The 115343-nt window shown below is 37.4% G+C and carries 113 protein-coding genes and 11 tRNA genes (2 of these 124 cut by a window edge); 71 read left to right on the top strand and 53 right to left on the bottom strand.

Going from position 1 to position 115343, the window contains the following annotated elements; translation table 11 throughout:
- From ACTJJF_RS19495 to murI, 5 genes are all read left to right on the top strand, one after another.
- Window positions 1-970: the 3' portion of a PASTA domain-containing protein gene (locus ACTJJF_RS19495; RefSeq protein ID WP_065400472.1), read on the top strand. The gene continues 122 nt to the left of window position 1, outside the view; only the last 970 of its 1092 coding nucleotides appear in the window; the start codon falls outside the window, past its left edge; it ends in the stop codon at window positions 968-970.
- Between the two features lie 73 nt (window positions 971-1043).
- Window positions 1044-2117: an RluA family pseudouridine synthase gene (locus tag ACTJJF_RS19490; RefSeq protein WP_174715395.1), complete on the top strand. Its 1074-nt coding sequence runs from the start codon at window positions 1044-1046 to the stop codon at window positions 2115-2117.
- A gap of 51 nt (window positions 2118-2168) precedes the next feature.
- Window positions 2169-3119: a PorP/SprF family type IX secretion system membrane protein gene (locus tag ACTJJF_RS19485; RefSeq protein ID WP_440700726.1), complete on the top strand. Its 951-nt coding sequence runs from the start codon at window positions 2169-2171 to the stop codon at window positions 3117-3119.
- Window positions 3120-3170: 51 nt separating this feature from the next.
- Window positions 3171-4295, top strand: coding sequence for a radical SAM family heme chaperone HemW (gene hemW / locus ACTJJF_RS19480; protein WP_440700725.1), 1125 nt, complete (start codon window positions 3171-3173; stop codon window positions 4293-4295).
- 61 nt (window positions 4296-4356) lie between these two features.
- A complete protein-coding gene (murI, locus tag ACTJJF_RS19475) occupies window positions 4357-5187 on the top strand; it encodes a glutamate racemase (RefSeq protein ID WP_065400475.1) in 831 nt (276 codons plus the stop codon).
- 97 nt (window positions 5188-5284) lie between these two features.
- Here the strand turns inward: murI and ACTJJF_RS19470 are convergent, their stop codons facing one another.
- Window positions 5285-5884 (bottom strand): NAD(P)H-dependent oxidoreductase, encoded by a 600-nt coding sequence (locus ACTJJF_RS19470; RefSeq protein WP_440700724.1) that lies wholly within the window; start codon window positions 5882-5884, stop codon window positions 5285-5287.
- An 84-nt stretch (window positions 5885-5968) separates the two neighbouring features.
- Here ACTJJF_RS19470 and ACTJJF_RS19465 point away from each other — a divergent pair, with 84 nt between their 5' ends.
- Window positions 5969-6316, top strand: coding sequence for a winged helix-turn-helix transcriptional regulator (locus ACTJJF_RS19465; protein ID WP_312301839.1), 348 nt, complete (start codon window positions 5969-5971; stop codon window positions 6314-6316).
- Here the strand turns inward: ACTJJF_RS19465 and ACTJJF_RS19460 are convergent.
- The 6 genes from ACTJJF_RS19460 to ACTJJF_RS19435 all read right to left on the bottom strand — a co-directional run bounded on the left by ACTJJF_RS19460 (window position 6313) and on the right by ACTJJF_RS19435 (window position 9749).
- On the bottom strand, window positions 6313-6885 hold the full coding sequence (locus ACTJJF_RS19460; RefSeq protein ID WP_065400478.1) for an RsmD family RNA methyltransferase: 573 nt from the start codon (window positions 6883-6885) through the stop codon (window positions 6313-6315). The genes ACTJJF_RS19465 and ACTJJF_RS19460 overlap by 4 nt on opposite strands.
- A 77-nt stretch (window positions 6886-6962) precedes the next feature.
- Window positions 6963-7679: a DUF3822 family protein gene (locus tag ACTJJF_RS19455; RefSeq protein ID WP_440700723.1), complete on the bottom strand. Its 717-nt coding sequence runs from the start codon at window positions 7677-7679 to the stop codon at window positions 6963-6965.
- Window positions 7680-7697: 18 nt separating this feature from the next.
- A complete protein-coding gene (locus ACTJJF_RS19450; RefSeq protein WP_440700722.1) occupies window positions 7698-8192 on the bottom strand; it encodes a Smr/MutS family protein in 495 nt (164 codons plus the stop codon).
- Between the two features lie 94 nt (window positions 8193-8286).
- Window positions 8287-8784, bottom strand: coding sequence for a metallophosphoesterase family protein (locus tag ACTJJF_RS19445; RefSeq protein WP_312301843.1), 498 nt, complete (start codon window positions 8782-8784; stop codon window positions 8287-8289).
- The gene (locus ACTJJF_RS19440) at window positions 8784-9233 is read right to left on the bottom strand and encodes a hypothetical protein (protein WP_440700721.1); all 450 of its coding nucleotides are present in this window, start codon (window positions 9231-9233) and stop codon (window positions 8784-8786) included. Before ACTJJF_RS19440 ends, ACTJJF_RS19445 begins: the two co-directional genes overlap by 1 nt.
- A gap of 51 nt (window positions 9234-9284) precedes the next feature.
- Entirely contained in the window at window positions 9285-9749 is a 465-nt protein-coding gene (locus ACTJJF_RS19435; RefSeq protein WP_440700720.1) for a hypothetical protein, read from the bottom strand.
- Between the two features lie 90 nt (window positions 9750-9839).
- Here ACTJJF_RS19435 and ACTJJF_RS19430 point away from each other — a divergent pair, with 90 nt between their 5' ends.
- Entirely contained in the window at window positions 9840-11384 is a 1545-nt protein-coding gene (locus tag ACTJJF_RS19430) for a serine hydrolase (protein WP_440700719.1), read from the top strand.
- A gap of 162 nt (window positions 11385-11546) precedes the next feature.
- Here the strand turns inward: ACTJJF_RS19430 and ACTJJF_RS19425 are convergent, their stop codons facing one another.
- On the bottom strand, window positions 11547-12440 hold the full coding sequence (locus tag ACTJJF_RS19425; protein WP_440700718.1) for an archaemetzincin: 894 nt from the start codon (window positions 12438-12440) through the stop codon (window positions 11547-11549).
- The gene (locus ACTJJF_RS19420; protein WP_440700717.1) at window positions 12421-12897 is read right to left on the bottom strand and encodes a SixA phosphatase family protein; all 477 of its coding nucleotides are present in this window, start codon (window positions 12895-12897) and stop codon (window positions 12421-12423) included. The genes ACTJJF_RS19425 and ACTJJF_RS19420 overlap by 20 nt, the downstream gene beginning before the upstream one ends.
- Before the next feature lie 115 nt (window positions 12898-13012).
- Between ACTJJF_RS19420 and ruvX the strand changes: the two genes are divergently transcribed.
- The 5 genes from ruvX to ACTJJF_RS19395 all read left to right on the top strand — a co-directional run bounded on the left by ruvX (window position 13013) and on the right by ACTJJF_RS19395 (window position 16561).
- Window positions 13013-13429, top strand: a complete 417-nt coding sequence (gene ruvX, locus ACTJJF_RS19415) for a Holliday junction resolvase RuvX (RefSeq protein ID WP_312301851.1) — start codon at window positions 13013-13015, stop codon at window positions 13427-13429.
- Entirely contained in the window at window positions 13426-13998 is a 573-nt protein-coding gene (gene def / locus ACTJJF_RS19410; RefSeq protein WP_110009647.1) for a peptide deformylase, read from the top strand. Before ruvX ends, def begins: the two co-directional genes overlap by 4 nt.
- 75 nt (window positions 13999-14073) lie before the next feature.
- Window positions 14074-14631, top strand: a complete 558-nt coding sequence (locus ACTJJF_RS19405; RefSeq protein WP_440700716.1) for a DUF5606 family protein — start codon at window positions 14074-14076, stop codon at window positions 14629-14631.
- Between the two features lie 240 nt (window positions 14632-14871).
- Window positions 14872-15639, top strand: coding sequence for a nucleoside triphosphate pyrophosphohydrolase (gene mazG, locus ACTJJF_RS19400; protein ID WP_440700715.1), 768 nt, complete (start codon window positions 14872-14874; stop codon window positions 15637-15639).
- A gap of 49 nt (window positions 15640-15688) precedes the next feature.
- Window positions 15689-16561: a hypothetical protein gene (locus tag ACTJJF_RS19395; RefSeq protein WP_440700714.1), complete on the top strand. Its 873-nt coding sequence runs from the start codon at window positions 15689-15691 to the stop codon at window positions 16559-16561.
- A gap of 96 nt (window positions 16562-16657) precedes the next feature.
- Here the strand turns inward: ACTJJF_RS19395 and ACTJJF_RS19390 are convergent, their stop codons facing one another.
- Window positions 16658-17377 (bottom strand): hypothetical protein, encoded by a 720-nt coding sequence (locus tag ACTJJF_RS19390; protein WP_312301860.1) that lies wholly within the window; start codon window positions 17375-17377, stop codon window positions 16658-16660.
- 332 nt (window positions 17378-17709) lie between these two features.
- Window positions 17710-21426: a metallophosphoesterase gene (locus ACTJJF_RS19385; RefSeq protein ID WP_440700713.1), complete on the bottom strand. Its 3717-nt coding sequence runs from the start codon at window positions 21424-21426 to the stop codon at window positions 17710-17712.
- Window positions 21427-21452: 26 nt separating this feature from the next.
- On the opposite strand from ACTJJF_RS19385, the gene ACTJJF_RS19380 reads away from it, so the two are divergent.
- Window positions 21453-22616 carry a Pycsar system effector family protein gene (locus ACTJJF_RS19380; protein WP_440700712.1) on the top strand — a complete coding sequence of 388 codons (1164 nt, stop codon included), beginning with the start codon at window positions 21453-21455 and terminating at the stop codon, window positions 22614-22616.
- Between the two features lie 60 nt (window positions 22617-22676).
- Here ACTJJF_RS19380 and ACTJJF_RS19375 read toward each other — a convergent pair whose 3' ends face one another.
- The 26 genes from ACTJJF_RS19375 to ACTJJF_RS19250 all read right to left on the bottom strand — a co-directional run bounded on the left by ACTJJF_RS19375 (window position 22677) and on the right by ACTJJF_RS19250 (window position 49127).
- Complete coding sequence (locus ACTJJF_RS19375) at window positions 22677-24986, bottom strand: GAF domain-containing protein (protein ID WP_440700711.1); 2310 nt, start codon at window positions 24984-24986, stop codon at window positions 22677-22679.
- A gap of 244 nt (window positions 24987-25230) precedes the next feature.
- Complete coding sequence (locus ACTJJF_RS19370; protein ID WP_440700710.1) at window positions 25231-25686, bottom strand: hypothetical protein; 456 nt, start codon at window positions 25684-25686, stop codon at window positions 25231-25233.
- Window positions 25687-25727: 41 nt separating this feature from the next.
- Window positions 25728-26393 (bottom strand): hypothetical protein, encoded by a 666-nt coding sequence (locus tag ACTJJF_RS19365; protein ID WP_440700709.1) that lies wholly within the window; start codon window positions 26391-26393, stop codon window positions 25728-25730.
- A 133-nt stretch (window positions 26394-26526) separates the two neighbouring features.
- Window positions 26527-27231 carry a hypothetical protein gene (locus ACTJJF_RS19360; RefSeq protein ID WP_440700708.1) on the bottom strand — a complete coding sequence of 235 codons (705 nt, stop codon included), beginning with the start codon at window positions 27229-27231 and terminating at the stop codon, window positions 26527-26529.
- 377 nt (window positions 27232-27608) lie between these two features.
- Window positions 27609-28811, bottom strand: a complete 1203-nt coding sequence (locus ACTJJF_RS19355; protein WP_440700707.1) for a hypothetical protein — start codon at window positions 28809-28811, stop codon at window positions 27609-27611.
- A gap of 5 nt (window positions 28812-28816) precedes the next feature.
- Window positions 28817-30817 carry a hypothetical protein gene (locus ACTJJF_RS19350; RefSeq protein WP_440700706.1) on the bottom strand — a complete coding sequence of 667 codons (2001 nt, stop codon included), beginning with the start codon at window positions 30815-30817 and terminating at the stop codon, window positions 28817-28819.
- A 293-nt stretch (window positions 30818-31110) separates the two neighbouring features.
- Window positions 31111-31614 (bottom strand): DUF4280 domain-containing protein, encoded by a 504-nt coding sequence (locus ACTJJF_RS19345; protein WP_312301881.1) that lies wholly within the window; start codon window positions 31612-31614, stop codon window positions 31111-31113.
- A 169-nt stretch (window positions 31615-31783) separates the two neighbouring features.
- Window positions 31784-32860, bottom strand: coding sequence for a hypothetical protein (locus tag ACTJJF_RS19340; protein ID WP_440700705.1), 1077 nt, complete (start codon window positions 32858-32860; stop codon window positions 31784-31786).
- Between the two features lie 147 nt (window positions 32861-33007).
- Complete coding sequence (locus ACTJJF_RS19335; protein ID WP_440700704.1) at window positions 33008-34387, bottom strand: NADH-quinone oxidoreductase subunit N; 1380 nt, start codon at window positions 34385-34387, stop codon at window positions 33008-33010.
- Between the two features lie 16 nt (window positions 34388-34403).
- A complete protein-coding gene (locus ACTJJF_RS19330) occupies window positions 34404-35897 on the bottom strand; it encodes a complex I subunit 4 family protein (RefSeq protein WP_149388512.1) in 1494 nt (497 codons plus the stop codon).
- Window positions 35898-35899: 2 nt separating this feature from the next.
- Complete coding sequence (nuoL, locus tag ACTJJF_RS19325; RefSeq protein WP_312301889.1) at window positions 35900-37813, bottom strand: NADH-quinone oxidoreductase subunit L; 1914 nt, start codon at window positions 37811-37813, stop codon at window positions 35900-35902.
- Between the two features lie 2 nt (window positions 37814-37815).
- Complete coding sequence (gene nuoK / locus ACTJJF_RS19320) at window positions 37816-38145, bottom strand: NADH-quinone oxidoreductase subunit NuoK (protein WP_065396642.1); 330 nt, start codon at window positions 38143-38145, stop codon at window positions 37816-37818.
- A 4-nt stretch (window positions 38146-38149) separates the two neighbouring features.
- Window positions 38150-38647: an NADH-quinone oxidoreductase subunit J family protein gene (locus ACTJJF_RS19315; RefSeq protein WP_312301892.1), complete on the bottom strand. Its 498-nt coding sequence runs from the start codon at window positions 38645-38647 to the stop codon at window positions 38150-38152.
- A complete protein-coding gene (locus ACTJJF_RS19310) occupies window positions 38647-39204 on the bottom strand; it encodes a NuoI/complex I 23 kDa subunit family protein (RefSeq protein ID WP_034693420.1) in 558 nt (185 codons plus the stop codon). Before ACTJJF_RS19310 ends, ACTJJF_RS19315 begins: the two co-directional genes overlap by 1 nt.
- Before the next feature lie 124 nt (window positions 39205-39328).
- Window positions 39329-40393: an NADH-quinone oxidoreductase subunit NuoH gene (gene nuoH / locus ACTJJF_RS19305; RefSeq protein ID WP_047428401.1), complete on the bottom strand. Its 1065-nt coding sequence runs from the start codon at window positions 40391-40393 to the stop codon at window positions 39329-39331.
- Between the two features lie 97 nt (window positions 40394-40490).
- Window positions 40491-41489, bottom strand: coding sequence for a 2Fe-2S iron-sulfur cluster-binding protein (locus ACTJJF_RS19300; protein WP_312301896.1), 999 nt, complete (start codon window positions 41487-41489; stop codon window positions 40491-40493).
- A gap of 41 nt (window positions 41490-41530) precedes the next feature.
- Window positions 41531-42442 (bottom strand): hypothetical protein, encoded by a 912-nt coding sequence (locus ACTJJF_RS19295; RefSeq protein WP_440700703.1) that lies wholly within the window; start codon window positions 42440-42442, stop codon window positions 41531-41533.
- 6 nt (window positions 42443-42448) lie between these two features.
- Window positions 42449-43807, bottom strand: coding sequence for an NADH-quinone oxidoreductase subunit NuoF (nuoF, locus tag ACTJJF_RS19290; protein WP_027373522.1), 1359 nt, complete (start codon window positions 43805-43807; stop codon window positions 42449-42451).
- Between the two features lie 77 nt (window positions 43808-43884).
- Window positions 43885-44394: an NADH-quinone oxidoreductase subunit NuoE family protein gene (locus ACTJJF_RS19285; protein ID WP_123945414.1), complete on the bottom strand. Its 510-nt coding sequence runs from the start codon at window positions 44392-44394 to the stop codon at window positions 43885-43887.
- Between the two features lie 105 nt (window positions 44395-44499).
- Window positions 44500-45723, bottom strand: coding sequence for an NADH dehydrogenase (quinone) subunit D (nuoD, locus tag ACTJJF_RS19280; RefSeq protein ID WP_034693431.1), 1224 nt, complete (start codon window positions 45721-45723; stop codon window positions 44500-44502).
- A 76-nt stretch (window positions 45724-45799) separates the two neighbouring features.
- Window positions 45800-46294, bottom strand: a complete 495-nt coding sequence (locus ACTJJF_RS19275; protein ID WP_312301903.1) for an NADH-quinone oxidoreductase subunit C — start codon at window positions 46292-46294, stop codon at window positions 45800-45802.
- A 6-nt stretch (window positions 46295-46300) separates the two neighbouring features.
- Window positions 46301-46861 (bottom strand): NADH-quinone oxidoreductase subunit B, encoded by a 561-nt coding sequence (locus ACTJJF_RS19270; protein WP_002983540.1) that lies wholly within the window; start codon window positions 46859-46861, stop codon window positions 46301-46303.
- A gap of 94 nt (window positions 46862-46955) precedes the next feature.
- Window positions 46956-47327, bottom strand: coding sequence for an NADH-quinone oxidoreductase subunit A (locus tag ACTJJF_RS19265; protein WP_034693436.1), 372 nt, complete (start codon window positions 47325-47327; stop codon window positions 46956-46958).
- A gap of 122 nt (window positions 47328-47449) precedes the next feature.
- A complete protein-coding gene (locus tag ACTJJF_RS19260; protein WP_312301909.1) occupies window positions 47450-47626 on the bottom strand; it encodes a hypothetical protein in 177 nt (58 codons plus the stop codon).
- A gap of 22 nt (window positions 47627-47648) precedes the next feature.
- Window positions 47649-47981 carry a hypothetical protein gene (locus ACTJJF_RS19255; protein ID WP_440700702.1) on the bottom strand — a complete coding sequence of 111 codons (333 nt, stop codon included), beginning with the start codon at window positions 47979-47981 and terminating at the stop codon, window positions 47649-47651.
- A 9-nt stretch (window positions 47982-47990) separates the two neighbouring features.
- Window positions 47991-49127: a GNAT family N-acetyltransferase gene (locus ACTJJF_RS19250; RefSeq protein WP_312301913.1), complete on the bottom strand. Its 1137-nt coding sequence runs from the start codon at window positions 49125-49127 to the stop codon at window positions 47991-47993.
- Between the two features lie 106 nt (window positions 49128-49233).
- Between ACTJJF_RS19250 and ACTJJF_RS19245 the strand changes: the two genes are divergently transcribed.
- Complete coding sequence (locus ACTJJF_RS19245; protein ID WP_440700701.1) at window positions 49234-49944, top strand: zinc metallopeptidase; 711 nt, start codon at window positions 49234-49236, stop codon at window positions 49942-49944.
- On the opposite strand, the gene ACTJJF_RS19240 is transcribed toward ACTJJF_RS19245, so the two are convergent.
- The 9 genes from ACTJJF_RS19240 to rbfA form a co-directional block, all read right to left on the bottom strand.
- On the bottom strand, window positions 49941-50546 hold the full coding sequence (locus tag ACTJJF_RS19240; RefSeq protein WP_440700700.1) for an IMPACT family protein: 606 nt from the start codon (window positions 50544-50546) through the stop codon (window positions 49941-49943). The genes ACTJJF_RS19245 and ACTJJF_RS19240 overlap by 4 nt on opposite strands.
- A 119-nt stretch (window positions 50547-50665) precedes the next feature.
- Window positions 50666-50848: a bacteriocin-like protein gene (locus ACTJJF_RS19235; protein WP_065400516.1), complete on the bottom strand. Its 183-nt coding sequence runs from the start codon at window positions 50846-50848 to the stop codon at window positions 50666-50668.
- A 44-nt stretch (window positions 50849-50892) separates the two neighbouring features.
- Window positions 50893-51057: a hypothetical protein gene (locus ACTJJF_RS19230; RefSeq protein WP_165602568.1), complete on the bottom strand. Its 165-nt coding sequence runs from the start codon at window positions 51055-51057 to the stop codon at window positions 50893-50895.
- 214 nt (window positions 51058-51271) lie between these two features.
- A complete protein-coding gene (gene ribD / locus ACTJJF_RS19225) occupies window positions 51272-52297 on the bottom strand; it encodes a bifunctional diaminohydroxyphosphoribosylaminopyrimidine deaminase/5-amino-6-(5-phosphoribosylamino)uracil reductase RibD (RefSeq protein ID WP_440700699.1) in 1026 nt (341 codons plus the stop codon).
- 63 nt (window positions 52298-52360) lie between these two features.
- Entirely contained in the window at window positions 52361-54163 is a 1803-nt protein-coding gene (locus ACTJJF_RS19220; RefSeq protein ID WP_440700698.1) for a DUF349 domain-containing protein, read from the bottom strand.
- Between the two features lie 76 nt (window positions 54164-54239).
- Window positions 54240-54977 carry a shikimate dehydrogenase family protein gene (locus ACTJJF_RS19215; protein WP_440700697.1) on the bottom strand — a complete coding sequence of 246 codons (738 nt, stop codon included), beginning with the start codon at window positions 54975-54977 and terminating at the stop codon, window positions 54240-54242.
- Window positions 54978-55040: 63 nt separating this feature from the next.
- A complete protein-coding gene (locus ACTJJF_RS19210; RefSeq protein ID WP_312301924.1) occupies window positions 55041-56861 on the bottom strand; it encodes an endonuclease in 1821 nt (606 codons plus the stop codon).
- An 80-nt stretch (window positions 56862-56941) separates the two neighbouring features.
- Complete coding sequence (locus tag ACTJJF_RS19205; RefSeq protein ID WP_312301925.1) at window positions 56942-58147, bottom strand: ABC transporter permease; 1206 nt, start codon at window positions 58145-58147, stop codon at window positions 56942-56944.
- 3 nt (window positions 58148-58150) lie between these two features.
- Window positions 58151-58510: a 30S ribosome-binding factor RbfA gene (gene rbfA / locus ACTJJF_RS19200; protein ID WP_065400522.1), complete on the bottom strand. Its 360-nt coding sequence runs from the start codon at window positions 58508-58510 to the stop codon at window positions 58151-58153.
- Between the two features lie 94 nt (window positions 58511-58604).
- Between rbfA and mce the strand changes: the two genes are divergently transcribed.
- The 7 genes from mce (at window position 58605) to ACTJJF_RS19165 (ending at window position 65707) form a co-directional block, all read left to right on the top strand.
- Window positions 58605-59003, top strand: coding sequence for a methylmalonyl-CoA epimerase (gene mce, locus ACTJJF_RS19195; protein ID WP_440700696.1), 399 nt, complete (start codon window positions 58605-58607; stop codon window positions 59001-59003).
- 62 nt (window positions 59004-59065) lie between these two features.
- A tRNA-Ile gene (locus tag ACTJJF_RS19190) sits at window positions 59066-59139 on the top strand.
- 280 nt (window positions 59140-59419) lie between these two features.
- Complete coding sequence (locus tag ACTJJF_RS19185; protein WP_440700695.1) at window positions 59420-60121, top strand: hypothetical protein; 702 nt, start codon at window positions 59420-59422, stop codon at window positions 60119-60121.
- Window positions 60122-60245: 124 nt separating this feature from the next.
- Window positions 60246-61997 carry an alkaline phosphatase D family protein gene (locus ACTJJF_RS19180; protein WP_440700694.1) on the top strand — a complete coding sequence of 584 codons (1752 nt, stop codon included), beginning with the start codon at window positions 60246-60248 and terminating at the stop codon, window positions 61995-61997.
- A 114-nt stretch (window positions 61998-62111) separates the two neighbouring features.
- On the top strand, window positions 62112-62786 hold the full coding sequence (locus ACTJJF_RS19175) for a hypothetical protein (RefSeq protein ID WP_440700693.1): 675 nt from the start codon (window positions 62112-62114) through the stop codon (window positions 62784-62786).
- Between the two features lie 281 nt (window positions 62787-63067).
- Entirely contained in the window at window positions 63068-64648 is a 1581-nt protein-coding gene (locus ACTJJF_RS19170) for a Na+/H+ antiporter (RefSeq protein ID WP_440700692.1), read from the top strand.
- A gap of 12 nt (window positions 64649-64660) precedes the next feature.
- The gene (locus ACTJJF_RS19165) at window positions 64661-65707 is read left to right on the top strand and encodes an MBL fold metallo-hydrolase (RefSeq protein ID WP_440700691.1); all 1047 of its coding nucleotides are present in this window, start codon (window positions 64661-64663) and stop codon (window positions 65705-65707) included.
- Window positions 65708-65784: 77 nt separating this feature from the next.
- Here ACTJJF_RS19165 and ACTJJF_RS19160 read toward each other — a convergent pair whose 3' ends face one another.
- Entirely contained in the window at window positions 65785-66642 is an 858-nt protein-coding gene (locus ACTJJF_RS19160; RefSeq protein WP_440700690.1) for a DUF4822 domain-containing protein, read from the bottom strand.
- Between the two features lie 315 nt (window positions 66643-66957).
- Between ACTJJF_RS19160 and ACTJJF_RS19155 the strand changes: the two genes are divergently transcribed.
- The 9 genes from ACTJJF_RS19155 to ACTJJF_RS19115 all read left to right on the top strand — a co-directional run bounded on the left by ACTJJF_RS19155 (window position 66958) and on the right by ACTJJF_RS19115 (window position 74096).
- Complete coding sequence (locus ACTJJF_RS19155) at window positions 66958-67671, top strand: DUF434 domain-containing protein (protein ID WP_440700689.1); 714 nt, start codon at window positions 66958-66960, stop codon at window positions 67669-67671.
- A 2-nt stretch (window positions 67672-67673) separates the two neighbouring features.
- A complete protein-coding gene (locus ACTJJF_RS19150) occupies window positions 67674-68330 on the top strand; it encodes a hypothetical protein (protein ID WP_440700688.1) in 657 nt (218 codons plus the stop codon).
- Between the two features lie 175 nt (window positions 68331-68505).
- Window positions 68506-68715 carry a hypothetical protein gene (locus ACTJJF_RS19145; protein WP_440700687.1) on the top strand — a complete coding sequence of 70 codons (210 nt, stop codon included), beginning with the start codon at window positions 68506-68508 and terminating at the stop codon, window positions 68713-68715.
- A gap of 95 nt (window positions 68716-68810) precedes the next feature.
- The gene (locus ACTJJF_RS19140) at window positions 68811-69251 is read left to right on the top strand and encodes a hypothetical protein (protein ID WP_440700686.1); all 441 of its coding nucleotides are present in this window, start codon (window positions 68811-68813) and stop codon (window positions 69249-69251) included.
- Window positions 69238-71154, top strand: coding sequence for a hypothetical protein (locus ACTJJF_RS19135; protein WP_440700685.1), 1917 nt, complete (start codon window positions 69238-69240; stop codon window positions 71152-71154). Before ACTJJF_RS19140 ends, ACTJJF_RS19135 begins: the two co-directional genes overlap by 14 nt.
- 100 nt (window positions 71155-71254) lie before the next feature.
- Window positions 71255-72082: an SIR2 family NAD-dependent protein deacylase gene (locus ACTJJF_RS19130; RefSeq protein ID WP_440700684.1), complete on the top strand. Its 828-nt coding sequence runs from the start codon at window positions 71255-71257 to the stop codon at window positions 72080-72082.
- Window positions 72083-72097: 15 nt separating this feature from the next.
- A tRNA-Ser gene (locus ACTJJF_RS19125) sits at window positions 72098-72166 on the top strand.
- An 81-nt stretch (window positions 72167-72247) separates the two neighbouring features.
- Window positions 72248-73291: a hypothetical protein gene (locus tag ACTJJF_RS19120; RefSeq protein ID WP_440700683.1), complete on the top strand. Its 1044-nt coding sequence runs from the start codon at window positions 72248-72250 to the stop codon at window positions 73289-73291.
- 19 nt (window positions 73292-73310) lie between these two features.
- Window positions 73311-74096, top strand: a complete 786-nt coding sequence (locus ACTJJF_RS19115) for a TatD family hydrolase (protein WP_440700682.1) — start codon at window positions 73311-73313, stop codon at window positions 74094-74096.
- Window positions 74097-74178: 82 nt separating this feature from the next.
- Here ACTJJF_RS19115 and deoD read toward each other — a convergent pair whose 3' ends face one another.
- On the bottom strand, window positions 74179-74889 hold the full coding sequence (gene deoD / locus ACTJJF_RS19110; protein WP_047096511.1) for a purine-nucleoside phosphorylase: 711 nt from the start codon (window positions 74887-74889) through the stop codon (window positions 74179-74181).
- A 281-nt stretch (window positions 74890-75170) separates the two neighbouring features.
- Between deoD and ACTJJF_RS19105 the strand changes: the two genes are divergently transcribed.
- From ACTJJF_RS19105 to ACTJJF_RS18950, 32 genes are all read left to right on the top strand, one after another.
- Window positions 75171-75518 carry a VOC family protein gene (locus ACTJJF_RS19105; protein ID WP_440700681.1) on the top strand — a complete coding sequence of 116 codons (348 nt, stop codon included), beginning with the start codon at window positions 75171-75173 and terminating at the stop codon, window positions 75516-75518.
- Window positions 75519-75903: 385 nt separating this feature from the next.
- On the top strand, window positions 75904-76536 hold the full coding sequence (locus ACTJJF_RS19100; protein ID WP_440700680.1) for a hypothetical protein: 633 nt from the start codon (window positions 75904-75906) through the stop codon (window positions 76534-76536).
- Window positions 76523-77098: a DUF4919 domain-containing protein gene (locus tag ACTJJF_RS19095; RefSeq protein WP_440700679.1), complete on the top strand. Its 576-nt coding sequence runs from the start codon at window positions 76523-76525 to the stop codon at window positions 77096-77098. The genes ACTJJF_RS19100 and ACTJJF_RS19095 overlap by 14 nt, the downstream gene beginning before the upstream one ends.
- A gap of 13 nt (window positions 77099-77111) precedes the next feature.
- Entirely contained in the window at window positions 77112-78245 is a 1134-nt protein-coding gene (locus ACTJJF_RS19090; protein ID WP_440700678.1) for an AAA family ATPase, read from the top strand.
- Window positions 78218-78961: a hypothetical protein gene (locus tag ACTJJF_RS19085; protein ID WP_440700677.1), complete on the top strand. Its 744-nt coding sequence runs from the start codon at window positions 78218-78220 to the stop codon at window positions 78959-78961. Before ACTJJF_RS19090 ends, ACTJJF_RS19085 begins: the two co-directional genes overlap by 28 nt.
- Entirely contained in the window at window positions 78952-81330 is a 2379-nt protein-coding gene (locus tag ACTJJF_RS19080) for a hypothetical protein (protein WP_440700676.1), read from the top strand. The genes ACTJJF_RS19085 and ACTJJF_RS19080 overlap by 10 nt, the downstream gene beginning before the upstream one ends.
- On the top strand, window positions 81320-83011 hold the full coding sequence (locus ACTJJF_RS19075; RefSeq protein WP_440700675.1) for an APC family permease: 1692 nt from the start codon (window positions 81320-81322) through the stop codon (window positions 83009-83011). The genes ACTJJF_RS19080 and ACTJJF_RS19075 overlap by 11 nt, the downstream gene beginning before the upstream one ends.
- Window positions 83004-84023: a hypothetical protein gene (locus tag ACTJJF_RS19070; protein ID WP_440700674.1), complete on the top strand. Its 1020-nt coding sequence runs from the start codon at window positions 83004-83006 to the stop codon at window positions 84021-84023. The genes ACTJJF_RS19075 and ACTJJF_RS19070 overlap by 8 nt, the downstream gene beginning before the upstream one ends.
- Window positions 84024-84232: 209 nt before the next feature.
- Window positions 84233-84361 carry a penicillin-binding protein gene (locus ACTJJF_RS19065; RefSeq protein ID WP_440700673.1) on the top strand — a complete coding sequence of 43 codons (129 nt, stop codon included), beginning with the start codon at window positions 84233-84235 and terminating at the stop codon, window positions 84359-84361.
- Between the two features lie 641 nt (window positions 84362-85002).
- Window positions 85003-85076, top strand: a tRNA-Ile gene (locus ACTJJF_RS19060).
- A gap of 7 nt (window positions 85077-85083) precedes the next feature.
- Window positions 85084-85157, top strand: a tRNA-Lys gene (locus ACTJJF_RS19055).
- A gap of 66 nt (window positions 85158-85223) precedes the next feature.
- Window positions 85224-85295: transfer RNA gene (locus tag ACTJJF_RS19050), tRNA-Pro, on the top strand.
- A gap of 6 nt (window positions 85296-85301) precedes the next feature.
- Window positions 85302-85373: transfer RNA gene (locus ACTJJF_RS19045), tRNA-Glu, on the top strand.
- Between the two features lie 5 nt (window positions 85374-85378).
- Window positions 85379-85452: transfer RNA gene (locus ACTJJF_RS19040), tRNA-Met, on the top strand.
- Window positions 85453-85457: 5 nt separating this feature from the next.
- Window positions 85458-85529 (top strand) — tRNA-Asn (locus ACTJJF_RS19035).
- A 223-nt stretch (window positions 85530-85752) separates the two neighbouring features.
- Window positions 85753-85834: transfer RNA gene (locus ACTJJF_RS19030), tRNA-Cys, on the top strand.
- Window positions 85835-86196: 362 nt separating this feature from the next.
- Window positions 86197-86268 (top strand) — tRNA-Glu (locus ACTJJF_RS19025).
- A 234-nt stretch (window positions 86269-86502) separates the two neighbouring features.
- Window positions 86503-86578 (top strand) — tRNA-Leu (locus tag ACTJJF_RS19020).
- 85 nt (window positions 86579-86663) lie between these two features.
- A complete protein-coding gene (locus ACTJJF_RS19015; protein ID WP_440700672.1) occupies window positions 86664-87149 on the top strand; it encodes a ribonuclease H-like YkuK family protein in 486 nt (161 codons plus the stop codon).
- A 110-nt stretch (window positions 87150-87259) separates the two neighbouring features.
- A complete protein-coding gene (locus ACTJJF_RS19010; protein ID WP_312301975.1) occupies window positions 87260-88036 on the top strand; it encodes an ATP-grasp domain-containing protein in 777 nt (258 codons plus the stop codon).
- An 11-nt stretch (window positions 88037-88047) separates the two neighbouring features.
- The gene (locus ACTJJF_RS19005; RefSeq protein ID WP_440700671.1) at window positions 88048-88833 is read left to right on the top strand and encodes a hypothetical protein; all 786 of its coding nucleotides are present in this window, start codon (window positions 88048-88050) and stop codon (window positions 88831-88833) included.
- A gap of 4 nt (window positions 88834-88837) precedes the next feature.
- On the top strand, window positions 88838-89221 hold the full coding sequence (locus ACTJJF_RS19000) for a cyclic-phosphate processing receiver domain-containing protein (RefSeq protein ID WP_440700670.1): 384 nt from the start codon (window positions 88838-88840) through the stop codon (window positions 89219-89221).
- The gene (locus ACTJJF_RS18995) at window positions 89208-89771 is read left to right on the top strand and encodes a DinB family protein (protein WP_440700669.1); all 564 of its coding nucleotides are present in this window, start codon (window positions 89208-89210) and stop codon (window positions 89769-89771) included. The genes ACTJJF_RS19000 and ACTJJF_RS18995 overlap by 14 nt, the downstream gene beginning before the upstream one ends.
- 4 nt (window positions 89772-89775) lie before the next feature.
- The gene (locus ACTJJF_RS18990; protein ID WP_440700668.1) at window positions 89776-90789 is read left to right on the top strand and encodes an RNA ligase, Rnl2 family; all 1014 of its coding nucleotides are present in this window, start codon (window positions 89776-89778) and stop codon (window positions 90787-90789) included.
- Window positions 90790-90931: 142 nt separating this feature from the next.
- The gene (locus ACTJJF_RS18985; protein WP_440700667.1) at window positions 90932-91876 is read left to right on the top strand and encodes a peptidase; all 945 of its coding nucleotides are present in this window, start codon (window positions 90932-90934) and stop codon (window positions 91874-91876) included.
- A gap of 151 nt (window positions 91877-92027) precedes the next feature.
- Window positions 92028-92591, top strand: a complete 564-nt coding sequence (locus ACTJJF_RS18980) for a metallophosphoesterase family protein (protein ID WP_440700666.1) — start codon at window positions 92028-92030, stop codon at window positions 92589-92591.
- A gap of 87 nt (window positions 92592-92678) precedes the next feature.
- Window positions 92679-93221, top strand: coding sequence for a 3'-5' exonuclease (locus ACTJJF_RS18975; protein WP_312301984.1), 543 nt, complete (start codon window positions 92679-92681; stop codon window positions 93219-93221).
- Between the two features lie 113 nt (window positions 93222-93334).
- Window positions 93335-93886 carry a 3'-5' exonuclease gene (locus ACTJJF_RS18970; RefSeq protein ID WP_312301985.1) on the top strand — a complete coding sequence of 184 codons (552 nt, stop codon included), beginning with the start codon at window positions 93335-93337 and terminating at the stop codon, window positions 93884-93886.
- Window positions 93887-94013: 127 nt separating this feature from the next.
- Window positions 94014-96275: a hypothetical protein gene (locus ACTJJF_RS18965; RefSeq protein ID WP_440700665.1), complete on the top strand. Its 2262-nt coding sequence runs from the start codon at window positions 94014-94016 to the stop codon at window positions 96273-96275.
- A gap of 84 nt (window positions 96276-96359) precedes the next feature.
- On the top strand, window positions 96360-98906 hold the full coding sequence (locus tag ACTJJF_RS18960) for a DUF6493 family protein (protein ID WP_440700664.1): 2547 nt from the start codon (window positions 96360-96362) through the stop codon (window positions 98904-98906).
- Entirely contained in the window at window positions 98887-101580 is a 2694-nt protein-coding gene (locus ACTJJF_RS18955; RefSeq protein ID WP_440700663.1) for a DUF6493 family protein, read from the top strand. The genes ACTJJF_RS18960 and ACTJJF_RS18955 overlap by 20 nt, the downstream gene beginning before the upstream one ends.
- 3 nt (window positions 101581-101583) lie before the next feature.
- Entirely contained in the window at window positions 101584-102927 is a 1344-nt protein-coding gene (locus ACTJJF_RS18950; RefSeq protein ID WP_440700662.1) for an SWIM zinc finger family protein, read from the top strand.
- Here ACTJJF_RS18950 and ACTJJF_RS18945 read toward each other — a convergent pair.
- Window positions 102917-103114 (bottom strand): hypothetical protein, encoded by a 198-nt coding sequence (locus tag ACTJJF_RS18945; RefSeq protein ID WP_440700661.1) that lies wholly within the window; start codon window positions 103112-103114, stop codon window positions 102917-102919. The two genes, ACTJJF_RS18950 and ACTJJF_RS18945, sit on opposite strands and share 11 nt — an antisense overlap.
- Window positions 103104-103556 carry a VOC family protein gene (locus ACTJJF_RS18940; protein ID WP_440700660.1) on the bottom strand — a complete coding sequence of 151 codons (453 nt, stop codon included), beginning with the start codon at window positions 103554-103556 and terminating at the stop codon, window positions 103104-103106. Before ACTJJF_RS18940 ends, ACTJJF_RS18945 begins: the two co-directional genes overlap by 11 nt.
- A gap of 686 nt (window positions 103557-104242) precedes the next feature.
- On the opposite strand from ACTJJF_RS18940, the gene ACTJJF_RS18935 reads away from it, so the two are divergent.
- The 5 genes from ACTJJF_RS18935 to ACTJJF_RS18915 all read left to right on the top strand — a co-directional run bounded on the left by ACTJJF_RS18935 (window position 104243) and on the right by ACTJJF_RS18915 (window position 107543).
- A complete protein-coding gene (locus ACTJJF_RS18935) occupies window positions 104243-104869 on the top strand; it encodes a hypothetical protein (RefSeq protein ID WP_440700659.1) in 627 nt (208 codons plus the stop codon).
- A gap of 154 nt (window positions 104870-105023) precedes the next feature.
- Window positions 105024-105683 carry a hypothetical protein gene (locus tag ACTJJF_RS18930; protein WP_440700658.1) on the top strand — a complete coding sequence of 220 codons (660 nt, stop codon included), beginning with the start codon at window positions 105024-105026 and terminating at the stop codon, window positions 105681-105683.
- Between the two features lie 59 nt (window positions 105684-105742).
- Window positions 105743-106612 (top strand): nucleoside hydrolase, encoded by an 870-nt coding sequence (locus ACTJJF_RS18925; RefSeq protein ID WP_440700657.1) that lies wholly within the window; start codon window positions 105743-105745, stop codon window positions 106610-106612.
- 46 nt (window positions 106613-106658) lie between these two features.
- Window positions 106659-107192: a DUF6584 family protein gene (locus ACTJJF_RS18920; RefSeq protein ID WP_440700656.1), complete on the top strand. Its 534-nt coding sequence runs from the start codon at window positions 106659-106661 to the stop codon at window positions 107190-107192.
- Between the two features lie 123 nt (window positions 107193-107315).
- Entirely contained in the window at window positions 107316-107543 is a 228-nt protein-coding gene (locus ACTJJF_RS18915) for a phosphate ABC transporter substrate-binding protein (protein ID WP_312301997.1), read from the top strand.
- Window positions 107544-107816: 273 nt separating this feature from the next.
- Here ACTJJF_RS18915 and ACTJJF_RS18910 read toward each other — a convergent pair whose 3' ends face one another.
- Window positions 107817-108155: a helix-turn-helix domain-containing protein gene (locus tag ACTJJF_RS18910; RefSeq protein ID WP_440700655.1), complete on the bottom strand. Its 339-nt coding sequence runs from the start codon at window positions 108153-108155 to the stop codon at window positions 107817-107819.
- A gap of 11 nt (window positions 108156-108166) precedes the next feature.
- Window positions 108167-108595: a transposase gene (locus ACTJJF_RS18905; RefSeq protein ID WP_312302001.1), complete on the bottom strand. Its 429-nt coding sequence runs from the start codon at window positions 108593-108595 to the stop codon at window positions 108167-108169.
- 617 nt (window positions 108596-109212) lie between these two features.
- On the opposite strand from ACTJJF_RS18905, the gene ACTJJF_RS18900 reads away from it, so the two are divergent.
- Window positions 109213-110751, top strand: a complete 1539-nt coding sequence (locus ACTJJF_RS18900; protein WP_440700654.1) for a SulP family inorganic anion transporter — start codon at window positions 109213-109215, stop codon at window positions 110749-110751.
- A gap of 159 nt (window positions 110752-110910) precedes the next feature.
- On the opposite strand, the gene fusA is transcribed toward ACTJJF_RS18900, so the two are convergent.
- Window positions 110911-112977, bottom strand: a complete 2067-nt coding sequence (fusA, locus tag ACTJJF_RS18895; RefSeq protein ID WP_440700653.1) for an elongation factor G — start codon at window positions 112975-112977, stop codon at window positions 110911-110913.
- Between the two features lie 638 nt (window positions 112978-113615).
- Here fusA and ACTJJF_RS18890 point away from each other — a divergent pair.
- The 3 genes in view from ACTJJF_RS18890 to ACTJJF_RS18880 are tightly spaced (at most 6 nt apart) and all read left to right on the top strand, a layout consistent with a single transcriptional unit that may run on beyond the window.
- A complete protein-coding gene (locus tag ACTJJF_RS18890) occupies window positions 113616-114284 on the top strand; it encodes an HAD family hydrolase (RefSeq protein WP_440700652.1) in 669 nt (222 codons plus the stop codon).
- A gap of 6 nt (window positions 114285-114290) precedes the next feature.
- Window positions 114291-115115, top strand: a complete 825-nt coding sequence (locus tag ACTJJF_RS18885) for a phosphoribosyltransferase family protein (RefSeq protein ID WP_440700651.1) — start codon at window positions 114291-114293, stop codon at window positions 115113-115115.
- Window positions 115105-115343 carry the beginning of a TerD family protein gene (locus ACTJJF_RS18880; RefSeq protein ID WP_440700650.1) on the top strand. The gene runs 319 nt beyond the window's last position, so the window shows 239 of its 558 coding nt (coding positions 1-239); its start codon is at window positions 115105-115107; its stop codon lies beyond the right edge, outside the window. The genes ACTJJF_RS18885 and ACTJJF_RS18880 overlap by 11 nt, the downstream gene beginning before the upstream one ends.

Here is a 115343-nt window from a genome sequence, read left to right as displayed (position 1 = left end):
AATCCCTGTTCCCAATGTAGTAAATAAATCGGTGCATGATGCCGTTAAAATATTAGATGACACCGGATTGGAATATGAAGTAGACAGTGCCAATTATGACCCTAAATACAGACCGTTTCAGGTGCTGCAGGTTTACCCGGCACCAGGTTCCCGTGTGAAGGACGGAAGAACTGTACGTCTTAAAGTGAATCCAAGAACCTGGGCTCCTATTGTTGTTCCGGATGTGATCAACAAATACTCGGGACTGGCATTCCAGAGACTGGATCAGGTAGGTCTTAAGATCGGGGATACCATCTATGAGCCAAGTATCCAGAAAGATGCCCTTTTAAGAATCTTATATAAAGGAAATGCCGTAAATCCGGGAGCTAAAATTCCTAGATTCTCCATTATTGATGTAGTAGTAGGATCAGGACCTATGAGAAATATCTCTATTCCTAATGTGGTAGGACTTTCTGTAAAAGAAGCAAGAGCGGTGATTACCAAGAGTATGTTTGAAGTAGGACTGGTAGAATATGAAGATGGCGGTAAGGATGAATCTGATATCATTTATTATCAGGATCCGGCTGCAGGAGATGTTCGTGACCAGGGAATGCAGATTGACCTTTGGGCAAGTAAGCGTACACCTGCCGAGCTCAGAGCAAAAGTAGAACAGCTGAATTCTATTTACCGTATGAAAGTAGATACTTCGCTGCCTCCGGTACGATATGAAGAAGTACACAATGAACCTGTGTATGAAGCTCCGGTAGTACCTCCTCCGGCACCTAAAAAAGAAACCCCTAAGCCGGAAGTGCCTAAAACAGAGACTCCGAAGGCCCAGACCACCACCCCTAAGCCTTCAGGTACAGGAACAGAAAAACCTAAAACGTCTTCTAATACTCCTGCAGCAGGAAGTACAGCCAAGCCTGCTTCCTCTACCACCGCAACACAGCCTGCCCAAAAGCCGAAAGCTAAGAAGGTAGTCGTAGAATAAAATCAGATTAATATCAAAAATACTGGCTTCAACTGCAAAATGTTGAAGCCTTTTGTGTAAAAAATATAAAACAATGTCAGAAGATAACGAAGATTTCTTAGATGAAGAATTATTAGATTCCAACAGTATCGAAAACATCGATATTGACGAGGAAAATAAAGGATTGTATGAGCATCTTAATATCACTGTTGATCCTAAACAGGAACCTTTAAGAATAGACAAATTCCTTCTGATCTACAGGCAGAATTCTTCCAGAAATAAAATTTCGCAGACCTGCAGGGCCGGAAACGTTATAGTGAACGGAACTGCCGTAAAGCAGAATTATCGTGTGAAGCCGGGAGATCAGATTTCCGTATTGCTTACGCATCCTCCAAGAGAAAATGTCATTATTCCTCAGGATATTCCTCTGAATATCGTTTATGAAGATGATGATCTTGTAGTAGTAGACAAGGAAGCGGGAATGGTGGTGCATCCGGGACACGGGAACTGGGACGGAACCCTTGTGAATGCGCTGGCTTTTCATTTTGAAAAGAATGGCGATAAATCTGACCTCGACAGGGTAGGACTGGTACACAGAATTGATAAAGACACTTCCGGGCTTCTGGTAATTGCCAAGAATGAATATGCATTAAGTTTTCTCGCCAAACAGTTCTTCAACAGGACTACAAAGAGATTGTACTGGGCTTTTGTATGGGGAAATCTTCAGGATGAGGAAGGAACCATCCGTGGGCACATCGGAAGACATCCTAAAAACAGGATGCAGATGTCCGTATACGAGGACGGCAGCCAGGGGAAACATGCGGTAACCCATTATAAGGTACTGGAACGTTTCAAATATATGACCTGGGTAGAATGCAAACTTGAAACCGGAAGAACACACCAGATCAGAGCTCACTTCAAACATATCGGGCATACCCTGTTCAATGATGAAAGATACGAAGGACATACGCCTCTGAGAGGGATCAATCTTCCGAAATACAAACAGTTTATCAAAAATGTTTTTGAGATTCTTCCAAGACATGCCCTTCATGCGCACACCCTTGGATTTATACACCCGACAACAAAAAAGGAATTATATTTTGAAAGCCCAATGCCCAAAGATATGGCGGATGCTGTAAAAAAATGGAGAAATTATTTGGAAAACTAAAAATATATTGAGAATTTTTTTATATTTGTTGAATTGAAATCAAGATTTGTTATGAGAAAACTATATGCTATCGTATGTTTAGCTCTTTTGTCAAATGCATACAAAGCACAAGAATCACTACCATACTATCAGCAATATCTTTTGGATGGTGAGTTCCTGTTCAACCCAGCTCAATACGGAAAAACAGATTACGTACAGCTCAACGCCAATTATCAACAACAATTTTCCAAATTCAGCAATTCTCCGAATGTACAGTCACTCGGGATGAATGCGAATATCTTTGATAGAGTGGGTGCCGGTATCTCCGTATTCAGAGACAGCAACGGACCTATTTCTGCTGGTGGTATTACAGCCGGTGCTTCGTATTTTATTCCTTTAAGCAGTGAAGGCGACAGAAAAGATCAGTTCTCTTTCGGTACCAGCGTTAACTTCTATAACATGAATTTTGATTACTCCAAAATCAATACTGAGGAAGGAGGTGATCCATTATTAAGAGGAGAAGAAAGTAATATCTTCATGGTATATGCCAATTTCGGTTTAGCAGCTACCTACAGAGGATTATTCGGAGGAGTTTCCGTGAATGATATCGCTTTAAGTAATGATGCTTCGATCGTTAACAATTACGAGCCTTCACCAATCAAATTTTTCTTAAACTTAGGATATAACTGGAATATTGCTGATAATATTACCTTAGCACCTTCAGCTTTGATCAACCTGAATACCAACTCAACAAGAATGATCGACTGGAACCTTATGGCGACATTCTCCAATGATATCAACGCATTCTCTTTCGGAGTAAGCTACAGAACAGTTCAGAACAGATTTGATAATCAGAACCTGAGCATCTCTCCAATTGTAAAAGTGAGATTCAACAAATTTATGATCGGTGCAACGTATAACCTTGGAATATCTGATATTCAGAGTTATGGAGGAAACAGCTTCATGATTGGTCTTGGTTATAACTTCGATAACTTTATTAATGTTAGAGGATTTAGATATTAATCAATTTAATTTAAATAAATTTGAGCTCTGGATTTTTCCAGGGCTTTTTTTATGATATACATTCACATCCCGTTCTGTAAACAAAAATGCAGCTATTGTAACTTTCATTTTTCAACATCTTTGAATTTCAAGGATGAAATGCTGCGTGCTATGAAGACTGAAATGCTGCTCAGAAAAAATGAACTGCAGAACAAATCTCTGAAATCATTGTACTTTGGAGGCGGAACTCCCTCTATTCTTTCTGTAGATGAGATCAGTTCTTTAATTGATGAAGTTTTAAAGTATTTCAGTTTTGAAAAAGATATTGAAATTACACTGGAAGCCAATCCCGATGATCTTGATAAAAGTTTTTTAAAACAGCTGGCCGGAACCCCTGTCAACAGGCTTTCGATAGGTACCCAAAGTTTTTTTGAAGACGATCTTAAGCTGATGAACAGAGCTCACAGTGCATCAGAAGCAGAAAGTTCGATCAAAAGAGCCCAGGATTTCGGATTTGAAAACCTTAGTATTGATTTAATTTATGGTTCACCTACTTCCAGTCTTGAAATCTGGAAAGAAAATCTGAATAAAACCATAGTGCTGGAGGTTCCTCATATTTCTTCCTATGCTTTGACGGTGGAACCCAAGACTGCTCTGGAAAACTGGATATCAAAGGGAAAGGTGAAAAGCCCTAAAGAAGAAGAACAAAACAGGGAATTTTACTATTTGTCAGATTTTCTGAAAGACAATGGATTTGAACATTACGAAGTATCCAACTTTGCAAAGCCGGGATTCTACTCAAGACATAATTCTGCCTACTGGAAATATCAGGAATATCTGGGAATAGGCCCTTCCGCACATTCTTATAACGGATTTGATATCAGAAGCTGGAATGTTGCCAATAATCAACAGTACATTAAAAAGCTTAATGATAAATTGTTAGCCAAAGAAGAAGAAATTCTTTCCAGGGAAGATCAGTTCAATGAAATGATCATGATCGGGTTGCGTACCATCTGGGGAGTTGATCTGAAAAGCCTGAAAAATAAATTTTCAGATAGAATGCTGGAACATTTTCAGATAGAAATTAAATCTAAGATTGAAGAAGGCATTTTAATCATTGAGAATGATCATTTGAAAATTCCTGAAAAACATTGGTTTATGGCAGACGGAATTGCTTCGGATTTGTTTATTGTATAATGCTTGCAGATATACAAATGTGACATAAAATTCACTATTTTTGTATAAAATTTCACTTCATTTGAAAACTAAAAAACAAGATTATTCACATCTTTCACCCAGTCAGCCTATCGGAATTTTTGACAGCGGGGTAGGAGGGCTTACCGTTGCCAAGGAAATCAAAAGACTTCTTCCTAATGAGGATCTTATCTATTTTGGAGATACGAAGCACCTTCCTTATGGTGAAAAGTCGAAAGAAGCCATTATAGAATATTCTACAAAAATCACCAATTTTCTGCTGGAGCAGAACTGTAAAGCGATTGTAATTGCCTGTAATACGGCAACAGCTAATGCATTGAATGAAGTGATGCAGTCTGTTGCGGGGAAAGTTCCTGTAATAGACGTGATCAACCCTGTTGCTGAAAAAGTATCTTATGAAATACACAATAACGTAGGAGTTATTGCCACCAAGGCAACTGTGAATTCCGGATTGTATAAGAAAAGCATCAGAAAGCATAATAAATGGATCAAAGTGGATGAGCTGGCAACTCCACTGCTGGTGCCTGCTATTGAAGAAGGATTTAAAAACCATCCCATCACACATGCCATTATCTACAATTATCTGAGCAATAATAAACTGAAAAATATTGAAACCCTGATTCTTGGATGTACCCATTATCCGCTTTTGATTGATGAAATCAAGCAGTACTATGGGAACAGGGTGCGTGTCATTGACTCTCCGAATATTGTAGCCAATCATCTGAAGATCATTCTGGATAAGTACAATCTTCTGAATGATAACAACCCTAAACCGAATTATCATTTTTATCTCTCGGATCTTACCAAGAACTTTGAAAAAATCTCCAAGAAGTTCTTCGGTAAAACAATTGATCTGGAACTGAAAGTATTATAAATTAAAAAGTCTGCTTCAGTAGGAGGCAGACTTTTTCTTTATTACATTTTATCATTGCGAGTTCCACATGTGTGAGATAGAACAAAGACGTCAATCATTATGCTTCCACAATTACTTTTTCAGCTTTTAATCTGGTCTTTGGATTAAACTTTGGCTGATTCGTGTCTGTTTCATCTTTCTGTCCGATGGCAACAGCAAATAATGTCTCATATTTTTCATTTTTCAGCAGATCATCATACTGTTCCGGCTCGATGCCTTCCATTGGTGTAGAATCTATTCCCATAGCTGCACACGCAGAAAGCAATACGCCTAAAGAAAGGTAAACCTGATGACCAAGCCAGGATTTTACAGATTCCTCACCTTTGATCTTTACTCTGTTTTTGTAGTAGTTTATATTACCTTCCGGAAGACTTTCTTCAATCTGCTGTTCAAAATCTGCCGTATTCTTCAGAACCTGGAAAATAATCAGGTGGCTACAGTCCAATACTTTTTCTTTATTGATGAAAGAGACTTCTGCCAGTTGTTTCTTCAGCTCAGAATCACTTACAAAAATAAAGTTCCATGGCTGGCTGTTAATGGATGACGGGCTGAGATTCAGAATTTCTTTAAGCTCTTCAATCTGTTCTTCACTGATTTTTCCTTGAGGGTTATACTTTTTTACAGTATACCTGTTTTTCATTTTGTCTAAAAAGTTCATAATTTTATACTATCATTTTTATAGTTACAAAATTAATTTAAGTTTATTAACTTTGCAATAACGGTAAAAAATGATAGTATAAAAATGTATACAATTGATAATAAAAAATACCCTTGCTGTACCAGTGTAACCATGCGGTTTATAGGAGGGAAATGGAAAGCGGTTATTTTATATCACCTGATAGACGGGGCGAAAAGATATAATGAGCTGAGGAAAGTGATTCCTACGATTACAGAAAGAACCCTGAGCCTGCAGCTTAAGCAGCTGGAGGAAGATCATATAATCGACAGGAAGGTATTTACAGAAAAGCCGCCTTTAATGGTTGAATATACATTAACGGATTTTGGAAAAACACTGCTTCCGGTATTGGAAGCCATTACAGATTGGGGGAAAAGCGCTCCTGAGAAATCAAAAAAAATAATCAGGAATTAAAGTTCCTGATTATCTTCTTTATTCGGCTCAAAAAAACTGAAACTCACGTTTCCGTATTTTCTGGTATCGGTCAGATTGGGATGTTCAAGCTTCATACGGCTCTGATGTTCCACAATAAGAACTCCGTTCTCTTTTAAGTATTTATTGTTTAAAACCAGTGAGATCAGCTCATAGTATTTTTTCTCTTCCATTTCAAAGGGAGCATCTGAGAAAACGATCTCGAAAGATTTTTTATTTCTGAATTTTTTCAGCCAGTCAAATACATCTCCTCGCTGTACATTGATCTGAAGAGCCATATCAAGCTCTGATGCGGTGGAATTGATAAATGCCGTATGCTTTGGATTCATTTCTACAGACATAATATCCTGACATCCTCTGGAAGCAAATTCCAGGGAAATAGACCCGATTCCTGCGAAAAGATCAAGCACGGAAATCGACTGCATATCATATTTATTTTCCAGAATACTGAATAATGCTTCTTTAGCAAAATCTGTGGTTGGCCGCACTTCAAAGTTTTTAGGAGCGGCAATTTTTTTGGCTTTCCATTTTCCGGATATTATTCTGAACATATTTTTCGTAGGGTTTAGGTAATAGATTTCAGGTGACAGTGTACGGGATCTGATCCCAAATAGCTGCGGTCTGCAATCTAATTAAGTATAAAATTCTTGTTGGGAATATTGTCAAAAACAATTTTCAGGTTTTTAACGAATTTCTGAAGTTCGGATATGAAGGTTTCGTTTTCCGTTGTTTCACCATAAGCATAAAAGCTGGTTTCATTGATTCCAAAACCTATCTTGCTCAATGTAAACATAATAAAGTAAAGAAAATCCACCTCCGAATTGACATCAAGATTGTTGTAAAGAATAATCTTTTTGTTATCAATGGCGAAAAACTCACATTGATTGTGATAAAGGTTGATGTGAATTTCCTTATTATTCTTATTACTAATGGAGCTCAGGAACTTTTCACCGGAAAAATTGAAATGAACCGGCAGGGCCAATTCTTTTATTTTCCTGTAATAATCTTTCGGGAAAGTATAATAAAACTGAATTCCGAATTTTTTATTGATAGACAGCATCAGCTCTTCTTTCTCACGGTCTGCCGGAGCATTGAAGGCAATAAGGTCAAAGCCTGTATCATGCTGGGAAAAACCTTCAGGCATCAGGGTAAAATGATTCAATGCCGAAATCACCTGAATTTCATCAAATCGCTGTCTGATAAGAACTTCATCAAGCTTTTCGTCAATAAGATCAGCCGGAGTTTCTTCGGTAACGAAATAAGACTTTTCTTCCAGAATGCTCTTGTTTTTCACAATCTGGTAGATCAATCCGTCTTTGGTAAAAAGTAAATTAAGTACGTTCATATTTCAATTCCTGCAAATTTAGTGAAATTCTACCATTACCGCACCTGATTGATGGTGAAGTATTTCCTTATTATAAAAATCAATATTAACCTGGCTTTCCAGTACATCCCGCACCATTCTCTGTAAAGTTCCGTCACCAATACCGTGAACGATTTCCAATCTCTTCAGGTTATGCTTTCTGCAAAACTCAATCACCTCAATCAGTTTTTCTTTTTGAATAAACAATCTTTCGAAGCTGTCATAGTCATCAGGATTCTTTACCAAATTATGAAAATGCAGGTCTAAAACCAAATGATTTTTCTGATGTTTCTTAGAAATAATTTTTTTAGGCTCTGCTTTTTTTACGATCCTGATATTTTCATACAGATCAGCATCTTTCGGAACCAGTTTTTCTTTCGGATATTGATGGGTAAAGCCGTATTCATCTTTAAAAACAACAATATTTCCCTTCACGGAAGTGACCACTCCGCTTAAATCTTCATCTACTACCGAAACCTTATCGCCGATCTTCATAATTTTTTAAGGCTTATCTGAACCCAATATTTGTACAAAGGTAGAAAGTAAAAGGTATGAAGACAAGCCTCAAACTTTCACGCCCTCTCACCCGTTACACTCTTGGCCCCAGTTCAATAATTTCCAGATCTTTGACCTCTTCACCATCCACTACAAACCGCATCATCGTTCTCACTTTGTGCCAGCCCTGTTTTCCGCAGGCCCCAGGATTCAGGTGAAGCAGATTATTTTTCTCATCATACATGGCTTTCAAAATATGTGAATGTCCTGAAATAAATAATTTAGGAGCTTTCTCTGCAATCTCTTTTTTTGTGAGTGGAGTATATTTTCCGGGATAGCCACCAATATGGATCATTAAAACTTCCAGATTTTCACAGAAGAAACGGTTGACTTCCGGAAATTCAGCCTGAATTTTGGCATTATCGATATTTCCGTAAACGCCTTTCAAAGGTTTTATTTTTTCCAGCTGTTCAATGACATCCAGACTCCCGAAATCCCCGCAGTGCCATACTTCATCGGCCTGAGAAGCATATTCCAGAATGCGGTCATCCATATAGGAATGGGAATCGGAAAGGAGAAGAATCTTTGTCATTACCTAAGCGTTCTTTCGGTGATATTTTCGTGATATTTATCTTTGAAAACAGCTACACGCTCAGCATTCAGTTCTCCGTCATGATTGATGACTCTTTCTTTCAGCAGCCATCTTACCAGTTTTTCCATTCCTTTTTTAGAATTCATAAAATTGGCAATTTTGGCCATGTCTGTAGACTCTACTTTTGTTTTTTCGGTCAGGAAATTGAGGATGAAATAATCATCACTTACATATCTTGGGGTTTCATTATCCATATACCGGTAAAGGAGAACTTCCTCATCATCCTTCATCGAAAAAAATGAATATTGAGCTGCGTTGATCTTTTCTGCTTTCAGGATCTGTTTCCCATCCAGTAAAACTTTATCGTCTTTGATGGTCACTTCCTGAGAAAAATATAAATTACAGCTTATCACCAGTAAGAATAATGCAAATAATCTGTTTAGTTTCATTTTTAATTTTTTAGACTGCAAATATAAAGAAGCTTTAACTAATGATGTTTTTTAGTAAGAAATATCTTTTGTTCTGCGTATAGAATCCAGTTTTTTTTCTGTCTCTGCACTGAAAACCTTTCTCAGCTTCAATTCATTTTCCGTCAGTTTTGAAATGATAAATGTGCCGTTCATATTGGCATTGGAAGGAAACAGAAAACTCACCGTTGTATCAGAAACTTTTTTCCATGCTCCGATATACAGATCAAACCTTATATTTTTAGAAGGAATATTTTCCTGCGTATCAAATCTGAAAGGAGAGCTTTCCAGATTTCCTGTAATTTTTCCGTTTTTCTGAAATCTGAGTCCCTGTCTTTTTTTCTCAAAAGCTTTTTGTTTTTCATAAGTATAGATGTAGGTGTCCATACTTTTCAGATTCCATGTTTGAAGAAGTAAAGGATCAGAAGTTCTGTCCTGACTTTTCATAAAACCAACGGCAGAAAAAGATATTAAAAGAATACAGACAGATTTTTTCATAGGATAATGGCTGATTGATGAAAATAACAAAATTTTTTACGCTGCAAAGTTAGCATCATATTTATTAAATTTGGGAAAATTAAAAAAACAATGAAACAGAAATTTTCTTTTTTCATTTTTCTTTTGACCGTAGGATTGGCTAATGCGCAGGTTGAAGAAAAAAAGCTGGATGAACTGATCCAAAATACTTTAAAAACCTTTGACGTGCCGGGAATGTCGGTGGGAATTGTAAAAGATGGAAAAGTAACCTATTCCAAAGGGTTTGGTGTACGTTCTCTTACTTCCAGACAGCCTATGGATGACAATACATTGGTAGGTATTGCCTCCAACTCCAAAGGATTTACCTGTGTAGCACTAGCTATCTTGGCTGATGAAGGAAAATTGAACTGGGATGATAAAGTTTCAAAATATATTCCTGAATTTCAGATGTACGATCCGTACGTTTCCCAAAATGTGACCGTAAAAGACCTGATTACCCACAGAGCAGGATTAGGATTGGGACAGGGAGATCTTATGTTTTTTCCTGAGGGAGGAAACTTAACTGTGAATGATATCGTTCACAATGTAAGATACCTGAAACCGGAAAACCCTTTCAGAACAAAACTGGATTATAACAATATTATGTTCATTGTAGCCGGTGAGGTGATCCACAGAGTTTCCGGTTTAAGCTGGACGGAATTTATTGAGCAGAGAATCATGAAGCCGGTAGGGATGACATCCAGTTTCGGAAGCTATAACAGAGCAAAATCAACCGCTAATAAAATTGATGCCCATGCTCCTGTAGATGGAAAAGCCATTGCTGTACCTCACGACTGGAATGAAACAGCCAATGCAGCAGGAGGGATTATGAGTAATATTAAAGATATGACGACCTGGGCAGAATGTCTGTTGAATAATTTCACCACTAAAGATGGTAAAAAACTAGTTTCAGATAAAAATGTTCAGCAGTTATGGAGTCTTCAGATTCCTGACAGGGTAGCAGCAAAGAATCCTTACGACACAAGCTTTTATGGCTATGGTTTAGGCTGGTTCCTGAGCGACGTGAAAGGGCATAAGCAGGTACAGCATACCGGAGGACTGATCGGTACTGTAACCCAGTTTACCCTGATTCCTGACCTGAAACTGGGAATCATAGTGTTAACGAATCAGCAATCCGGAGCAGCTTTCAATACGATTACCAATACCGTAAAAGACTCTTACCTTGGTGTTGCAGACAGAAACTGGCTGAAGACATACGGGGACAGAATGTCTAAAATGGAAGCAGAATTTGATAAGCAAAAGAAAGATGCCTTTGCAAAATCAGAAGCATTCAAAAAAGAAAAATCACTTCATCCGAAGGCAGAGCAGTTTACCGGAACGTATAACGATGCCTGGTTTGGAGATGTAGAAATTGCGCAGCAGGGGAGTACCTACAGAATTTCATGCAAAAACTCACCAAGGTTAAAAGGGGAACTTCTTCCTTATTCTAATAATTCTTTCATTATCAAATGGGATGACAGAAGCTATGACGCAGATGCTTATATCGTTTTTAATTATGACGAAACAGGCAAAGCACAATCAGCAAGGTTGAAAGCAATTTCTGATGTAACGGATTTCAGTTTTGATTTTGATGATCTGGACTTGAAGAGGAAGTAAATAATATTAAAAAATACTCAATAGGAACGGGCTTTAGCCCGTTTTTTCATTTTTATAATGATAATGGCTTTAGCCTAAACTAACCACCCCGTCAAAAATTCTTTGAATTTTCGCCACCCCTCCGGAAGAGGGGAATATGCAGTCAGTAATAGAAATACTGGTTTACTGTACAAGATTCAGATCCTGATTTGCTAATGTAAGTTCTGTATTAAGATGTTGCTTTTCAAAGAAATTTTTCAACTCAATAAGCCTTTTCTTATGCTTATAATGAATACTTGAATTTAGTTTTCTTTGGCAGAGTGAGCAGGCTCTGGCAACATGATAATCCGTTTCAGTAAGGGAATTGGTTCCGTTCATCACACAGTTGGCATTCAGGCAATGGCTGATTCCAAACATGTGCCCGATCTCATGTGAGCTGATTTTTATTAATCTTAACAAACTTTCATTGAAGTTAGAATCTGTTAACTGACTATCGGCAAATCTGTACATCGAAGTTACTCCTACACCATCTTCATAAGAAGCAAGTCCAAACACATAGTTCCATTCCGGTTTTGGGAAAAGATCTTTTTCTGTGATTCCCATCAATACTACAGCATCTTTGGGTTTGCGTTTGATCAGGATACTGTCTAATACATAACCTGCCAACAGTTGTTCCTGTCCTTCATCAGCAGTTCTTTTTACATTTTTAGGGAAAATATCGTTGGTCAATACCGGAAGAACTTTTGTTTCCAGCTGAAAATATATTTTTAAATATTCTTTTGTGAGCTCTATTTGCTTTTGCTGAAGCTTATTGAACTGTCCTATCGGCTGAAGATAGATTATATTTTTATGTGGCTCAGGCTTAATTTTTTCTAATTTTTGAAAATCTTCAAATTTCTGAAAATTTTCATCGTGGCTATACCTCCAGCTTGCGGGTTTGGGAGTGGAGGATAATTTTATATCATTGATAGCTATCGTTTCAAAATAGTTCTTCTCCTTTTTCTGACATGAAAAAAAGAATATAAAGACTATGGCATAAAGAAGAGTAGGGGTAAGGTTATATTTTCCCAGGCTCATAAAAGAACAGAAGTTTTTTTCTGGCACCGTCAAACTCAGACCATGAATTGCAGTCTACTTCGAAGCCGGCTACTCCGCAGGTCGGAAAATGAAAAATATCTTCAGAAATGGAATTGGCAAAATTGGAAATTCCATTATTGTGTGAGAAGAAGGCTACCGAATCCAGATTATCATCCAGATCATAGATGACAGATTCAAAACTGCTTTCTGACGGATTATATAATTTTTGATCAGTAGAACAGTTCAGCTGATAAGTCTGATTAAAAATCTTACAGGTATTAAGGGCACGCACTGCCGGGCTCGATATAAAATGATCGATAGAAATATTATTGTTTTTAAGGAATCTTGACATGTTCATAGCATCCTCCAAACCTTTGTCTGCCAGGGGTCTGTCAAAGTCGTCGGTTTCTTCCGGCCAGTCGCTTTTTGCATGTCTAACGAGGATGAGTCTCTTCATATATCTGTTTTTTGGAAGATTAAAATTATAAAAAAAATAATGGAATAAAACATGATTTATATAAAAAAACTGCGTTATGAATAAAATCAGTAAATTTTACTAAATTTGCAGACTTATGGGACAAATCCTTGCAATAGACTACGGAAAAGCCCGTTGTGGCATCGCTGCGACGGATGATATGCAGATTATAGCCAGTGGGCTGGAGACTGTGGAAAACCGTTTATTGATAGATTTTCTGAAAAAATATTTCAGCGAAAATAAGGTAGATGAAGTTGTGATTGGGCTTCCCATAGACCTGAAAGGAAATGTTTCAGAAGTGGAAACCGATATTTTAAAATTCATTGAAGAATTTAAAAAAGAATTTTCGGATATTGCAGTCCACCGTTTTGATGAAAGATTTACATCCAAAATGGCTTCGTTTTTTATTTCACAAAGTGGAAAAAATAAGAAAAAGAGGCAGGAAAAAGGATTAATAGATAAAGTAAGTGCAACCATCATATTGCAGAATTTTTTAGAACAAAGATTAAGATGATATTACCGATAAGAGCTTTTGGGGATCCTGTTTTGAGAAAAGTGGGAAAAGATATAGATAAAGACTATCCCGAATTACAGGAACTGATAGATAACATGTTCGAAACCATGTACAGCGCAAATGGCATAGGTCTTGCAGCGCCACAGATTGGTTTGGATATCCGTCTGTTTGTAATAGATGTGACGCCTCTTGCAGAAGATGAGGATTATGAAGATATTAAAGATGAGTTGGCAGAGTTCAAAAAAGTTTTCATCAATGCCCAGATTCTTGAAGAATCCGGTGAAGAATGGAAGTTCAACGAAGGCTGTCTTTCTATTCCGGATGTGAGAGAAGATGTGAAAAGAAAGGGCACAATCGTCATTGAATATTATGACGAAAATTTTGTGAAACATACAGAAACTTTTTCCGATATTAGAGCCCGCGTAATTCAGCATGAATATGATCACATTGAAGGGATTCTGTTTACCGATCACCTGAGCGCTCTGAAGAAAAAGCTGGTAAAAGGTAAACTGACTAAGATCTCCCAGGGTGATGTAAACATCGGTTACAAAATGAGATTTCCAAAGTAATTTAAACAAGGACAAAAAGAGATAATAAAAAGCAAAAAGCTAGTGCTGATTGCAGAATTTACAAAAAATAAAATTATGCTGTTAGAAAAAATAATTTCAATTTCTGGAAAACCAGGACTTTACAAATTAGTTTCTCAATTAAGAAACGGATTCATCATTGAAGATGTTACCAACAAGAAAAAAGTAAGCATCGGGAACTCAAGCCAGGTAAGCTTATTAGATAATATCGCAATGTTTACATTTGAAAAGGAAGTTCCTTTGTTCGAAGTTTTTGAAAATATTGCTAAAAACAACGACTATAAGGAAACCATTTCTCACAAATCTTCAGATGCAGATTTAAAAGAATTTATGTTAGCTTCTCTTCCTAACTATGATACTGAAAGAGTATATGCTTCTGATATCAAGAAATTGGCTCAGTGGTACAACATCCTTCAGAAAGCAGGATATATTACTCCTGAAAGCTTTGTGAAAGCAGAACCTGAAACTTTAGACGGCGAGCCTGCTGAAGAAGTAAGCATAGAAAAAGAAGCTAAAAAAGCAGCTCCTAAAGCAGAAAAGCCTGCTGCTCCAAAAGTAAAAGCTACTTCCGCTGCAAAATCAGCTCCAAAGAGCACACACAGAAAGCAAGGATAATTCATTCAATTTGAATTAACAATACAATGCCTTGTCTGGAATTTCCGGACAAGGTTTTTTGTTTTTCTGGCAGCAGGTAATAGCGAGTTTATATTTCAAAACCTAACAGGTTTCGAAAACCTGTTAGGTTTAATTACCTGATCTATCCGGAATTTTGCACTCCGCAACTTTTACTCCCAATGTTTGTAATGATGTCTGAATAACCCTTACATTTGTATAAGATTGAATTTCCCATTACTTATGAATACGAAACAGGAAAAGCTGGAAGCTTTCGGAAGATTATTGGATATTATGGATGATTTGCGTGAAAAATGTCCATGGGATCAGAAACAGACTTTACAGTCCCTTCGTCATCTTACCCTTGAAGAAACCTATGAGCTTTCTGATGCTATTTTACAGGAAGACCTTCTGGAAATAAAGAAAGAGCTGGGAGATGTTCTGCTTCATTTGGTTTTCTATGCTAAAATAGGCTCGGAGAAAGAAAGCTTTGATATTGCAGATGTGATCAATTCTCTTAACGAAAAGCTGATTTTCCGTCATCCCCATATCTACGGAGATACGGAAGTGAAAGATGAAGAGGAAGTAAAGCAGAATTGGGAAAAACTGAAACTGAAAGAAGGGAATAAATCTATTCTGGGAGGCGTACCCAAAAGTTTGCCCAGTCTGGTGAAGGCTTACAGAATTCAGGATAAAGTGAAAGGAATTGGTTTTGAATTCCATGATGCGGAGGATGCCTGGAAAAAGGTAGATGAAGAAATTCAGGAGTTTCACGAAGAAACGGATCCGGAGAAAAAAGAGCAGGAGCTGGGAGATGTATTTTTCTCATTAATTAACTATGCACGGATATCGGGGATCAATCCGGATTCTGCTCTGGAAAGAACCAATCTGAAGTTTATTTCAAGATTCCAGAAGATGGAAAACCTTGCAGATGAGCAGGACCTGAAGCTTGCAGATATGTCTCTAGAAGAAATGGATGCTCTCTGGGAAAAGGCAAAAAAGTTGCAGTAACCCCGGCTGGAATGATTAATGCTATCTATATTCATTAAAAAAAATAAATATGTTACGTTTTCTTATGCTACCCGCTTTGTTTTTACTGAGCTGCAATCCAAAAGCCCAGAATTCACCTCCTAAAGAAGATGAATTAAAAGTCGAATTCACACTTCCCAAAAAACTGAAAGAAGTTTCAGGAATTACACTTTCCACGGATAAGAAAACCTTCTGGGTGATCGAAGACAGAGGTAATAAAAATGAAGTATACGGTGTTAATGAGAGCGGTCAGATGGTGGCTAAAATCCCGGTTGAAAATAGTGAAAATACAGATTGGGAAGACATTACATCAGATCCGCAAGGGAATATTTACATCGGGGATTTTGGAAATAATGATAACGACCGAAAAGACCTTGCTATTTTAAAAACAGATCTGAAAGATATTACCCAAACTTCAACGAAGGTGATCCAGACCACCAGATTTCATTACCAGGGCCAAACGGAGTTTCCACCGAAAAAATCCAATTTACTTTACGACTGTGAAGGTTTTGTAGAAATGGACGGTAACTTCTATCTTTTCACCAAAAACAGAAGCAAAGGATTTGACGGAACTTTCCTGGTATTTAAAGTTCCCAATAAAGAAGGAGATTTTGAAGCAAAATTAATAGGTACTCTAAAGCTTCAGGGAGGATATAACGATGGGGCTATTACCTCTGCAACCATCAACAGTACGAAAGATAAGATTGTATTGCTGACGCATAAAAATATTCATGTTCTTACCGGATTTAACGCTGATGATTTCAGTGCTGCTAAAATTCAGAAAATTTCCCTGAATCATAATTCTCAGAAGGAAGCTGTTGTTTTTCATGATGATAAAACATTGATGATTGCAGATGAGAAAGATAAGAGTGAGGGAGGAAACGTATATAAATTTTCTTTTTAGGAAGTATATTATCTTTTCTAATAAATCAAAATCCACAGAGTATATCTGTGGATTTTTTTAATAATAGAGTAGAAATGAAAATGATTACAGTGTTTATTAAGGTGTAAGATAAGATATATGAATATTGCCGCTGGACAGCCTGAAATCCTGAGTATAGCGGCAACGTATCCTGAATGTATCGCCTGCATTAAAGAAATTGATAGAAGACAGATTATGATTGAGCCCTGTCGTTCTTTCTCCATGTCCTGTTGAAATTCCAGCTAGAGTAGTGAGTGCCGGTGAAACCCTCTGAATATAAGAGTTTGCCGTTCCTGCAGTTTGTCCGTTGGGATTTAAGTTCAGATCATAGGTAACGTAAGGGACAATATTGTAAAATCCGGGCTTAACTACTGTGAAAAGCCCTGTAGAGGAGTTATAGGTTAAGTAAGCTGTATCAATTTTATTGCTCACATTAAAGATGTAGGTTTGGGAGTAGTCTTCATGGGTACTGACCGGAGTGCTGTGGGTGCCGGTATAGCTTCCGCTGGCAGGGCTGATGTTATTTTTGTTTCCTACATAAATTACTTTTAAAAAGTTCTCGGATTCGATACTTTTCCATACCGGTGCATTTCCGGTTCCGTTTGACATTAAAAATTCACCCTTATTGCCCGAATATCCTTTTGATTGTGCATCACCGCCTACATTCAGATCCTTTACCACCTGAAGGGAACCGTTGACATGAAGAGTATTTTGAGGTGTTGGTGTTTTTATCCCTACTTGTGCATGTAGACTTATAAACATGACAGATAATGCCATATATAACAGCTTCTTTTTCATTCAATTGTAGATTTGTTTTGTTTATTGAGACAAATATAAAATGTTTTTTAAATGTCTGTTTTTTAATGAATTGACAAACATATTGGGCAATTTGTATATTTGATCTACAGGTATAAAAATATGGCCTTTATTTAAAGGCCATATTTGTTTTATTGATGTGAAGTTGGAGTCAAAAAATTAGAATTATTAAATTTAATTTAAATTAAGTTTTTTAATAATTAATTTTATTTATTATTATAATGCTTTGATTTTTAGTATTTTGATACTATTTTAATTTAAATAATTCAAAAATAAAAAATTAGACTTAATTTATCCTTTGGTTTCTGCATTGTTTAAAATTTCATTCCGATTCCTGCAGATACCCTTCCGCCGTCTGCACCATAGAAATAGTTCAGCCTTGCAGACATCATTTCTACGATACTCAGCCAGACTCCGGCACCGGCAGACTGATGCCATTTTCTGGAATTTTCATTGTCATTCCACACACGGCCGATGTCATAGCCGATAAGTATTCCCATATTGGCAGGGACGATATTGTTTCTTATTCTGCCGAAATCCCATCGTATTTCTGAGTTATTGATAAAGTATGATCTTCCGGAAAATCTCTCATTCCTGAAGGCTCTCATACCGCTATTACCTCCAATAGCAGCAGCCTGATAGAATTCGAAATGATTATTGTTGATCCACATCACGTTACTGGAATTGGCAAATACAAAATTTCCTTTTTTGTCAATTCTATGGTCGATGGCTAATTTACCTTTAAGAGTCAGGAAGTTTCTGTTGAAATCTGACAGGGTAGCTTTCCAGTTGGCATTCAGCATAAACTCCAGTCCAAGAGTAGGAAAGGCTGCATTGTCTGCATTTTTATAACCAAAAGTATAATTGGCTCCCACAAACTGCTGGCTGTTGAATACTTCCGGACTTACATCCGGAGACTGGTTGATGAATCTGCCTTCTTTTCTCTGTACCTTATTGTCTTCAAAAGTAAGCTGGATCTGATGACTGAGGTTCATCCAGCTCTTTTTAGCAATGGATGGTGCAAAACTGAATTTCGAAATTCTTGCCCTGTTGTATTCTCTTTCCGTATTTTCTTTGTCATACGGGCTTTCATTAGACAGCCCAAAGAAATTCTGGGAAAATCTTGGCGTGGTATAGAAGGCATCTAAATTAAGGTCCCATCCGGAAATAGCTTTCTTGAAAATTCCTTTATATTCTACACTGAAACCTGCTGTAGCCGTATAAAAATTGGTTTTTAAGCTATGTCTCTGTGTAAAAGGATCACGGATAAAATTATTCACCGTGTAATTAGCCAGTACGCCAATGATCACTCCGTCATCCGGGTTGTAATCTACATTAGGGTAACCGGCAAAAGCATTGTATTTCGGATGTTTGTAATTGTATGAATTGATATCATAATCATCGGTAATGTTCTTCGTAGCATTACCTGCGTTATAAGTATTCTTCTGCGATTTAAAATCATAGATCTTTACCTTTCTTCCGTCGGCTACATTATACGTATCATGATTATATCCGCCTATCAGCCTGATGGTCATTTTAGGATTTCCCGTACCTACTACCTCATAGATATCATCGTCCTCCAGCCCGTAGATCCATAATTCTTTTGTTTTTGAATCATGGTAGGTTTTCTCAAAAACCAGCTCATTCTGATCTTTATTTTTACCTAATTTGTATTGCTGCACCTGTACAGAATGTCCGTTTTTGGTAATGACAAATCTATCCGGGTTCACTGTTCCTGCTAAAGGAACTTTTTTCTGCAATACATCATAATACTGAGATGCATATCCCTGAAGTCTGGTCTTGCGGATTTTCAGTTTTCTCTGGATATCATCTATTGTTTCATCCTGTACTTCTTTCGGAAGATTATGGAAGGCATCATCAATATCAGCATCTGTTAAATGCTCCTGAATGTATTTTGCCTGTGTTTCCCAGTCTTCCTGGGTTGCTCCTTTCAGAAAAACAAGATCCATCGGATAAGGCTCCATCGAAAGCCATTTGACACTGCTGATATCTTCTGTAAAGGTTTTCATATGACGGATTGCAGGAACGTTCATAATAATTTTGAAAGCAGCACCGTCATATTTACTGAACGCCTGATCCCGGTCTTTAGGAATAGGTTTATAGATGATCTTGTCTCCAGTTTCATATTCAGCCCATTTCCACTGATCTGAATGTCTGTCCCAATCACCGATCAGCATATCAAAAATCCTTGCCCTGATGTAGGATTCTTTATCTACAGAATATTTGTCGCTTTTGGAAAGATTCTTGAGCACATCATCCGTTGAAACAATATCTTTAGCATTGTCTAATGAGGCTAATGTTTTAGGATCAGAAGAGAAACGTTCCTCAATCATATACATTTCATCACCGTAGTTTTCGTTATATCTTCCTAAAGCCTGCTGCTTGGGGATAAAATATAATTTCGGATTACTATGGAAAATATTCAGCTTTTCTGACATATTTCCGATGGTAAATGGTGTGAAGGGATGATTGGTAGTATAAAAATCCAATAAGAATTTTTCCGGAAAGGTATCAGTCAGTTCTTCTCCCAATGTACTTTTCTGAAAAGCCATGTTGTTCAGGAAACGGATGGCACTTTTTTTCACGCCACGCATTACAAATTCCTGTCCGTCGGTTGCTTTAAGCCTTAAGCTGTTGGATTGATTTCCTCCCCCTTCTCTGAAAGGAATATAGCCGCCATTCAGTTCAGAAAGGTTGGCCGTAGGTGCTTCAATAGGAATTCCGTAATATTTTCTGTAGTGGTCTCCCCAGAGCCAGCGGTAAAATTTCCCTTTCTGGGTAAGCTGTACCGGATAAATGGTAGAAGAGAATGTTGCCGGGAAAGAATTGGGAAAATTATTCACAAATACATCCGGTTTCGATATGACAGAAATATGGGTGAGCTTTTGAAGCTGAGCATCTTTTGTAGAAAAATATTCAACATCCGTACTCTGGTCTTTTCTGATATTTAAAACGGCGAATCCACTGCCACCATAGGAAAAATCTGTTTTTTCGGTAATAGTGGAGGGATCAACTTTAGATCCGGCCCCGCTGATGATCTGCCTCAGATTTCCATCTTCATGATATTGTAAATTATGGTCGTGTCCGGACACGAAAATAATATTTTCCTTATCCTGAACAATACTTTTCAGCCTGTTGGCGAGATCTGCATAATGCCGGTTATTGATATCTGCCGGGCTTGCACCTGAAGAACTTCTCAGGACATTCAGAAAGCTTGCAAAAATGGGAACAGGAACCTTGCTGTTGAAAGGGAACAGGTGGGATCTGGCTGAACTGAATCCTGCATGGGTTCCGCTGCTGATGATAGGGTGGTGCAGGGCAACAATAATTCTTTTACCCTGATTTTTGATGATAAGATCTTTAAATTCGGTGAAGAAATCCTCACGGGTTTTGATATTACAGTTTTTGTTGATTCCCGGGTAATTATCCCAGTTGGTGATGACCCATTCCGTATCAATGGCGATCAGTTTGATGTCTTTAGATATGTTGATATCGTCAATAGGGCAGCCGTTTTTAGGAAGAAATGCTTTTTTGTCATCAAAATATTTTTTGACCAGCCCTTCCTGGGTATTGAGCCCCTCCAGCCCACTGTACCAATCATGATTTCCAGGAATTACCAATGTTTTTCCTTTGAAATTTTTGGTAATGGCAAGTTGTTTTTCCAGTTTTATTTTTGCTAAATCATAATCTTTATCGGTTTCTTTAGGCATCCCGTTAGGGTAGATGTTATCACCTAAAAAGATCAGCATAGAGTTGCTGTCTGCTGAGTCCAGTTTGCCTTTCAGTAAATTTAAGGTCTTTTGTGCCTGGGGTTCATCTGCATTTCCGGCATCTCCGATCAGGAAAAGTTTAAAATCATTTTCAGATTTAAGATCAGAATTTTTTACTTCAAATAAGTTTTTGCCCTTTTGTACGTTATATGTAGCGCAGGAGTAAAGGACTCCGGCGGACATTACTGTTCTCAGAACAACAGAAGTATTTTTTAGATGAGTTTTAAAGGATAAATTCATAAATTTACATTAACAAAATTTCAGGGATGAGCATTCTACACAAAGCTAAAAATTATGTTGAAATCTTATTCAAAGATAAGTTATCTTCAGTATACTTTTATCATAATTTTATCCATACTGCCTATACAGTGAATAAGGCTGAGGAAATTATGAAAAATACCCCTGTTTCAGATGATGATCAGGAAAAAGTACTCGTGGCATTATGGTTTCATGACACCGGTTATATAGAATGTGCCGGGAATCATGAGGAAAGAAGTGTGGAGATCATGAAAGAGTTTCTGCATCAGGAAAACTATCCTGAAAACTATATTGCAGATGTTGAAAAGCTGATCCTGGCGACAAAGATTACCTATGAGCCACAGAATCTGTTGGAAAAAATAGTAAAAGATGCAGATTTCAGCCACTTTGCAGGCCATGATTACAATGATATTTCCGATGCCCTCAGAAAAGAGTGGGAACTGACGAACGTGAGGTGTTTTTCCAATGACGAATGGAATGCCGGTAATCTGGATATGCTGAAAAACAAGCATTCTTATTATACCGATTATGCCAAAGAAAACTGGGAACCTTTGAAGAAGAAAAACATCAAGAAAATAGAAAAGAAATTGAATAAGGAAGAAGATAAAAAGGAAAATACGGAAGCTAAAAAAGAAAAGGAAAAATCAGACAGGAGTGTAGACACCTTATTCAGGGTTACATTAAACAATCATACGAGACTGAGTGATATTGCAGACAGCAAAGCAAATATTCTACTTTCTGTAAATGCCATTATTATTTCGGTTTGCCTTTCTGTATTGGTTCCAAAACTGGATACACCGAAAAATGCCCACCTGATCCTTCCTAGTTTTATCCTATTACTTTCCAGTGTACTGACGATTATATTTGCCATCCTTTCTACAAAACCTAATGTAACGAAAACACCATTTTCAGCTCAGGATATTGTCAACCGGAAAGTGAATCTGCTGTTCTTTGGAAACTTTCAGCAGATGCAGTTTGATGATTACCACAATGCTATGAAAGACCTGATCAAAGACAGGGATTATATCTACGATTCTATGGTAAAAGACCTGTATTATCTGGGGAAAGTTCTTGACAGGAAGTATAAGCTTTTATCGATTACCTATAAGATCTTTATGGCCGGGATTATTATTTCGGTGCTGTCTTTTGGGTTTGCTTTTCTTAGTCTTTAAATGAAAAACAATATATAATAAAGCCGGGCAAAGAAAATTGTCCGGCTTTATCATTTATCTTTAATGATTCTGACTGATGGAAACCCTCAACGCCAGAAGTCCCGTAATTCCCTGCAGATCTTCCACCTTCAGGAATTCTATGTCATGCTGCAGGATGCCTTTCTTCTGAAGTTTGGAGATATAATCCAGGTATTCTTTCTGATTTTCCATCCCGAAATAAACGATGGTAATCTTTCCCGGAGCGGTAATACGTTCTGCAGAATCTTTGATATGAGCTTTATCTAAACGTTTTTTAATGATCTCATAATAAGAGTTGTAGGCTCCGTCTACATCGAAACGTTTTTCATCCATTCTGAAACGGATGTCTATCTTTTCGTTATATACAAAGATCAGTGAAGCAATATCCAGCTGAACGGGAAGGGCTGCTTTAAATGACTGGAATTCCAGTTCCATTTTACAGATGGTTTTCAGTTGCCAGTACCGTAATTTATGAACTACTTTGAAGGTATAGTGCAGCTCCGGAGCAATAGAATGGCCGATATAGAGATTATGTTCCACACCGTCAGACTTAAATCTTTCATAATAATGTGGAAAGATATCCTGGGCTTTTACCTGGCTTTCATCCAGCATATCTGCCAGTTTCCTGTTGACAAGTGTTATGGAATCATCCAGATTCTTTCTGTGGCTGTAAAAAAGATCGGTTTGAGCCATCACCAGGGCAAAATACTCTTTGATTTTAGTTTTGATTTCCCTGGAGGTTTTGATTTCCAGTTTTCCCTGTAAGAATGGATGTATTTCTTCCCTCAACAATCTTTGAAAACGCTGTTCAGTATCTGCTTTGATCTCGTTGTTCAGTTCGTTTTCAAAAACTTCTAATGCCAGCAGGAATTTTTCTGAATCGGAATTCGTAAGCGTAAGGATTTCAATGAGTCTTTCAATCTGGTGATTAAGGTCCTGCAGCATCAGGTTAAAGCGCTTTTCTGAGGAAGAACGGATATCCGAGACGCCAAATAACGGGGTAAGGTTTTTAAATGATATTTCTTTTAAAGTATGAATTTTCTTGCCCAGAGATGCTGTAAAGTATTTTTCAGCTTCATTTCTGAATTTCCAGATCACACTGTCGTGGATGGTGGTATATTCCCGTTGTATAATGGCTTCAATCTGGTAGTTTTTCTCAAAATAAAATCTGCTGAGCGAGAAAAGGACCATATCTGTAAAAAACTCCATTTTTTTGAGTTTTAAACCGTTAAAGCTCCCGGCAATAGGTGAGGTAAATTCCATGATGGCCAGAAGCTCATTGTCTTTCATGATGGGAATTACCATGAAACTGTTGATATTATTATCTTTTAAAATCCTGAAAGAGGGAAGCTGCTGAACATGTTCATCCAGATTGTTTACATTGGAAACCACAACGGGCTTTGAATTATGGCTTAAATTATTGAAGGTCGTTCTGCGGGTCTGCTCATCAAAAGTATTGATCCAGAAATCAAGGATATGATTGGTGAGAAGGCTTTCATAGATGGGAAGTTTATCCAGTTTCTGTTCCTTTTTGTTGAAGGTCATCAGTCCGAAGCTGAGCTCCGGAACATCGAAATAGGATTTGAAGATCTCGGTAAGATTTTCGTCCGGATTTAAATTTTCCGGATCAATTTCGATCATGCTTGATTTAAGGTCAGACAAGGCAACCTCTGAGGTACAGTCTACGAGAGAGATAATGGTGAAACCTTTCAGAATCCATGATTGTGAAGGGAAGTACTTTTTCCACAGCTGAAAGTCATCCAGATTTTCCAGAAGCATATCCAGGATATCATCATCCGGTATTTTCGCTGTTTCCGTGGGAATAATTTCTGTAAAATCTGAGTTTACCGTGATCTTATAATGTTTCATGATTCCCTGTTTATTCGGGATATCATAATAGAAAGGAATGGTACTCTTGATGTCTTTTTTGAAGTAACTCTGAAGGATCAGGCAGCAGCAGAACACATAAAATTCATTGTCAGTGATGTTTCTGAGCTCTATTTCAAAATCTTTTCCGGCGTCTTTAAGGATGTTTTTAAACCTTTCGGTATAGTTGAAGGTAATATTGGAAAGAGGAATACTGGCTGCTTTTATTTCATTCTTTGTAAGCCCTGTAGGGAAGAGGTCTGCCAGGAGGATTCTGATGAGGTCCTCATATTTTTCCAGTAAATTAATGTCCTGAAAACCGTCCCGGAGCTCTTTGAAATTCCGGGTGCTGTCAATAAGGGATTCTGCATAGCTGACCCTGTATTCCAGACGGTCATTATAGCGGATATGTTCCAATACATCCAAATATTTTTTGAATGATATATAAACCTGAAAGGGGGAGTCTTTATTGTAAAGATTAGCCAAGAGCTGAAATTTAGAGTAAAGTTATGAAAAAAGCAGAATATTGACGGGAAGGAAATTTTATTTTATTGCACATCATCTGCAAATGTTTCGGAAAACTTTATATCCTATCTGAAAAATGATTGCCTTTTTTTGACAGGATGTATTTCCGTATTACCGATTAATAAATTTGTACAGCCATATTTTTCAGTTTAGCCTGGATATCAATAAGAATTGCTTGTTTTCCAACTTCTTTCTTTTTTAGTTGCTAAAGCATAACGCTATGATCTCTTTGCCGGTTAACAGAATGGTCGTATTTCAGATTCTCAGGCTCTTCGGGGTCTGCGGTAATGTCCTGAAGTTTTCCTGATGCCGGAAAATACTCAAGCCATCCTACAGCGTGATCTGTTATTTGTTCAACGGAAGGATCTTCAGAAATATCATTGGAAACATAGATTTCAATAATGATCTTTTCAGAGGTTATCTCTTCAATTCTGATCCGGGGATCATTAAATGTTTTAAGAGCAGAAGCATTACTGGATTTTACCATGTCTGTAATGAAATCTTCGCAGGAAGTGTATTTCTTTTCTGTTTTAACTGTCGTTTTCTGAGACGGCTGAGCGGTGTTGGGTGATTGAGCCGGAACAGTTTTCTCCTGTTTCTTTGCACATGAAAAAGAGAGGATAGCCGTAGTGGTAAAGATCAGGAGATTATAAATTTTCATAGGATGTAAGTATTTATAAGGCTTATTAATTTCTGTTTTTATCACTTTGTTCTTTCATCCTGAACAGTTTTATTTATAACAAGATTATACCCTGAAGATGGTCTCATTTCTTCAAGCCTTGCATCATAATACTTATCCGTCAGAATGGTGATCTTTAAGTTTTGTGCTTCGTTTTTTATTTTAACAAACTTATCAATTTCAAGAGTGTTTTCAGGAGCAATATCTAAATATTCTTTTTTGATAAACTTATCTTTATTAAAATAATAGAAGCTGTATCCATAAACTCCGGATTCATCTTCCTCCTGAATTAAAAGTACTTTTTCCTCTCCATTGATGAATATGAAAGGAGTAAAAACATAAGTGTCAGTTACATTAAAATCAATTTCCTTATTATTGACATACACTTTTTTACCACCGATATTTTTAGCTTCATCCAGATAGCTTTTCAGGTGGGTAATAAATCCCGGAAATTTATAAGTTTCGTTTGATTTATCAACGATATTCCATTTTTTATAAGTGAAATAAGAATCTGTTTTAATAGCTGGTTGAGCAGCAGGTTTTGTAGAACTTTTTCTGTCTTCAACAGAATCATTTACAGATTTTACTTTGCTGAAGGCAGAAGGTGATTGAACGCTTACGTGATTTTCTTTTTTACAGGAAAATAAGCATAAAAAACTGAGTGTATATAGAAGTTGGTGTAAGCGCATAGTTACAGAGAAAATATTTTATCATTGTAGGGCAGAGCAGAATGTTGGTTATCCTGTTTTACTTTTTCTTTACAGGATAAGGTCCACATCACTATCAGAGATAATAGAAGTTTTGAACTTTTTCTCATCATTTTTAATGACATTGCTCAAGAATCAAAGGGGTTTTACCACCGTTTTCTTTGATAAGGAGAAAATCATTACCCACAAATTCCAGTTTTTGTTTTTTCATATTATATAAACCGATCCATTGCAGTTCAGCTTTTCCATTTTTTTGCAAAATTAATTTGCCAATAACTTTATCTTTTGAAACCTCTTCATCTGTAATTCTTAAATTCTCCTTATAATAATCTTCCTGAGAAGCTAAGTTTGCATATTTCAGAAGATATTCATTTTTTGATAACTTTTCTACCTTTAGATTGATATAAATAGCATTGAAGTCGTATAGAGATAAGAAGCCTTTATCTTTGTTGATATCCAATACTGTTAACTCATTCTGGCAGATTACCCCCCACATTCCTTTTAAATCGGAGGGGTAGGTTTTTGTTTCTTCCTTTTTATCAGGTTTGTCAGTGATACCATAATGAAAATAGCTTTCTAACCCCTCATATTCTTCAGAAATATAGTCAATTGGAATTTCACATTTCAGTATTTTCTGATTGATATTAATTTTTTTTAATGTAATAGTTTTATTATCAATTTCATATAAATCTGTTATTTTGAAATAAGTATTTTTCATATCACTTATATCAAAGTTTCCTAAGGCAATTCCCTTTTTATTATTTTCAAATTTTACATCTAGAGAAATATCTTTTTTCGTTATGTTTAATGTGTCTTTCAAAAAATTATTACTATCGAAAAACAGAGCATATGACTTCTCGTAAACATTATTTTTAAATAAGCCTACAATTTTACAATTAAAATTTTCTCTAGAAGTTCCGGAATATTCCCCAACCAGATAAGTATAACTTTTCTTGTTAAATAATTGATCCAGATTCTTCGATGAAAATCTATCTTCCTTTGGATTAATCTGATCAATGATAAATTCTTTCCCTATAAGATTCGGTATTTCTGTAGACGCTCCTTTTTCTTTATCCTGTCCTTTACAAGAGAAAAGAAATGTTAAAAAAAAAAAAGAGATAGAATAGGAGACTGCGTATATATGTTTAATAGTGATATATTCTTTTGATACATTCTGACCTTATTTATTATATGAATTTACTCTGCTCCAGGGCCGGAAACACCTCCTGTTCTGGTTTCTTCCCAAATTTGTTTGAAATCTGAAATGCCATAATAATTATTTTTCCTGAACTCTTCTTCAAATTGAGCTCCTCCTTCTCTGCTTCCTAAAATACTGAAAAAGTCATAATACATGTTATGTTTTTCTCCAATTTTTGTGCTGTAGTAAGCGATTTTACCCAATATTTCTGCTTTTACAGATGACTTTCTATCCAATGGTGAGCTATTGTTACCCATTTCTTTTACCAGATAATCTGCAATGGCTCTTAAATAGTCTGCCTGTTCTTGTTCAGGAGCTTCGGTAATGATTTCAAAAACCTCTTTATTAAATATGATATCTTCACTACACCTTTCGTTCCAGAGTACTTTTTGTAGCTCATCAATACTTTTATAGTTGTTCCTTAAAACAAAAGTTAATAAACTCTTGTCTTTTGTATACCCAAAGGTTTTAACCAAAGATTCCAGAAAGAGTTTATCATTAAATTTAAGCCATGTCAGACTTGCTTTGACATCATTGAACAGATATTTGTTTCGATGAATAAGACGTTGATTATTCGTGAATTGTATTTCATTCAGTTCTTTAACGTCTGCCCATTTAATAATATCAACATTGGTTCCGTCTGCCAATTTTTCTTTTGGAATATTTTTTTCTTTCTGATGTATTGCAGGATATTGGGATTTATAATCTATGAGTTGTGGAATAAAAAGAGGTTCCAATAGAAATTTATTTTGTGAGTCTATAAATATGGGATTATTATTGCTTACAACATAATTCCCGTCTATCTGATAAACCGTTTTATCTTGGGTACAAGGATACTCAATTAAAAAATTCAGATCATTTTTTTCAACTTCTACCTTAAAAATAGTTTTTAGTTTCTTTTGAAACTCTTCGTTACTGATCAACTTAAATCCATTTTTCTTAAGAATATCGATTGATAAACTTTTAATAGCATCATAATCCTCTTTTTTGTACTTATAATCACTTATCATGTCAAGCCCTTTTTCTTTAATGGCATAACCGTTCATAATTTGATTTTCAAGAATTTTTTCTATTGAGTTATTATGATTTAAGCTCATACTGTCGATTTTGGTAGAATTAGATAATGTCTTTTGACCTTCTTTTTTGCACGCAAAAAAGAAGGTTGTTAATGATACTAAAATGGTTAACGTAACTTTTTTCATAAATTTTAAGCTGTATTTCCTTCACTATATTTTATAGCTTTCGGGCTAAGATCTGAAGGTTCTATAGGTTCTAAAGGTAATAAATCCCCGGTATAGTCAGTAGGAAAAATGCAGTATGCATGAACTTTTGTTTTGGGGGCTGTCCAGAATCTTACACCATTATCTTGGTTGCCTCCTAAGAGTATATAGTTTTTGCTATTACTTTTATCAATGCCTACAATGATTGTAGTATGCCCATTATTATGCCATTCTACAATACCACCAATGTACATTTCAGTATATTTTTTTCCCCATTTTTCATCAGTTTCATAAGGTGCACCTTTTTTCCTCTTTACTAAATTTTCTTTGCCATGCCAGATAGCGCCAGGATCTGGTTGATATTTATGTCCTGAAGTTTTTAAACAATAAGCTACAAATGCCCCACACCATGCGGAATTTGCTCTAGTAGCATCTTTTTCTGACCCACACCTTGACATCTTAGCGTTATCTGTACTGGCATGATAAGTGTTAATAATGTAGCTGCAGTGTGTTGACTCACGTATTATTTTAGCTTCTTCAGCAATAGCAATGTCTACCCATGGAGGATATTTTCCATTTGATTTCTTTTTTTCTTTAGGTTTATCTTCACAAGTACCATTAAAAAGCTCTGTTTTACCAGGATTGTAATGTTCCTTTGTAAGTTTATCTGTGACTTCCCATACATAAGTTTTGCCGTTTTCGAAACCTCTTCTTTCAATTAAGCCCTTGGAATAAGACTGAAACATTCTTTTATGTGCCCATTCACCTTTCTCTCTCATAAAGGGTGCATTACTTGAATATCCATATTTTGTGACCCAAGGCTCTTTGCTTAAATTGTCTTTATTATATGGAACGTTGGGTACAGACACACTTTCATCAAATAAGATATAGTCTTTATTACCTCCTTGGCCTACAGCATTTTGTTTAAGAACAAGTAGATAGAGATCTGTCATTGTTTTAAGAGCATCTTTTTTCTTTTCAAAATATTTTTTTACATAATCCATTTGTTCTACAAAAGTCATTTTTTTCAATGCAGTTCTTGTTGAACCAACAGATTTTGCAGAAGCATCACTAAATTGTATTAATCCCGAATAACCTGCATTATTGTCTGCTGCAGGATTGAAAGTTCTATTAGTTTCAAGATGCATTACAGACATGAGTTCACTAGCTCTTTCTTTTTTATTTTGTTCACCCCAAAGTTCAGCACAAACCTGCAATACCTTTTTTCTTTCCTCACAAGTTAATTTATTCCCCCAATTAAATTGGTTTTCTTTACATATGCATGTTTCTGTTTTTGGAGAAACAGGAACATTTTTTACCTGCGCAGGGCTTATGTCCTGTGGGGGAGGAGGTGTCGGTGTCTGTTGATTATCTATTTTTCCTTTAGCTTCAGACCAGTCCAATACTTTTTTATCTTTATCAATAATATCTTCTTTTTGGGGGGCTTTAACACCTTTTTCTTCTTTTTGACTTTTGCCTTTTTGTTCTGATGGAGTGACTTCTTTCTTGGGTTGCTCTTTAGGGATTTCTTTTTTTAGCGGTGGATAAGGCCCTGTTTTAGTTTGTAACTCAACGGAAGGTAAAATTTCCTGAGGGATGTTAATATTTATATTATCAGTTGCATGTTTTTTATGGGCATAATATTCTACGGTTACATAGAATTCCAGTTGCTTGAGATCAGCCTCTCCTTCCATTGATTTTTTCATCAGTGCTTTGGTAAGCATAAACTCAGCTCTGGCAGTTCCGTTTTTTACTTTTACTTTTTTGCTATCTATAAAAAGGTTTTTAGCATTATGACCTGAACCTCTGGCATCATCTTCCCAAAGAGTGAACAACAGATATTCGGCTTCCAGGTTCATACATCTTGCTTCTGCAACGAGTTTTTCGGTAAAGCTGAAAACTGTTCCCGGGGTATCATCTATATATTTTAATTCAACTTTATTGATTTTTGGGACGTCGCTGGGCTGGGGCTGTATCTCAAGGGCCATAGGAGCTCTTCCTTCCGGATTGTGGAGATAAGCCTCTATTCTGAAAGTATCTTTATAGGCTGTGGTGTTGAAAGTAAAACTGCTTACTCCAACTTTCTTTATATTGGTAGGTACAAATTTCCCATTCACCTTTTTGAACAGGTGCCAGGTAACGTGGGCAGGATTTCTTTTTGCTGCTGGGGTGGCCGGATACCATTCATCAATTTTATAGGTAACCTGTTCACCAACTTTTGGTTTTGTATTTCCCGATATTTTATAAATTCCTTGTTTTGACATGGTGGCTTAGTTTTAGGTTAATAGGCATCCACTTCATCACCTTCTGTTTCTTTCTGAAACTCTTTGAAGTCTACAAAAGGATTGATATGATGCTGTTCCTGAGGATCTGCACTTTTTACATTCTGCTTACTCATTGCTGCAGTCTGCCCATGCTCCATGATTGTGATTTTTCCGCCTGTAGAGCACATGAGTTCTGAAATTTCAGTAACACAACTTTTACCCATTACCTTTATTTTTTCATAGGTTTTCTGCCATTTTCCGGAAGGGGCGTAGGCACAGGGCAGGTATCCGCCCGGGGTTGGTTTCAGTTTGCATTTTCCGAAGCTCGGTCCTTGTGGATTAAACTGAAGATCATCTTCGGTGACAGCCAGATAATCAGCCTGCCCCTCTTCATTATTCCAATAATGTTTCTGATGAGAAGTTACTTTAAATTGCGGAAACAGATCGCCCTGATTACATTGGGCTTTTCCTTTTTGTATGACGAGATGTTTTCCGTCATGTGGTGATGCGGATCCGGACATATTTTGCGTTTTTTTGGTGTTGTTTCAAAGATACTAAATTAACCTGAATTCAGTATACTCCATTTTTATTTTTCATAGTATCAGAAGTTTAAAATGTGGTATCAGTTTTTTAAATAAATTAAGACCTTTTAATAATAACTTCCAGCTTCCGTTTTCCAGCCCATTTTTCTCATCCTTTTTCCATCATAAAAACATCTTTTTCAATAACATCGCCAATCTGAATTTCAAAACTTCCGGTGATCTTCTGAATAACCAGATCAGTGCGGTCAAAAATATACTCAGCTTCATGACTGCAGGAAACAGAGCGGCCATTAAAAGAAGCCTGCTCCTGATACAGATGGCTTTTATCATAAAGTTGGCTGAGATTCCGGTAATCGCAGGATTTACCACTTTGGATGATTTTCAGAGGTTCATCGGCTTCATTTTGCTCTTGTTTGGGTAAAATCCGGTTATAAAGCTCAAAACGGATAGGATTAGTATTGGTCAGCCATGGGATAAATTCATGATAGACTCCTGAATCTGTCCATCCATCATATTTTGCCCTGTAAAAAGCACCAAAAAGAAACTGTACAGGGAGCATATGGCTGATACTTGCCAGAATATGCCCTTTCTCAACCGCCTTTTTTTTCAGCTGATCAATATAAGATGCAGAAATATTGTCAGTGAAATAGCTTTTCAATGCTTCCAGCTCGTTTTTAATGGTTGATTCGGGATGATAGAATTTTACATCAGTAAGTTTGGCTGCAGAGTTTACTCTAATCTCTACAGGAAACATGATGGCTGCACAGGCTTTGGCGAGGTTTGATATTTTACTGTCTGATTCCTCTCCGTCTTTACGGGACCCGAAGATCTGCAATGAAAAGAAGTGATCATCTTTTTCGGCCCTCAGATACTTCAGTTCCATCCGGTATTGATAGCTTGCCTGTTGGCTGTCATCCTGATACTTCTGTTGTCTTACAGTATAAATACCGCCGAGTAAAGAAATCGGGTAAGCAATTTTGCCGTGAGGAGGATGGTAATATAAGCTGTCTCCGTTATCATTGATCTTTTGGTTAAGGATATTAATCTCATTCCCGAAAGGAATATGGAGAAGAGTTCCTGGTTTCAGCTGCACAGGTTCGGCAAGCCTGTTGTGGAGGGCACAGTATGTATTATGAAATTCTTTAAGGTATGCGGGGTTTTCTACTTTCAGATCGGCAGCAATCTTTTCTAAAGTATCGCCCGGAAGTGTCATGTAGGTGATCATGTGATAGGTGTTTAATGATTAAAGGTCATGATTATAGTTTCAGGAACCGGAATCAGTTTTCCAGGGGTGTAATTTATAAAAAATCTCATAAAAAAAAGACCTTTCAGATTTCTGAAAGGTCTTTGTAATATATTTTTAATATAGATTCTATAGTCCGAATACTCTTGCAAACAGATCCGGGAAGATTCCCAGGATGATAATTGCTGCAATGACAACTACTGCAATGATGTTGTAAGTAAGGGTTACTTTCTCTGATGATTTGAATGTTGATTCTTTAAAGAAGAACATGGCAATAATCAGTCTTAAATAGTAAGCGATAGATAGGGCAGAACCTAGTACAGCTACCAATACTAAGAAAGCAGCGCCATTCATTGCCTGGGAGAATAAAGCAAATTTCCCCATGAAACCAGCTGTTAACGGAACTCCTGCCATTGAAAGCATAGAGATCGTTGCTGCTGTTGCTAATAAAGGTTCTGTTTTTGCCAATCCTTTGAAGGCTCCGAAAGAAGTTTCTCTCTTTAATTTCTCTACCCAGATCAGACACATGAAAACTCCTACTGTAGATAAAGCATAGGCAAATAAATAGAATGCCAGGTTATATGTAGAAAGGCTTGTCATTCCGAAGAATACCAATCCGATGTATCCTGCATGGGAAACTGAAGAGTAAGCCAGCATTCTTTTTGCATTCGTTTGGGCAAGACCCATCACGTTGGCCAAAAGTAAGGTAATGATTAAGAAAACTCCTAAAACATTGATCCACTCATGGGTAACTCCTGCAAACCCGATCGTCATCAGTCTGAATAAAGCAAAGAATCCAGAGATCTTTACCACACTCGCCATGAAAGCTGTGATTAATGAAGGAGAACCCGCATATACATCAGGACTCCACATATGGAAAGGAGCTAATGCTACTTTAAATGCCAGTGCACAAAGGATCAATAATACTCCTAAGATGAACATTACATTTCCAGCATTTGCTACTCCAAAATCATGAATTTTATAAAGATCAAAACTTCCTGCACTTCCGTAGATGAATGCAATCCCAAACAGTAAGAAACCTGTTGCGAATGCACCCATAAGGAAATATTTAATAGAAGCTTCATTAGATCTAAGATCAGTTTTGTTAGCTCCGGCCATTACATATAACGGAATGGAAAGAATTTCAACACCTAAGAACATTGTTACCAGGTTCTGGTATCCGAAAAGAACAATCCCTCCACATAATGCAAACAGCATCAAAGCGTATAATTCCGACTGGTGGCTTCTGTGATTGCTGAAAGCAAAACCTCCCAGGAAGAATAACAATAAAGTTGTTACGATTGATATTTTAGTGAATAATGCAGTATTGGCACTGTATTCATACATATGCTTGTAATGGTCGAAGAACGAACATTCCGGCATAAAACTTACGTACAATGCGATGATTAATCCCAAAATCCCAATGTATCTTGCGAATTTTCCTTGTTCAAAAACTCCTGAAAATAACGCAATAACTGCCGTTAGGAAAACAATAATTAAAACACTCATTTCTTAAAATATCAAATTAACTTACCATTGATTGGTAGATAAACTTCACCGAACTACTCACCATGTCGATTACCGGTTGTGGAAAAATACCTAGTAAAATCACAAAAACCGCTAAACTTGCCAATACAGAAAATTCTACTCCTGATAAATCTTTTGCTGTACTTAAAACGGCTTCATCTCCTTCTCCAAACATTGCTTTTCCGTAGAATCTCAATAAATACACCGCACAAAGAATTACCGTAAGACCAGCAATTACTGCTGCTGTTCCGTTAAAATCATAAACAGATTTCAACAAAATAAATTCCCCGATGAATCCATTGGTTAATGGAACTCCCATTGAACCTAATATAATGATCAGGAATAACACCGCAAACTTAGGAGCTACTTTAGCTAAACCACCCATTTGTCTGATGTCTCTTGATTTAAATCTCTTATATAAAATATCACAACAGTAGAATAAACCTACTACGTTGATACCGTGAGCAAATGTCTGTACCAAAGCTCCTTCAGCACCTTCTACATTGAAAGTTCCTCTTAAAGTAACTACTGCAGAAGCAAAGATCCCTGCTACCATCAATCCTACGTGAGAGAAAGAAGAATACGCAATGATTCTCTTCATATCCGTTTGGATAATAGCGATCAACGCACCGTGAACAATTCCTACAATAGCAAGAATGATTACGATCTGTCCGGAAATTCCGGCAATCGGAAGTGGAGTGATTGGAAGTAAATAACGCATTACACCATATACTGCCATCTTCAGCATGATCCCTGATAATAACATGGATCCCTGAGTAGGAGAGTAGGTATAGGTGTCAGGCTGCCAGGTATGGAAAGGGAATACCGGTAATTTCACTGCAAATGCAAAGAAAATAAACCAGAATACCACAGTCTGCTGTACTTCATTCAGCTGAGCATTATATAAATCTGTTAAAGCGAATGATGCAGAGTGGTTGTACACATAGATCAATCCGGCTAACATAAATAATGATCCAACGAATGTATATACGAAGAATTTCGTAGTGAACTCGAACCTTTTATTCTCTTGTCCCCAAAGTCCGGCAATGAACCAAATGGGAATCAAAGTTACTTCCCAGAAAATGTAGAATAACAATCCGTCTAAAGAAGTGAACACTCCTACAAGACCAAACTGCATCAACAGAATCAGCCCGTAGAATGTATTTCTGTAGTTTACATTTTCATTGAAAGATGATAAAATAATGATTGGAGCCAGAATGTTGGTCAATAATAAAAGAAGCATGCTCATCCCATCGATACCGAAGTGAAGAGAGCTCTTCATAAATTGTGACCAAGGGTAATTGATCTCATGCTGCAATACACTATCCACCGTCGGAGTAAAATCAAAATCCGAAAGTATATAAAATGTAAGAAGCATTTGTACCAATGCAATTCCAAGCGCCAAATATTTGCTGGAATTACTCTTCCATGCAAAAACTAATCCCGAACCTACTAGAGGTAATAGTAATAATGTTAATAACAAACAAGACATTATTATTGTAATAAAAAGTTAACAATTAATATAATTCCCACCGCTAAAGACATGATAAGGATATATGTCTCTACATTTCCGTTCTGTACACGCTTCATAGCTTTTCCGCTGTCTTCAGCACCATCACCTACAAAGTTTACAAAACGGTCTAAGATACCCTTATCAAACATTTTTCCTCCGCGTCCTAATCCTTCAACAGTTTTTACAATCAATGCGTTGTAAAGTTCGTCAACGTATAATTTCTTAGCAGAAAGCTTTTCCCATCCGGTATAGTTTTCCTCTGCAACAGCCATCTTTTTCTTACTTACATAAGTATTTCTAACGATGAACCATACAGTGAAGAACATTAATACTGTAGCTGCTAATAAGATCATTTCAGTATTGAAAGGTACTCCTGAAAGAGTAGCTTCCATCTGGCTGTAGCTTTGTTCTGTAAGAACCGGCTTTAACCATTCCATCAGTTTAGCATAGTGGCCGTGACCGATGAAGTGTGGCAGGTTGATAAAACCTCCGATTACAGAAAGAATAGCCAATACGATCAATGGTAATGTCATATTAGACGGGCTTTCATGTAAGTGGTGTTTTTGTTCTTCTGTACCTCTGAATTCTCCGTGGAATGTCAGGTAGTATAGTCTGAACATATACGTTGCAGTCATTGCCGCTAAAACAAATAAGATTACCCAGTAAACAGGGTTTTTAGCGAAAGCTGCTACTAAAATTTCGTCTTTAGAGATCATCCCTGATAATAAAGGGAAACCTGAGATGGCTAATGTTCCGATTAGGAATGTAGCGTGCGTAAGAGGAATATATTTTTTAAGACCTCCCATGAAACGCATATCCTGTTCGTTGCTCATCGCGTGGATTACAGAACCTGCTCCTAAGAATAATAAAGCTTTAAAGAATGCGTGTGTCATTACGTGGAACATTGCTGTTGTATATGCTCCAAGACCTAAAGCAATGAACATAAATCCAAGCTGTGAAACTGTAGAGTATGCCAATACTTTTTTGATGTCGTTCTGACGTAGCGCATAGAATCCTGCCAAAGCAGCCGTTAAGAATCCGATGAATAAAATTCCTCCCTGTACTGTAGGGGCTAAAGTAAATAAGAAGTTAGATCTTACTACCAAATAGATCCCTGCAGTTACCATCGTTGCCGCGTGGATCAACGCTGATACAGGAGTTGGTCCCGCCATCGCATCCGGTAACCATGTATATAATGGAACCTGAGCCGATTTACCGGTAGCACCGATGAATAAACTTGCTGTGATAAAGATAATCACTGTTCCGTCTAATTCAAATTTTGAAGCGTTTTCTGCTACAGAAAGATAATCTACAGCATTGGTTTGAGAAGCAATCATGAAGATACCAATCAATAACGCAAGGTCACCAATTCTGTTCATGATGAAAGCTTTTCTTGCCGCTTTACCGTATTCTTCATTAGTGTACCAGAATCCGATCAACAGGTAAGAACAAAGACCTACACCTTCCCATCCGATGAATAAGATAAGGTAGTTGCTTCCCATTACTAAAAGTAACATCGAGAAGATGAAAAGATTCAGGTAAGTAAAGAACTTATAGAATCCTTTATCATGACTCATATATCCGATAGAGTATAAGTGGATCAGTGAACCGATACCCGTAATGATCATCACCATCATTAAAGAAAGCTGATCAATCTGGAATCCAAAATTGATTTGAACTCCGTTTACTCTAAACCATTCAAAAGCTTTTACGATTACAGGCTGGCTTTCAGAATTGAAATTCATGAAAAGACTTACAGCAATACAGAATGATCCGAAAACCATTGCAGTTGCCAAAGAACCAACTACTATTTTTGGAAGATTTTTTCCGAATAAACCGTTAATAAGAAACCCTAAAAGTGGTAAAAGTACTATTGCATATACTAGATTCTCCATTCTTATCCTCTTAATTTATTAAATATACTCACATCTACAGAACGGGTGTTTCTATACAGCATCGCAATAATTGCCAGACCTACTGCTACTTCAGCCGCTGCTACCACCATAATGAAGAAAACTAAAAGTTGTCCGTCGCCGTTGCCTTTATACGCTGAAAAAGCTGCCAATAAAAGGTTTACAGAATTCAGCATAAGCTCTACACAGCCCAGAATCACAATAGCATTTTTTCTAAGCAATACTCCCATTACCCCTAAACAGAACAATACTGAACAAAGGATGATGAAGTAGTCCAAAGGGATGCTTTGTATAAATGTATTTACTTCTCCCATAATTTTATAAATCTTTTTTACCGATTAATACCGCACCTACAATACCTGCTAAAATCAGGATAGAAGCAAGCTCAAACGGTAAAACATATTCATTAAACAAAAGCCTACCCAGATTTTTGGTAAGACCTACACCTCTGTCTACATTTTCAACAACAATGTGATTGTCTTTTACTCCTCTGAAAACTCCTAATACACCTACCAAAAGAAGACCTGCAGTAAAAACTCCAACAAATTTTAAAGTATTGTTCTTCTTACTTTCGTCTTGCTTATTAAGGTTAAGCATCATTAAGATATAAAGGAAAAGTACCATGATAGCACCTGCGTACACTATAATCTGGATGATTGCTAAGAATTGAGCATTCAAAAGAATATACATTCCGGCAATTGAAAACATCGTAACAATTAATGACAAAATAGCATATAAAGGATTTTTTGCAAATACAAAGTAAACTGCACTTGCTACTGCTAAAAACGCCACCAAGAAAAATAAAAACTGATCCATTATTTTACCGCATTTTTTTGTTTCTCGGATTGTCTTGTCGTGATATCAATCCTTTCATTTATTTTTTCAACTAGTTTATCTTTTCCGTAAATGAAAGAACCTCTGTTGGTTTCCACGTCTACCAACCTGTCGGTAAGATAGATCGCAGATTTAGGACAAGCTTCTTCACACATACCACAGAAAATACATCTTAGCATATTGATTTCATATACTGAAGCGTATTTCTCTTCTCTGTAAAGACCTCTTTCCTCTTTAGTTCTTTCAGCAGCAGTCATCGTAATGGCTTCTGCAGGACAAGCTACCGCACAAAGTCCACAAGCTGTACATCTTTCTCTGCCTTCTTCGTCTCTTTTCAAAACGTGCTGACCTCTCCAGATAGTGGTTCTTGGTTTCTGTACTTCCGGATACGAATATACTGCGGGAGCACCCTTTATCACGGTTCTTACAGCATGCTTAAATGTAATCCCCATTCCTGTAAAGATAGCAGGAAGGTAGATTTTTTCAGCAAGGGTCATTTCTTTGTTGGAAACAACTTTTGATCTGTTTGTAAGTTTCATTTAATTATAGATATTAGATGTTAGACACCAGATTTTAGACTAATCTTGTCTGTTATCTTAATTTTTAATATTCAATATTCACACAAACCTAACAGGTTTTTAAAACCTGTTAGGTTTAGATAATTTAATTTCCAAACGCTAAAATTACAGCTCCTGTAATTAATAGGTTTACCAATGCCATTGGGATTAATGTTTTCCATCCTAAGTGCATTAACTGGTCGTATCTGAATCTTGGAAGTGTCCATCTGATCCACATAAAGATCAGAATTCCAATTACTGTTTTCGTAAGGAATGCTACAATACTCAAGATTCCAGCAGCATTTTCACCCCAGTTTTGAGTTACCCATTCAATACCAGGATAGTTATAACCTCCAAAGAAAAGCACTACCATAAAAGCATTGGAAATAAACATGTTCACGTATTCCCCGAACATATATAAACCTAATTTCATTGAAGAATATTCTGTAGAATATCCTGTTACCAATTCAGATTCACACTCAGGTAAATCAAACGGGTGTCTGTTGGTTTCTGCCAAAGCAGCTACAAAGAAAACAAGGAATGCGATCGGCTGGTAGAAAATATTCCAGTTCAATCCTGAAACCCAAGGAATAACGCCCCATAATTTTCCGGTAGTCTGACTTTCAGTAATTTCTTTTAAATCCAGACTTCCAGACATCATAATGATAGAAAGAAGTGCTAATCCCATCGCCAATTCATAAGAAATCATCTGAGAAGAAGCACGGATAGCACCTAGTAATGAATATTTGTTGTTCGAAGCCCAACCTCCGATCATAATTCCGTAAACCCCAATGGAAGCCATTCCGATGATGAAAAGTACACCAACATCGATGTTTGCTACCTGAAGATCAAAAGAAGTACCTGCAATATTTAAACTTTTACCCCAAGGAATCACAGCTCCTGTAATCAATGAAATAAACATTACCAAAGCTGGACCCAATACGAAAAGGAATCTTTCTGCATTGGCAGGCGTAAAGTCTTCTTTAAAGAAGAATTTTCCACCGTCAGCAAGAGGCTGCAGTAATCCGAAAGGTCCGGCTCTGTTAGGACCAATTCTATCCTGCATGATAGAGGCAACTTTTCTTTCTGCCCAGGTAGAGTAGGCTGCAATCGTCAACGATAGCAGGAAAAGTGCTAGTACAAGTATAAGTTTAAATGTAAGTAAATCCATTTTTGTTGTAAAGATTTTTAGATGTGAGATGTCAGATACTAGATATGAGATAAGGTCTGATGTCTTGCGTCTGAAATCTAATTGTCTTTAATTAAAATTATTTTTCGTCTTTTTCACTGATTTCTTTAGCCATCGGATTGTCTAAAACTCTTAGCTCATCTTTAGGCTTTTCGTAGTGGTTCAATGAAATTACAGAATGTCTGTCGATATGTCTAGGACCTTCGATATTCCAGTCTGATAAAGCTTTTCTTTCGAAACGGCATGTATCGCAGATGAATTCTTCTACTTCACCCCACTGGTCTTTTCTTGCAGTTACTCTTACAATTTCGTCTCCTTTCATCCAGACTAAGGCTTTCCCGGAACATTTATCACATTTACAAGTTGCGTTCATTGGCTTTGTAAACCAAACTCTGCTTGCGAAACGGGCTGTTCTGTCTGTTAATGCTCCTACAGGACAAACGTCGATAACGTTTCCGATGAAGTCATTGTCTAAAGCTTTATTTAAATACGTTGAAATTTCAGCGTGATCTCCTCTGAAAAGGATACCGTGTTCTCTTGTTTCTGTAAGCTGGTTAGCGGTCAGTACACATCTTGCGCAAAGAATACAACGATTCATATTTAATTTGATGTTCGGTCCAAGATCATCAGCTTCGTAAGTATTTCTTTCGAATTCTGTTCTTGTATTTTCCACACCATGTTCATATCCTAAGTCCTGAAGATGACATTCTCCTGCCTGGTCGCAGATAGGGCAGTCCAGCGGATGGTTTACCAATAGGAATTCGGTAACCGCTTTTCTTCCTTCCTGAGCTTTCTCAGAAGTAAGATTTTTTACTTCCATCCCGTCCATTACATTAGTTCTGCAGCTTGCTACTAATTTTGGCATAGGACGTGGGTCTGCTTCAGATCCTTTAGAAACTTCTACCAGACAAGTTCTACATCTTCCTCCACTGGTTTCCAACTTGCTGTAGTAGCACATTGCAGGAGGTACAGATTTACCACCGATTTGTCTTGCAGCTTCCAGAATAGAAGTACCAGGCAAAACTTCAGTAGTCTGTCCGTCTATAGTTATTTTGAATTTTTTAACTTCTTCGCTCATATGATATGCTTTAAGCTTTATGCGTTAAGCAATAGGCTTTGTTATTTATATTTCTTTGTATTAAATGTATATCCAATTCCTCCCAGAACCTGTCCGAAAACAAAATCCTGACGTGCTTTGTCCGGTTTATTATTCAATGTGGTTTTAATGTCCCACATATTGATATATCCTGCTTTTCCTTCTAATCTCAGCATCCAGTTTTTCCAGAATACTAAGTTAAGACTGGATCTGATATCGGTTCCCATTCCTGCAACGTGAAAACGGTCACTTCTTTCATTACCAAAAAGTTTTACATTACTTTTCGGAAACATAAATCCGATTCCGGCTCCATAAGACCATACTAAATCTATATTTTTCTTATGAACAAGATTTTTGTATTTCTCAAGACCTAAGTTTTCATAATTAAGTCCGTCTGTATGTTCGAAAGTAAGGAACTTCTGATCTGCAAGATTCACCTGCCCGTTTTGTACCATTGCGGCATATTCAGGATCTGAAATATGGCCTTTGAAATTAACGGTCTGGTTCTGATCCATCACATATTTCATATGGTCAATTCCAAGAACAAGGGCTAAATTATCCTTAATAAAATATCCTATTCTGAAATTATACTGCGTTACCGTAAACCAGCTTGGATCGAAATAAACGATTCCAAATTTTGTAGGTCTATCCTGTGCGGTTACATTATTCAACTGAAAATCGTACCCGTTACCGGTAAAATGGATATCAGAATTACTATAAGCAGCTCTGTTCCAACCGTAGAATACGAAAACCTGACCTTTTTTGCTTAGTGGCAGAGGTTTTTCCTTTCTTGCAGCTTTAATATTCTGCTTTTCATTACTTACATATGCCAGGTCCTCTTCAACGGATCTGTTATAATTTGCAGTATCAGTTTTTTTATTCTGTGCAAATACAAAATTCGACATCATTAAGCCGACAACCAATAATCTTTTCATTTCAACCTATGCATTCTTTTCAACAGCCGGAATAGGATCTGCATAATGTGCCAATCCATAATTTTGAGTCTGAGATAACTCAGGGTTTTTCACGTGCCACTCAAATTCATCTCTGAAGTGACGGATTGCTGCTGCAACCGGCCAAGCTGCTGCATCACCCAACGGACAAATCGTATTTCCTTCGATTTTTCTCTGGATATCCCAAAGCAGATCGATATCTTCCATTTTTCCTTCTCCTTTCTCGATTTTCTTTAAAATCTTGTACATCCATCCCGTTCCTTCACGGCAAGGCGTACATTGTCCGCAACTTTCGTGGTTGTAGAATCTTGCCAATGTCATGGTGTGATCTACAATACACTGGTCTTCATCCAAAACGATGAAACCTCCTGAACCCATCATGGTTCCGGTAGCAAAACCACCATCTGCCAATGATTCATAGTTCATATATCTTGGCTCTCCGTTCACGGTTCTCAACAATAAATTTGCAGGAACAATCGGAACAGAACTTCCTCCAGGAATACAAGCCTTTAATCTTTTACCATCTTTGATACCACCGCAATATTCATCAGAGTAGATGAATTCTTCTACAGTGATCGTCATATCGATTTCGTATACCCCAGGTTTGTTGATGTTTCCACAAGCAGAAATCAATTTCGTTCCTGTAGATCTTCCAACACCAATTTTAGCATATTCAGCACCAGTAATGTCAATGATCGGAACAATTGCCGCAATAGATTCAACGTTGTTTACCACCGTTGGTCTTTCCCATAGACCTTTTACAGCCGGGAATGGTGGTTTTAATCTTGGGTTACCTCTTTTTCCTTCAAGGGATTCAAGCAATGCAGTTTCTTCACCGCAGATATATGCTCCACCACCTCTCTGTACATAGATTTCAAGATCGAAACCTGTTCCTAAAATATTTTTACCTAAAAACCCTGCTGCTTTGGCCTCTTCAATAGCTTCTTCAAGGATATCCGGAATCCAAGAATATTCTCCACGGATGTAGATATAAGAAGTATTGGAACCTAAACAGTAAGAAGAAATCAGCATTCCTTCAATCAATAAGTGAGGAAGGAATTCCATAAGATATCTGTCCTTGAATGTTCCAGGCTCAGATTCATCCGCATTCACAACAAGGTGTCTTGGAACGCCTTCAGGCTTTGCTAAAAAGCTCCATTTCATTCCTGTTGGGAATCCAGCTCCACCACGACCTCTTAATCCTGAAGTTTTTACTTCTTCAAGAATTTCGTCAGGAGTCATTTTCAAGGCTTTTTCAGCTGCTGTGTAGCCTCCCTGCTTACGGTAGGTTTCAAAGTAGCGGATACCTTCTATATGTGCGTCTTTAAGTAAAAGTTTTTTACTCATTGTTTATTATGCTTTTAGCGTTCAGCTATTGGCTTATGGCTTTTAGCTTATGGCTATTTTAATGTGTTAAAATTTATTTAGTCTAAAGCAAGTTGTCCCTGTCTGCAAAGATCAAGGATTTCGTCTACTTTTTCTATCGTTAAATTTTCATGAAAGAACTTTCCAAGCTGCATCATTGGTGCATATCCACATGCTCCAAGACATTCAGCAGGCTTTAAAGTGAACATGCCGTCTTCAGTAGTCTCTCCGTCTTTAATGTTCAGTTTGGTTCTGATATGATCCAGAATTTTTTCGCTTCCACATACCATACAAGGTCCTGTTCTGCAAACTTCCAATACATATTTACCTACCGGCTTCATATTGAACATGGTATAGAAAGTAGCCACTTCATATACTTCGATCGGTTGGATACTTAATAGTCCGGCAACATAATCCATCACAGGAACATCTAACCATCCTCCGAATTCTTTCTGTGCCAGGTGAAGTACAGGAAGAAGAGCAGATTTCTGTCTTCCTTCAGGATATCTTGCGATAATTTTGTGTACCTGTGCTAAACTTTCCGGTTTAAAAGCTATTGTTTCGCTCATTTTTTATCTAAGATTTCAGATGCCAGATTTCAGACATCAGATTTTAAATTTATATATAAAGCTAAGTGTCCAACATCTGAAATCTGATGCCTGACATCTTATTTTTTATGCGTCTAATTCTCCCGCAATAATGTTCATACTACACATCGTTACAATGGCATCTGAAATGACAGAACCTGTAATCATTTCAGGGTAGGCCTGATAGTAGATGAAGCATGGTCTTCTGAAGTGAAGTCTGTAAGGGCTTCTTCCTCCGTCACTCACAAGATAGAAACCTAATTCTCCGTTTCCACCTTCTACAGCATGGTAAACTTCTCCTTTCGGTACATCAGTTTCTCCCATTACAATTTTGAAATGGTAGATCAATGCTTCCATTTTCTGATATACATCTGCCTTTTCAGGAAGATAGAAGTCAGGAACATCCGCGTGGAATGGTCCTTCCGGAAGATTTTCGTATGCTTGTTTGATAATTTTGATAGATTCCCAGATTTCCTGTTGACGAACCATGAAACGGTCGTAAGTATCTCCTGAAGTCCCTACAGGAATAATGAAGTCGAAATCTTCATATGAGGAATAAGGCTGTGCAACTCTTACATCATAATCTACCCCTGCTGCACGTAAGTTTGGACCTGTGAAACCGTAGCTTAATGCTCTTTCTGCAGAAATAGCTCCTGTACCGATGGTTCTGTCCATGAAAATTCTGTTTCTTTCTAATAGGGTACAGAATTCTTTGAATCTTGGTGGGAAAGTTTTCAGGAAATCTTTCAACAACTCATGAAACTTAGGTGTGAAATCTCTTTCAAAACCTCCGATTCTTCCCATATTGGTGGTCATTCTGGCTCCGCAGATCTGCTCATACATATCATAAATACGTTCTCTTTCGATGAACATATAAGTAAGACCTGTAATGGCTCCTGAGTCCATGCCGGTTACCCCGTTACAGATCAGGTGGTCACCGATTCTGGCTAGTTCCATCAGGATCACACGCATATAATCTACACGTTTTGGAACTTCCACGCCAATCAGCTTCTCTACTGTCATGTGCCAACCTAAGTTATTGATGGGTGCAGAACAGTAATTCATACGGTCTGTAAGGGTAGTGATCTGAGAATAGTTTCTTCTTTCAGAAATTTTCTCAAATGCTCTGTGGATATATCCTACTGTTTGCTCTGCGTGAAGGATTCTTTCTCCGTCCATCGTTAAGATATTCTGGAAAATCCCGTGGGTAGCAGGGTGGGTAGGTCCCAGATTCAGGGTATATAATTGTCCGTCAATCTGTTCCTTACTTTCGTACTGGTTTAGTATATTAGATAATGAGTTATCTTTCATAATTTAAATGCTTTAGGCTATAGGCTCTAGGCTTTAAGCTTATTGCTTGCTGCTTACTGCTTATTGCATTATATTTTTATCTTCCGAACATGCTATCGTTCTTGTCGGTTCTTGTACCGTCTTCAAGGCGATATTCCTTCAACATTGGGTGGTATCCAAGATCTTCCATATTCAAAATAGGTCTCAGATCCGGGTGTCCTTTAAATTTAATCCCATAGAAATCATACGTTTCTCTTTCCATCCAGTTCGCTCCTGCATATAACTCTACAAGAGAGTCTACTTCAATATTTTCTCTGGACATAAAGATTTTCAGACGTAATCTGAAATTGGCCATCATATTATGCAAATGATACACAACTCCTATTTCTTTTTCCGGGAACTCAGGGTAGTGAATTCCGCAGACATCAGTAAGGAAGTTGATTTCCAGAGATGAATCTTTCAGATAATGAATGATTTTCTTAATATCTTCTTTCTTCACTTCAATCGTCAGCATTCCATAAGGTTCTGAGCTTGAAATGACAGAATCCGGAAATTCTCTTGTGATGGCTTCTAATACAAATTCGTTTGTCATTTCCGTTTAGTTGCTTATGTTGTAAGAATCTAATAATTTCTGATATTCAGGCATATCTCTTCTTCTGATGCTTTCGCTTTCAGCAAGAGCCTGTACCTGCATTACACCTTCAATGATCTGTTCAGGTCTTGGAGGACATCCCGGAACATAAACGTCTACCGGAATAATTTTATCAATTCCCTGAAGTACAGAATACGTATCAAAAATACCACCGCTGGAAGCACAAGCTCCAACTGCTACCACCCATTTCGGCTCAGCCATCTGAGTGTAAACTTCTTTCAGGACTGGGCCTAATTTCTTTGATATAGTTCCGCAAACCATCAGCATATCTGCCTGTCTTGGAGAGAAAGAGTTTCTTTCCATACCAAATCTTGAAGCATCATAAGTAGGGTTCAGGGTAGCCATAAACTCGATACCACAACAAGAGGTTGCAAAAGGTAACGGCCAAAGTGAAAACTTTCTTGCCATCCCGATTACACTGCTCAGTTTTGTTGCGAAAAAACCTTCTCCTTCATAGCCTTCGGGAGCAGGTGCATCTGTTCTTATTACTGGTTTTTTATCTGACATTTTCTTTTGTTGATATTTAAAGATTAAAATATTTAAAACAAGACCTTCACAATCTCTAATTACTTAAATACATTCAATCTTTTAATGTTAAAATTTATTTATCCCAATCCAGTGCGCCTCGCTTCCAGACATAGAAAAACGCTACGAAGAAGATCGCAACGAATGTAAGCACGGCAAGGAAACCTTCCATACCGAATTCTCTGAAGTTGACAGCGTAAGGATAAAAGAATACGATTTCAATATCGAATAGTACGAACAATACCGCAGTCAGGAAGTACTTGATAGAAAACGGTGTTCTTGCATTTCCTTCTACAGGAACCCCACATTCCCAGCTTTGGTTTTTTACAGAGTTTCCTTTTTTCTGCTGTGGACCTAAGAAATGTGCCCCAAGCAAAGAAACCGCTACAAATCCTACTGCTACACCAGCCTGGATAAGGATTGGAATATAACTTTCAGGTAAATTCATTTTTGCATTATTATCTCAATTTGCAAATTTAGCGAATAAACAAGAAAGCATGAAATTTATCAGCTTAAAAGTCGGATGAAAATAGGGAAAACTTACAATTTAGAATCAATAAAAATAACGAATTATTTCTTCATTTTTTTAAGGAGAGAATAGGCCATAAATGAAATATAGCCAAATAGAATACTGGCATAAACAATATTGACCGCCGTATTCGTCTTATCATCCTGAGACTGAAAAAACAGATTGTAAGAAATAAATCCTGTAATGAGAATGGCAAAAATAATGAGCTGTGGTTTCATATTCCGGAGATGTAAAAAATAATTAGTGTTGATTTTTATGAGACTGTCTGAATGTCTTTCTGTAATGTATGATGAAAATCAGAAAGCTTATTCCAAAAGTATAGCTGTATACTAAACTGAACGAGTCTAAAAGATTGAAAAATGGAATGATCATATCTGTTTTAAAAGAAATAAGTCCAAAAACAACCGTTATAAAATTAAGACTGTCAGTGAGCAGTTTGCCTACAACCGCAATCATCATCAGAACTACCGAATAATGGCTGTCTCTCTTAAATAAAGCGACCAGCCCCACCAGAATAAGCAATGAGGGAATCAGGTAAATCAATGTTGTTAATATACTTATAAAATTTTCCATGACAGAATATTATTTCCATTGATCCGCAGAAATAGAATAGGTTCTTCTTCTTTTGTGATTCACCGGGTTGTAATCCTGCCACAGCAGCTGGATGCTTTTGTTTTCTTCAAGTTCAGGATTCGTTTCCAGATATTTTACTCCTTTTTTTCTGAATATTTTCCAGATTTCTTTGAAAATAATAGAGGTTACCCCTCTTCTCTGATAATCCGGATGAATGCCGATCAGGTAAAAATTCGCCCGGTCATTTTTTCTTCCGGCTTTTAAGAAATGCCACCATCCGAATGGAAGAAGCTTTCCTCCTGACTTCTGTAAAGCTTTGGAATAGGAAGGCATGGTAATGGCAAATGAGATCAGATGATTGTGCTCATCCACGATACAAACGATAAAGTCTTTATCGATCAGTTTAAAATATTTTTCCTTGTAGGTTTTACGCTGTTCGTCAGAAATAGGGGTGTAAGTGGAAAGATGTTTGTACGTCTCATCTAAAAGATCAAACATAGGATCCACATATTGGATAATTTCTTCTTTTGTATTGAATTTTAAAACTTTCAGTTTGTATTTCTGAGAGATTAGTTCGTTGAATTTATGAATTTTATCCGGTAAAACTTCCGGGAAGATGATTTCAAATTCTACCCATTCTTTTTCCTTTACCAATCCCAGTTTTTCAAGATGTTCAGGATAATAGCCGTGGTTGTAAATCCCAATCATGGTAGCCAGCTGGTCAAAACCTTTTACCAGCATTCCTGCCTTATCAAGATTGGTAAAGCCCATCGGACCTTCAATTGTAGCAATGCTTTTTTCACGGGCATAATCAACTGCCTTTTGTAACAACGCTTTTGAAACTTCTTCGTCATCAATAAAGTCAATCCATCCAAAACGTACTTTTCGGATTCCCAATTCTCTTTCTTCTTTATGATTGATCAGAACAGCAATTCTACCGACGATATTGTCATTTTTATAGGCCAGATACTGCCTGGCTTCAGAATATTGAAGGGCCGGATTTTCATCAGCATTCCAGATATTGATTTCATCATTGATAAAGGATGGGACGTAGTACGGGTTATTTTTGTACAGATCCATCGGAAATCTTACAAATTGCTTGAGCTGAGCGGGAGTTTTAACTTCAATAATCGAAACTGTAGACATGTTTTTTGAGGCGTAATTAGAGGACAAATATAAATAATAAAATCGTATACTTTGGCACAGTTTTTATATCATTATGGGTAAAAAATGAACACAAAATCTATATAAAATGGCGGGTTATTATATCATTATTGGTATTTCGATGCTGGTGAGCTGGTGGGTTTCGTCCAGATTGAAATCAAAATTTGAATATTATTCCAATGTACATCTTAGAAATGGCCTTTCGGGAAAAGAAGTAGCGGAAAAAATGTTGAGAGATAACGGGATCAATGATGTTCAGGTAATATCAGTTCCCGGGCAGTTGACGGACCACTATAATCCGGCAGATAAAACGGTAAACCTCTCTGAAGGGGTTTATATGCAGAGGAATGCAGCTGCAGCCGCTGTGGCAGCACATGAATGCGGACACGCAGTACAACATGCAGTAGGATATTCTATGTTGAATTTACGTTCAAAACTGGTTCCTATTGTTAATATAAGTTCTAATCTGATGCAGTTTGTCCTTATCGCAGGTATTGCGGTAATGGCAGCTTCAAGAAGTATTGAAAATCCAAATGGAAACACAACGGTTCTGGCAATAGGAGTTGCTATGTTTGCCGTGACTACACTTTTTGCTTTTGTAACGTTGCCGGTAGAATACGATGCGAGTAACAGAGCAATGAAGTGGCTGAAAGATACGGGAACCGTTACAGCTGAAGAATTCGTTGGAGTACAGGATAGTCTGAAATGGGCAGCAAGAACATATGTGGTTGCAGCTTTAGGTTCTCTTGCACAACTTCTTTACTGGGCTTCTTTGCTGCTTGGCGGAAGAAGGGATTAATCTTTAAATTCAAATGAAACATATTGCATCTCGGAAAGTTTTTCCGAGATGTTTTCTTTTTGTGTCAGTTTCAGAGAAGCTGTCAGAACACAGTTTTCGTTGGCATCAAAATTCAGGACTTTGGCATCGAATTTCGAAAGCAGTGTAAAGATTGTATTCTGCTGATTGAAGTTAAACTGAATTTCAATTTCAGTTTCCAGTTCTCTTGTGATAATATTGGCTTCTTCCAAGGTAATTTTAGCAGATTCCTTATAAGCTTTTACTAAACCTGAAACGCCTAGTTTAGTTCCACCATAATAACGGACTGAAATCACAAGCACATTGGTTATTTCGTTTGCTAAGAGCTGGTTATAAATAGGAAGTCCGGCACTTCCTGAAGGCTCACCGTCATCATTAGCACGATAATTTTCACAATTTAATCCCATTCTGAAAGCATAGCAGTGGTGGGTTGCTTTGGGATGTTCTTCCCTTACTTTTTCCAAAGCAGCCTTCAACTCACGTTCATTATTGACAGGGTAGGCAAATCCTATGAACTTGCTTCCTTTTTCTTTTAATAAAGTATTTTCTACGGGTTTTTCTATGGTTTTGTATTCAAACGTCATTCTGATTCCGGCTTTATTGATGCAAAAGTATTAAATGCTTTATTAATCTGCATCATGATCATAAAGTAAGCCGTCAAAAATATGACGGCTTACCTGTTTTTTTAATGTGAAAGTTGTTTTTAAATTCCATCTCCGCAGAGATCCATTGGAATGAGGCACATATAGCTTGTCGGGCCACAAAAATCCTGAGGACATCTGTCTCTGCATCTGGTAGGCTCTCCGTTCGGTAATGTACAGGTTACAAAAACACCTCCCTGAATGGTTCTTAGTCCGGCTCTGGATACTTTTTTCAAATTTTTCATAGCTTGATTTTTATAGGTTAGTAGTCAATACGGGCTCAGAAATTTTAGCAAGGGAATGATCCGACTTCCCAAGGTGGCGGACAACTCATGCTTGAAGGTGTTGCGCAGCAGTGCTGCAGGGATGGCGGATAAAAAGAACAGCATTCAGGAGCATTTCCTCCTTTCATTTCTTTCAATTTTGGTCTTGAGATTTTCTTTAAATTTTTCATAGTAATTCTTTTGTAATTACTAATGTAGATATATTATTTCATTTAATGGTGATAAAGTGAAATTATTTCACCTGAAACCGGAATAATATATTCTTGGTTCTGATTAATTTATGAAGTCTGAAGCTGGTTATGGAGGTTCAAAAACAGAACGGTCAGCATTTTAAAATTTTCAGCTCCGGTTTTATGTTTTATAACTTCCATAGTCGGATTCAGATTATTTAAGATTAAAAAATGAAATTAAATTATCCCTGTATGCTTCTGTTTTGATTGGCATATGATTGAATACAGGTGCTTTAGTCCCGTTTTCCAGTACTAAACTATCATTTTTAATCACTATCGCTTCATCCCAAAGACCGGAATCAATGAATTGCTGTAATGTAAATCTGCCTCCTTCAATAATTACGGACTGTATCTGTTCTTTATACAGAGCTTCCATCAATTCAGGCAGGAAATTTTCTTTGCTGATCTTAATAAGCTGGATATTGTTTTCTGTTCCTTCTTTTATGGAATTTAAAACCAATGTCTTTGCTTCGTCGTTATAAATCTTAAAATGCTGGGGAACTTTTAAATCGAAATCGATAAGGATTCTGACAGGATTTGTGCCTTCCGCATTCCGTACCGTTAAACCTGGATTGTCATTTAATGCGGTCTGGGTTCCTACCAAAATAGCATGTTCATCAGCTCTTAACTGATGTACGAATTGATTGACCAGAGAATTTGAAATTGGAGTAGGTTTAAAGTCCTTATCCAGATATCCATCGCCCGATTCTGCCCATTTCAGAATAATATAAGGTCTTTTCTTTTCATGATAGGTGAAAAAGCGCTTGTTCAGGTTTATACAGTCCTGCTCGAGAATTCCTGATACAGCTTCAATTCCCGCATCCTGAATGATTTTTTTTCCTTTACCATTCACTTTGTCATGGGAATCCATTGCTCCGATTACTACTTTTTTAAAGCCAAGTTCTTTGATCTTTAAAGCACAGGGCGGCGTTTTTCCATAGTGTGCGCAGGGTTCCAGGGAAACATAAATAGTGGATTCGGGAATCAGTTCTTTATTTTCAACGGAATTGATGGCATTGATTTCTGCATGGTTTTCTCCCGCTTTATGATGATATCCTTCACCAATGATCTTCCCGTTGTGTACAATTACGCTTCCAACAAGGGGATTAGGATAGGTTTTACCCAGTGCTTTTTGAGCCAGCTCAATACATCTTTTAATATAGAGTTCGTCGTTATTCATATCTGTAAAAAGAAAAAGCGAAGACAAATTGCTTTGCTCCGCCTTTATTTATTGTGTTAAGATTTATTCTCCGGTAATGATATTGTGGAGATTCTGTTTTAATGTTTCCAGATGGGCTTTCTTTTCATCAATTGTATTATAAGTATCTCTCAACAGAGGATTTTCTCTTGATGGTTTGTTGAAGAAAGAAAGGTTGTTCTCAAGCTTAACGATTTCAGCTTCAAGATCAGAGATCTGGTTTTTGATCTTTCTTGCTTTATCTGTAAGCTGGTTTTCGGATAATCCTTCTTCTTTAAGTTCAAGTTCGTTGATCTTATTGATCTTTAATTTATCTCTTAATGTCTTATTGAATTCAGAATTGATTGAAATTTTATCTCTCGGTACTTTACCGATATTATTCCAGGCTGTTTTAATCGCTTCAATTTTCTCAATGCTTCCTTCATCGTTGGAAACCATTTTCAGTTCATCAAGAAGAGCTTTTTTATTTTTATAATTCTCTTTCCAGTTGTCTGTAGAGGTATTGCTCTTTTCTCTGTAATTGTTGAAAAATGCATTACAGGCATCACGGAATTCATCCCAGATCTTATTGGTCATGCTTTTAGGAACATGTCCTATCTTTTTCCAGTCTTCCTGCAGTTTTTTGAATAACGGAACGGAGATATCCCATTCTTCGTTGTTCATATTGTCCTGGGCAGTCTGGATCAGTTTTAATTTTTCTTCCAGATTGGCCTGCTGAGAACCTTTCAGAGATTTATAATAGTTATTTTTTGTTGTATTGAATCCTCTCAGAGTCGTTTTGAAATCATTCCAGTTCTGGTTAGACAGTTTTCTTGGTACACTTCCGGTTTTTAAGAAGTCAGAACGCAGATCTTCCACTCTCTTAATGGCATTTTGCCAGTAGTTGTGGTTAGGTGTTTCCGATGGCTCGGAAAGTTTTTTGATCTCGGCGATGATCTCACTCTTTTTTTCCAGGTTAGCGGCCTGCTCTTTTTCAATGGATGCAGAAAGCTCAGATTTTCTTTCGTGAATTTTATTGGAGATTTCTTTGAATTCTTCCCATGTTTTTTCACGGAACTCTTCAGCTACGGGTTCCGCTTCTTCCTTCCAAAGTTTATGAAGATATTGAAGCTCATTCAGCGCTTTCTGAATCACAGGCTCGTTTTCCAGTTCTTTGGCACGGGCAATGATGTGTTCTCTTTTCTCCAGGTTGTGGCTGTATTCCTGTTCCAGAAATTCTTTGTTAAGATCCAGCATCTGATAGAATTGGTTCAGGTGGTGGAAATAGTTGTTGTTAAGAATTTTAAACTCAGATTTGGCAACCTGTCCGGCTTTTGACCAGTCTTCTTTGATCTCACGGATGGATTTGAAAAGGTTGGTTCCCGGTTCTGAATTAGTATAGAGATTTTTAAGTCTTTCAATAATGCTCTGGCGGTGTTCCAGGTTTTTTTTCTGTTCTTCTTCCTGTCCTTTCTGGAAGTGGTCATGCTTTTCTCTGAAAATATTGACTAAAGCAGAATATTTTGCCTGTGAAGGATGTTCATAGCTGAAATTTTCAGGAGCATTTCCGGCATCGGTGTACTCATGCTTTTTATCCTCCACTTCATCATGGATGTAGTGACTTGCTTTTTCCTTCAGCTGGTTGAATCTCTTAAAATTCTCGCCTGCGTTGGGAGTATTAATGATTTTTTCCATCTCCTTTAAAGCATCAGCCAGAGAAATCTCAACCTCTTCATGTTCCTCCATATGTTCTGTGTCATCTTCATGGGGAGCTGCATCATGAGAAGCTGTATTTTCCAATGTTTCCTGAGATACTTCGTTAGGAATTTTGTTTTCTTCGTTTTCAGAAAGATTGTTTTCTGTAATCATAGCAAATCTTTTATGTGAGTGGCGTTAATATGCTTTTTAAATATAGCTGTAAAGCCAATTAAAGTACTAATTTATGTTATTTTTTTTGAAAATTCCAAATTTCCCAAGCTTTTTCTGCTTGCTGCTCAAGCATATAATAACCGTTTACTGTTTTTGCTCCTTTTTCGGAGGCATTGATGATAAACCGGGTATAGTTGGGGTTGTATATTAAATCGATTACCAGATGTTCTGAAGACAGCGCTTCGAAAGGAAAATCCAGACAGTCGTCTACATTCGGGAATGTTCCTACCGGCGTACATTGAATGATGATTTTATGATCCTGAACCGTCTCTGCATTCAGGTGTTCAAAGTTGACTTCTGAGCTTCTGGAAATGACCTGAGAAGGGATCTGATGTTTGTCTAAAACATATTTTACAGCTTTTGCAGCCCCTCCGTTCCCTAAAATCAAAGCTTTATCCTGTGATGGTTTCTTATGAAGAAGAAGTGTTTTTTCAAAACCGAATGCATCCGTATTGTAGCCGATTTTTTTACCATTTTGAATCAGTACACAGTTAACGGCACCTATTTTCTCTGCCTCATCGCTCAATTCGTCCAGATAATCAATGATTTTTTCCTTGTAAGGAATCGTGACATTGAATCCCAGAAGTTCCGGAGAAGAAAAGAGGTTTTCAACTTCATTGATTTCGTTAAGGTCAAAAATATCGTAGGAAAAGTCCTTCAGCATTAGCTTTTGAAACTTATTTTCGAAGAATTTTTTAGAAAAAGAATAGGAAATATTACGTCCTATCAATCCTAATTTTTTGTTGGAATCCATATGATCAAAAATAAAAAAAAGACCGGAAAAATCCGGCCTTTGATTTGAATTATTTTTTAATAATTAATCTACAATGAATTTAGTAGAGAAAAGATCTGTTTTCAGAATGTAAGTTCCTTTATTTAACCCTTTAAGGTTGATTCTGTTTGAATTTTTGAAAGGATTTGCAATTGTTTCAATTAATTTTCCTGAAAGATCATAGATGTCAGCCTTTGAAATTTTACCAAGGTTTTCTCCTTTTACAAACAATTCGTTGTTTCTTACCGGGTTAGGGTAGATGGTAAATTCTGATTTGTCTTTTTTAACTTCTGAAGTTGCCAGAGTACTGAAACATGTCCAGCTAAGGTCATCCAAAGCAACTCTAGGTCCATTCTGGCTTGTCGTTGGGTTTGTAATTTTGATTACAACATTTCCGCTTACATTGATATTGTTAATGGTTGTAGTTGTTATACCACCCACTGTTGCACTATAAGGAATTGTTCCTACAAGAACATCATTTACTGTTACATTTAGAACTCCTGAACCACTTCCGAATTTTAACGAAGTTGTTAGAGTTAAACTTTGGATTCCTCCTGAAATAGATGAACTGGATAAGTTTCCTACTCTTAAAGTAACAGCTTTTCCGTTAATTGTCTGGTCTGTTCTTGCATCAGTTGCAGTCCAGTCTATACCATTGTTTGTCCATGTTCTGGTTGCATATGTTGAAGCTTGGGCTGAACCATTCTGCATTGTTGAGAAGTCTTCCGTTCCACAGCTTCCACCTCCTGCAGGTCCGTCAAGAGTAGTTTCTGTTGCAGTCGTACTTTGTGGCGAAGAGTTTCCGGCAGCGTCTTTAGCGATTACATAGAATGTATATGTTGTAAGTGGAGATAATCCTGTTACGACAGTAGACGTTGTTGTTCCGCTCACTGTAGCTTTTAGGGCTCCGTTTGCATACACAAGGTAAGATGCTACTCCTATATTGTCGGTAGAGGCTGTCCAACTTACCGCAATAGAGTTGGATGTAGGACTGTTGGCAATCAGGTTGGTAGGAACTGTTGGTGCTTCTGTATCCAGAACAGGAGTTCCCCAAACCATATTTACATATTCCGGATGGTCAATGTACGGATTTCGGTTACCCTGAAATGTATACGTTGCATTATTTCTTCTGATTTCTGCTGCAGATACAGGATCTTGTGCATGCCATGCCAAGAGTTGTTTTAATTCCCAATCCTGAAGACTTGGGTAAGTGTTTTTTGCAAGCATATCTCCTGTAGAGAATCCTGTCATTTTACTTTGATATCTTGTTACAAAATAAAAGATCATTCTCGCTACATCTCCTTTGAACTCATCAATAGGCTCAAATACTGTATTTGAATATCCCGGTGATGCTGAAGTTCCTCTTTTGGAGCCATTCTGAGAGGTGAAGTCAGCGTTTGCTACGATACCAAAAGGGTAGCTGTCTCTTTTATTGTTTACATATCCATCGGTAGCTCTGATAAAGTGGACATCTGATTTCATAGGCAGTCCTTCGCTGAAAAGGCTTTGAGGAACAATATGTTCCCTGTTGTAGCAATCCCCTTCATTAGAATAACCACTGGATCCGCATTGGGATGTTATATAGATAAAGTTATAATTTTCAGGTCCTATAGGTTTTTCTGAATAAATATCCAGAATTGTACCATCATTATCATAATCATAATCACGATCAGTAGTCTGATAAGCACTCCAGACATCTGTATAGCTTATGTTTGAAGCATGTCCGGTGGTAATGATCTGACTGAGAGCTGTTTTGAGATCAGCACCTGTTAAACCTGCTGCATTATCATAATATCCGGCAGGAATCTGTGCCAGACCACTTATAAATGCAAAGCTTAATAAAAAAAAAGATAAAATTCGTTTCATTTTTTTAAAATTGGGGCGTAAAGGTACAAAAAAATGAAACCCAAAAAGTTTTTTTCAGTTAAATCTATAAACTTAATAGATTAATTTTTAGTAATATACTCTTTGCTGATTTTTGAGAAGAACCAGGAAATGGCGATTCCGAATATAGAAGCGGTAAGCGCTACGATAAGATAATTTTTCCCCACGATCTTTACCGGGAAAGGAAGCGCTTCATTGGCTCTGAAGAATTCGGTGTAAAGCTGGAAATAGCAGAGTGCTGTTCCTAAGATCAGACCGGTAATGACTCCCGAAACCACAATAAGGATTCCGGTATAGAAATAGGTCATTCTTAAATGGCTTAAAGGAAAGCCCAGTGAAATAAGAGATTTTGCCTGTTCTTTTTTATCAAGCTGAAGGATGATGATCGCTCCGGCAAGATTAAAGGTTGTAATAAAGATCACCAGGGCAAAAATCAGATAAATAAATAGTTTTTCTGTATTGATCATTTTCCAGAAGGCTGCATTTTCCTCTTCTTTTGTTTTGACCTCAATATTTTTTCCCAAAGAAGAAACAAGACTTTGCTTTACAGCGTCTGCGTTTTCCGGATTTTTTAATTTAATGACAATCTGGTAAGCTGATCTTTTAGGCAGATTCAATAGTTCTTCCGTCAGCTCAATAGGAGAAACGATGTAATTGTCCAGCTGATCTTTTCCGGGAAAAACTCCTGTAACCAGAATATCCCTTTTGTTGTAAATATCTTCTTCTTTATTGATGATTCCGGTTCCCGGCTTAGGCATAAAAACCGTTGCATAGTGATTGGATGAATCGACCGGAATAGATAATCTATTGTCCAGACTGTTCTCCATCAATACTTCATTGGAATATCTGAAGCTTGGATAAGTTCCGTAGAATACTTCTTTATTGATGGGATTTACCTTAACATAAGCAGAATCAACACCTCTTAAATAGGCAATATCACCTTTTCCATTGAAGCTGATATATACTTTTTCCTCAATCACGCGAGAAAAACTGCTGATCTCTTTGGTTCTGCTTAAAACAGTATTGACTTTATCCAGATCTTTGATGGTCTTTCCTGAAGTACTTTTTATCGTCAGATCCGCATGCAGATTGGAAATAAGATCTTTATTCAGATCCTCAAGCCCGGAAAAAACTGAAATAATAACGAACATTGCAGCCACAGCAACCGTCATGGCACCTACGGCCAGCCACGTAATGAACGTAACGGCAGTACTGCCTTTCTTTGCCAGAAGGTATCTGGATGCTATGTAAAATGCAATATTCTTCAAGATCTATAATACAGGATTGTCGCCTTCGCCTCTTAATTCTCTTTCCAGTTTTTCAACATCATCAAGAGCTGTATCTAAGTAAAAGTTGAGTTGTGGAATAATACGCACCTGCTTTGCCATTTTCTGGCCGATAAAGTTTCTGTACTGAGGTTTGTTCTCTTCAATCTCCTTCATCACAGCAGTACGGTATTCCTGAGGGAAGATGCTCAAATAAATTTTAGCAATACCCAGATCTGCCGTTACTTTCACATCAGAAACGGATACCAATATACTTTGTTTGCTGTCAGCAGCCTGCTTGCGGAAAAGTTCTGCGAAGTCTTCCTGAATGATCTGTGCTACTTTTCTTTGTCTGTTACTTTCCATAATTTATGCAAATTTAGTACTTTTGTTTGAATTGATACTTTGAAATTCAGCGATAGTATCAAATTTACGATTTAATTATATTTTATTAGTATTTATGAAGCTAGAACATATCGGTATTGCCGTAAAATCTTTAGGAGTTTCTGATGAGCTTTTTGCTAAATTATTAGGAAAAGAATCCTACAAACAGGAGACTGTGGAGAGGGAAGGGGTCGTGACATCCTTTTATGAAACCGGGGAAAGTAAAATTGAACTTCTCGAAGCCAGTAATCCTGAAAGTCCAATTTCCAAATTCATCGAAAAAAAGGGTGAAGGCATCCATCATCTGGCATTTGGCGTTGAAAATATCCTGCAAGAAGTGCAAAGACTGAAAAAAGAAGGTTTTCAATTTATCTCCGAAGAACCCAAAGAAGGTGCTGATAACAAATTAGTTGTCTTCCTTCATCCCAAATCTACCAACGGTGTACTTGTAGAACTTTGCCAAGAAAAGCAATAAAAAATTTTGTAGTGAAAGAAATTTTACTATTTTTGCAAACACAAAATTTAACCAAGTTTTGAGGTCCTATAGCTCAGTTGGTTAGAGCACCTGACTCATAATCAGGTGGTCCCTGGTTCGAGCCCAGGTGGGACCACAACAAAATCAACCGCTTACGTAATGTGAGCGGTTTTTTTATATTGTTCTTGAATTTATAAAAATAAATAATTTCAGTAGAATCTTTTCTATTTCTATCATTTTAAACACACTAATACTTTTTAAGTTCCTTATTACATTTTCGAAATATTTTCTCCTTTCGTAATAAAATTACTATTACGGAAAAACGTATTGGGTATTAGAGGTATTTATTTAAATTGAGCGTCTTTAATGCATATTGAAAGATATTCATAAGACAATTAACCATAAATAAATATATTATGAGAACCTTTGATGAAGATTTTAATTACTTTAGACAAAACTGTACGTTTGAAAAAATATTTCTTAAAGAAACCTTTTCACCTCATAAAAAGGATTGGCTTTTATTAATTCCCCTTTTTTTGGCATTTTTGGGTTGCATTTTACTTTCTTTTAATTATTTGAAATGGGGACTAATATTAGCAATACCCAGTTTTTTGGTCTTCTTTTATTACATTATTCTCATGAAAGCTAAACAAGCTAATAGAGAATTAAAAATGAATAATTTACCTTTTTCAAAATCGCTTTATCAATGGAAAGTTCCTGAGCATGATGGAATGAGAATCCGAGAGGTAGGCAAGCTCTATGAGAATACCAGTAATGATATTATTGTGAAAAGAATAAGTATGGCAAAAGAAAAAATAAGAACAGATAAGAATGAAATATTTATGGATATTCAAAACATTATAAGTTTCTTCGGAAAAAATTTCATAACACTTTTTTTAGGTTTTTTCATAGGGCTGTACAGTAAATCTGACTTTTCTACAGAAAATTTTGAAGCACTCATGTCAATCATAAAATTATTGTTTTTGTTTGGACTGATGATCGCTTTGATGTGGGTGTTTTTTATCAAAAAGAATTATACTGATTTGATCAAGAATAAAAATAAACAATATGCTGATTATATTTTTGTAATGGAAAATGTTTTATTAATAAGAATGTAAACAAAAAAAACTCTTTTGGATATTATATTTAGAATCAAACATACGTTTAAAAATTTTATAAAAAATAATTAAAATACAGTTAACAGCCTTCTTCTCCATATAACGTTGCTTTGCAAAAAAAGTAATGATGGAAAAAAACAACCCACTTAACAGAAGAAGGTTTCTTAAAAATACACTTTTAGCAGCCGGAGGAATCTTTATTGCTCCATTGATTGAAAGCTGCACTGATGATTTTACCAGCAGCGAAAATGCTCCCGAGGATCTTAAAAACGGCGGGTTCGAATCCGGAGTAGCAAGCTTTGATCCTACAGCCGGAGGCGTAATTATCTGGACCAGATATTCAACAGGTGCAGATGCAGAAATTACCTGGGAAATAAGCAGGAACAGTAATTTTTCAGAAATAGTAAGAAAAGGGCAGGCCAGTGCAACGGCAATCAATGATTTTACGATAGCGGTAGATGTTCAGAATATTCCTTCCAATACAAAATATTTCTATAGATTTTATAATGGTAAAACAAAGGAAGTCAGTGTAACGGGAGAAACCCTTACATTACCTTCCAAGACGGATTCTGTGAATGAGATAAAAATGGCTGTGGTATCGTGTTCCAATTTTCCAGCCGGCCTTTTCAACGTATATGGCGCCATTGCAAAATCTGAAGCAGATGTAGTGGTACACCTTGGAGACTATATCTACGAATATGCTCCGGGGCAATACGGCACGAATCCTTATACCAACCAGCTGGGAAGAGCTCATCAGCCGGCTAAGGAAATCCTTAATCTCAGCGATTACAGGGAAAGATACAGGCAATACAGAAGCGATAAAAACCTTCAGCTGCTGCATCAGAAAAAGCCTTTTATCTGTGTATGGGATGATCATGAATTTGCCAATGATACTTATAAATCAGGGGCTGAAAATCATCAGCCTGCTGAAGGAGATTTCCAAGCGAGAAAAATGGCGGCTTTCCAAGCCTACAGTGAATATATTCCCCTTAAAACAGGAAAAGATCTGAGAATTTACAGAAGTTTCAGTTTCGGAAACATTCTTACGCTGTATATGATGGATACAAGAGTGATCGCCAGAGATAAACAGATGGAATATTCAGATTACCTGGATATTGCCGGAAACTTTGATCAGGTAAAATTTAAAACTGATTTCTTAAGCACAGGCAGAAAGCTGATCGGAAGTGAGCAGATGACATGGCTGGGATCCCAGATCAATGGGGATACTGCCAAATGGAAAGTTCTGGGACAGCAGATCCTGATGACCAAAATGATGGTTCCTGCAGAATTGTTAATGCTCCTGAACCGTATTTTAGCAGAAATCAAACAACTTGGAAGCGCCCAGCCGGCTACGATGCTGGCACTTCAGAATACATTGGCCCAACTTATAGTGCTGAAAAAAAGACATCAGCAGCAGGACCCTACACTCACTCCACAGGAAATTGCAAGAATTACCACCACATTACCCTATAATCTGGATGCCTGGGACGGCTACTTTATGGAAAGAGAGCAGCTCTATGCCATGCTGGCCGGGAAAAATGTTGTAGTGCTGGCTGGTGATACCCACAATGCCTGGTTAGGAAAACTTACCAATGCTCAGGGGAATTTTATAGGAACCGAGTTGGCCTGCAGTTCAGTGTCTTCACCGGGATTGGAAGGATATCTGGGAATAACATCAGATCCGGCCCAGGCTATAGAGTTGGCTAATGCATTTTCCCTGCTGATTGATGACCTGGATTATGCAAACCTCTATAAAAGAGGATATCTGCATGTAAAATTTACTTCCGGAAATTCGGTGGCAGAATGGAGGTTTGTAGATAATGTGATCTCAGAAACCTACGCTGTCACTACAGAAAAAATACACACCATTTCATAGTTTCAATCTTCATATCTTATTTTCAATTTTTGTAGCAAAGAGCTTCAGTGTACCGCTGCAGCTCTTTTTTATTTCTGTTATTTTTCTTATATTGATTAGATGCAAGAGAATGTAATGAAAGAGTTTTTACCATTAGCTTCCAAACCGGGCTGGATCATGACCTGGCTGATAAGAATTTTCGGAATTGCGATTTTATTATTGATATTCCTGATACTTGCCGTACTTCCTTTTTTAATCTGCGAAAAAGTAGCGGTATTGGTAGTGGCTGCTATTCTGTACTATCCTGTCTGGGCTGTAGCGATGTATCGGTTTTTCCGTTTTATGAAAAAGGGAAGGGAGGAAGCTGTAGTCAAGATTCTGGTGGATGATAAAGGAATTCATTATAAGAAGTTAAACGGGAGTACAGACGATATTCTTTACAGTCAGTTGGGTCGGTCATACCTTTCAGATGATTATGACGTACATCTGACACAAATAACAAAAACAATGGTGCTTACGGTAGGCGTGAATGGTAATACCACTAAAATTCTGTTCGACAGTATAGATCCGGGATACTCATATTATACCCAAAATAGCAGAGCTTTAAGAGCCCGGTTTATAGAAGGCATTGTTCGTTTCAGACCTGATTTGAAAATAGATCCGCTTGTTTTTGAGGAATTCAGCATTCATCCGGAAAAATTTACATTTGATAGAAGACAATACCTGCAACACGTAAAGGAAGCTGCCATCATAACGGGAATTATTTTGCTGATAAGTCTAGGATTAATGTTGGCTGTTGTAAAGTTTTAGGGCACAAGCCATAAAATGTAAACGTTTTTCTGTACAACAAGTATTAAAATATTGATTTTATCCCTACCCAAGCATTGGAGTCTCATATCATCAGCTTTTATAGGAAGATACCGGATTGATGATATATTGCAATAAGATAAAGAAAATAATGAAAATACAAATCTGATTAATTTTATTTACAAATCTAAAAATCTTATGCTTATATTTATTTTTATATTAAAATTTGTTACCAGATAAAAACACAGAATACAACAAATTTGATTTAAAAATTAATTGAAAACATGGTGGAAAACTTTATTTATTACTTAGGACTGGTCCTGGTAATTATCGGCTCGATTATGCTGGCCAACCGCTTGAAGGTGGCTTATCCCATTATACTCGTTATTGCAGGATTGCTGATCAGTTTTATTCCCGGACTTCCGGCTATTAAAATAGATCCTGAGCTTATATTCATTATTTTTCTTCCGCCATTATTGTATGAAGCCGCTTTTGCTGTTTCATGGAAAGAAATCTGGAAGCTGAGGCGTATCATTACCAGTTTTGCTTTCATCGTAGTATTTCTCACTGCGATCTCAGTGGCATTCGTTGCCAATTCTTATATTCCCGGCTTTTCACTCGCATTAGGATTTGTCTTAGGTGGAATCGTATCTCCGCCGGATGCAGTGAGTGCCGGAGCTATTTTAAAATTTGTAAAAGTTCCTAAAAATGTGTCTACCGTTTTGGAAGGCGAAAGCTTATTCAATGATGCTTCTTCTCTGATCATTTTCAGATTTGCAATGGTAGCGGTAGCTACGGGGCAGTTTATATGGCAGGATGCTGTGGTAAGCTTCGGGTGGATGGTATTCGGAGGCCTTGGAATAGGAGTTGTACTGGCTTTTATCTTTCTTAAAATAGAAAAAATATTTCCTACCGATGTCAATATGGATGCCATACTCAGTCTGGTAGCCCCTTATGTGATGTATATTGCGGCTGAAGAAGTACACTCATCAGGTGTTTTAGCGGTGGTAGGCGGAGGATTATTTCTTTCCGTCAGAAGACATGAAATATTCCGGACCTCAGAATCCAGACTGAGAGGGTCCAACGTCTGGGAAAGCTTTGTATTCCTGATCAACGGAATTGTATTTCTGCTGATCGGGCTGGATCTGCCTGAAATCATGGTAGGATTGAATAAAGAAGGAATCAGATTATCTGAAGCAGTAGGGTATGGGCTATTAATAACTGCAGTCTTGATTATCGTACGCTTTCTGTCTTCCTTTGGAGCAGTCTTCGTGACCCTGATCATGAGAAACTTTATTAATGTGGCAGACAGGGATCCGGGAATGAAAGCTCCGATCCTGATGAGCTGGACCGGAATGCGTGGAGTAGTCTCTCTGGCCGCAGCATTATCCATTCCTGTAGTAATGGAAAACGGACAGCCTTTTCCCCATCGTGATCTTATTCTCTTCATTACTTTTATCGTTATCCTTGCCACACTCATCATTCAGGGACTGACGTTGCCGGCACTGATCAAAAAACTCAAATTATCTGATACGGAAAACGGATATATGTCTGAAGAAGAATCAGAACATTATTTACGAAAAGAAATGAGGCGTGTTGCTTTAAGATATCTGAATGAAAATTATAAAGAAAGAAGAAGTGAAAACGAATACTTCAACAAGCTGATGGACCGCTGGGAACAGGAAGATAAAGAAGATTCCGTTCACAAGTTCTCTGAAAAGTCCAAAGAAATTTATTTTGAAACCCTTGAGCAGCAGCGCACCTGGCTCAGGGCAGAAAACCGGCGCAATCCGAATATTGATGAAGAATATATCAGACATTATCTAACAAGGCTGGATCTGGAAGAAGAAAGACTCAGAATGTAAAAAAATAACAAGATGAATTTAGTAAAGCAACTCGGGCAGTTTCCCGATGAAAAAAGAAAAGAATATTTCAGCACACTTCCTAATTATCTTAACGGCAGGTTTCAGAATATATTGACAACCCCGCCTTTGCTGGAAGGAGAAAGTATGACGAAAGCACTTCTTCAAAGCTTATGTAAAGTGGAAAATACATCACCCACAACTGCACTTCCTTTTGTAGTAACAGATCTGAAGAACCTTCAGCCGGAAGAAAATGTTCTGGTTTGGTTCGGGCACAGTTCATATTTCATTCAGATAGATGGTAAAAAATTTCTGATTGATCCCGTTTTCAGCGGGAATGCCTCTCCAATGCCCGGCTCTATCAAAGCTTTTCAGGGGGCAGATTACTACAAGCCGGAACATATGCCGGAGATAGATTTTCTGCTGATTTCCCATGACCACTGGGACCATCTGGATTATAAAACTGTTCAGGCATTAAAAAATAAAGTAGGAAAGGTTATCTGCGGATTGGGAACCGGACAGCATTTTGAATACTGGGGCTGGGATATCGAAACAATTATTGAAAAAAACTGGTGGGAAAGCATTGATATTGCAGAAGGTTTCAGAATTACCCTGACCCCCTCAAGACATTTTTCCGGAAGACTCCTGAACCGGAACATCTCACTCTGGACCTCTTTTGTACTGAAAACACCTTCAATGAATCTGTTTTTGGGTGGTGACAGCGGATATGGGAATCATTTTACAGAAATCGGAGACCAATACGGACCGTTTGATCTTGCTGTGATGGAAAACGGACAGTACAACGAAAAGTGGCCGTACATTCATACCCTGCCGGAACAGCTTATGACTGAAATACAGGAACTGAAGGCCAAAAATTTTATCCCTGTGCACAATTCAAAGTTTAAACTGGCTCAGCATGCATGGTATGAACCCTTGCAGCTGGCAGCAAAATATGCAGAAGAATATGATATACCAATTACCCTTCCGAAAATGGGAGAAAAAGTAGATCTGAAAAACCTTGGAAATACCGCCTGGAAAAAATGGTGGGAAGATTATATGTAGAAAATAGAATTTCCCTTAAAATAAAACCTGCTCCATGTGAAGCAGGTTTTTCCTTATTATCAAAAAAATAATCACCACTAAGGCTCCTTATGGTCAACTTTAGTATGGATGATGTCGTAAAATACAGTCGGGTTGTTGGTTGCATCAGGCGTAATTCTGTAAGTGAACGTAGTGTCGTTCAGGACAAGAATATCCACAACACGGGTAAAAATAACTGCTCCGTTATTATCCAGACCTACAAGAGTTCTTTTCTTTCCGTCAGCAGAAATACTCCATGTTCCCTGAGATCTCAGCACATCGTTTAAACCGAAAATTTTGAAAGTTCCGTTAGCTTTGAAGTAAGAATATCCTACATATCCGGCAACGCTGGCATCTGTTAAAACAACATTATTTCCGTTTTTATCTTTCGCCCCGGTAGTTTCCCATGGTGTGGAAGCTAAGGTAAGCTGCCCGTTACTTGGTTCTGCATGTGAAGTTTTGGTATGGATGATATCATAATAAACAGACGGATCAGCTGAGTTAGGACGGATTCTGTATGTAAACTCATTTTTATTCAATACAAGGATTTCCACATCACGGGTGAAGATCGTTGTTCCATCCGGGTTCAAGGCAGCGATCGTTCTTGTTTTTCCCTGTGCGTCTACCGACCATGTTCCTCTGGATCTCAATACATCATTCAATCCGTAGATTGCAAATTTGCCATCGGCTTTGAAGTAGGCAAAACCAACATAACCTGAAACGCTGGCATCCGTTAAAGCCACGCTGTTTCCATTCTTATCTTTAGCTCCTGTAGTTTCCCACGGTGTAGAAGACAAAACCTGTGAGGGGGTCTGCTGTTCAATGATAATTTCGTCATCATTATCAGAACATGCAACAAAAGATGCTGACAAAAGCATTGCTGCGGACAGATAACATAATTTTTTCAGTGTATTCATAAAGGTATTTTTAAGTCTTTGCAAACTTATCCCGAATAAATATCAATCCATTGTATAAAACCTCTCTTTTGTTGTAGAAAATATAACAGATCTGATCATGGGTTGAAAGAAATCGTATTGTATGCCTGTCACCCAAAGATTCTTGTGACTACTACACTGCATTTCTGATATCTGCACAGACGAAGGCTGGGTTGGGGAATTTTATAAGCCGGGTTAAATTTTCAGCGGATGATCCTGTCTGCGGGAATTTTATGTAAAAGACCTTTATCTTTACAATGAAATATAAAAAATTCTTCAAAAACTCTATTTTTGAGCATGAATAACAGGAACCGTGGAAAAAATACAGGAGACGACACTTTATTCGCTTCTGAAAAACAACTCAGCAAACTGAGAGCAGCCGTCCAGGATATGCAGTATCTGCTGACAAGAGAATATCCGGAAAAAGCGGCATCAGAACTTGTAGGAAACCGCTACCGTTTAAAGACCAGGCAAATACAGGCTTTAAGAGGGGCATCAGCTTCAGAAATGCAGATCCATAACAGGAAATTAAAACAGCTGGAAGCTTCAGATCTTAAAGAGAAGACGGTTTATCTTGACGGGTTCAATGTTTTGATCCTGCTGGAGAGCTTACTTTCCGAAGCTTATATTTTTGAAGGGGCAGACGGCTGTTTCCGGGATCTTTCCGGTGTTCATGGGACTTATAAAAGGGTGAATCAAACCTTAAGAGCTGTGGAAGCTGTAGCCTCATTTTTTCACAAAAACCATATCCATAAGCTGATATGGATCTTTGATCAGCCGGTTTCCAACAGTGGAAGAATCAAGCAGATTATTCTGGAATTTGCAGCAGAAAATGCCCTCAATTGGGAAGCCGAATTACAATATAATCCGGATAAATACCTCGCAGAAACCTCAGAGATTATCATTTCTTCCGACGCATGGATTCTGGATCATTGCAAAGAATGGTTTAACCTCATCGGATATCTGATCAGAGAAGAAAGCCTTTCCGTTAACCTCATTAAAATGGCGTAAAAATGAATCAGATCGAAAAATATATTCCACTAATCTCTGAGGTATGGAAAGAAAAATATCAGGCAGTTCTGGCAGAAGAGCATGTGAAAAATCTGGAATACAATATACAACACTTTAAAGACCGTACTTTAGAATGGGACCTGCCGTATTTCAATGAAGAAATAAAAATTGACAGACGGACGAGCTTTGAAAAATTCATTACGGTATTGGAAAGCAACAAACCTGATCAGGTGAAGGCGGGAATGCTGGAAGCAATTCCTTTTGAGGACTGGCTGAATGTTCTTGGGCAAAGACTTACCTCAGCAAGTATCCGGGATGAAAATGCTGTTCCCCCTTTGAAGAGCGTATTGATCAAAGCCTGTGAAGAACCCTTCAATTCCGAGATTACAATTGCTCAGAGAGCGTGGGAAAAACACATCGGAAGAATGGATGACGGTTTCTGGGGCGAAATTAAAGGAAACAATCAGCAGAAACAGGAGAAAGTGATGGCAAAGATCCGTCAGATCCTTGATCATACTACCTGGTGGAATGTATTTTTCCATTACAAACACGAACTTGTCTTTGAAGCAAGGGAAAAAGATGGCCATGGAATCCGCTGGGGCCATGGTGGTACAAAACTGATCGGTTTCCTCGAAAAGTTCATCAACGAAAGTGCTTAGCCTTCATTTCCTTATGTGAACTTATTTCCCATATTATTTTCGCTTTCTGAAGTGCACTGAAGTGTTTAAATAAGAGCGCTTATCGCTTTATTTTTAACCTTTAAGGAATATTTTTTTAATGCGTAAAAACATTGCGCACTACTTCCGTAGTTTTGCAGATATAAAAACGGAAACTATGGATTTTTCAGAACAAATATTTTCAGCCGAAGAATGGGAAGCATGTCTCAAGGTTCTTCATGCATTGAAAGATCAGCCTTTCCGGAACCCTGATAATAAAACGTTTTCAGGGCTGATTACCAAAATTCATAAGAATGCCAAAAAGCAGAACCGTCATGAAATGTACTCAGAAATGAAATTCGAATCCCGCTTATCTCCCAACTTATAGAGTAAAAGAAATAGTTTAATATGGAAAAACTTATTCTTACTGAGTGCATTATCGGTTCGATCCCGGTTTTCTTTTACTTTTAAAAAAATAATGCCATGTTTAAAAAATTATTAGTTTATTTTAAAATCATCGATGAAGTTCAGGTTCCTGTCCCGATCAAACGTGGATCATTTCAGAAGCCATTGAAAACAGAGGAAAAGATACAGGAAGTAAAAGTTTCCGAAACCCGGACTGAAATCATAACGGTCAAAAGAAAGTCTGCGGAGAAGAGAAAAGAAATCAAAGATTTTGAAGCACACGTAAAGGATTACAAAGAATATTGTCTTGAAAAAACGAGCAATCAGCATATGATGAAAGTATCAGATTATAAAGTAATTGATCGTAATGACAGTACTGAAACGTTTTTTATAAAAGATGATGCATTCATTACCCATAACGAACATAGAATGCTACGCATAGAGAGCCCGTATTTTGTGAAATATATTCAGCAGGAATACAACCCGATAACCCAAATTAACGAAAATGCATACGACTGATACCATAAAAAGATATAAGATATTCTCTGCAGAAGATGTGCAGAAAATACTTCCGGGTGAATATTCGTCTATAGAGATCTATGCCAAAAACATGACTTTTGCTTTCACGGAAATAGAAGGTAATCTGCTATTGCGTGGTGAAGGATGCCGTTTTCCGGACTTAGTGAGCATTAACGGAAACCTTTCAATAGACGCAGGAAACTGCGAACTTCCCCAGCTTAAAACAGTAGGCGGAAGTTTTGCCATGCATGGCCCCGCAATGCTGGATAAGCTGGAAAAAGTGAAAGGCGACTTTAAATGCATTATCAATTTTGGATTTAAAAACGTAATAAAAATTGACGGAAGCATTGAGCTCAAAAACGCAAACGTGTATACCGGAAATAAAAAACTCTCTGCTATAAGAAGAACAATTGCTGTCAATCATCAGTATCAGGTAGATTTTCTGCCTAAAGACGGTGTTTTTAATGTAGATGTTTTCGCAGATGATATTATTTTTCAGCATCAGAAAATACAGGGAAGAATCAGCCTTTATGGTGAAAATATTTCTTTCCCTAATCTTGAATGTATTAAGGGCCGGCTTAAAATAGAGCCCCGGAAGAAGAAATATCCGGATTTCGAACATGATTTTCCGGTTCTGAAAAAAATGACCGGGAATCTGATCGTAGATAAAACCAAAATATGCTTTCCTGAATTGAAAGAAATAACGGGCAATATTGAGATCAAGAATAATTCTTTTGTTAAATTTCCCCTATTGGAAAAATCAGGAAGTGTTCTTATCAGGCAGCATGCAGGAGCGGAGTTTCCGGTTTTGAGAGTCGTAAACGGATATCTCCAGAATCATGGTTTTGAAACCTGTTATCTTACGGAATTACAGATTGTAACAGGGAGCTTCTTTACTCATCAGATTCTGGCTAAAAATATTCTGGAAGTAGGGAATTTAATGATGAGCAGATATTGTGAATTTGATCATCTGAAGAAAATAAGCGGTTTTGTTGACATTAATATGGGCTTTAATTACCAATCTCTGGAATACATCGGCTATATGATGAAGGACCAACAGAAAAGCTCAAAGCTGCCTTCGTTAAAAAGGATAGGACATTATCTGTACAATAAAAATGACGGCTTTGAAGATCTGGCTGACCGGATCTATTTTAAAGTGAAGGATAACATGTATATTACAAAAGACAAATGCTATATTTCACGAATTCTGTCGAATCAGCTATATCAACACTTTGGCCACCCATTGGAAAAGCTGGTGTCCATTTTAAAGCTGAGACATAAAAGCTTTCAGAACTTTATTACCCGTGAATACGAGAGAGAATGGAGGAATTATGACTCACCTAACTTTGTAAAGGTTTTAAATAACATAGAAAAAATCTGGGATAATGTAGAATCCATTACCTATGAAGAATTCTTTACCCATTATGATACGGATTTCAGACTGTTCTGTTTCAGTTATTTTGGCGTTGGAACCCTAATGAAAAAGCTTGAGGCAAAGAAGATCAACCAGGAAAGAATTCCTGTAAATTATTTTCAATATGATAATAACGGAAATAAAATAGCGGTACAAAGAACCAATTATTATGAAGTATATGAAGTGGAAAATACAAAATTCAGACACTCTTTCCGGATGAGGGAACCGTATTCTTATGCAGTGAAATGCTGGTGTCCGTCTACCACAGAAGAACATTGGCTGTGGATAGAATCCCGGTATAAAGACAATGCGTTGACAGCCATCGCTTCCACATTCAGGATTCATGCGAATATTATTCCTCATATAAAATGCCTGAAAAGACAGGGAGATCTGCTCATCTGTGAAATGGAAAAAGAAGTAGTACCGAAAGGAACTGTAAGACCTTTAACAGCTGATGAATATTTCAGCCTTCTGGAAGCAGAATCATAAAATATTGCAGAAACAGTAGTTTAACTGGAAAAACGCTCCACTCAGAGGAGAATTGCAGGTTCAGCACCGGCCTGTTTCTGTTTTTAAAAAAAAATAAACCATGGAAGAATTACAATCAATTTTAAATACAATAATCAAAGAAAAGCAAGGCTATATCACATTCCTCACCGGAGCCGGAATCTCAGCAGAAAGCGGTCTGCCAACTTACCGCTCCATAGACGGGATCTGGATCAAAGGAACGAAATATCATCGTCCGGAGGAATTCGGAACTTTCAGGTATTTCAGCCAGGAGCCCGAAGAAGTATGGCAGTATAATCTTTTCTGGAAAAAACTGATCGCTGAAGCACAACCCAATGAAGGCCATTATGCCCTTACAGAGATAGAAAAGCTTTTAGGAAACCGCTTTAAGCTGATTACCCAAAACGTAGATGGTCTCCACCAAAGAGCCGGAACCCGGAGTGTTTATGAAATTCATGGAAACAAGCAGACCGTACGCTGTTCAAAAGAATGCAGCGAGCCTATTGATTTTCCGGAAAATGTAAAACAAAAAGAATATACAGAAGACCTTACCCCTGAAGATACAGACGGATTAAAATGCAAAAAATGCGGAAACTGGCTCAGACCTCATACCTTATGGTTTGACGAGTCCTATAATGAGAAATATTATTATTTTGATACCGCTTATGACATTGCGGAGCATACCGATATCCTGTTCGTGGTAGGAACTTCAGGTTCCACAACGTTGCCGGTTAATATAGTGGAAACGGTAAAAATCCGGGCAAAACATATCGTTATGATCAATCCTGAAGATAATACTTATTTTCACCATATCATGAGAGGAATGAAAACACAGACCTCTGTACAGGAAAGCAGCTCTAAGGCATTGCCACAGCTGAAAAATATAATAGAGGAAATAATGAAAGCTTAATATTGATGACAAACGGAAACAGTAGTTTAATGGAAAAGCACACCCTGCTAAGGTGAGTTGCAGGTTCGAATCCTGCCTGTTTCCCTTTTTACAGCGAAAAATAATGGTTTATTTTTTTAATTTTAAAAACTGAATAAATATACCATCACCAACCAACCACATCATATGAAATATATTGTACTTTCTGCACTGTTCCTGTTTTCATGCAAAGAAAAAGAGACCCGGAAAAATCCTGAAAAAAAAGATTCTGTAACCGTGGTAAAAACACCGGTAGCCGTTTTACCGCATGACACGGATATCCTTAAAATACTGGTGGACGAAGAAGCTAAAGCGGAAAAAGGAGCCCGGCCGGACTACAAAGACTACAGTGTTTCTTTCTCTAATGACGGAGATTCCTATACCGTGAGCTTTCAGAAAATAGCTTCTGATGATTTCAATAATGACGGGATCACAGATTATATTGTAGAACGTGATTCGGAAGGAATGCTCGGTGGAAACGCCAATACCAATTCTGAAGTTATGTATATCATCATGGGCAAAAACAGTACAATCAGTGAAAAGCATGAAATACTCATGTATGCCCCCTTTTCGTATAATATTTTGGATGGAATTTCTTATGAAGGCGGAAAACTGAAAGCTTCAGCAGTTCAGAATTACCGTGTATACAGCGTGCCGGAAGACAGTCTTCAGTCTGCACAGCTGTCTTTTGTCTATAAAGACGGGAATGTATATGAAGAATCTTACCTTACCGGATGTGAGCTTGGAAAGTGGAAAAATAAAAAGATTTTCAATTCTGCTTCAGAGTATTACAGAAGTATTGACAGGCACAACTATACCGAAACCGTAAATGAAAAATACCATTCCGATGGTTTTGAAGCTTCCGCAGAACTTTCAGGATGTGATAATATAAATGTAGTTTTCGAAGGAACTTATAAAACAGCAGATACAGGTATAAAATCTATTGGAGAAAAAAGAAAGCAGTTCCTTGATTTTCTGGTGAAAAATACAACACTTCAGAAAGATATAGCCATTATTCAGAACCATTATCTTACTCACCAACCCTCTGATATTTATACGGATATCGGGAACCTTTCATTCAATATTTTTACCGATAAAAAGAAAGGCGAAATTAATTTCAGGCTAGTCATCACCAAAGAAAACAACCCAAAACAAAATGAAAACTGGGACATTGTTACCAGAAAAAAATAATCAACATAACAAATAAAAAATGAATACATACATTGATATTGGCATTAACCTGACCAATAAACAGTTTTATAACGAACATGAAGAAATTATCAACCGTGCAGTAGACAACGGGGTTGATCATATGATCCTTACCGGTACAAGCGTGAGAGGAAGTAAAGAATCTGCAGAAATTGCCGGAGAATATCCCGATATTTTGTTTTCAACAGCAGGAATTCATCCTCATGATGCCAAATCCTTTACCCGGGAAAGCATCAGTGAGCTCAGAAAATTACTGAAGCAGGACCAGGTGATCTCAGTAGGAGAATGCGGTCTGGATTTCGATCGTGACTTTTCGCCAAGACCTGTTCAGGAAAAATGTTATAAAGCCCAGCTGGAACTGGCCATAGAAGTTGATAAGCCGCTTTTCCTTCACGAAAGATCAGCATTCAGAAAATTTAATGACATTACAGATGAATATCTTTCAAAGCTTCCGGAAGCCGTTGTACACTGTTTTACCGGAACACTGGAAGAAGCAAAAATATATCTTGATAAAGGATTCTATCTGGGATTTACCGGAGCGATCAGTGATGAGAAAAGATTTAAGCATCTGGAAGACGTGATAAAATACGTACCGCTTGACCGTATGATGATTGAAACTGATGCCCCTTTTATGCTTCCGAAAAATATGCCGAGAATGCAGAACAGACGGAATGAACCCTCATTTTTACTATATGTGGCCCAGACTATTGCCCATTTGAAGAAGATTAGCATTTCTGAAGTTGCAGATGAGACCACAGAAACCGCCAGGAAGTTTTTCAGATTATAAAAAAGAGCTCTACTGATACAGTAAAGCTCTTTTTTGTAAAAAACAAAGGCTGAAAATTGTCTGAACAATTGGCCTTTTCGTTTTATAAACTTTTAATTGCCGATTCCAAAGCCAGTTCCATCATCGGATTTAAAGCTTTTTCTCTTTCATCAGCAGAAATTTTTTCGTGAGTAGGGATAATGTCAGTTACCGTAAGAATGGTCGCTGCATTTTTTCCTAAATGCTGAGCATTGGCAAACAGTCCGAAAGCTTCCATCTCTACTGCCGGACAATTGTATTTGGTAGCAATAGCAGGCGTTTCAGGATCTTTTCTGTAGAAAATATCACTGCTGTGGATGTTGATGGCTTTAGCGTTTAATGATAATTCCTTAGAAGTTTCATTGATGGTATTGAAGATATTTCCCTGATGAGAAAGAATCTCATCTTCAATTCCCCATGCATATTTGGCATAAGTACTTTCGCTGGCAGCCTTTTCAATATTTAAAATATCAAAAAGCTTAAGATCTGTATTGTAAGCACCACAAGTCCCGATTCTGATAATGGTATCTACTTCATACTCTGTAAATAATTCAAAAGAATAAATTCCGATACTTGGGAAACCCATTCCGCTGGCTCCTACAGTGATTTCTTTGCCTTTATAAAGTCCGGTATAATAAAAGATACCTCTGGTTTTGCTTACCAGTTTTGCATTTTCTAAATAATTTTCAGCAATATACTGTGCACGAAGCGGATCCCCCGGCTGCAATACTACTTTGGCAATTTCACCTTTTTTTGCACTGATGTGAATACTCATAATGTTATTTTGAATGAGGCAAAGATAATAACTTTTAGATTGTCATCATTATTACGGTGAGTGAAACGGTAAAGCTTCCTTTGAGCAATACAATATATAAAACAGGATCAATATCTGTTGTAAAGATGATTGTATATCAAGTCTTTTGAAAACTTCATATTCTGTGACCTTTAAAAACAGAATAGGTAAATACAGAACAGGATTATAATAATAGAGAGCAGGTATGGGAAGAGCACAGCGGGTATTTTTGCATCAGTCAATCATTCAAAAAAAATCAAAAAATGAAAATAGAACACATTGCTGTCTGGGTAAAAGACCTTGAAAAAACCAGAATGTTTTATCAGAAATATTTCGGTGCTGTTTCCAATGATAAATACCACAATCCCGTCAAAAATTTTGAATCGTATTTCCTTAGTTTTGATAACGGCTGTCGCCTGGAGATTATGACCAGACCTGAAATCAAAGAAAGTGAAAACAGCTACGAATCCCAGCAATATGGAATCATCCACTTTGCATTTTCGGCAGGCAGTCAAGAAAAAGTAAACGAGCTTACGGAAATCCTGAGAAAAGACGGATATACCATTGCCGGAGAACCCCGCACAACGGAGACGGCTATTATGAAAGTGTGATCCTAGATCCTGAAAACAACATCATTGAAATTGTTGCTTAAGTCATTGAGGGAGCCTTACATAAACCTAACAGGTTTTCAAAACCTGTTAGGTTTTAATCTTGAAATCATAGCAAAAAATATAACCGTAATGCTTACCGAAGATCTTTGATCTTCTTGCGCCTTAAAATATACCCAATTAAAAAATCTTTGCGCCATTGCGTTTCCCAAACTACTTAAACTCAAATGACAGGTTACAATCAAAACGTGAATCTCTCATTATTTTTCATCACTTTTCAAAAATATTAATTCAGAAACCGCATTTCACATCAATCCTGCTCTTAAAAATTTTATTCTCAGCGAAATAGTTTTATTTTTGTTAGATGATGGAAACCAAATCACCGTTTTTGGACACGATCTTTCTGCTCAGAAAGAATGAATGTATAACCCTTTTCTCCAGCTTACAGGAAATTTCCTCAAAAGAAGAGCTGGAGGCAGGAGCGTATTTTGAAGCAGAATTCGAAAAAGAAAGACTTGAATTTCTTTCTGATCAATGGGGCTGTCATAAAGAAACGGCAGTATGGGCTGCCAAAATCCTGTATCATAGTGCCCAGTTGTATCTTATCAGAGAAAACACTGCGCAGAATATGGATAATCTGATTTCCGGATTTAAAGGAGTCAGAGATATACCATCTGTTTTGTCTGCAGACTTATCCCTGAGATTTTTACCTCAGATCATTGATGTCTTGTATGCGGTGGATCCTGAAGATACTTTGATCAGGAAACTTGAAGATATCCTTATTGAATTTCACTACTCGGGAATCGGATATAACCTTGATGTCAAAAGAGTCAATTGGGAGGAAGAGCTCAAAGATCCTACCTATCGTAAATTATATCTGGAAAGAATCGTTGAAAAAAAAGATTACAGATTGGCGGAAATTCCATTTATCAATAAACTGCTAATAGCTGAATTCGGAATACATCAGGATGCATTCTGGAGAGAATTAAAAACAATAACCGAAGAACATGAGAACCTATGAAAAAATATTTGAATTTTTAACTGACCCTACCAAAGAAACTTTCCTGAAATGCAGGGAACTGGTGATCAGTAATCCTGAATATGATCCATATTCGCAAGACACTGAAAATATGCAGAACCTTTTGAATAACGGGAAATTTGAAGATGTTATACAATATGTCAATATCAATATCCTGTTAAGTCCAAGTGCGCATATTTATAAATACTTTGCTTATAAAGAGCTGGGAAACGAAAAAGCAAGGAATGTTGAAATGATGATCGTTCAAACCCTCTTTGAATGTCTTGAAAAAACAGGTGACGGAACAAGAAAATCACCCTATATTGTAACAAGAATTTCTGATGAGAGAGACCTGATCAGGCATCACTTCAACAAACAGGAAGTATCCCAATGGCTGATCCGGGATGAAGATAAGATCATAGATGTCCTTAAGCTCGTTGATGGAACCGAGGTCTGCTTTGACATCAAAACCCTTTATCAGAGACTGGCTTTCTCCTTCAACAAAAGAAACAGGGAAAACGGAACAGAAGAAAAAGCCCAAAAGAAGAACTGGTGGAATTTTTAATTTTTTTAAATCAATGACTCATAATATCAATAAACTTAATACGGTTCTTTCCTATGTGAAAGATACATTTATAGGAAAAAATGATGTGGTAGACCTGCTCGGAATCTGTCTGCTGGCACGGGAAAATGCCTTTTTGTACGGACCTCCGGGAACCGCCAAATCAGCCATTGTAAGAACATTGGCGAAGACCGTAAAGGATGGTAAAAACTTTGAATACCTTCTTACCCGTTTCACCGAACCAAACGAAATTTTTGGTCCTTTTGATATCAGAAAACTAAAAGAAGGCGAACTCCTCACCAATACGGAAGGGATGATGCCGGAAGCTTCCATGGTTTTTTTGGATGAGATCTTCAATGCCAATTCAGCGATCCTTAACTCGCTCCTGATGGCACTCAACGAAAAAATATTCAAAAGAGGAAAAGAAACCAAGCATTTGCCGGCACTCATGTTTGTGGGAGCAAGTAACGTCCTTCCGGAAGATGAAGCCCTGAATGCCTTGTTCGACCGTTTTCTGGTCAGAATCAATGTAGATTATGTACATCCTGAATTATTGCAGCAGGTACTTTTAGCCGGAAGAAAGCTGGAAAATGAGGAAGAGACGGAAATACCGGAAATTCATGCTGCTGAAATAAAAGAACTTCAGAATCTATGCCGTACAGTAGATCTGAAACCGATTTATGAAGTATACCTGAATACCATCATGAGCCTCAGGAACACGGGGATTGCCATTTCCGACCGTAGAGCTGTAAAACTTCAGAACCTGATTGCCGCAAGCGCCTTGATCTGTGGAAGAAATGAAGCCGTACTTTCTGACCTTTGGGTATTGAAACATATTTGGGATACAGAAGAGCAGATCGAAATTCTGGAAGGAATCATTAACAGGACTATAGAAAAAGATGACCATCCGAATTCACATCCGCAGGCAATGCAGAACAAAACACCGGATCCGGAAGAGGTGATGAAAGACGTGAAAATTCTGGTGGATAAATGGAATGCCGGTCCGCTGAGCTTTGAAGAACAAAATGTAATTAAAGATAAACTGAGATATCTGCAGACCCGTTGTGACTGGATCAGGAATCCTGAACAGAAGCAGTATATTCAGCAAGAAATTGAAAGCTTATGGCAGAAAATACTTCAAAGCATATAAAAGAATTTTGGGCAGAACTTCCCCGTGCTGATGAAGATTTTCTGGGCTCAATCAGAGACTGGAAAAATGTTCAGATTGCAGTGGAAGATGAAACCCTGTGGCTGAAAGGCTTTACAGACGAACAGGTTGTGGCTCCGGAAATACAGCAGCTGCCGGATTTTATCCTGTATGAACTTCGTGACGGTCTTTTATTCAGAAAAGAAGCATTGGTTCCCAGCAAAAAAGTGAGAACAGCATTGCTCTGGACACCGATAGATAAAGCTTTGCGTCTGACTTTCCCTACATCTAATAATAATTATTTCGGAATTGATGAAAAAGTTAAGGTTGCATTAACGGAAAGTCTTGAAGAGCAACCGGTAATTGCCTTATTAAGCACATTATCTGAAATTAAGGAGAGTATGGCTGCCATTCCGAAATTTAAGCTTGAAAAAATAAAATGGACAGTGACAGGAGATAAAGCGTTGTTTCTGGGAGTTCCTCTATTAAGCTTACCGGGGAAGACCTATTGGACCAAAGATGATCATTTACTGCCTGCCGGATTGGATTTTGAATTTAAAAATCTGAGCAGGCTGCTGAAACAGAAATATAATAAAGAATCAGAGGGGTGGCTTTTATGGGATGAAAACGGAAATTGTCTTTCCATAAAAAGTACAGATTTCCGGCCACTTTCCATAAGCTCATTCCGCCTTACTGAAAAATCAAAAGAATGGAATTAAGGACCTATTTCCAGTCCTATGAAAACTACTTCTGGGAATGGAAAACCGATGAAGATGTTCCCGGTGATGCCGGATATAATGATCATAATCTCCTCTCGGTACCCGGGGTGGGAGCAATTGCCTACAGGCCTTATGTCATGGAGATCCTTAAAGAGCTTCAACCCCAGGGGTGGCCGCCATTCGGGGCGTTGCTGATGGTTTTATATGCGATGCAGGATGGGTATGTAGATTTTGCAGGTCCTTTGAGACGTACCGCTGATTTTTACAGCATGGGAAATTTCGAATTCAATGCAGAAAAAGAAATTGAATTTCTTGAGAAAATACGATCACTTCCTGCAATTTATAAGCAGAAGCAGAATAAAGTTGTATTGCTGCAGACTTTATTTCATAATGGACACAACAGGATATCTGCCCTTTTTGCTGAGGCAAACCTGAAGGTCTACTATAAAAGACCCTATGAGCTTGCTGTAAGTGCAGAAAAACAACATGCCGGACCTTCCGTTTTAAACCGGGATCTGAGCGCTTTAGACCTGAATGAAAAATTTCCTACCGTCCAGTCCATCATGGATGCTATGAAAGGTTTTATCGAAGAACCTGAATTGGATGACGAAATATTAGAGGAAGAAACAACAGCAGATACAGACAGCGATTTTATCCGTGAGCTGACTGAGGAACCAAAGACTTTTCAGGTAGGAAGCCTGATTAAAAGAATCTGGAGCGGACTGAAAATTCCGATGCGCCATCTTTCTCCCGGTGAACAGCCTGTAGGAGGAATTTCAGATATGACCAACAAAGGAGATTTCCACAGGATGCTTCTTTCAGAATTTGCCAATGAAGATGAGGTCTTCATGAACCGTGTGGCCAACAATGAAGCACTTTATATCCAAAGAGAAATCCCGCCTGAAGAAAATATTTTTGAAAGGATAATTCTTATAGACACTTCCCTGAGAAACTGGGGGACACCGAAAGTATTGGCTTTTGCATCTGCCATAGCGATAATCAGACATCCGAAAGCACATTCTCAATGTAAAGTAATGGCTCTGGGACAGGCTGCGATTCCCGTTTCTCTCCGGAAAGTAGAAGATGTTGCTGACAATCTTAACCAGGTGAGCCCGGTTCTGGAAGTTTCAGAAGCTCTGGAAAAATTTTTTAATGAGCAGCATACCGAAAAGGATATTGAAGTTTTTTTTATTACCCATCAGGAAAATATGGATGACGAAAAAATTCAGCGGATCGTTCACCAGAATAGAGATCGTCTCAAATTTTTGGTAACCACTACTTCAGATGGTGAACTTAATTTTTATAAACATCATAAAGGAACAAGAAAGCATATTCAAAAAATAAAACTGCCTCTTCAGGAGCTGTGGGCCAATCCTCCGCAGCAGAAATCAGCTGTCATCAATCTGAATGGAAAGAAAACCGATCTTCCGCAAAATTATCCCATCTTATTTCCGGCTCCGGTCAATAAGATTGCACAGTTTTTATATGAGGGAGAATTTTTTATTTTAAGCTCAAAAAAACAGCTGCTGAAAACTTATCTTTCTGATAATTACTATGACAGGCATTCCTATGATTATTATAAAACCTATCACGGATGTGAAGTCCTGTTTGAAAATATCTCCATAAAACCGACCGGGAAATTTGCTTTAGCAAAAAATAAACAGCAGCATTTTATTCTTTGTCAGTATCAGCCCGCTAAAAAGACAGTATCCAAGCTGAATTTGAATACAAAAGAATATTCTGAGCAGAATATTACCGGGCTAAACATTCCGGATTCTTATGAGCTTATTTATTTCGGGAAGAGCTTTTATCTTCACCAGTATGCCAATCCTTTACTGTATAAAATAAATATTGAAGGAAACCTGTCTGTTGAAACAATTTCCGGAAAAGACAAAGAAATTGATAAAAACAATACAAAAGCAGAAGCTGAGGTTGAAAAACTGAATAGGAGCGGACTGAAAATTATCAACAATTTTAATAAAGTTGGAATCAATATGTACGGTGATCTGGTTGTTTCAGGAAATAAACTCTACAGCCCCGGTGAGAATTTGCTGGACTTTTCCAAAAACAAGTATGAGATAACGGTTTTTGCTGAGCAGAACAAAAATAAATTTACCTTTCCCGATGGAAGTGAAATCATCACAGATTCCCGGGGAATGTTGACGTTCAGGAGCAGCAATAAAAGTATTGAAGAATTTTTTATCCCATCCACACTTGGAGGATTCCTTTCTCTTGCCACATATACAGAATTTGGGGGATCGGAATATTATCTGCCGGAACATTCTCTGTTGAAAGTAAAAACAATGGATGAGATGTGTGACCGGTTTTTAAAAGCATTTATAGAACAGATCTTGGATTATGGAGCTTAGAATTAAACCTTTTCCGAAAAACAATTATCCCAGAAGAGGACTTTTGATAAAAGGTTCTTCGCCTTTGATTTGGCTTCAGGAGATGGAAACACTTGGGATACATCTGAGTGATGTAAGGTCGTATGCAATCCCGGCAGACCGCCCGAATGTACTGTATGGCTGTTTTCTCGTTTTTAATGATCATGCACCGCAGGAAATCGGCCGTAACGCCTACTTTCAATGTATAGATGACCGGTTATTTATTCCTGAAAACACAACGTTCTACCCGAAAATCAATCCTGAGGACTGGCAGCAGCTGGATTCCCGTTTTATCATTATGCATCCCGAATTCAGGTTGGTAAAACTGTCCGAAGAAATAGACTGGATCTCATTAATACAGGAACCCGGAAAAATAGATGAAAATGTCAGAAAACCACTGAATGGAGTTCCAATTCCTCAGAAAATAGACAGCTACACAGTTGAAATGGATGATGAAAAGGTATTGGAAACATTACAACCCAGGCAAACTGAAGAAGAGTGGATGAATAATCTTCCGTTTGACCTGAAAAAAGTGATGGCCGGTAATAAAAAGGAAATTGAAAAATATCTTGCATACATCGAAAAATATCCTGAAAGAGCCATAGAGCTGGGAGTACCATTAGATATTATGGGAACTTCCAGAGGAGATGGCTTCGCAAAATTCACATGGCTGGAAGGGTTGTTTGGAAACTCAGGGGGTAAGCCGGAGAGCCCTGGTACCAGAAACTTTCGTAGGATATTCTGGGCAATTATTGTCGTTGCAATTATTTTAAGAATTGCATTACCATCGGATAAAAATAAATCTGAGCAGAACGAAATCGTTTCTTCAGGAAAGATTGTCACTGATGCAGTAAAAGCACCTGCAGATATGCTGGCATTCCAGTCAGGGACCTCTGAAATTGATCAGAAGATTGATTCTATATATCATCAGAAAAGAAAGGGACTGTCGAAAGAATTAATTAATGCGGGAATCATCGAATCCAAGACAAAAGAAGCCAAAGAAAACTATAAAAAAGCCGGCGGAAGAGAAGTGGGAGAAATTGGAAAAGATGTCGAAAAGCTTGTAAACAATGAAAAAAAGAGCAGAGATTCATTAAAAATAATTTACACGAAAAAAATAAAAAAACATGTTGAGCAGAAAACAGAAAAGCTGAAACGTAAAATATCAGATTCCCTGAAACAGTATACCAAAGGAAAACCTGTCAACGGAGAAGTTGTAGGATATCTTTTAAAGAAAAGACAGGTCCTGATGGCGGATTCATTAGGAAAGCTGTATGGTACCATAGACCTTGCAGATCCTTCTTCAGTATCCATTGATCAATCTAAAGTAAAAACCATCGGTACCGAAGGCTCTCCTTTGGAAACAAAGGCTCCCGTATCAGATATTCTCTATATGGTCATATTGATGATAGCCGGTGTCGGTTTGTATTCTTTCTTATTCAAAAATAAATCGTTGAATCTGGGTGGTGACAATGTTCCTGCCTGGGTAAAGATCCTTTTAATAGCAATACTTGTGGCAATGCTGGTGTATCTGTTTTATCCGTTGGTGAAAATGTTCGGTTACAACTGGTTTGTATGGGTGCTGGTTATTTGTGTGATGCTGCTTCTCTACCGCCTTTTCAGAGAAGATAAAACCATTTTAAATTCCGAAGACGATGAATAAGCAGAAATTTATAGATAAGTTTATGGCGGCCTTTGTGCTGCTGGTTATGTTTAAGATCATCGGAATCGTAGCACAGCTGTTCCATGAAAGTTTCTGGAGCGTTATCGGGACATTGGTGATCTTTCTGGTCGTTGCCTTTATCATCCTTCTTGTCATCACCTCTTTAAAAGATAAAGAACGTAATGAGCACAGGGCAGGAAAAAAAGGAGCCGGCGGTGGAAGCTTCTATCTTGAAAATTCCCTTTTCGACAGAATCCGGAGTAAATATGAAGAACTTGCAGAGAAATACATTGCTGAAAAAGACTATAAAAAAGCAGCTCAGGTCTATATGAATCTCCTTCAGGATCATTACAGAGGGGCCAAAACACTTGAAGACGGCGGGTTTTATAATGAAGCCGCTGTAGTATATCTTAAAAAATTAAAAAACAAATCGAACGCTGCAGCCTGCTACGAAAAAGCCAAACAGTATAAAAAAGCCATAGATCTCTATAAGGAAATGCAGCAGAAAGAAAAAGTGGGTGATCTCTATAAACAAATCAACGATCTTAAAAATGCTCACACTTACTATCAGATGGTTGCCGATGATTATATTACCAATCAACAGATGGTGAAAGCTTCCCTGATCTATCGTAAAAAGATGGAAAACACAGATGAAGCCCAGAAAATATTGTTGAAAGGCTGGAATGAAGACAAAGATTCGTTCAACTGCCTGAATAACTATTTTGCCAATATTTTTGATGTGAAACAACTTGATATAGAAATCAGGAATTTATATGAAAAAACTCCGGCTCACAAAAAACTCATCTACCTTGATGCCATGAAATATGAGTTTAAAAAAGATCCGGCATTACAGATGACAACAAAAAATATTGCGTATCAGATTATTTCCGAAAAAGTAGAGACCCGCTCAGAGATCGTGAATGAACTGAAACACTTTAACCCGGATGATGAGGTGATCCTGAAAGATATTTCAAGGTTTAAAACGGGTAGGAATAAGATGTTTAGGAATTGAAGGTAAAAGATCTTATTTGCATGATTGGATCAGTAGAGGCGGGCTTTAGCCCGGCTAAATTAAAATAAACCAAAATTCCATCGGCTTTAGCCAAAATTTAAAATTATCAAATACTCGTAAAAAGGCCATTATAAGACCCTGTTCTATTACCCTGCCTTAGAAAAATTATAAAATAATACTAAAAAGATTTATCTTTGCCCCAGAAAATTATGACAATACAAAGAGCACATATCAATGCAGAACTATTCGAAAGCCCTTCTAATAAAGGATTATTCGGATATGATGGGGTGATATGGAATGAGGCGAAATGTGCTGACTTTGGAAATTATTTACGGTAAACTTGTAAAAAATTAATCAGAATATAGCAGAAACGCCTCGATTTTTCGAGGCGTTTTTTGTTTTTTAGGTCAGAAATTATTTAGAATGAAAAAAAATAACCATAAACATGAAAATTTTTTAAATCAAAATGAACAATTAATAAGCAAATAAAGAGTGATAAGTAACCCGGTGAGAGACAGTCATTTAGGTATTTAAGGAATCCGCAAAGTATTGCGGACAGAACTTCCTTATGTTTAAAATTGAATTTAATTAATTGATTTTCAGATAATTGAATTTAAAATTTATTTGCGAGTTAAAAAAAATCATATTTACTTTGCAACCGAAAATTGAAAGCAACAGGTTTTCAGGATTCAATTAAAAATAATTTAGAAACAAACAAAAATAAAATGAAACAATTACACAACATATTCAATCTATACTCAGAACTATTCGGCCAGAAGCCGGCAGGAGGAATGTGTATTCTTGGAAGTGAAATTGTGGATGAAAGGTGCTTATATATGTGGGTCAGCTAATGATCTCTTACGTAAAAATAATATAAAGCGCCTCCCGAAAAGAGGCGCTTTTTTTATGGTTTCTCCCTGGCTTATCCGGTAAAATACCGGTCTGTGAAAACTGATATCAGGAGATAACCAGAATATAAAATCCCATGGCTCAATTGGTTAGAGCATCGACCTGATACGTCGAAGGTTGAAGGTTCGAGTCCTTCTGGGATTACAGATACAATCTCATAGCTCAAATGGTTAGAGCACCGGTCTTTTAAACCGGGGGTTGAAAGTTCAAATCTTTCTGGGATTACAAAGGTTCATGGTATGTTTCCGATCCGGCTGTCTCCCGGAGAAGAAGCAGAAATGAACCTCAGAACTGGAAAGATAACGGTGGTTGTTTACCTGCCTTGGACGCAGGAGGTCGCAAGTTCGAATCTTGCTTTCCAGACTATTGGTTCCATTAGCATAGTGGTAAGTGCATTCGGCTTTCTACCGGACGACAAGGGTTCGATTCCCTTATGGAATACAAAAGGTTTCGTAGCTCAAGCGGTTAGAGTATCGGTTTCATAAGCCGGAGGTTGAAGGTTCGAGTCCTTCCGAAACTACAGAAGATTTTGTAGCTCAATGGCAGAGCACCGGTCTGTTAAACCGGAAGTTGAAAGTTCGAGTCTTTCCAAAATCGCAACTAGTTAAATATTAATTGTTTCAGAAGAAAAAAGTGAAAGTTTGTCGGGAGCAGAAGATCTTTACGCCAAACACGAAAAATAAAGACAGGCTTTCCTTTTCTCAATCACAGTTAGAATTTAAATAGGCATATCATTTATAAATTTTAGGTAAAAATAGAGTTTGTTGAGCGCAGAAGTTCTTATATCAACAATTTTAGACAGACTTTATTTTTTTAATCTGATGGTTCGCCGAAGTGGAAGAGTCGGGGCGGTCTGCAAAACCGTTGTGTAAACTGAGTGGGTTTGAATCCCATAGCCATCTCAAAGAAAGGGAGATATGAGAAATACGATCACTCTTAAGAAATATCCTTTATTAATAAAAGAAAAAGGCTGTCGAGCGCAGACGATCTTTAGCCAAACATTCAATACAGACAGGCCTTTTCTTTTTTTATCAGGAATTTAATCCGGAAGTACGCCGAAGTTGGAGAGTCGGGGCAGACTGACATGAGGAACGAATTGAACGATTCCTTTAAAAAATGAAAATAAGCAGAGTTAAAATCTGTTGCTTCATAGCTGAGTAGGTTCGAATCCTACTACTTCCACACACCGCTGATAATGTAACGGCAGCATGCAGGAAATATACTCTTGTTGTTCAGGTTCGATTCCTGGTCAGTAGGTTTTAATGCTCTATTCGTCTAACGGTAAGGACGCCTGCCTTTCGAGCAGAAAACAAGGGTTCGATTCCCTTATAGAGTACTCAATGTGAATGAACTGGTCAATACTTAATTGACAATAATACCATGAAAGTTCAAATTTGAAAAATAAATTGGCCGGTTCTCATTCACAAAAAATAAGAAAAGAAGAGCTGTCGAGCGCAGAAGATCTTTACAAATAATAGCAGGCATAGTTTATAAATATAGACAGAGCTTTCTCAAACCTGAAATATAAACAATAGGTAACTGATTATTATTACATTACTTATAAAAATCTGCGGGAATGGTGGAATGGCAGACACTCTTGACTTAGGATCAAGCTTTTGGGGGTTCGAATCCCTCTTCCCGTACCACGAAAGATGAGCAATATTTAATGAGCAATGAGTAATATTTATGAATTATAAACAGACATAGAACAATTTAAAACATGTAGAAAAAATGGAAACGCAACAACAAACATGGCAGAATATGCACGGAAAAATTTTCCAGGACTCTATCACACAGCTGGTAGAAAAAGCCATCATTCGCGAATTAGCTGACGGACATCGTCTGAAGGTATGTGTGGGATCAGACTCTCATGTATACGGAGATGCTATCAATTATGCTACGGCAGTAGTATTTATTCGTGAAGGAAAAGGAGCGTTTACCTTTATCAGAAAAGAAAGAGAAATACAGAGTATCAGTATCAAGGAGCGAATGCTGAATGAAGTTAACAAATCCGTAGAGATTGCATACGCTATCTGTTCTGTATTGGATGCTTATGGTGTGGAAATGGAGGTACACGCAGACATTAATACCGACCCGGATTTCAAATCCAACGTTGCTTTGAAAGACGCAATGGGATATATTCTGGGAATGGGATATGTGTTTAAAGCAAAACCTTTTGCTTTCGCAAGTTCCAATTGTGCTGATATGATGGTGTAATATGAGGAGAAAGAAGGAAAGAAGCTGGAAGTTTTTAATGTTATGATAGTAACTTCCTGCATCCATCTTCGAACTTCCCTCCTAAAATATAAAAATTAAAACTAGTAACCATGTATTTTTTAATTCAGGCTAATGTATATTTAGATCCGGATCATCCTAAAATTTTTGATGCATTGGAAGAATTGAACATCGATTATGATGTCATTAACATTCCGCCAACTGCAGAAAAGATAGAGTTTGAAACAGACCGTAAGGATGTTTTCGTGTACGGTTCGGTAACCATTGCAAGACTGGCCAGACAAAATTCAGACTGGTTTCCTGGTTCTTTTTACGGAGGAAATCACCTGTATGAAGTGTATGCTCAGCATTATGGTGAAAATCTTCTGAATCATACAGTCTCCGTGCATAAAATCTCTGAAGGTCTGAGCTGGAAAGAAGGAGAAACAAAATTCATCAAACCTTACAGCGAAGCGAAGATCTTCACAGGAAGAGTATTCACAGAATCAGAATGGAAAGACTTTGTTTTTGAAGCATTAGAAAATAAAACCAATAGAATTACCCGGGAATCTCTCGTTCAGATTTCTGAAGCCAGGCGGACCATAAAAGAAGCCAGGCTCTGGATCGTAGGCGGACAGATCATCGATGGTGGATATTACAAATTTAATGACAATGCACCCTTTGAAGAAAAAGTTTCAGATGACGGATTCAGGTTTGCCAATGAAATGATTCAGATTTTCAATCTGGAAGAAGCCTTTGTAATGGATATCTGTTTAACGGATGAAGGCTGGAAGATCGTTGAAATCAACTGTATCAACAGCTCAGGATTTTACCCCAATACCAATGTGAAAAGTGTGATCAAAGCATTGAATATCTACTTTTCAAAATAAAAATTAATAATATGATTCACAATAGAATAGCCATTGTAGGCTTACATGAACAGGAATACGAATATATAAGGAAACATTATGATGGCCTCATGATCTGGCATCAGTCAATTCCGAAAATAAAAGTGATTGACGGAACATTATATGTCGAAAAAGCTCAGGGCGTTGGAATGCTTCCGGTAGACAAAATTGTCTATCACGGAATCTTTGAAGAAGATCTCGATTTCATTGCCGGACTGGCGTTGTGGAACGGGCCATGTTTTCCTGATGCTCATGGAATGCTTGATTGCAGACTGAAAATTCCTTGTCTGGCCAGAGCGATGAAATATTCAAAATTTAATTCTCCAAGAGGGTTTATTTCTGAAGGTGCTTATGTGAATACGGAAACCGAGATGGTCGCCAAATGGGGCAACTGGCATTGTGGAGAGAATAAACATAAGTTCGCAGGAAGCTGGGAAAGTACGGAAAATGCAGTTCTTGAACCTTATTTTGAAGGGGAAGCGGTAAGAATTTTACATATCGGTGGAAAATCCTGGCAGATAAAACTGGAAGGAGGCACATGGCTCAAGTCAATTCATCCTGATAATGCCGGATTTATGGAAATTGATCCTGAACTTCTGGAAGATACCCTGACTTTAAAAGAAAAGATAGGAATGACAGTGATTGCCAATGATTATATCGTTCAAAAGGATGGTACAAAACATTTGCTGGAGATCAATCACATTCCGAATATCACCAGATTTGAAGACGTAAGATTACATTTTCTGAAAACTGTGGTAGATTGGATTCATAAAAATTAAAACAATGGAAAGGACAAAAAGATTATTGTTTCTGGATGATATAAGATATCCTATTGAGACCTATCATTATACCAGACAGGATATTTTCCTCAGAAGCGATTGGCATATCGTTCGAAACTACGAGCAGTTTGTCAACAGGATTTTGGAAAAAGGACTTCCGGAAATCATCTCTTTTGACCATGACCTTGCAGATGAACATTATCTGAAACCGGACGCTAAGGAATTTATAGAAAAAACAGGCTACGATTGTGCAAAATGGCTTACGGAATACTGTATGGAAAACTATTTAGATTTACCCAAATTCTATTGTCATTCCATGAACCCTGTAGGAAAGAAAAATATTATCAGTCTTTTAGAAAACTTTAAAAATTGTAATGGATATTTTTAGATTGATTAACGATATCAAAGTACATCTGAAATTCAGTTTTGACAAAGTTGACAGGTGGTTTGAAAAAGATAAAGATACGTTGAACTATAAGCCTTCTAATGGAGGCTGGACAGTTCAGCAGATTTTGGAACATATTTATCTTACGAATTTCTACCTGCTGATCCTCATTGAGAAAGGAGCGAAGAAAGCAATGCGGAATAGCCTTGATCTTGATCTGGAATCTGAAATCAGAAACTACAGTTTCGATAAAGAATATTTTGAAAAAGTAGGCCAATATGGTGCCTTTGAATGGATAAGACCGGAACATATGGAACCGAAAGGAGAAATAGAATTAAGTGAAATAAGAAACTTAATTACTCAGCAGTATCATCAGTGTATGAGGTATTTTGATCTGATGAAAAAGGGGCAGGGCCTCCTTTACAAAACAATGATGACGGTGAATGAACTGGGAAAAATAAACGTGTATGAATATATTTATTTCCTCTCTCTTCATGCTCAGAGACACCTTACCCAGATGGAAAATAATGAAAGGGAACTATTAAAAAATTAAAGAAATGATTTTCAAAACATATAACTCTATAGAAAATGCTTACCAGACCCGTGTGATCGATCAGATCAGACTACAGGGTTTTGGGGATGAGGTTTTCATTGTACAGGAAAAAGTTCACGGAGCTAATTTCTCTTTCTTTACCGACGGAAAAGAAATTAAAATCGGAAAGCGAACTGCTTTCATCGAAAAGGATGAAAAATTTTTCAATGCACATCAGATTCTTGAACGCTACAGAAAAAATGTAATAGAAGTGTTCCGGAAGGTAAAAAACATGCATCCGGATATTGAAACTGTAGTGATCTACGGTGAATTGTTCGGTGGTGGTTACAAACATAAAGAGGTAGAACCTGTAAAAGATGCTGTGAAAGTGCAGAAAGGAATTGAATATGCCCCTCACAATGACTTCTACGCCTTCGATATTAAACTGAATGGAGTTACCTATTTAGATACGGAAATTATCAATCAGATTTTTGAGGAAACAGGATTTTTCTATGCAAGAACCCTTTTCCAGGGAACTTTGGAGGAAGCTTTGAGGTTTCCCAATGTTTTCAATTCCAAAATTCCCGGTTGGTTTGGCCTTCCTGAATTAAACAATATGTGTGAAGGAACCATTATCAAGACTTTAAAAACCAGATATTTCGGAAATGGCGCAAGAGTTATTCTGAAAAATAAAAACGAAAAATGGATCGAAAAGTCAAAAATGGTCAAAAAACAGGAAAAAACTGTTCAGAAACAGCTTCATTTCAGCGAAACCGCTCAAAATATCTGGGAAGAAATTCAAAGATATGTAACGGTAAACCGTTTGAATAATGTGGTGAGCAAAATCGGCGAATTCGAACCTAAAATGACAGGTAAGGTAATTGGTCTGTTTGCTCAGGATATTTTAGAAGATTTTGAAAAAGATTTCCCGTCAGTTTTTACTGCCATTGAAAAAGAAGAACAGAAAAGGATCAACAAAAAGTTGAATGCTTTGGTGATCAGTTTTATAAAAGAAGAGTTGATGACTCTTAAAGTTTAAGTTTCGGTAAATTTTTACCGGAACTTTTTTATGTGTAAACTTAGCCACAAAATGTTGAGCCCATTAATCATTCAGTAGGAGATCATTCCTTTCTGAAGAGATGGTAAATCAAAGATTTAAGGGCTAATTAAAAAATGAAAAAATGTTACAGGCAGAAATAAAAAGTCTTTTAAAAGAAGACATCAGTATATTAATAAAAGTTCCGAATTCCGGGAAACACTATTTATGCGATTGCGGAGAAGCAAGTTTATTGACGGTAAAAGAAGTACAGTCACTATCAGCGTTGTTTATCAGTCATACCCATATTGATCATTTTTCAAATTTTGACGGTATTTTCAGACATCAGATCGGAAGCGGAGAAAAAGTGGTGATCTGTGGCCCTGGGAATATCCATCAGCAGGTAGAAGCGAGACTGAAGTCTTACACTTGGAATCTGATAGACGAAAAAGCGATTGAATATGAGATCCGTGAGATCGTGTCAAAAGAAGAGATCCGTGTGTATACCCTTCGACCGCCTTACTGGAATCCAGAATTTGTAAAGACACAGGATTTCCTTTATGAAGATGAATATGTGAATGTTGATTTTGCCGTTCTGAATCACAAAACAGACTCTGTTGCGTATCTGTTCAAAGAAAAAGATTCAGTCACTTTTAATGAAAACGTTTCCGGATTCAGAAAAGGAAAATGGATCAGCGAACTGAAAGCAGCTTTTGAAAATCAAGATCCCGATAAGGAAATTGAGATCGAAGGAACCGTTTATAAAGCAGAAGAATTGTTTTCTCTGTTGACAAGGAATCCCGGTTATAAACTGGGTGTGATCATGGATCATGCCGCATCTGAAGAGAATTATGAGAAAATAAAAACAGTTTTTGAAGAAGTGGATCTGGTGTATATCGAAAGTTTTTACAAAGATTCCGATCAGGATTTTGCAACACTGAATTACCATAGTTTTGCTTCTGCTTCAGGAAAGATCATGAATGAATGTAAGGTGAAAGAAGCCATTCCTATTCACTTTTCCAGAAGATATACGGAAACCGACCAGGAAGAAATTGAAACCGCTTTTTATAAAGCATTTCACAAAAAATAATTAAAAATTTTATTAAACCCGAACTATAAAATGGAACTGTCATTCCTGAGGAGGAAGAATTGCCTTTCAAAATGAATATCAATACTAAAGTCTGTTTTTAACATGACATTGAGTGTATTGACCTTTTTATAGTTAAACAACAATTAAAAAAATGAAACCTAATATATTTTTTACAGCAGACCATCACTTTGGTCATGAAAATATTATAAAATTTTCCGAAAGACCCTTTGAGTCTATGGAACATATGAATGAAGAACTGATAAGAAGATGGAACGAGAGGATTGAACCCGGAGATACCGTCTACCATTTAGGTGATTTAAGTCTCGGAAAGCCGGATTTTACAAAAGAAATCTTAGACAGGTTAAATGGAAACATCCATCTGATCAAAGGAAATCATGAAGGTGCAGCATTGACCTATCCAAAACGTTTTGCTTCCATCAGAGATTATCACGAACTCAGAATTGATGACCCGGACAGTAATAACGGAAAACAGAAGATCATTCTTTTTCATTACGCCATGCGTACCTGGAACGGATCACACCGTGGAGTGTGGCAATTATACGGCCATTCACACGGAACGTTACCGGATGATGAGAGCGCTTTGAGCTTTGATGTAGGCGTAGACTGTCATGATTTCTATCCCATTTCCTACGAGGAAGTCAAAGAAATTATGAAGCAGAAAAATTGGGCACCTCCGTTTGGCCCGAGAGAGTGAGTGGAGGAACCGGAGATTAGGGAAATTGGAAATAAATGACATGGAAACTGCTGATCTCCCCAACCTCTGATTTTTAACACTAAAAACATGAAAACAACCAATGAAATACTAATTGTCGATCTGGAAGCCACCTGTTGGGATAATGACAGAATCCCGCATGCACAGAAAGTCGATATTATAGAAATAGGAATTTGCAGATTAAACTTAACATCAAAAGCAATTTCCCAGAAACAAAGCATCTATGTCATTCCGGAAAGATCAGAAATCAACAGATTCTGTACAAAGCTTACCGGAATTACACCGCAGCTGATAGAAGAAAAAGGAATTTACTTTGAAGAAGCCTGTGAGAAAATAAGGGATGAGTATAACTCAAAGCCGCTCACCTGGGCAGGATACGGAAATTTCGACGGCGAGCAGATCATTGAACAATGCGACTGGCTCGGAATTGAAAACCCTTTTTCAAAACACTACCTCAATGTGATGTATGAATTCAGAAAACATTTTCGGCTTCATAAATCGATGGGGCTCAAAAGAGCGCTGGATTATCTTAATATGGATTTTGAAGGAAATCATCACAGCGGAGCAGACGATGCTTATAATACAGCCAGAATTTTAAGTGAAATTCTGTAAATAGTCATCAGACTGGAAGGCTGAAGCAGGAGACTGGAAGTAAATTGATTTTATGAAAACTTTCCTCTTTCCGCATACCTCTTCCATCCTTTAACAATTAAATTTTTAAACAAGTGAAAACAACAGATAATATATTAATTATAGACCTTGAAGCAACGTGTTGGGAAAACCGCCCGCCCAGAGGTCAGGAAAGCGAGATCATTGAGATCGGTGTTTGTATTATGAATGCGAAGACCGGCAGGATTTCCAGGAATGAAGGGATTTTAATAAAACCCCAATTCTCAAAGGTAAGTCCGTTTTGTACAGAACTGACTACCCTTACCCAAAATAAGTTAGATAGTGAAGGGATAATGCTGGAAGATGCATTCGATATCCTGAGAGCAGAATACGATTCTGAAGAATTGACGTGGGCCAGCTACGGAAACTATGACCTGAATATGCTTCAGAGCCAGGCCAGAAGATTCTATATAGATTATCCGATGGGAGATGATCATATCAACGTAAAAACCTTATTTGGTGAACTTCATCCTGCCGTAAGAAAAAGTGTAGGAATGAACAGAGCTTTGGGCGAATTAGGATTTACACTTGAAGGTACCCATCACAGAGGAGTGGATGATGCGAAGAATATTGCCAAGATCCTGCACTGGTGTCTGAATCAAAATTAAAGGTATTCTCAAACAATATTTTTATATAGACTCTCTTGAAAAAGGGAGTCTTTTTGTAATCAGACTAATAACGCAATCCTTATTTTTTATTTGAAGATAAAATTTTCTTCAGTACTTTTAAGACATCATGAAAACAAGAATCCTATATACCACAAGAAATCAAAAAGCAATACTCGAAGAAAGCCGACTTCATGAGAATAATAGCTATCTTAAACATATCTATGCAGATGAGGTTTTGCAGAAAACAGAACTATGGGTCAGAGAACAGCTGGATTCCATTACTCTTTATCCTGATAAAAAAGAAAAAAGTTCAGATGAAGAAATTCTTTTAGCCCATGCTTTTTTGAGAAGTGTCCGGATCATAAGAATTGAAAATACTGGACAATATCAATTTGTTCAGGACAAACAATATAAAAATTTTCTTCCTGTGAAAGAAGAAATTTATCTCTCAGACTTTGATGACAGGAAAATAGCATCTTTTACTGTTAACCAATATGGAACAGACCTGAAAAAATACATTCACCTGAAAGAAGGAGGCTACCGTGAATTCAACTATTCTGACGGAAGGAAACCCTATCTGGATGAAGAATCATTTATAAAAAATATCAGTGAAGTTTTAGCAGAAAATAACAGTTCCGTTTCTCCGGATTATTACTTGAAATTTTCCCCGTTTTTCCCTTCCGGAGAAGAACTGAAACGGGAAGCCATACGTTATTTTTCCTTCTATGAGGATAAAGAAATCACATTTCAGGAAGCTTTTTTTGAAAGGGAATTTATTAAAAAAGTATATATACAGGATCAGCTTCAGAGAATTGATACTTTCAAAAGGCTTGAAATGAATCAAAGAGAGTATTTTATTGATGATCATCAGCCTTTTAAACGCTCAAAAGAAGACCTTAACTATCTCATCGATGTACATTATCTGAGAGAAGAAAAAAACGGCTTTAAAAAATGGGAGATTATACGATACAAAAAAAACGAAACAGAAGTAGATGAAAGAGAAATATGGGTGATGGATGCCCAGGGTAAACGTATATTTTACAAGGAAATAGACGACAGTACCGGAAACACTATACTCATCCGTAAATTTCCTCACTTTCCCGGATCGGTAAGTTCTCTTTCAACCTATTTTGAATATAACGCCGAAGGAAAACTTACAACAGAGGGTGTTGATCTGTATGATGACTGGGACGGTGATTATTACAGCGTAGACCAGATGCATCAGGACGGTTTTTTTGAATCGGAGTATGGAAGGTATTTTGTATCCGCTGATCCGGAAATTCCGGAAGTTAGCCAGCCGCTAAAGGTAACCGTTTATAAAAATCATCTGGATGAAGAGGTCTCTGAAAAAGATATAAAAGGACTCTATGAGTATTCTGAAGAAACATATAAAGGAAAAAGATTATTAAGAAGAAGAAAATACACAGCGTACTCCGGTAAGGATCTGAAAGAGCAAAAATATATAACCTTTACTTCATCTTATTATGATGATATGAAAGAGGTACCTGACTTTGAAACTTTTCATGATAATTCTGATAGAATCTATTACAACCGGAGAACAGTTAATCATTACATTCTGTATGATTTTATTACAAGAGACTATTGGGTAGGAAGAAATGCAGAATTTTCAGGAACTGTGGTATATGACAATTATTATAGAACCGTATCAGAAATAGTATACGATGCTGCTTCAGAACAATTGATCTCAGGAACCAAAACATTGTATGAACAGGTGTCACCTTTACTGGGCAGAAAGTATATTAAGGTAAATTTTAACAGACATGGGGAAGTAGAAAGCTATACAGATAACCGTTTTATATTTCCTGAACACCATTCCAAAGAAAAGTTTGAAAATAAACATTTTGGCAGCGAGCCGCTTTCCCAGGATTATTATAAAAGTCTGAAAGACCTTGTTCCGGAAAATCCGGCCTTTCCGTATTATGATTTCACGATAAGCAAAATGCTGTATGGGAATGAAACCGGAACAGAAAGTGAAATGACGCTCCTGATATCAGATTCAAAAATTAAAATAGCTGATGAAGAATATGTAACCTACCATTTTTTAAGCAATGAGGAATCTTTAGAAAACTATCTTACAAAGGTTCCGGATCTGGGATTACGATCTCAGATGTATTTCTCTAACATCAGCAAACAGAAAAATACCATTGAAACCGGTTTCTTTGGACTCGGAATCAAAGCCCGTTTTTCAATAGATTTGAATACCAGGGAAATAGACTGTCATAGCATAGAATCCTCTATGAAAGATGTAAGTTTCAGAAAAGTGATATCCGGAAAGGCTACAGATCTGTACCTTTTTTATACAGAGGATAGAAAAATTTTTGTTAACTTTTATTCAGAACTCCTGATAAACCTCCTGTTAAAAGCATAAAGTTTTGTTAAAAAATTCACTTTTAAGGGATTATTTAAAGCCTGAAGATCATTTTTTGTTATTTTAGCTGACAAGAATGAATTTATGCTAATTGAGGACGAGTTTAAGACCATTTATTTAAACTATAGAATCAAGGAAATTGTTCCTTTTCTTACAAGACTTACACCGGAAGATAAGAAAGAAATTGTTGCTCTTTTAAAAAAACATATCAATAAAGAATGGGGGCACAATGATATCTCTGTGTTGGCTGCTTTAGCCTGCTGTAAAACCAGTGCCGAATACGGAAAACTAAGTCCCGGATATTATTCAATACCGGTTGACAAGGTTGATGAACTGTTTGAATCCTATATTCCGGACTGGCTAGGAGAAAACTATTCGTTTTTAAAAGAATTTGACTATCTGAAAATCCTGGAATGGGAGCAGAAAGGCTATCTTAAGTTAAGTGATGAAATAAGTGCATCCCTTCTCTCATCTGCATGGGATTCAGACAATACTTCGGAAGAAATTCTATTTACCTACCCGGTTACATTAGAATCCCATATCTGGCTTCTTTTCGAATATGAAACAGAAATTACCTCAAACTATGGTAAAAGAAACTGGAAAGAGACGCTGAAAATGCTTGCTGAAGATCGTAAAATTGACAGATCAGCACTTTTAAGATCAAGTCTTAAAGCCGTAAATTTTAATTTTTCCAAAGAACACAATACGTGGTTCCTGGAACTTTTCACCTATCTTGAACCTACCCGTGAAGAAATTCTTGCATTACAGGATGAGCTGTTGATGATCTTTCATTCAACACAGACTTCATTATTCCCGGGAGTATTAAAAATTGTCAATCAGGTTCTCACAGAAAAAGCTTTTAAAACAGAAGACTTTCTTCAGGTTTCATCATCTCTGATCACACTTCCCACCAAAAATATTGTGAATGCATTATTGCTGGCTTTGGAGAAAATAGCAAAAGTAAACAGTGCTTTTCATGAAAATATCTGTCTTCTTCTGACACCTGTTTTTCTGAATAAAGATAAAGCGCTTCAGACAAAAGCAGCAAAGATCATCGCTAAATACGGAAATACAGAATCGGAAAAGTTACAGGCCGAATTAAAGCTATATACAGCATCGTTACTTTCCGATGCCGGAACATTGCTGGATAAACTTTTGATACAAAAAGAAAAACCGGGAAAGACAGAAGAACAAAATTATGAAGCTGTGCCATGGCATAGTTCTGAGCCTGTTACACCTATTCAGACCATTGATGATTTTATATTCTTTGCTCCTCAGGTTTTCAGCAATTCTGAAACCCACCACTTTGACCAGTTTCTGGAAGCACTGGTACACTTCAACGACGAGTTGGATGAAGACCATTTTAATAAGCTGGAACCGGCTTTCAAAGCAGCATTGAAAAAGAAAGGAACAGGTGGATTTCAGCATCTATTAGCCACTTTTTTTATAAACTATGGCTTATTAAAACAGGAAAAGAAATCAACGGTACTGCTTCATGCAAAATCCGAATTTCCCGACCTGGAAAACTGGTGTGAGAAAAAAACACCTTTGGTTTTCCAGGCTTATCACAAGCTTCTGTCAGGAATTTTTGAAATGTTGAAGCAGCATAAAAAACTTCCGCTTCTGTCGGTTCCTGACCATACCCCTTGCTGGATTACAGCAAACAATCTTGTGGATAAACTGAAGATCTATCAACAGCAGAGCGAACAGCCGATTCCATTTGATCTGCAAATTGCAATACTCCGGGTGAAAAAAGAAAATCTGACCAAAGCAGAACAATATGCAAAGGAACAACTGGATGAAAAATATGCTGAACTTCTGAAACCGCTTTTCAAACCGGATTATTTCAGAGAAAAATATGACAGCGTCTATCTGGATGGTAGCTTCAACCGGGAATTCAGTTACAGGAAAATCTATAAATGGAATATTACAGAAGAAATTCCTCAATTACTGGTAACCATCAGTAATAAAAAAGAACTTCCGGAAAATGCCTGTTTCCTTGATTATATATTCAACTCTTATCATGGTGTTTATCATGATGACCTGATCTCAATTTTGTATACAGCTCCTTATTTTTCAGGGTCTGTAATTTCAAAAAAATATAATGAAAATCTATCAAACTCTGATTATCAGTATGATATAAAAGGAAATGTGAACTTTCTTGATGCATGGATGAAGCTGAACCTGCCTTTTCAGCCGGTACATTATTTATTCCTGTCTGCGGGACTGTTTAATAAAGACAGAACACTTTCTGGTATGGCTTTTGAAGCCTTGATAAACAGGGTAGTTTCCGATGATTTTGAAGTCTGCGAACTGGGAACGGTAATCGGTAAAAAGATCAGTTTCGGCTGGGCTCCTGTCAAAAGATTCACAGACGGATTGTCTGGTCTTATCAATCTGAGTACCAGTCATAACCTTGCTTTTGAAAAACTGCTGACCGCCATTCTTTCAGCTGTGGAAAAGCCGGTCTTTAATCTGAAAAAACTATTAGAACTCTATTATGAGCTGCTGAATCAGAATCAGTCTGTCACAGACGAAACTGTTTCAAACCTGCTTAAAGAATGGGAAAAAGAAAATAACCTGAAAAAAATTATACATCAAATTAAAACAAATGAAAGAAAGACTTTATGAGATCCTTAATGAGGAACAAATACATGAGATTATCCCTTTTCTAAAGCGGCTTACAGCAGAAGAAAGAAAGACCCTGGTGCCTTCCATAAAAAAGATGGAGCGTGAGATCAGCAAGATTGTGATGACCAAAAATTCCTATCATACTGTAGGTTCTGCCAATCAGCATTCAATCATCGATATTGCTTCATTTGTCTGTATGGATAAAAAGAACTTCGGTAAAAATTACTGGAGTCTTTTCAGAAATGCAGAACAGGCAGAACAGATTCTGGAATGGGGATGCCCGGAATGGTTTTCTGATTTTATCAATGAATCTGTAGATGCGGAATTTACAGCTTTTAATTATCAGGACATTTTAGGATGGACGAAAAAAGGCTACGTTCAGCCCAGACCTGAATTGCTGGGACATCATCTGAGCAATTATCCCTCCAATCTGGATCAGCACCCTGAAACCCTTGAAACCCACTTCTGGTATCTGTGCGAATACCCGTCAAAATCATTGCCGTTCCGTAAAGAATGGTTTCCCCTGGTTCAAAAGCTGGTAGGAGAAAAGAAGATTGAAAGAATACGATTTTTAAGAGAATGCCTGCTGGCTGCCAACCGTAACTTTAACAAGAATGTTACAGGCTGGTTTATGGACGCATTTACTGCATTGAAGCCTACAGAAAATGAATTGATTGAACTGCAGGACGAATTGCTGGCAGGACTGGCATCTGCACAATCAAAAGCAGTTAATACCATATTGAATCACCTGAAAAAAATAGCAGGAGCCGGAATCAAAACTGAGGAACTCTCACATTATCTTCCGAATTTGTTAAGCTCAGAAGTTAAGACAGTAGTTGCTTCAGGCTTATCTCTCACAGAGAAGATTTTCCAGAGAAAGAGGCTTGATCCGGAAATGTTGGGTATGGCTTTGAGTACAGCTTTTGTAAGCAAAGATGATGGTATACAGACCAAAGCAGCTAAAATTATTCTGAAATATATTCCGCCATCTGAAAATATAAAAGAGGCATTATCTCATTATTCAGACAATATCCTGACCAATGTACGGCCTCTTCTTGAAAAATATATAGAAGACAACCAGCAGGAACTGGAAGTGATTACCACTGAAAGCCCATTCCTGATTTCAGATGCCAACAAAGTCAGGGTCCTGGAAAACTTTGAAGACCTTATGTTCTTCCTTCCGGTGGCCATTGAAGATCCATACAGCCAGCATTGTGATATTGCTTTGGACGGATTTATCAGGTTTGCGAATGAGGTGGATGCAGAATCTGTGAAACTAATAGAACCAGTATTTCTGAAAGCCTGTAAAACTATTTCAAAATGGGAAGTTCCTTATCTGAGTGTTTTACTTTGCAACCTGATTATCAATTATGGTTTGAATCTTCTGGAAAAATATCCGGATCAGCTTAAAAATCTGGAGAAAATATATAAGAAAACACTTGAAGAAGAAGCTGCCAGAGAAACCTATTCCAATTATCAGAAAAAATTAGGTCCTGTAGAGAAAGTGGGAGCAGAATCTCCTGCAATGAAAGCTTTCAGAGAACTTGCCATATACATTAATCAAAAAATAAAATCAGGAGATAATGTACCATTGCTGTTTGCCATTACCCATTCACCTTGCTGGGTATCTCCTGTAAGTCTGGTAGAAAAACTTGAAATCTATCAGAATAAAAATATTGAACCTCATTATCTTGATGTTCAGCTGGCTTTGCAACGCTGTGCTTTAGATAATATCTCAGAAGCATTGGTGCTGGCGGAAGAAAAATTAAAAGGAGAGTTTAAGGATCTTCTGCTTTTCTTCTTTGGTAAAAATGCTGTTCCGAAAGGGAAAATTGAGCATCCTTCATGGTGGATGACAGCAGGAATCACCCGTTCACCAAAAACTGTTTTTAAAGAATTTAGTAGCTTCGGGTATGATAATATCCCTGTAGAATTTATCTCAGGAGAATACCAGTGGAAGACAATCGATAACAAGAAAAATTCCTACTATCCTGTTGAACTGAATATTACAATTCCGAAATATCATCTTGAGAAAAGAAAAGAACCTTTATTCGTGGAGTATTTTGTTGCCGGTCAGAAAGAACTTTCTGAAATTCCTGCACTTATGTGGTGCTTTCCGAACACTCCTGCCAATGCTTTGGCCAAGGTAATCAAACATTGTCTTTTCTACTCAGGAATTGCTGAGGTATACGAAAGAAACCTTGTCCTGAATACCGCTCAGGCCCTGTATCAGATCAAAAAACCTCTGGATGGAATGGGGTATCTTTTCCTGGGAACCATTTTCCTGGATGGAGATAAAACCATCCGTGGGACAGCGGCTGAAATTTGGCTGGAACATGTATCTCATCAAATGATGGATAACGCCCAGCTTGGGAAAGTGATCGGCTTGCATGAAAAACTGGAATGGGCTCCTGTGAAAAGATTAACAGACCTTATACAACATCACATGCTGAATGTGAGCAAAACCCATAATGCAGCGTTAGAAGAGCTTATCTTCAATATTCTGCTTCAGATGGAAGAACCGGTAACCAACCTTAAGAAACTTTTGGAAGTGTATCACGAAGTATTGGCTTTGAACCAGTCCGAAGCCAGTGCCCCTATCCTTCAAAAACTCAATGACTGGAAAGAAAACTCAAGCCTGAAAAAAATCTGCAATCTTCTCCTAAAAAAATAAATTATGGAAGATACGCTTATTTACAACTATTCCAGGGCATCCTCTTTGGTAAGGAAAGATGCTATGGAAGAACTGTTTCTCGCCAAATACAGTGAGATACATAAAAATATCGATGCTCCCTGCTTTTTCTGGGGGAATGTTGGGCAGCCCTTTATTCTGGCCCGTTGTCTGATTACACTTTCTAATATTGTGAAATCAAGCTTTAGCCTGTCACCGTTTCAGATGGCTCTGCTTAAAGACCCTGTGGTGACAGCTGGAAATGAAAGACTTCGCTTTGAAGGATTTTCTCATTGTGCAGGAGTATATGCAAGAGTAGATGTACTGCCTGGCGGACTGGATGGAGAGTTCTTGGAAAACGGAACTACCAATGTAGACTTTAATCAGCCGATGATAACCGCTTTGGGAAGTATACGTCCCAATGAAAAGATCATGCTTTCTGTTGGTGAAAAAGAAGTGGGACTGTACAAAGAAGACAAGAAAGTCGTGGAAAGAAAAGTCCCGCTGCCAGTAAAATGGATCAAAGGCCTGGGAACAGTACAGGTCTACTTATCCGAATCAGAAAAACGACATACCTTCAACAAAATCCAGGCCCAGCAGCTATTCCGTGGAATGCCGAAAGGAGTGGTAAAATCAGACTATTATCTGATCGTAAGAGGTAATAAACCTATGTTTTCACCTGTGAAATCAACAGATGCTATGTGCGTGGGAGGTCTTCACAGGCTTCGTCTCCTGGAACCTTTGCTTTCGTATATAGATCATATGCAGGTTTTTTCACATCCTAATATGCAGTCTACAACCTGGCAGCTTTATATGGGAAATATAAGATTCAGTTTTTCTTTGTCAAGAGAAAGCTGGCGAGGCTTTTCAGGAGAAGGAGCAATACTTGAAAGCCTGATATCAGAAGTTCCTGATGAGTGGATAGATGCTTTAGATAAATATGCTTACGCCAATCAGTCATTTAATGGAACTGTACTGGCTCTTGAAGAAAATATAAGCCTTACAAAGACAGAAAATCTTACGGGAAGACTTGCTGCCATGGGATTATTGGGATATGACCTGGATGATAAAGAATTTTTCTACCGTAGATTACCTTTCAAACTGAGCCGTATTCTGGAAATGAATCCCCGCATGAAAAATGCGGAAAAACTTATTGCAGACGGAAAAGTAGAAATCCTGAATAACAGCAAAGAAAGAACCGAAGCCAGGGTAGAAGGTACCGGTGTACACCACACAGTGATCATTGAAGATGAAAAAGAACGCTGCACATGTGAATGGTTCAGCAAATACCAGGGAGAAAGAGGGCCTTGCAAACATATGCTGGCCGTAAAGAAACTGGTTAGTCATTAACAAGAATAAACTTTATAATCGCCACAAATAAAGAATTTGTGGCGATTACTATTTTCTCGCAGATCATCATTCCATAGAGTTTTCCACAAGCATCTGCGTCATCTGCAAAATCAGCGAGAGATAAATCGTAAGCGTGTAAGTCAGAAAATACATGCTGTGAAATAATAAAGAATCTTTTACATCTCATTTCTGCTTATCCATTCTTCATAGGTAATTACCCCAAGTTCCGGTTTACCTTCACCATCCAGAATAGAAATAAATTCGAGCTGGTTACCGTCCGGATCATTGAAGTAGATCGCAAGTGCAGGCATCCATGCAAATACCATAGGCTCAACCGTTCCGTTCTTGAGAAAATTGTATGGTTTCAGGTCTTTATTTTCCAAAAAGTTTACAGCATAGTTTAAAATATCCTCTTTACTGCTGGAAAAAGCAAAATGCCTCGTCTGAAGATTCTCTTTCTGTTCCCACAAGCCCAACATAAATTCTTTCCCGTCACCTACCCATAAAAATGCAATAGGTCTGGTTTCATCCCTGTGAGCCAGTTGTAATCCCAATACCTCCGTATAAAATTGTATAGCATCTTCCAAATTACTTACCTGTATATGAGTTTCATATAATCCTTTAATCATAGTTTTCATTTTAATAAAAGCAAAGCTAGAAAACAGAGGCTGGAAAAAGAGAAAATCATGATTTCTTTATATAAAATGAATGATAGACGGATTTTATGATTAGAAGATAAAAGATAAAGATCTTGCCGTTAAACAACTATTGTCTTTCTGTACAACCATTAAAATATCAATAGAGGCGGGCTTTAGCCCGGCCAAACTAAAATAAACCAAAAATTCCGATGGCTTTAGCCAAAACTTAATTCAGCACCAATAATTCAGCACATAAATCTGCGTAATCTGCACAATCAGCGAGAGATAATATGCCGTATTCAATTTTATCGGAGATAAAATCCTTGCGCCTTACCCCGCCAGTCATTAAAATACCTTCTACACCCTTGCGTATCACAACCTATCATCTGCAAAAAGTATTATTGACATTTAGCTTTTTTATAACGCTGAGCATACCAAAGAACCCATCACCATTTACATATTAAAATAAAAATTATAAAAAATACATTACGCAAAAACACTGCGCAATACAGTTTTTACTTTGCAACAGAAATCAAAGAGAAAGTATCTGGCTTTCTAAATTTCGATGTTTTGAAGGCTTTGGAAGACCGGAAATCAGCATTGAAAATGATACAGAAAGTAGTGTTGTAACAAGCACTGTTTTTTTAAATAAATAGAAAATCCTAACATTATAATCAATGGATAACAGATTTCATGAATTGTCTTCTCTTAACTTTAAAAAGGTAGATATTGGCTTAAGGGAAACGGAGTTAATAAAAGAATACGCTCGGTTAAAGTTCAATGGTGGTTTTGTACTGGCAACCATAGAGTGCTGTGATTCAGAAAAATTCAGGGATTATTTACATTCCATGTATTCGGTTACGGATGCTATGCATCTAAATATGAGGTCGGCAGCAGATGATGTTAAGGATTTTATGTATTATCTGTTGGACAGTCAGAGCTTGGCCGGTTTGGACATTTATCTCGGAAATGGTGAGGCGTTTTTATCGGTTGATCCGCCCTACGATGAATTGGAAGGATTTAGGAAGTTGGCCTTTGCTGAGCTTTCAGAAAATGAAATGAAAAAGAGACTGCTTCAAACTGCTATAAAAAGCAGCATTTATGATGATTGGAAAGTTTCAGCCGAACAGACCTCAAAAATGATCAATGATTTCAGTAGTCGGATGTTTACCGAAGACAGTCATTTTAGAAACCTTTATTTTCAACAATGGGGAAATTTTATGATTGGGCTCTTTGAAGGCTATATTTTCATAGATATTAACCGGGGACAAATTACCTTTTTCGCAGTGGATGATTATGATTAAGTGAATAAGCGATATTAATAGATGTCTTAAAAATCATTAATATCTTGAGAAGCTTATTCCCGCTTTCCACTGTATCTTTTTCGCCGGTGCTTTTTGATAAAGCTATTTCATAAAAAGATGCCGTTGCGATCGGGGCTAAAAAAAACAGACCATTATGATAAAACTTATAAATGTAATTGAAATCAGTCCGCTACTGTACGCTAAAGATGATTATGAATTGCCGGAAACTTCAGATTACCCTGATCCCGAAGAATGGTTTTCCAGATGGGAAAAAGTAGCTTCTAAACTCAATTTTAATTTTAAAATTATTGAGAAAGGATCCTATTTGGCAGATATCGGAACTATTGATGATGAAAATCTTCAAATGATCTTAGAAAACAGATTGAAGGATATTGAAGAAGATTCCGAAGAAGAAAATTTTGTACTGGCTTTTGACGGAGGGCTTGCTTTGGAAAAAAACAATACAATATATATTAAGCCGACCTGCTGTAGCGATATGTCTGATCTGAAAAACTGGCAGGATATTTTTACCAATCCGTCTGTAGAATGGACAATGATGTGGATCGGTCACCCATGGGTTCTGTACAGAAAAGAAAATGGAAAAATAAGCTTTTCAGAGTATACGGAATCCGGTGATATTGATCCCGGAAATATAAAAATTCTTGTTGAGATAGAAGAATCTGAACTCAAAGCTGAATTTGAAAAAGCACTGCAGCGGCAGACCAATTTCAAAAACAGAATTTCAGCCCTACTGAAAAAGACCGATATTAAAAATAAAGAAAGAATTGCAGGATTATTAACAGGTATGGATTAATATGTTCAAATCTGTGTTCTCAATCTTAATTAAAATGAATTCACTAAATAAAAAAAAAGATGCAACATAAATTACCTTTTCACTTTGATATGGAAACCGCCGATCCTGACGATTCCATGACCCTTGCTGTGTTGGCAACGCACCCGAAAGTTCATCTGGTGAGTGTTTCCGTACATCCTGGAGGAACCGACCAGATTGGTGTCGTACGCCATATTTTACGGATTCTTGACAGGGAAGACGTCCGCATCGGAGCCGGAACTCCCAAATCTGAAGCAAAACGTGTTTCTGATTTTCATCGGAATTGGGTGGGGAAATTCGAACACTCAGACGCTGATGATACAGCAGCCAATATCATGGCAGAAACCTTACGTCAATTTCCGGACTGTACTTTATTAACGGGAGCAGCCCTTACAAATTCGCATGCTTTATTCGAAACAGGAGTTTTCTTTGACCGTTGGTTTTGCCAGGGAGGTTTTGCAGGAGACAATATCGTTCCGAAAGAATACCGTCTGGAGAAATTCGACGGAAAACTTACATGCCCAACCTTTAATCTGAATGGTAATCCTCTTGCTGCCGAAGCACTACTTTCCATTCCAATGAAGGAAAGACGTATGATCAGTAAAAATGTTTGTCACGGTGCAGTATTTACCAAAGAAGATGCTGAATTGCTCATTCCGTTTCGCCATCACAATAAAGGGCTTAGGCTCTTCCTGGATGCGGTAGAGCTGAAAGAAAAGGCACTTCATGATACTGTAGCTGCTTTACTGGCCATTGATCCTTCAAAAGCGCTTTGGGCAGAAGTGATCCCGTATAGAAAAAGAGGAGAATGGGGCTGCCTGGAAGCAGAAAAATATCCGGAGCAACCTGCATCATTGATCACCAGTTACATTCCTGATCTCACAGATCTTTGGATGGTGATCAAACCTTAAATTAAGTGATGTAATTTTTAGTTTTGAACAGCATGAATTAGAAATAATGAGAGATTTATTTTCAAGAATCGATGAAGATCTGAAAGAAGGCAGAAAGAAAAAAGCCTGTGACAGATTAAGAAATATGATCAATCAGTTTCCGGATGATCTTTCATTGAGGAAAAAACTGGGCCAGATTTATTATGAGGCAGGTTTCCTTGATGAAGCCGGAAAATTATGGGTTTTATCAGAGCCTGAAAATAATGAAATGAAAAACGCGGTGGATATATACAGGAAATCTTTAAGCAATTCAGGAAATGCTATTCTGAAAGATATTGTGTTCAGAGGAAATAAAGCTGAACTTAACGAATATGCCATGAAAATTTTTGCAGACCTTGAAACAGACAGTCTTCAAAAAACAAACCATATACCGGATTTTAAACCTAAGACCAGAGAAAAAGGAAATTACTCTGAGTCTGCCGCTAAAAACAGTTTTCCGGAGACAGTGCTTTTCTGTCTGTTAATCGGATTGGTGATATTGCTTCCTGTTTTAGGAATCTTCAAACTTTTAGAACTGATTTCTTTATTATTTTCCCATTAAACAAACTGCGTAAAAAGAATGCGCAGAAGGTAGATAAATTTGTAAACGAAATAACTAATAACCATGAACAATTATAAACCGGATCTTAAAGAAGCAGTGTATTGAGGTTAATACTCAATACTTATGAAAAAAAATAAGACATTAAAACACATTTTCGGAATCAATGAAGATGGATGGATTGATTTCCCTGGGAAAATTTCCGGAACACAAATCTCAAGACTGATGTACGGAAATGAAATGGGTTGTTCACACTGTTTTCCACATGGCATTGAAGTGATCAATGCAAAAGAGCTGAAGTTTCAGAGAAACTGGAAAAAATACAGAAGAACCCGATGGAAAAATGAAAAGTAAGTGCCGAATTTTATGCCTTTGTAATCAGAATATTTTTAAAAATATATAAAAGCCGCAAGCGGGGAGGAGGAAATAATCTTTGTATCATAATTTTCTAAACATTCCTTTATTCCCGTTTTCGGCTTTTATAGACAATAAGTGTCGTTAGGAAAAACTTCACTATATATGATGGGAAGGAATAACGAAATCTGGTCATTCCGGAAGGTTATCCGATTGGATTCCAGTAATACGCAGCCCTTGTTTTTTATAGTTACCATTACAACAAAAGCCGATCTATTGATCGACTTTTTTCATTGTATTTTCAAGTTCCTCCTCAAACATCTGCTTCCATTTTGAAAGAGTTGTTCTGCTTATTTTGTATTTTCTGGACATATAGCTGGTGGAATGCCCGTGTTTTTTCTGATACTGAAGAAGCTTAAGCATAGTCTTTTTATCATAAGTCTTCAGCTTCTGGTTTTCTCTGGAATGCTTGAAAAGCCTATCATTGAATTTAAGCACATCTTCAGTCGTATGAAGTTTTTCAAGAAGCTCTTTGATCTTGGGATCCTTCAGTTTCTCCGGATGTTCCAGTCTCAGCATATCCTGATAGATCTTTTTATAATTGGGACGCATGTCGTTTTCGTTTATCCGTTAATAGTATCACTCTTCTGAAGCCATCTGTGCAGAGTACTCTTAGGAATAGAATATTCTTTAATGACGTCGCTCTGTGTCATTTCCCCGGATAGAATTCTTTTCATAATAAAATCTTTGATCTCCTGGGTGTAGATATTTTTCCTGAAATAAGGAATCTTATCAGACTTCTGCTGTGCTTTATGTGCTGCTGAAGGAGGTGCATATAAAATCAGGTGAGAGCTGTACAGTCTGAAAAAATCATATTCCAGTAATTTGCTCCACCTTAGAAGAAGATCCGCATCTATAGATTTACTGGCGTACATCCTTTCCACAGATTCTTCATCACTGCCCAAAAATTTGCAGATCCTCTCCATAGCTATTTCATTATCATCAACCCTTTCCTTAATAAACTGTCCAATATGGATTTCTTTATATAACATTTTTACTGAATATTATCTTTAAATTAAAACTTATGCATCAAAAAACGGAAATAGGCGATAAATATTATCATGCATGGCAGAATATAATTCACTTAAATTTGAAATTGAGAAAAAGCAAAACCCAATATTCTGAAATTCTGAAAATAACCTGTAGGATGGAAATCTTCAGAAATCAGTCCGGGATTGACGTGATTCGTTAAAAGGAAATATTAATTGTCACTTTAATGTATCCTTGGAAATATATTCCTTATGGTCATGGGCTTATCACTCTTCTTTTTTCAAACTTCTTTTCCTGCCATTTGTGTGAATAATATATAACCTATTAAAGTTCCTTCATGCAACTCTATTTTTCTAAGCTGTTTTTTGATAAACAGCTGCTTACATGTCGAATGTTTTTGTTAGTACCGGATAATCACTTATCTGCATTCAAATGTAAACAAAAATTAAAAGCAAAAACAGAAAGAAATACAAAAAAGTCTGGTTATCATCCAATTTTAATTAAAATTAACATATTATGTGAACAGAAGTGTGAATTATTTGAAAACGTTTTATGGATCTAAAAAACAGAATGAGAAAAAATTGTGTACCATCCGGTAAGTATATACCTTTGCCCCGCAATGAAAAATACCATAAGCTTATTCGACTTTTCGACAAAAATCAATTATAAAAATGAGTTGCTGGCAGGGTTTACCGTAGCGATGACCATGATTCCCGAGTCTCTTTCATTTGCGATTCTGGCCGGTCTTTCTCCGCTTACAGGACTTTATGCAGCTTTTATGATGGGGTTGGTGACGGCAGTTTTGGGCGGTCGCCCGGGAATGGTTTCCGGAGGGGCAGGAGCCACTATTGTTGTACTGATCGCACTTATAAAATTTCATGGAGTAGAATACCTTTTTGCTACTGTTGCGCTGGCGGGAATTCTTCAGATGATGGTAGGACTTTTTAAGCTGGGAAAATTTGTCAGACTGATTCCACAGCCGGTAATGTACGGATTTCTGAATGGTCTCGCCGTCATCATTTTTATGGCACAGATCGAACAGTTTAAAATTACAGACAATAACGGAGCAGTGAGCTGGCTCCAGGGAAGTGCCTTATATGTAATGGCAGGCTTAACCGCCCTTACTATTGCTGTGGTGTATTTCTTTCCGAAAATAACAAAAGCCATCCCTGCATCTTTAGCGGCTATTATTGTCATATTTGCTGTAGTGCTGGGGTTCAATATTCAGACTAAAACAGTAGCAGATATTGCCCATATCAGTGGAAGTCTTCCAAGCTTTCATATTCCACAGATTCCTTTTTCCCTTGAAACCTTACAGGTCATTTTCCCTTATGCACTGATTATGGCAGGAGTAGGCCTGATCGAATCCCTTCTGACGTTATCAATGGTTGATGAAATCACCAATACCAAAGGAAGCGCTAATAAAGAATCGGTAGCACAGGGAGTAGCGAATATTACCAACGGTTTTTTCGGTGGAATGGGAGGATGTGCCATGGTGGCGCAGACGCTGGTTAACCTTAATGCAGGTTCCAGAGCCAGGCTATCAGGAATTATTGCCTCCGTCATGATTCTGATCATTATTCTGTTTGGTGCTCCTGTCATTGAGAAAATTCCGATGGCGGCATTGGTAGGTGTGATGATGATGGTTGCCATCAGTACCTTTCAGTGGGTTTCTATCAGGATTGTCAACAAAATGCCACGGTCTGACATATTTGTAGGAATTACAGTCGCTCTGATCACGATTCTTCTTCATAACCTTGCCCTGGCAGTATTGGTAGGAGTAATTATCTCCGCCCTGGTTTTTGCCTGGGACAATGCCAAAAGGATTCGTGCAAGAAAGCATATCGATGAAAACGGTGTAAAGCATTACGAAATCTATGGCCCATTGTTTTTTGGTTCCGCTACCTCTTTTGCTGAAAAATTTGACCCGGTAAATGACCCCGATGAGGTTGTCATTGACTTTAAAGAAAGCCGTATCGTAGATATGAGTGCGATTGATGCACTGGATAAGCTTTCCAAACGGTATAAACAGCAAGATAAAACATTACGTTTACGTCACCTTAGCGAAGATTGTAGGAAAATATTGAAAAATGCGGAAGCAGTAGTTGAAATAGATATTCAGGAAGATCCGACGTATAAGGTGATGCCGGAAAAATAAGAAAGAAGTCAATCAGTGAATTTTGCTTCGCAAGTGAATCGTGAATTTTTGTAGTATGAAAAAATTGACAGCTCAGCGAATTGACGATTGACTTTTCACTATAAAAACTCCTCATAACCAGACAAGGACTGTAAGAAAAAATCTACAGTCCCTGCTTGTTTAAGTGATTAATGTATTGGCAATGAAATCGGGTACTAATGCATAGCGTGACAATTTCATACTGATGGAAGCTCTTCCGCTTGTAAGTGTTCTCAGATCAGAAATATACCCGAATGTAGAAGCCAACGGAATTTCTGCGGTAAAGATCTTTCTTCCTGATTTCTCATCAATGGAAGTAATGATTCCTCTTCTCCGGTTGATATCCGCAGTAATGGCTCCCATATATTCTTCAATACTCTGAATTTCAACCTGCATAACAGGTTCCAGAAGCTTTGGACTGCATTTTCCGGCAGCAGCTCTGAATCCTTCTCTCGCAGCAATTTCAAAATCAAAAGCTGCAGAATCCTGAGCATGGAAAGAACCGTCCAGAAGAGTGATTTTCATACTTTCCAAAGGATAACCTTTCAACGGTCCATGTTCCATGGCTTCCCTGAAACCTTTCTCAACGGAAGGAATGAATTCCGTCGGAATAACTCCTCCTTTGATCATATTGATGAATTGCAGCCCATATTCATGATCATCTCTTGGTCCGATTTCAAAACTGATATCGGCAAACTGTCCGCTTCCGCCGTTTTGTTTTGAAAGCTTTTCCCTGTGAGTCACTGTTTCCGCTAAGATCTCACGATAAGATACTTTAGGTTTCCCCTGATTGATCTCTATCCCATGATTCAAACGGATTTTTTCCAAAGTAACTTCAAGGTGTAATTCTCCCAATCCGCTTAATAAGGTCTCCCCGGTTTGCCTGTCCCTTTCAACAACTAAAGAGGGATCTTCCTCCTGAATTTTTGCCAGAACCAGACCGAAAGACTTCTCATCACTATTGGTTTTAGGTTCTATCGAAATCCTGATCACAGGAGCCGGAATCGTAATGGACTCAAGCAAAACAGGTTTTTCAACAGAGGATAAAGAATCACCTGTTTTGGCATCTTTTATTCCCGTTAACGCTACAATATCACCAGCTTTGCCTTCCTCTACAGATAAAGTTTTGTCAGATTGCATCTGTAAAATCCTGGAAATTCTGAAGCTTTCTCCGGTTCTTACATTCAGAACGGTATCTCCGGACCTGATCTTGCCGGAATAAATACGGAGCATAGCCAGTCTTCCCATATGCTTATCGATAACAACCTTAAAAACAAGTCCCGAAAAAACTTCCGAGGTATTTCTTTCAAGCTCTATCGTTTCTTCTGTATGAGGATCTTTGCCTTTAACATCTGCAAGCTGATCCGGAGACGGAAGATAAGTGACAACAGCATCAAGAAGAGGCTGAACCCCTTTGTTCTTAAATGCAGAGCCACACAGGACGGGAACTGCTGTGCCGGATTGACATACTTTTTGTACGGCTTCCGTGATCATTTCCGATGTAATTCCGTGTTCAGTATCCATAAAAATCTCAAAGAAATCCTCATCGTATTCAGCCAGCATCTCCATCAGCTTCATTCTGTATTCATCGGCTTCAGTCTGGTAGTCTTCAGGAATTTCCTTTTCTATGATGGTTTCTCCGTTTTCATCTGCCCAGTAAAGCGCTTTCTGACGGATCAGATCAATGACTCCTTCAAAGCTGTCTTCAGCACCAATCGGGATTTGAAGAGCAAGAGGAACAGCATTCAGTTTCGTTTCGATCTCTTGAAGAACGGCAAAAAAATCGGCTCCTATTCTGTCCATTTTATTGATGAAGCAGATCTTTGAGGCTCCGTGTTTCTCAGCCTGGAACCATACATTTTCCGTTTGTGGCTGAACTCCCGAAGAAGCACAGAAAACAGCCACAACACTGTCGAGTACTCTTAACGAACGCTCAACTTCCACTGCAAAATCAATGTGACCGGGCGTGTCGATAATATTGATATTATAGACTGTACTATCTTTTTTCCATTGTGTGGAAACCGCAGCTGATGAAATGGTGATACCCCGGTTCTTTTCCTGAATGTCTTTATCCATCATCGTATTGCCATCATCTACGTTACCGATTTTATGTATGAGTCCTGTGTAATACAGAAGTCTTTCTGATAAAGTTGTCTTTCCTGCGTCTACATGAGCTATGATTCCTATATTTCTTGTGTTATATTTCATTTTGATTGATTTAAATTGTTGATTTTGAATATTCTGCTGAAAAATGCTGCTGAAAAAATAAACACAACGAAGACCCTGGCCTGATGGATATTCAGGTCAGAAAAAAATGTAAAAGTATTTCGTACGTTGATTGTGTATTTTTCAGAACAGATCTTAGCAAACAACAGAAGTTCTTTGAATAGTTAAAGTCTGAAAGCAGGGCAGCAAAAAAGACCTGTCCGAATAGACAGGTCTTTAATTATATTTTAATAATAAAGATCTATGGAACTATTCAGATAAATATTTAGTGCTGCCAAAGAACACAGCTCTGACAGGGTTACTTAAAGTTATAATATTTATCATTTTTGTTGACATTGTTGATTGTTAACCGGTTGCGAAATTATATTATTTTTTTTAATCCACAATAATTTTTTTAAAATATTTTTTGTGATCGGAGATGAACAGGTTTTAAATCCATCTGTATTTTGCCTCCAAATACGCAGGAATTCATAAAAATATCTTAAAACAGAGAAGTATATAACGCAATTATGATAAAAATTTTATCTTTGGGAAGATATAGATATTTAAACACTTGTTGATGATTCATAAATTATAAATCTTTTTCAAGAAGCTAAATAAAACTTTTAACTTAAAACATATTGAAAACAGATATTGACATTCACAACCACTGTCATTTTTCCTTTGACCTGTGGCTCACCCTAATCAAATCTCATCCTGAATTTAAAACAAAAAGAGTTGAGCTGTTCTCCTCATTTTTTAATGTAGAAAAACCTATCGGTGATATTGCAAAAACCGTAAAATATTATGATGATCTTTGCAATACCATCAATGAAGTGACTGGAGGGAATATAGATACTTTCGAGATCTATCTGATGATATTGGGCGCACTGGATGTGGATGTTAAGCTTTTAAATAAGGAAAAACTGAATGAATTTTATGTGAAAAGCGAAGAGTTGTTCCTGGAATATAAACCTGTTGTCATTTTTGAAAATATTCATACCTTTTTTGGGGAAATCAAAAATCAGGGAAAAACCATTAATATTCTGAGCAATACAGGATTTATAAAAGGAACGACGATGAGAAAATTTCTGATTCACGAAAACCTGGATCAGTACATTGATTTCCATATCTATTCTGATGAAATCAACTGTTCCAAACCGAATCCTCTTATTTTTCAGGAAGTGAAAAATAACATCATTGATCAGGATTTACCCTTACATCAGGTATTGCACATCGGAGACAATCCGGTGGCGGATTATCAGGGAGCCAAAGCTTTCGGTTTCAATGCCCATTTACTTAAACACTAAATAAACATGAATAAAAGATACAGCTTACACCACATTCATTCGGCGGATGAGTTTACATTCTCACCTGCCGAATACAGCTATTTCAAATATGGCGATAAGTCGTATGCCGAAAAATTTGCAAAAGAATTATTCGATGGATTTATCTCGGAAAATGAGAAAATTCTGGACACAGATAAAGAGATCGTAGTGCTTCCTAGCCCTTATATGGCGATTCCTACGGCTTCCAATTTCCTGTGCTTTTATTTTAAGAAGTACCTGGATTTCTATTTGTTTCAGAAAGAGAAAAAATCCAGTATTTTATCTAAAATCAATAGAAACCATACTTATATCACAGATTATGGGAATCTTAATTTTGAAGACCGTAAAAATCTGATTGCTAATGATACTTATTACATTGATAAAGATTTTTTAAGGGGAAAACTTTGTATTTTTATAGATGATATAAAAATCACGGGAAGCCATGAGTATACGGTTAACAGAATTCTGGATGAATACAATGTGGAAGCAGACTTTATCTTCCTGTATTACGCAGAACTGATGAACTTTGAACTCGATCCTAAAATTGAGAACTTTTTCAATTATTACGCTGTGAAAAACGTAAAACATATTGCAGAAGTGATGAATAAAGAAAGTTTTCAGTTCAACACTAGAATTGTGAAATATATTTTAGGCTTAGATTCAAGTAATTTTGATTATCTTACGTCTACTATAAAAAGAGAACAGATGGATCTCCTTTTGGAGCTCGCCATCAGTAACAATTATCATTTAATAAAAGAATATAAAAACAACATCAATACTTTAACACAAACGGAATTATATTATGGCTATTAACTTACAAAAAGGACAAAGAGAAAACATCAACGCACCTAAATTCACTGTAGGTTTAGGATGGGATATCAATAATACTTCTACAGGAACAGCTTTCGACCTTGATGCTTCATTATTTTTGCTTGGAGAAGACAAAAAATTAGTTTCAGATAATCACTTTATTTTTTATAACAACCTTGAATCTCCGGATAAATCTGTAATTCATACAGGAGATAACCTTACAGGAGAAGG

Source organism: Chryseobacterium sp. 22458 (genome assembly GCF_052044975.1).
GTDB lineage: Bacteria > Bacteroidota > Bacteroidia > Flavobacteriales > Weeksellaceae > Chryseobacterium.
The sequence above is the reverse complement of the archived record's forward strand: the minus strand, read 5'-3'. Positions and strand labels throughout refer to the sequence as shown.

Bases quoted from the DNA above. Each gene is read 5' to 3' on its own strand.
- ACTJJF_RS19245 (WP_440700701.1), top strand. From the start codon at position 49,234: ATGGCGGGTTATTATATCATTATTGGTATTTCGATGCTGGTGAGCTGG.
- nuoK (WP_065396642.1), bottom strand. From the start codon at position 38,145: ATGGGAGAAGTAAATACATTTATACAAAGCATCCCTTTGGACTACTTC.
- ACTJJF_RS19385 (WP_440700713.1), bottom strand. From the start codon at position 21,426: ATGAATTTATCCTTTAAAACTCATCTAAAAAATACTTCTGTTGTTCTG.
- ACTJJF_RS19175 (WP_440700693.1), top strand. From the start codon at position 62,112: ATGAAAGAGTTTTTACCATTAGCTTCCAAACCGGGCTGGATCATGACC.
- ACTJJF_RS18915 (WP_312301997.1), top strand. From the start codon at position 107,316: ATGAAAAAAAATAAGACATTAAAACACATTTTCGGAATCAATGAAGAT.
- ACTJJF_RS19270 (WP_002983540.1), bottom strand. From the start codon at position 46,861: ATGTCAGATAAAAAACCAGTAATAAGAACAGATGCACCTGCTCCCGAA.
- ACTJJF_RS19265 (WP_034693436.1), bottom strand. From the start codon at position 47,327: ATGAATTTACCTGAAAGTTATATTCCAATCCTTATCCAGGCTGGTGTA.
- ACTJJF_RS18975 (WP_312301984.1), top strand. From the start codon at position 92,679: ATGAAAACAACCAATGAAATACTAATTGTCGATCTGGAAGCCACCTGT.
- ACTJJF_RS19170 (WP_440700692.1), top strand. From the start codon at position 63,068: ATGGTGGAAAACTTTATTTATTACTTAGGACTGGTCCTGGTAATTATC.
- ACTJJF_RS18920 (WP_440700656.1), top strand. From the start codon at position 106,659: ATGAGAGATTTATTTTCAAGAATCGATGAAGATCTGAAAGAAGGCAGA.
- ACTJJF_RS19340 (WP_440700705.1), bottom strand. From the start codon at position 32,860: ATGATCACCTACATGACACTTCCGGGCGATACTTTAGAAAAGATTGCT.
- ACTJJF_RS19355 (WP_440700707.1), bottom strand. From the start codon at position 28,811: ATGAAAAAAGTTACGTTAACCATTTTAGTATCATTAACAACCTTCTTT.
- ACTJJF_RS19145 (WP_440700687.1), top strand. From the start codon at position 68,506: ATGGATTTTTCAGAACAAATATTTTCAGCCGAAGAATGGGAAGCATGT.
- ACTJJF_RS18910 (WP_440700655.1), bottom strand. From the start codon at position 108,155: ATGCGTCCCAATTATAAAAAGATCTATCAGGATATGCTGAGACTGGAA.
- ACTJJF_RS19260 (WP_312301909.1), bottom strand. From the start codon at position 47,626: ATGAAACCACAGCTCATTATTTTTGCCATTCTCATTACAGGATTTATT.
- ACTJJF_RS18955 (WP_440700663.1), top strand. From the start codon at position 98,887: ATGAAAGAAAGACTTTATGAGATCCTTAATGAGGAACAAATACATGAG.
- ACTJJF_RS19095 (WP_440700679.1), top strand. From the start codon at position 76,523: ATGAGAACCTATGAAAAAATATTTGAATTTTTAACTGACCCTACCAAA.
- ACTJJF_RS18985 (WP_440700667.1), top strand. From the start codon at position 90,932: ATGTTACAGGCAGAAATAAAAAGTCTTTTAAAAGAAGACATCAGTATA.
- ACTJJF_RS19150 (WP_440700688.1), top strand. From the start codon at position 67,674: ATGAATCAGATCGAAAAATATATTCCACTAATCTCTGAGGTATGGAAA.
- ACTJJF_RS19275 (WP_312301903.1), bottom strand. From the start codon at position 46,294: ATGACAAACGAATTTGTATTAGAAGCCATCACAAGAGAATTTCCGGAT.
- ACTJJF_RS19315 (WP_312301892.1), bottom strand. From the start codon at position 38,647: ATGGATCAGTTTTTATTTTTCTTGGTGGCGTTTTTAGCAGTAGCAAGT.
- ACTJJF_RS19140 (WP_440700686.1), top strand. From the start codon at position 68,811: ATGTTTAAAAAATTATTAGTTTATTTTAAAATCATCGATGAAGTTCAG.
- ACTJJF_RS19440 (WP_440700721.1), bottom strand. From the start codon at position 9,233: ATGAAACTAAACAGATTATTTGCATTATTCTTACTGGTGATAAGCTGT.
- ACTJJF_RS19085 (WP_440700677.1), top strand. From the start codon at position 78,218: ATGGCAGAAAATACTTCAAAGCATATAAAAGAATTTTGGGCAGAACTT.
- ACTJJF_RS18905 (WP_312302001.1), bottom strand. From the start codon at position 108,595: ATGTTATATAAAGAAATCCATATTGGACAGTTTATTAAGGAAAGGGTT.
- ACTJJF_RS19330 (WP_149388512.1), bottom strand. From the start codon at position 35,897: ATGTCTTGTTTGTTATTAACATTATTACTATTACCTCTAGTAGGTTCG.
- ACTJJF_RS19380 (WP_440700712.1), top strand. From the start codon at position 21,453: ATGAGCATTCTACACAAAGCTAAAAATTATGTTGAAATCTTATTCAAA.
- nuoD (WP_034693431.1), bottom strand. From the start codon at position 45,723: ATGAAAGATAACTCATTATCTAATATACTAAACCAGTACGAAAGTAAG.
- mazG (WP_440700715.1), top strand. From the start codon at position 14,872: ATGAATACGAAACAGGAAAAGCTGGAAGCTTTCGGAAGATTATTGGAT.
- ACTJJF_RS19365 (WP_440700709.1), bottom strand. From the start codon at position 26,393: ATGCGCTTACACCAACTTCTATATACACTCAGTTTTTTATGCTTATTT.
- ACTJJF_RS19240 (WP_440700700.1), bottom strand. From the start codon at position 50,546: ATGACGTTTGAATACAAAACCATAGAAAAACCCGTAGAAAATACTTTA.
- ACTJJF_RS19285 (WP_123945414.1), bottom strand. From the start codon at position 44,394: ATGAGCGAAACAATAGCTTTTAAACCGGAAAGTTTAGCACAGGTACAC.
- ACTJJF_RS19130 (WP_440700684.1), top strand. From the start codon at position 71,255: ATGGAAGAATTACAATCAATTTTAAATACAATAATCAAAGAAAAGCAA.
- ACTJJF_RS19345 (WP_312301881.1), bottom strand. From the start codon at position 31,614: ATGTCCGGATCCGCATCACCACATGACGGAAAACATCTCGTCATACAA.
- ACTJJF_RS19255 (WP_440700702.1), bottom strand. From the start codon at position 47,981: ATGGAAAATTTTATAAGTATATTAACAACATTGATTTACCTGATTCCC.
- ACTJJF_RS18965 (WP_440700665.1), top strand. From the start codon at position 94,014: ATGAAAACAAGAATCCTATATACCACAAGAAATCAAAAAGCAATACTC.
- ACTJJF_RS19460 (WP_065400478.1), bottom strand. From the start codon at position 6,885: ATGTTCAGAATAATATCCGGAAAATGGAAAGCCAAAAAAATTGCCGCT.
- ACTJJF_RS19120 (WP_440700683.1), top strand. From the start codon at position 72,248: ATGAAATATATTGTACTTTCTGCACTGTTCCTGTTTTCATGCAAAGAA.
- def (WP_110009647.1), top strand. From the start codon at position 13,426: ATGATATTACCGATAAGAGCTTTTGGGGATCCTGTTTTGAGAAAAGTG.
- ACTJJF_RS19485 (WP_440700726.1), top strand. From the start codon at position 2,169: ATGAGAAAACTATATGCTATCGTATGTTTAGCTCTTTTGTCAAATGCA.
- ACTJJF_RS19405 (WP_440700716.1), top strand. From the start codon at position 14,074: ATGCTGTTAGAAAAAATAATTTCAATTTCTGGAAAACCAGGACTTTAC.
- ACTJJF_RS18930 (WP_440700658.1), top strand. From the start codon at position 105,024: ATGATAAAACTTATAAATGTAATTGAAATCAGTCCGCTACTGTACGCT.
- ACTJJF_RS19420 (WP_440700717.1), bottom strand. From the start codon at position 12,897: ATGAAGAGACTCATCCTCGTTAGACATGCAAAAAGCGACTGGCCGGAA.
- ACTJJF_RS19160 (WP_440700690.1), bottom strand. From the start codon at position 66,642: ATGAATACACTGAAAAAATTATGTTATCTGTCCGCAGCAATGCTTTTG.
- fusA (WP_440700653.1), bottom strand. From the start codon at position 112,977: ATGAAATATAACACAAGAAATATAGGAATCATAGCTCATGTAGACGCA.
- ACTJJF_RS19435 (WP_440700720.1), bottom strand. From the start codon at position 9,749: ATGAAAAAATCTGTCTGTATTCTTTTAATATCTTTTTCTGCCGTTGGT.
- ACTJJF_RS19220 (WP_440700698.1), bottom strand. From the start codon at position 54,163: ATGATTACAGAAAACAATCTTTCTGAAAACGAAGAAAACAAAATTCCT.
- nuoF (WP_027373522.1), bottom strand. From the start codon at position 43,807: ATGAGTAAAAAACTTTTACTTAAAGACGCACATATAGAAGGTATCCGC.
- ACTJJF_RS19470 (WP_440700724.1), bottom strand. From the start codon at position 5,884: ATGAACTTTTTAGACAAAATGAAAAACAGGTATACTGTAAAAAAGTAT.
- nuoH (WP_047428401.1), bottom strand. From the start codon at position 40,393: ATGGATTTACTTACATTTAAACTTATACTTGTACTAGCACTTTTCCTG.
- ACTJJF_RS18935 (WP_440700659.1), top strand. From the start codon at position 104,243: ATGGATAACAGATTTCATGAATTGTCTTCTCTTAACTTTAAAAAGGTA.
- ACTJJF_RS19115 (WP_440700682.1), top strand. From the start codon at position 73,311: ATGAATACATACATTGATATTGGCATTAACCTGACCAATAAACAGTTT.
- ACTJJF_RS19490 (WP_174715395.1), top strand. From the start codon at position 1,044: ATGTCAGAAGATAACGAAGATTTCTTAGATGAAGAATTATTAGATTCC.
- ribD (WP_440700699.1), bottom strand. From the start codon at position 52,297: ATGAATAACGACGAACTCTATATTAAAAGATGTATTGAGCTGGCTCAA.
- ACTJJF_RS19450 (WP_440700722.1), bottom strand. From the start codon at position 8,192: ATGAAGATCGGCGATAAGGTTTCGGTAGTAGATGAAGATTTAAGCGGA.
- ACTJJF_RS19075 (WP_440700675.1), top strand. From the start codon at position 81,320: ATGGAGCTTAGAATTAAACCTTTTCCGAAAAACAATTATCCCAGAAGA.
- ACTJJF_RS18980 (WP_440700666.1), top strand. From the start codon at position 92,028: ATGAAACCTAATATATTTTTTACAGCAGACCATCACTTTGGTCATGAA.
- ACTJJF_RS19155 (WP_440700689.1), top strand. From the start codon at position 66,958: ATGAATAACAGGAACCGTGGAAAAAATACAGGAGACGACACTTTATTC.
- ACTJJF_RS18950 (WP_440700662.1), top strand. From the start codon at position 101,584: ATGGAAGATACGCTTATTTACAACTATTCCAGGGCATCCTCTTTGGTA.
- ACTJJF_RS19215 (WP_440700697.1), bottom strand. From the start codon at position 54,977: ATGGATTCCAACAAAAAATTAGGATTGATAGGACGTAATATTTCCTAT.
- ACTJJF_RS19235 (WP_065400516.1), bottom strand. From the start codon at position 50,848: ATGAAAAATTTGAAAAAAGTATCCAGAGCCGGACTAAGAACCATTCAG.
- ACTJJF_RS18900 (WP_440700654.1), top strand. From the start codon at position 109,213: ATGAAAAATACCATAAGCTTATTCGACTTTTCGACAAAAATCAATTAT.
- ACTJJF_RS19080 (WP_440700676.1), top strand. From the start codon at position 78,952: ATGGAATTAAGGACCTATTTCCAGTCCTATGAAAACTACTTCTGGGAA.
- ACTJJF_RS19005 (WP_440700671.1), top strand. From the start codon at position 88,048: ATGATTCACAATAGAATAGCCATTGTAGGCTTACATGAACAGGAATAC.
- ACTJJF_RS18940 (WP_440700660.1), bottom strand. From the start codon at position 103,556: ATGATTAAAGGATTATATGAAACTCATATACAGGTAAGTAATTTGGAA.
- ACTJJF_RS19350 (WP_440700706.1), bottom strand. From the start codon at position 30,817: ATGGCCCTTGAGATACAGCCCCAGCCCAGCGACGTCCCAAAAATCAAT.
- hemW (WP_440700725.1), top strand. From the start codon at position 3,171: ATGATATACATTCACATCCCGTTCTGTAAACAAAAATGCAGCTATTGT.
- ACTJJF_RS18925 (WP_440700657.1), top strand. From the start codon at position 105,743: ATGCAACATAAATTACCTTTTCACTTTGATATGGAAACCGCCGATCCT.
- ACTJJF_RS19185 (WP_440700695.1), top strand. From the start codon at position 59,420: ATGAGAACCTTTGATGAAGATTTTAATTACTTTAGACAAAACTGTACG.
- ACTJJF_RS19065 (WP_440700673.1), top strand. From the start codon at position 84,233: ATGACAATACAAAGAGCACATATCAATGCAGAACTATTCGAAAGCCCT.
- ACTJJF_RS19000 (WP_440700670.1), top strand. From the start codon at position 88,838: ATGGAAAGGACAAAAAGATTATTGTTTCTGGATGATATAAGATATCCT.
- ACTJJF_RS19070 (WP_440700674.1), top strand. From the start codon at position 83,004: ATGAATAAGCAGAAATTTATAGATAAGTTTATGGCGGCCTTTGTGCTG.
- ACTJJF_RS18885 (WP_440700651.1), top strand. From the start codon at position 114,291: ATGAATAAAAGATACAGCTTACACCACATTCATTCGGCGGATGAGTTT.
- ACTJJF_RS18960 (WP_440700664.1), top strand. From the start codon at position 96,360: ATGCTAATTGAGGACGAGTTTAAGACCATTTATTTAAACTATAGAATC.
- ACTJJF_RS19105 (WP_440700681.1), top strand. From the start codon at position 75,171: ATGAAAATAGAACACATTGCTGTCTGGGTAAAAGACCTTGAAAAAACC.
- ACTJJF_RS19015 (WP_440700672.1), top strand. From the start codon at position 86,664: ATGGAAACGCAACAACAAACATGGCAGAATATGCACGGAAAAATTTTC.
- ACTJJF_RS19310 (WP_034693420.1), bottom strand. From the start codon at position 39,204: ATGAAACTTACAAACAGATCAAAAGTTGTTTCCAACAAAGAAATGACC.
- ACTJJF_RS19430 (WP_440700719.1), top strand. From the start codon at position 9,840: ATGAAACAGAAATTTTCTTTTTTCATTTTTCTTTTGACCGTAGGATTG.
- ACTJJF_RS19335 (WP_440700704.1), bottom strand. From the start codon at position 34,387: ATGAGTGTTTTAATTATTGTTTTCCTAACGGCAGTTATTGCGTTATTT.
- ACTJJF_RS19210 (WP_312301924.1), bottom strand. From the start codon at position 56,861: ATGAAACGAATTTTATCTTTTTTTTTATTAAGCTTTGCATTTATAAGT.
- ACTJJF_RS19010 (WP_312301975.1), top strand. From the start codon at position 87,260: ATGTATTTTTTAATTCAGGCTAATGTATATTTAGATCCGGATCATCCT.
- ACTJJF_RS19395 (WP_440700714.1), top strand. From the start codon at position 15,689: ATGTTACGTTTTCTTATGCTACCCGCTTTGTTTTTACTGAGCTGCAAT.
- ACTJJF_RS19090 (WP_440700678.1), top strand. From the start codon at position 77,112: ATGACTCATAATATCAATAAACTTAATACGGTTCTTTCCTATGTGAAA.
- mce (WP_440700696.1), top strand. From the start codon at position 58,605: ATGAAGCTAGAACATATCGGTATTGCCGTAAAATCTTTAGGAGTTTCT.
- ACTJJF_RS19445 (WP_312301843.1), bottom strand. From the start codon at position 8,784: ATGACAAAGATTCTTCTCCTTTCCGATTCCCATTCCTATATGGATGAC.
- ACTJJF_RS19165 (WP_440700691.1), top strand. From the start codon at position 64,661: ATGAATTTAGTAAAGCAACTCGGGCAGTTTCCCGATGAAAAAAGAAAA.
- ACTJJF_RS19250 (WP_312301913.1), bottom strand. From the start codon at position 49,127: ATGTCTACAGTTTCGATTATTGAAGTTAAAACTCCCGCTCAGCTCAAG.
- ACTJJF_RS19295 (WP_440700703.1), bottom strand. From the start codon at position 42,442: ATGAAAAGATTATTGGTTGTCGGCTTAATGATGTCGAATTTTGTATTT.
- ACTJJF_RS19180 (WP_440700694.1), top strand. From the start codon at position 60,246: ATGATGGAAAAAAACAACCCACTTAACAGAAGAAGGTTTCTTAAAAAT.
- ACTJJF_RS19455 (WP_440700723.1), bottom strand. From the start codon at position 7,679: ATGAACGTACTTAATTTACTTTTTACCAAAGACGGATTGATCTACCAG.
- ACTJJF_RS19390 (WP_312301860.1), bottom strand. From the start codon at position 17,377: ATGAAAAAGAAGCTGTTATATATGGCATTATCTGTCATGTTTATAAGT.
- ACTJJF_RS18945 (WP_440700661.1), bottom strand. From the start codon at position 103,114: ATGAGATGTAAAAGATTCTTTATTATTTCACAGCATGTATTTTCTGAC.
- ruvX (WP_312301851.1), top strand. From the start codon at position 13,013: ATGGGACAAATCCTTGCAATAGACTACGGAAAAGCCCGTTGTGGCATC.
- deoD (WP_047096511.1), bottom strand. From the start codon at position 74,889: ATGAGTATTCACATCAGTGCAAAAAAAGGTGAAATTGCCAAAGTAGTA.
- ACTJJF_RS19230 (WP_165602568.1), bottom strand. From the start codon at position 51,057: ATGAAAAATTTAAAGAAAATCTCAAGACCAAAATTGAAAGAAATGAAA.
- rbfA (WP_065400522.1), bottom strand. From the start codon at position 58,510: ATGGAAAGTAACAGACAAAGAAAAGTAGCACAGATCATTCAGGAAGAC.
- nuoL (WP_312301889.1), bottom strand. From the start codon at position 37,813: ATGGAGAATCTAGTATATGCAATAGTACTTTTACCACTTTTAGGGTTT.
- ACTJJF_RS19135 (WP_440700685.1), top strand. From the start codon at position 69,238: ATGCATACGACTGATACCATAAAAAGATATAAGATATTCTCTGCAGAA.
- ACTJJF_RS19300 (WP_312301896.1), bottom strand. From the start codon at position 41,489: ATGAGCGAAGAAGTTAAAAAATTCAAAATAACTATAGACGGACAGACT.
- ACTJJF_RS19465 (WP_312301839.1), top strand. From the start codon at position 5,969: ATGTATACAATTGATAATAAAAAATACCCTTGCTGTACCAGTGTAACC.
- ACTJJF_RS19370 (WP_440700710.1), bottom strand. From the start codon at position 25,686: ATGAAAATTTATAATCTCCTGATCTTTACCACTACGGCTATCCTCTCT.
- ACTJJF_RS19425 (WP_440700718.1), bottom strand. From the start codon at position 12,440: ATGAGCCTGGGAAAATATAACCTTACCCCTACTCTTCTTTATGCCATA.
- ACTJJF_RS18990 (WP_440700668.1), top strand. From the start codon at position 89,776: ATGATTTTCAAAACATATAACTCTATAGAAAATGCTTACCAGACCCGT.
- ACTJJF_RS18995 (WP_440700669.1), top strand. From the start codon at position 89,208: ATGGATATTTTTAGATTGATTAACGATATCAAAGTACATCTGAAATTC.